At 71.0% G+C, this 115,343-nt stretch carries 78 protein-coding genes (2 of these 78 only partly in view); 57 read left to right on the top strand and 21 right to left on the bottom strand.

Annotated elements, in window-relative coordinates:
• The 16 genes from LX14_RS11960 to LX14_RS12035 all read left to right on the top strand — a co-directional run.
• Positions 1-92: the 3' portion of an SDR family oxidoreductase gene (locus LX14_RS11960; protein ID WP_253647409.1), read on the top strand. It extends 715 nt beyond the left edge of the window; the window shows 92 of its 807 coding nt (coding positions 716-807); its start codon lies off the left edge, out of view; the stop codon is at positions 90-92.
• On the top strand, positions 89-1,435 hold the full coding sequence (locus LX14_RS11965) for a cytochrome P450 (RefSeq protein ID WP_253647410.1): 1,347 nt from the start codon (positions 89-91) through the stop codon (positions 1,433-1,435). The genes LX14_RS11960 and LX14_RS11965 overlap by 4 nt, the downstream gene beginning before the upstream one ends.
• Positions 1,432-1,632, top strand: coding sequence for a ferredoxin (locus LX14_RS11970; RefSeq protein WP_308214098.1), 201 nt, complete (start codon positions 1,432-1,434; stop codon positions 1,630-1,632). The genes LX14_RS11965 and LX14_RS11970 overlap by 4 nt, the downstream gene beginning before the upstream one ends.
• 41 nt (positions 1,633-1,673) lie before the next feature.
• A complete protein-coding gene (locus LX14_RS11975; RefSeq protein ID WP_253647411.1) occupies positions 1,674-2,225 on the top strand; it encodes a Cif family virulence factor in 552 nt (183 codons plus the stop codon).
• A gap of 4 nt (positions 2,226-2,229) precedes the next feature.
• A complete protein-coding gene (locus LX14_RS11980) occupies positions 2,230-3,486 on the top strand; it encodes a hypothetical protein (RefSeq protein WP_253647412.1) in 1,257 nt (418 codons plus the stop codon).
• A gap of 9 nt (positions 3,487-3,495) precedes the next feature.
• Positions 3,496-5,124, top strand: a complete 1,629-nt coding sequence (locus LX14_RS11985; RefSeq protein ID WP_253647413.1) for an AMP-binding protein — start codon at positions 3,496-3,498, stop codon at positions 5,122-5,124.
• Positions 5,121-6,002, top strand: a complete 882-nt coding sequence (locus LX14_RS11990) for an SDR family NAD(P)-dependent oxidoreductase (protein ID WP_253647414.1) — start codon at positions 5,121-5,123, stop codon at positions 6,000-6,002. Before LX14_RS11985 ends, LX14_RS11990 begins: the two co-directional genes overlap by 4 nt.
• Before the next feature lie 96 nt (positions 6,003-6,098).
• Positions 6,099-7,022, top strand: a complete 924-nt coding sequence (locus LX14_RS11995) for a PaaI family thioesterase (protein WP_253647415.1) — start codon at positions 6,099-6,101, stop codon at positions 7,020-7,022.
• Between the two features lie 222 nt (positions 7,023-7,244).
• The gene (locus LX14_RS12000; RefSeq protein ID WP_253647416.1) at positions 7,245-8,048 is read left to right on the top strand and encodes a TIGR03084 family metal-binding protein; all 804 of its coding nucleotides are present in this window, start codon (positions 7,245-7,247) and stop codon (positions 8,046-8,048) included.
• Positions 8,045-9,751 carry an acyclic terpene utilization AtuA family protein gene (locus LX14_RS12005; protein WP_253647417.1) on the top strand — a complete coding sequence of 569 codons (1,707 nt, stop codon included), beginning with the start codon at positions 8,045-8,047 and terminating at the stop codon, positions 9,749-9,751. Before LX14_RS12000 ends, LX14_RS12005 begins: the two co-directional genes overlap by 4 nt.
• Complete coding sequence (locus tag LX14_RS12010) at positions 9,752-10,912, top strand: acyl-CoA dehydrogenase family protein (RefSeq protein ID WP_253647418.1); 1,161 nt, start codon at positions 9,752-9,754, stop codon at positions 10,910-10,912.
• A gap of 13 nt (positions 10,913-10,925) precedes the next feature.
• A complete protein-coding gene (locus LX14_RS12015; protein ID WP_253647419.1) occupies positions 10,926-12,524 on the top strand; it encodes an acyl-CoA carboxylase subunit beta in 1,599 nt (532 codons plus the stop codon).
• 11 nt (positions 12,525-12,535) lie between these two features.
• Positions 12,536-14,527, top strand: a complete 1,992-nt coding sequence (locus LX14_RS12020; protein ID WP_253647420.1) for an acetyl/propionyl/methylcrotonyl-CoA carboxylase subunit alpha — start codon at positions 12,536-12,538, stop codon at positions 14,525-14,527.
• Positions 14,524-15,723: an acyl-CoA dehydrogenase family protein gene (locus LX14_RS12025; protein WP_253647421.1), complete on the top strand. Its 1,200-nt coding sequence runs from the start codon at positions 14,524-14,526 to the stop codon at positions 15,721-15,723. Before LX14_RS12020 ends, LX14_RS12025 begins: the two co-directional genes overlap by 4 nt.
• Before the next feature lie 5 nt (positions 15,724-15,728).
• Positions 15,729-16,544, top strand: a complete 816-nt coding sequence (locus tag LX14_RS12030; RefSeq protein WP_253647422.1) for an enoyl-CoA hydratase family protein — start codon at positions 15,729-15,731, stop codon at positions 16,542-16,544.
• On the top strand, positions 16,541-17,137 hold the full coding sequence (locus LX14_RS12035) for a TetR/AcrR family transcriptional regulator (protein WP_253647423.1): 597 nt from the start codon (positions 16,541-16,543) through the stop codon (positions 17,135-17,137). Before LX14_RS12030 ends, LX14_RS12035 begins: the two co-directional genes overlap by 4 nt.
• A 258-nt stretch (positions 17,138-17,395) precedes the next feature.
• Here LX14_RS12035 and LX14_RS12040 read toward each other — a convergent pair whose 3' ends face one another.
• The 7 genes from LX14_RS12040 to LX14_RS12070 are packed head-to-tail and all read right to left on the bottom strand — an operon-like array spanning position 17,396 to position 24,129.
• A complete protein-coding gene (locus LX14_RS12040) occupies positions 17,396-17,845 on the bottom strand; it encodes a nuclear transport factor 2 family protein (protein WP_253647424.1) in 450 nt (149 codons plus the stop codon).
• The gene (locus tag LX14_RS12045) at positions 17,835-19,637 is read right to left on the bottom strand and encodes an N-acyl-D-amino-acid deacylase family protein (protein WP_253647425.1); all 1,803 of its coding nucleotides are present in this window, start codon (positions 19,635-19,637) and stop codon (positions 17,835-17,837) included. The genes LX14_RS12040 and LX14_RS12045 overlap by 11 nt, the downstream gene beginning before the upstream one ends.
• A 59-nt stretch (positions 19,638-19,696) precedes the next feature.
• Positions 19,697-20,065 carry a DUF427 domain-containing protein gene (locus LX14_RS12050; RefSeq protein ID WP_253647426.1) on the bottom strand — a complete coding sequence of 123 codons (369 nt, stop codon included), beginning with the start codon at positions 20,063-20,065 and terminating at the stop codon, positions 19,697-19,699.
• Between the two features lie 7 nt (positions 20,066-20,072).
• Positions 20,073-20,876, bottom strand: a complete 804-nt coding sequence (locus tag LX14_RS12055) for a phytanoyl-CoA dioxygenase family protein (protein WP_253647427.1) — start codon at positions 20,874-20,876, stop codon at positions 20,073-20,075.
• 55 nt (positions 20,877-20,931) lie between these two features.
• On the bottom strand, positions 20,932-22,029 hold the full coding sequence (locus tag LX14_RS12060; RefSeq protein WP_253647428.1) for a glycosyltransferase: 1,098 nt from the start codon (positions 22,027-22,029) through the stop codon (positions 20,932-20,934).
• Positions 22,030-22,077: 48 nt separating this feature from the next.
• Positions 22,078-23,124 carry an alpha/beta fold hydrolase gene (locus LX14_RS12065; RefSeq protein ID WP_253647429.1) on the bottom strand — a complete coding sequence of 349 codons (1,047 nt, stop codon included), beginning with the start codon at positions 23,122-23,124 and terminating at the stop codon, positions 22,078-22,080.
• A gap of 36 nt (positions 23,125-23,160) precedes the next feature.
• Positions 23,161-24,129 carry a DMT family transporter gene (locus tag LX14_RS12070; protein ID WP_253647430.1) on the bottom strand — a complete coding sequence of 323 codons (969 nt, stop codon included), beginning with the start codon at positions 24,127-24,129 and terminating at the stop codon, positions 23,161-23,163.
• Between the two features lie 432 nt (positions 24,130-24,561).
• Between LX14_RS12070 and rpsL the strand changes: the two genes are divergently transcribed.
• The 9 genes from rpsL to LX14_RS12115 all read left to right on the top strand — a co-directional run bounded on the left by rpsL (position 24,562) and on the right by LX14_RS12115 (position 34,570).
• Complete coding sequence (gene rpsL / locus LX14_RS12075; protein WP_253647431.1) at positions 24,562-24,936, top strand: 30S ribosomal protein S12; 375 nt, start codon at positions 24,562-24,564, stop codon at positions 24,934-24,936.
• A complete protein-coding gene (rpsG, locus tag LX14_RS12080) occupies positions 24,936-25,406 on the top strand; it encodes a 30S ribosomal protein S7 (RefSeq protein WP_253647432.1) in 471 nt (156 codons plus the stop codon). Before rpsL ends, rpsG begins: the two co-directional genes overlap by 1 nt.
• A gap of 44 nt (positions 25,407-25,450) precedes the next feature.
• A complete protein-coding gene (fusA, locus tag LX14_RS12085; RefSeq protein ID WP_253647433.1) occupies positions 25,451-27,556 on the top strand; it encodes an elongation factor G in 2,106 nt (701 codons plus the stop codon).
• Between the two features lie 113 nt (positions 27,557-27,669).
• Positions 27,670-28,860, top strand: a complete 1,191-nt coding sequence (tuf, locus tag LX14_RS12090; RefSeq protein ID WP_253647434.1) for an elongation factor Tu — start codon at positions 27,670-27,672, stop codon at positions 28,858-28,860.
• 118 nt (positions 28,861-28,978) lie between these two features.
• Positions 28,979-30,505 carry a carboxylesterase/lipase family protein gene (locus tag LX14_RS12095; protein WP_253647435.1) on the top strand — a complete coding sequence of 509 codons (1,527 nt, stop codon included), beginning with the start codon at positions 28,979-28,981 and terminating at the stop codon, positions 30,503-30,505.
• A gap of 150 nt (positions 30,506-30,655) precedes the next feature.
• On the top strand, positions 30,656-31,633 hold the full coding sequence (locus LX14_RS12100) for an o-succinylbenzoate synthase (RefSeq protein WP_372505326.1): 978 nt from the start codon (positions 30,656-30,658) through the stop codon (positions 31,631-31,633).
• Between the two features lie 66 nt (positions 31,634-31,699).
• Positions 31,700-33,037, top strand: coding sequence for a cytochrome P450 (locus LX14_RS12105; RefSeq protein WP_253647436.1), 1,338 nt, complete (start codon positions 31,700-31,702; stop codon positions 33,035-33,037).
• On the top strand, positions 33,034-33,618 hold the full coding sequence (locus LX14_RS12110; RefSeq protein ID WP_253647437.1) for a TetR/AcrR family transcriptional regulator: 585 nt from the start codon (positions 33,034-33,036) through the stop codon (positions 33,616-33,618). Before LX14_RS12105 ends, LX14_RS12110 begins: the two co-directional genes overlap by 4 nt.
• Before the next feature lie 73 nt (positions 33,619-33,691).
• Positions 33,692-34,570, top strand: a complete 879-nt coding sequence (locus LX14_RS12115) for an SDR family oxidoreductase (protein ID WP_253647438.1) — start codon at positions 33,692-33,694, stop codon at positions 34,568-34,570.
• 96 nt (positions 34,571-34,666) lie between these two features.
• Here LX14_RS12115 and LX14_RS12120 read toward each other — a convergent pair whose 3' ends face one another.
• Positions 34,667-35,074 (bottom strand): LuxR C-terminal-related transcriptional regulator, encoded by a 408-nt coding sequence (locus LX14_RS12120; protein WP_253647439.1) that lies wholly within the window; start codon positions 35,072-35,074, stop codon positions 34,667-34,669.
• 191 nt (positions 35,075-35,265) lie between these two features.
• On the opposite strand from LX14_RS12120, the gene LX14_RS12125 reads away from it, so the two are divergent.
• From LX14_RS12125 to LX14_RS12150, 6 genes are all read left to right on the top strand, one after another.
• On the top strand, positions 35,266-39,114 hold the full coding sequence (locus LX14_RS12125) for an nSTAND1 domain-containing NTPase (protein ID WP_253647440.1): 3,849 nt from the start codon (positions 35,266-35,268) through the stop codon (positions 39,112-39,114).
• A gap of 82 nt (positions 39,115-39,196) precedes the next feature.
• Complete coding sequence (locus LX14_RS12130) at positions 39,197-39,778, top strand: Rv1363c family protein (RefSeq protein WP_253647441.1); 582 nt, start codon at positions 39,197-39,199, stop codon at positions 39,776-39,778.
• Positions 39,775-40,449, top strand: a complete 675-nt coding sequence (locus LX14_RS12135; protein WP_253647442.1) for a hypothetical protein — start codon at positions 39,775-39,777, stop codon at positions 40,447-40,449. Before LX14_RS12130 ends, LX14_RS12135 begins: the two co-directional genes overlap by 4 nt.
• Entirely contained in the window at positions 40,446-41,069 is a 624-nt protein-coding gene (locus LX14_RS12140; protein ID WP_253647443.1) for a hypothetical protein, read from the top strand. The genes LX14_RS12135 and LX14_RS12140 overlap by 4 nt, the downstream gene beginning before the upstream one ends.
• Complete coding sequence (locus tag LX14_RS12145) at positions 41,066-41,740, top strand: hypothetical protein (RefSeq protein ID WP_253647444.1); 675 nt, start codon at positions 41,066-41,068, stop codon at positions 41,738-41,740. Before LX14_RS12140 ends, LX14_RS12145 begins: the two co-directional genes overlap by 4 nt.
• Before the next feature lie 73 nt (positions 41,741-41,813).
• Entirely contained in the window at positions 41,814-43,031 is a 1,218-nt protein-coding gene (locus LX14_RS12150) for an NAD(P)/FAD-dependent oxidoreductase (RefSeq protein WP_253647445.1), read from the top strand.
• Positions 43,032-43,255: 224 nt separating this feature from the next.
• Here the strand turns inward: LX14_RS12150 and LX14_RS12155 are convergent, their stop codons facing one another.
• The 3 genes from LX14_RS12155 to mftR all read right to left on the bottom strand — a co-directional run bounded on the left by LX14_RS12155 (position 43,256) and on the right by mftR (position 46,423).
• On the bottom strand, positions 43,256-44,515 hold the full coding sequence (locus tag LX14_RS12155; protein WP_372505380.1) for a 13E12 repeat family protein: 1,260 nt from the start codon (positions 44,513-44,515) through the stop codon (positions 43,256-43,258).
• Positions 44,516-44,721: 206 nt separating this feature from the next.
• Positions 44,722-45,777, bottom strand: a complete 1,056-nt coding sequence (locus tag LX14_RS12160) for a ferredoxin--NADP reductase (RefSeq protein WP_253647447.1) — start codon at positions 45,775-45,777, stop codon at positions 44,722-44,724.
• Positions 45,778-45,850: 73 nt separating this feature from the next.
• Positions 45,851-46,423, bottom strand: coding sequence for a mycofactocin system transcriptional regulator MftR (mftR, locus tag LX14_RS12165; protein ID WP_253647448.1), 573 nt, complete (start codon positions 46,421-46,423; stop codon positions 45,851-45,853).
• Between the two features lie 118 nt (positions 46,424-46,541).
• Between mftR and mftA the strand changes: the two genes are divergently transcribed.
• The 5 genes from mftA to LX14_RS12190 are packed head-to-tail and all read left to right on the top strand — an operon-like array spanning position 46,542 to position 50,234.
• Positions 46,542-46,658: a mycofactocin precursor MftA gene (mftA, locus tag LX14_RS12170; protein ID WP_253647449.1), complete on the top strand. Its 117-nt coding sequence runs from the start codon at positions 46,542-46,544 to the stop codon at positions 46,656-46,658.
• Positions 46,643-46,957 carry a mycofactocin biosynthesis chaperone MftB gene (mftB, locus tag LX14_RS12175; protein ID WP_253647450.1) on the top strand — a complete coding sequence of 105 codons (315 nt, stop codon included), beginning with the start codon at positions 46,643-46,645 and terminating at the stop codon, positions 46,955-46,957. The genes mftA and mftB overlap by 16 nt, the downstream gene beginning before the upstream one ends.
• Positions 46,957-48,189, top strand: coding sequence for a mycofactocin radical SAM maturase (mftC, locus tag LX14_RS12180; protein WP_372505327.1), 1,233 nt, complete (start codon positions 46,957-46,959; stop codon positions 48,187-48,189). Before mftB ends, mftC begins: the two co-directional genes overlap by 1 nt.
• Before the next feature lie 27 nt (positions 48,190-48,216).
• Complete coding sequence (gene mftD / locus LX14_RS12185; protein WP_253647451.1) at positions 48,217-49,413, top strand: pre-mycofactocin synthase MftD; 1,197 nt, start codon at positions 48,217-48,219, stop codon at positions 49,411-49,413.
• 5 nt (positions 49,414-49,418) lie between these two features.
• A complete protein-coding gene (locus LX14_RS12190; RefSeq protein ID WP_253647999.1) occupies positions 49,419-50,234 on the top strand; it encodes a mycofactocin-coupled SDR family oxidoreductase in 816 nt (271 codons plus the stop codon).
• 46 nt (positions 50,235-50,280) lie between these two features.
• Here the strand turns inward: LX14_RS12190 and LX14_RS12195 are convergent, their stop codons facing one another.
• On the bottom strand, positions 50,281-51,396 hold the full coding sequence (locus LX14_RS12195) for a CaiB/BaiF CoA transferase family protein (protein WP_253647452.1): 1,116 nt from the start codon (positions 51,394-51,396) through the stop codon (positions 50,281-50,283).
• A 191-nt stretch (positions 51,397-51,587) separates the two neighbouring features.
• Between LX14_RS12195 and mftE the strand changes: the two genes are divergently transcribed.
• Genes mftE through LX14_RS12215 form a run of 4 tightly spaced genes read left to right on the top strand, consistent with a single transcriptional unit; the run spans position 51,588 to position 55,501 of the window.
• Entirely contained in the window at positions 51,588-52,298 is a 711-nt protein-coding gene (mftE, locus tag LX14_RS12200) for a mycofactocin biosynthesis peptidyl-dipeptidase MftE (RefSeq protein WP_253647453.1), read from the top strand.
• Positions 52,295-53,740, top strand: coding sequence for a mycofactocin biosynthesis glycosyltransferase MftF (gene mftF, locus LX14_RS12205; RefSeq protein ID WP_253647454.1), 1,446 nt, complete (start codon positions 52,295-52,297; stop codon positions 53,738-53,740). Before mftE ends, mftF begins: the two co-directional genes overlap by 4 nt.
• On the top strand, positions 53,737-55,065 hold the full coding sequence (mftG, locus tag LX14_RS12210; protein WP_253647455.1) for a mycofactocin system GMC family oxidoreductase MftG: 1,329 nt from the start codon (positions 53,737-53,739) through the stop codon (positions 55,063-55,065). The genes mftF and mftG overlap by 4 nt, the downstream gene beginning before the upstream one ends.
• Before the next feature lie 10 nt (positions 55,066-55,075).
• Complete coding sequence (locus tag LX14_RS12215) at positions 55,076-55,501, top strand: PPOX class F420-dependent oxidoreductase (RefSeq protein WP_253647456.1); 426 nt, start codon at positions 55,076-55,078, stop codon at positions 55,499-55,501.
• Here LX14_RS12215 and LX14_RS12220 read toward each other — a convergent pair.
• Entirely contained in the window at positions 55,481-56,911 is a 1,431-nt protein-coding gene (locus LX14_RS12220) for a wax ester/triacylglycerol synthase domain-containing protein (protein ID WP_253647457.1), read from the bottom strand. The two genes, LX14_RS12215 and LX14_RS12220, sit on opposite strands and share 21 nt — an antisense overlap.
• Before the next feature lie 213 nt (positions 56,912-57,124).
• On the opposite strand from LX14_RS12220, the gene LX14_RS12225 reads away from it, so the two are divergent.
• Positions 57,125-58,087, top strand: coding sequence for a PLP-dependent cysteine synthase family protein (locus LX14_RS12225; RefSeq protein ID WP_253647458.1), 963 nt, complete (start codon positions 57,125-57,127; stop codon positions 58,085-58,087).
• 1 nt (position 58,088) lies between these two features.
• Here LX14_RS12225 and LX14_RS12230 read toward each other — a convergent pair whose 3' ends face one another.
• The 3 genes from LX14_RS12230 to LX14_RS12240 form a co-directional block, all read right to left on the bottom strand.
• On the bottom strand, positions 58,089-58,910 hold the full coding sequence (locus LX14_RS12230) for an ABC transporter permease (protein WP_253648000.1): 822 nt from the start codon (positions 58,908-58,910) through the stop codon (positions 58,089-58,091).
• 377 nt (positions 58,911-59,287) lie between these two features.
• A complete protein-coding gene (locus tag LX14_RS12235) occupies positions 59,288-60,145 on the bottom strand; it encodes an ABC transporter permease (RefSeq protein WP_253647459.1) in 858 nt (285 codons plus the stop codon).
• Positions 60,142-61,158 (bottom strand): ATP-binding cassette domain-containing protein, encoded by a 1,017-nt coding sequence (locus tag LX14_RS12240; RefSeq protein ID WP_253647460.1) that lies wholly within the window; start codon positions 61,156-61,158, stop codon positions 60,142-60,144. Before LX14_RS12240 ends, LX14_RS12235 begins: the two co-directional genes overlap by 4 nt.
• 287 nt (positions 61,159-61,445) lie before the next feature.
• Between LX14_RS12240 and LX14_RS12245 the strand changes: the two genes are divergently transcribed.
• From LX14_RS12245 to LX14_RS12260, 4 genes are all read left to right on the top strand, one after another.
• The gene (locus tag LX14_RS12245) at positions 61,446-61,787 is read left to right on the top strand and encodes a hypothetical protein (protein WP_253647461.1); all 342 of its coding nucleotides are present in this window, start codon (positions 61,446-61,448) and stop codon (positions 61,785-61,787) included.
• Positions 61,788-61,803: 16 nt separating this feature from the next.
• Positions 61,804-62,025: an MbtH family protein gene (locus LX14_RS12250; protein WP_253647462.1), complete on the top strand. Its 222-nt coding sequence runs from the start codon at positions 61,804-61,806 to the stop codon at positions 62,023-62,025.
• A 360-nt stretch (positions 62,026-62,385) separates the two neighbouring features.
• A complete protein-coding gene (locus LX14_RS12255) occupies positions 62,386-62,697 on the top strand; it encodes a hypothetical protein (protein WP_253647463.1) in 312 nt (103 codons plus the stop codon).
• Between the two features lie 292 nt (positions 62,698-62,989).
• On the top strand, positions 62,990-97,054 hold the full coding sequence (locus LX14_RS12260; protein ID WP_253647464.1) for a non-ribosomal peptide synthase/polyketide synthase: 34,065 nt from the start codon (positions 62,990-62,992) through the stop codon (positions 97,052-97,054).
• 110 nt (positions 97,055-97,164) lie between these two features.
• On the opposite strand, the gene LX14_RS12265 is transcribed toward LX14_RS12260, so the two are convergent.
• The 5 genes from LX14_RS12265 to LX14_RS12285 form a co-directional block, all read right to left on the bottom strand.
• A complete protein-coding gene (locus LX14_RS12265) occupies positions 97,165-98,073 on the bottom strand; it encodes an esterase/lipase family protein (RefSeq protein WP_253647465.1) in 909 nt (302 codons plus the stop codon).
• Between the two features lie 227 nt (positions 98,074-98,300).
• Positions 98,301-99,734, bottom strand: coding sequence for a DUF4153 domain-containing protein (locus LX14_RS12270; protein ID WP_253647466.1), 1,434 nt, complete (start codon positions 99,732-99,734; stop codon positions 98,301-98,303).
• 176 nt (positions 99,735-99,910) lie between these two features.
• Positions 99,911-100,927 carry a HAMP domain-containing sensor histidine kinase gene (locus tag LX14_RS12275; protein ID WP_253647467.1) on the bottom strand — a complete coding sequence of 339 codons (1,017 nt, stop codon included), beginning with the start codon at positions 100,925-100,927 and terminating at the stop codon, positions 99,911-99,913.
• Positions 100,924-101,640: a response regulator transcription factor gene (locus LX14_RS12280; RefSeq protein ID WP_253647468.1), complete on the bottom strand. Its 717-nt coding sequence runs from the start codon at positions 101,638-101,640 to the stop codon at positions 100,924-100,926. The genes LX14_RS12275 and LX14_RS12280 overlap by 4 nt, the downstream gene beginning before the upstream one ends.
• A gap of 97 nt (positions 101,641-101,737) precedes the next feature.
• Entirely contained in the window at positions 101,738-102,247 is a 510-nt protein-coding gene (locus LX14_RS12285) for a hotdog fold domain-containing protein (RefSeq protein WP_253647469.1), read from the bottom strand.
• 524 nt (positions 102,248-102,771) lie between these two features.
• Here LX14_RS12285 and rpsJ point away from each other — a divergent pair.
• From rpsJ to LX14_RS12345, 12 genes are all read left to right on the top strand, one after another.
• Positions 102,772-103,077: a 30S ribosomal protein S10 gene (rpsJ, locus tag LX14_RS12290; protein ID WP_003938093.1), complete on the top strand. Its 306-nt coding sequence runs from the start codon at positions 102,772-102,774 to the stop codon at positions 103,075-103,077.
• Between the two features lie 93 nt (positions 103,078-103,170).
• Positions 103,171-103,827: a 50S ribosomal protein L3 gene (gene rplC, locus LX14_RS12295; RefSeq protein WP_253647470.1), complete on the top strand. Its 657-nt coding sequence runs from the start codon at positions 103,171-103,173 to the stop codon at positions 103,825-103,827.
• Positions 103,824-104,501, top strand: a complete 678-nt coding sequence (rplD, locus tag LX14_RS12300) for a 50S ribosomal protein L4 (protein ID WP_253647471.1) — start codon at positions 103,824-103,826, stop codon at positions 104,499-104,501. The genes rplC and rplD overlap by 4 nt, the downstream gene beginning before the upstream one ends.
• A 1-nt stretch (position 104,502) precedes the next feature.
• Positions 104,503-104,814, top strand: a complete 312-nt coding sequence (gene rplW, locus LX14_RS12305) for a 50S ribosomal protein L23 (RefSeq protein ID WP_253647472.1) — start codon at positions 104,503-104,505, stop codon at positions 104,812-104,814.
• Between the two features lie 42 nt (positions 104,815-104,856).
• Positions 104,857-105,690, top strand: coding sequence for a 50S ribosomal protein L2 (gene rplB, locus LX14_RS12310; protein ID WP_253647473.1), 834 nt, complete (start codon positions 104,857-104,859; stop codon positions 105,688-105,690).
• A 17-nt stretch (positions 105,691-105,707) separates the two neighbouring features.
• Positions 105,708-105,989, top strand: a complete 282-nt coding sequence (gene rpsS, locus LX14_RS12315; protein ID WP_026917259.1) for a 30S ribosomal protein S19 — start codon at positions 105,708-105,710, stop codon at positions 105,987-105,989.
• Entirely contained in the window at positions 105,986-106,411 is a 426-nt protein-coding gene (gene rplV, locus LX14_RS12320; RefSeq protein ID WP_253647474.1) for a 50S ribosomal protein L22, read from the top strand. The genes rpsS and rplV overlap by 4 nt, the downstream gene beginning before the upstream one ends.
• A gap of 3 nt (positions 106,412-106,414) precedes the next feature.
• Positions 106,415-107,254: a 30S ribosomal protein S3 gene (gene rpsC, locus LX14_RS12325; protein WP_253647475.1), complete on the top strand. Its 840-nt coding sequence runs from the start codon at positions 106,415-106,417 to the stop codon at positions 107,252-107,254.
• A gap of 3 nt (positions 107,255-107,257) precedes the next feature.
• Positions 107,258-107,674, top strand: coding sequence for a 50S ribosomal protein L16 (rplP, locus tag LX14_RS12330; RefSeq protein WP_253647476.1), 417 nt, complete (start codon positions 107,258-107,260; stop codon positions 107,672-107,674).
• On the top strand, positions 107,674-107,916 hold the full coding sequence (gene rpmC, locus LX14_RS12335; RefSeq protein ID WP_253647477.1) for a 50S ribosomal protein L29: 243 nt from the start codon (positions 107,674-107,676) through the stop codon (positions 107,914-107,916). Before rplP ends, rpmC begins: the two co-directional genes overlap by 1 nt.
• Positions 107,913-108,203, top strand: a complete 291-nt coding sequence (rpsQ, locus tag LX14_RS12340) for a 30S ribosomal protein S17 (protein ID WP_253647478.1) — start codon at positions 107,913-107,915, stop codon at positions 108,201-108,203. Before rpmC ends, rpsQ begins: the two co-directional genes overlap by 4 nt.
• A gap of 440 nt (positions 108,204-108,643) precedes the next feature.
• On the top strand, positions 108,644-115,343 hold the 5' portion of the coding sequence (locus LX14_RS12345) for a non-ribosomal peptide synthetase (RefSeq protein WP_253647479.1). It continues 1,364 nt past the right edge of the window; only the first 6,700 of its 8,064 coding nucleotides appear in the window; its start codon is at positions 108,644-108,646; the stop codon falls past the right edge of the window.

A 115,343-nucleotide genomic window follows, 5' to 3' on the forward strand; every position in this document is an offset into this window, starting at 1 on the left:
TGCCCCGCGGTGCCCACATGCGCCTGGTCGAGGTGGAGGCCGAGGCCCCGCTCGCCCGCGTCCCCGATCCCGAGCCAGGAGAATCCCCATGACACTCACGAAACCCGCCCGCGTCTCCGGGGGAGAGGGCGAACACGGCCACCTCGAGGAACTCGCGTCCGACCCGATCGGTCTGTTCTGGCGCGTCCGTGAGGAGTGCGGTGACGTCGGACTGTTCCAGCTCGCCGATCGCGAGGTCGTGCTCGTCAGTGGCGCCGCGGCCAACGAGGAGTTCTTCCGCGCCCCCGAGGAGGATCTCGACCAGGCCGCCGCCTACCCCTTCATGACCCCGGTCTTCGGCGAGGGCGTCGTCTTCGACACCAGTCCGGAGGAGCGATCCGCGGCGATCCACAACGCCGCCCTCAAGGCCGACCACATGAAGCGCCACGCCGTCACGATCCCGAACGAGGTCGAGCGGATCATCGCCGGCTGGGGTGACGAGGGGGAGATCGACCTCCTCGAGTTCTTCGCCGAACTCACGCTGTACACCTCGTCGTCCTGTCTGATCGGTGCGAAGTTCCGTGAGCGGCTGGACAACCGGATCGCGCACCTGTTCCACGACCTGGAGAAGGGCACCGACCCGATCGCCTACGTCGACTACCACGCCGACATCGAGAGCTTCCGCAAGCGCGACGAGTCCCGCGCGGAACTGGTCGAGTTCATCGAGGGGGTCATGCAGGAGCGGATCGCGAACCCGCCCGTCGACAAGGCCGATCGGGACCTGATGGACGTCCTGGTGTCGGTCGGATTCGACGCCCACACCATCACCGGGATGTTCATCTCGATGATGTTCGCCGGGCACCACACCACGTCGGGCACAGCGGCTTGGACCCTCATCGAACTGCTGCGTCACCGCGAGTACATGCAGCAGGTCATCGACGAACTCGACGAGATCTACGGCGACACCCCCGCGGGGGAGCGCCCCGAGTACACCTTCGCCCACACCCGGCAGATGCCGAAGCTCGAGGCGGCACTGAAGGAGTCACTGCGGCTGCATCCACCGCTCATCGTGCTGATGCGCGTCGTCCAGAACGACATCCACATCGAGGACGTCGAGATCTCCGCCGGCCAGACCGTCGCCGTGTCGCCCGCGGTGAGCAACCGGCTGCCCGAGGACTTCCCGGACCCCGACGCGTTCGATCCCGATCGCTACCAGAAGCCGCGGCAGGAGGACCTGGCCAACCGGTGGACCTGGATCCCGTTCGGTGCCGGTCGGCATCGCTGTGTGGGGGCACAGTTCGCGATGATGCAGCTCAAGGCGATCTTCTCGGTCCTGCTGCAGAACTACGACTTCGAGATGCTCCAGCCGTCGGAGTCCTACCGCAACGACCACTCGAAGATGGTGGTCCAGCTGCAGCAGCCGTGTCGCGTCAGCTACCGCCGACGGGCGCGGTGACGGTGGCGCGCATCGAGGTCGACCTCGACCTGTGCCAGGGACACGGCGTCTGCGAGATGGAGGCGTCGGAGTTCTTCCGCGCGCACAGGGACCACGTCGAACTGCTCCGCACCGACGTCGACGACGCGACCCGCGACGACGTCGACCGCGCTGTCTCGTACTGCCCCACCCAGGCCCTGCGCCTGATCGAGGACTGACACGGTCGAGAACCGACCCCACCCCGAAAGGCACACCTCTGATGGCATTCGATCGCGCTGAACTCGACGAGATGGTCGAGCGCTGGCTCCAGGCGAACCGCGACGGCGAGAAGGCCGGTGACTGGCGCAATCTGGCCGAGTTCTACACACCGGACGCGACATACGGATGGAACTACGGACCCGAGTGGGACTTCATGGCCGTCGGACGCGACGAGATCCGCGACTACGCCATCGGTTTCGAGATGGACGGTCTCGACGGCTGGACGTACCCGTACCAGTCGTGGGTGATCGACGAGAGGACCGGGGACATGATCGGCCTGTGGAAGCAGGTCTACGAGGCGACCCGTCCCGACGGCAGTCACTACGCACTCGAGGGCATCCAGGGCAGCTGGTTCAAGTACGCCGGGGACTTCCAGTTCGGTTGGCAGCGCGACTTCTTCGACTACGGCAACGTCGTCGCCCTCTTCATGGAGATGATCACCGACGGTGTGTTGAGCGAGGGGATGAGCGCACGCATGACCCGCGTCGCCGAGGCGACGGGCCCGCTCCCGGGCTGGTATCCGCTGGGCCAGACCCCTGTCCCGTTCTGGTGAGGGCATGACCTACCGCGATCTCACCCAGGACCAGCTCGCCGTCCTCCTCCCCGAACTCCTGCTGTCCGGCCAGTTGATCGACCGCAGCGGGATGGCGCACGTCATCGGTGCGTTCGGACGCGAGGAGATGGCGCAGGTGGCCATCGAGGAGTGGATGGCCGCGAGCCCGGTCTACACCGCCCGCATGCGTGCGGCGATGGGCGTCGCCGGGGACACCGTGCCCGACATGTTCAAGTGTCTGCAGCTCGACATCGGTGCGCCGCCGCAGTTCATGGACTTCCGGTACGAGGTCATCGACGACCACACGGGCCGCTTCGTCCTCGACCACTGCGGCGCACTGCTCGACGTCGAACCGCTCGGCGACGAGTACGTGACGTCGATGTGCCACACCATCGAGGACCCCACGTTCGACGCCACCGCGGTGGCCACCAACCGCAAGGCGCGTATCCGTCCGGTACACCGTCCCCCGCGCCGGCCGGCGGACCGGACACCGCACTGCGAGTGGACGGTCACCATCGACGACAGCCGCGAGGACCTCGAACTGCCGGCGTACACCGCCGCGATGTTCGACACCGCCGCCGCGTCGATCGCCCTGTCGCAGATCGACCACACCGAGCCCGGGTGGACCGACTACTCCGGCGACCTCCTCGACGACCTGCAGTTCCGGGACTGGGCGGTCAGCACCCTGGTCCGGACCGCGGAAGAGGTGGCGCTGCAACACCAACTGCTCGCACTGGGATACATCTGGGCGGTCCGCCGACGCACAGACGAGGCCGGCGTCGACAAGCTCGTCCGCAAGCAGCTGACCGGGATCTGTGGACTCGCCGCGGATCGCATCCGTGCCGCGCTAGACCTGTCGCGCGACGCCGCCGGACTCGCGCGGGTGTTCGCGCTGCACCCGGTGCTCGGACCCCATCAGTACGTCGGGCTCGAGGTGTCCGGTTCTCTCGACGACCGGTCGGTGTCGGTGCGGATCCCGCAGCGGGGTCCCGCTGTCGACGACGGCGGATGGATCACCTTCATCGATCCCGACCACCTCGGCCCGCTGCAGGCGATCGCGACGGCCGTCGACCCGCACTGGGTGGTCGAGGGCGCCCGGGTGGCCGACGGCGCGTTGCTCGTCGACTTCGGCTGGGGTGACGAGGAACTCGCCGAGTCCGGAGAGGTCGCCGTCGCGCGGTTCAGTGGCGGTGCGACGTTCCAGTTCAGCGACCGGGGGCGCCCGACGTCACTGATCCCGATCACCCCCGTCAGCTCCTAGGAGGAGACCGTGGCGCAGAACCTGGCCGACCTGTTCGAGCATGCCGTCGACGCTGTGCCCGACCGCGTCGCGGTCGTCGACGCCGGGACGCCGTACACGTTCTCCGCGGTGGAGGCGCGCGCGAACCGGCTCGCCCACCTCCTCGCCGAGCGTGGCGTCACAGCGGGTGACCATGTCGGCGTCCACATGCACAACGACATCGACGCCCTGTGCGCGTTCCTCGCGTCGTACAAGCTGCGTGCCGCGGCGGTCAACGTCAACCATCGCTACCGCGCCGACGAGGCGCGGCACGTCTACAGCGACGCGACGGTCAGGGCGGTGCTCACGCAACCCGGCCATGCCGACGTCGCTGAGGCGGCCGCCGAGGGGCTCGACACCGAGGTCATCGTCACCGGCGCCGATCTCGACACGGCACTCGAGAACTTCTCCGCCGACCGCGATTTCGGTCCCCGCGCGGACGACGACCGCTTCCTCATGTACACCGGCGGGACGACGGGCGCCCCCAAGGGTGTGATCTGGCACCACTGCGACATCTGGCGGGTGCTGGGCGGCGGGATCGACTTCTACTCCGGTGAGCTCCTCGCCGACGAACGGCAGCAGTCGCGGTCGGCGGCGGAGTCCGCGGCGGCCGGTGCGACGCAGGGGATGCGGTTCCTGATGCTGCCCCCGCTGATCCACGTCTCCGGTCTCATGCCCTCGCTGGGTGCCCTGTTCTCCGGCAACACCGTGATGTACGAACCACGCTTCGACGCGTCGTCGGTGTGGGACGTGGTGATGCGGCAGGAGGCGAACATCCTGGTGATCACGGGTGATGCCATGGCACTGCCCCTGATCGAGGAGGCCAGGACCCGGGCCGCAGCCGGTACGCCGGTGGTGGCGCCCTCGCTGCTCGCCATCAGTTCCGGTGCCGCACTGTTCTCGCCGGCGCTGAAGCGACAGATGCTCGAGGTCATGCCGACGGCGGCCATCAGCGACTCCATCGGATCGTCGGAGACCGGTTTCGGTGGGATCACCGTCTACTCGGCCGCGGACACCTCCTTCGCCGACAGCGCCTACAGCGGGGGCCCGCGCGTGCCGGCGGGACGTGGGGCCACAGTGATCGACGACGACGGTGCCCCGGTGTCGGCGCCGGGCGAGGGCTGGTTCGCCAAGACGGGGTATCTCCCGGTCGGATATCTGAACGACCCGGCGAAGACCGCCACCATCTTCCGTGAGCACGACGGTGTGCGCATGGTGGTCAGCGGTGACCGTGCCCGGATCGACACCGACGGCACGATCACGCTGCTGGGCCGCGGTTCACAGGTGGTGAACACCGGTGGCGAGAAGGTCTTCGTCGAGGAGGTCGAGGGACACGTCAAATCCCACCCGTCGGTCGTCGACGCCACCGTCGTGGGGATCCCCGACGACCGGTTCGGGCATCGGGTCGCAGCGGTCGTGAGCGTGTCCGGGTCGGCGCTCGACGTCGACGATCTGGACGCTCACCTGCGGAACAGGTTGGCCGGCTACAAGATCCCCCGCGCGTATTGGGTCGTCGACACCGTCCTGCGGACGCCGAGCGGCAAACCCGACTACCGCTGGGCGAACGACGTCACCGCGACCACCGATCCGACGCACGACCGACTCCACCCCGCGACGTGAGCGGGGACCCGCAGCCCCTTGCGGGACAGGTGTACGCGGTCGCCGGGTCGAGCCGGGGGATCGGGGCGGCCCTGGTCGGTCGCCTGGCGACCTTCGGCGCGGCGGTCGTCGTCAACGGCCGCGACGGGTTCGTCGTCGACGATGTCGTCGAGGCGATCGCCTCCTCGGGTGGCCGTGCTCTCGGTGTCACGGGGTCTGTCGCCGACCCCGCGGTCGCCCACGCCGTCGTCCGCGCGGCGGTCGAGTCGTTCGGTCGTCTCGACGGCGTCGCGAACTGTGCCGGGATCGCCGAACCGCCGGGATCGTCGATCCTCACCATCGATTCCGAGGAGTTCGCGGAGGTGGTCGCGAGTCACCTGACGAGTGCGTTCGAACTCACCCGGGCGGCCGCGCCGGTACTCGCCGATGCGGGCGGGGGATCCATCGTCCTCAGCGGATCGGCGGCCGCGACAGGCATCTTCGGCGGATCCGCCTACCCGGCCGCCAAGGCCGGGGTGACGGGGTTGGCGATGGCGGCCGCGGCCGACCTCCGGGACGCAGCTGTCCGGGTGAACGTCGTCCTGCCCGGTGCGCGGACGCGCCTGTCGACCGGGGACGACTACCACCGACACATCGACGACCTGCGGGAGCGCGGAATCCTCGACGACGGGATACACGCCGTCGCGGCGAATCCCGCTCCGGCGGAGTACGTCACCGGCGTGTACGCCCACCTGCTGTCACCGCGATCGGCGCCGCTCACCGGGGAGGTCATCAGCGCGGCGGGCAACTTCGTCGGTCGACACGCGCCCTCGGAACTGCAGCTGCTGGCCTACGCCGACCACCACGGCCTCCCGCCCATGACGCTCGACGAGGTCGCGGCGGCCATGGCACCACGCTGACCCGTCAGGAGCGCGGTGATGCCGGGGTGTGGTGTCCGACTCACTCGCACCTCCTCACGTCCGGACGTCGTCGTTGCTGCTGGTAAGCATCCTGACATGACCTCAGCCGCCTCCGCCTCCCCGACGATCGGCGACGACCCCCTCACCGTGTTCGGCGTGGGCGGCGAACCGCCGACGGCACCGGCCACCCGGATGCGACAGCGTCTCGGCGGGCTCCTCGTCGATCACCGTGGGTCCGTGGACATCGCCGCATGGGCAGTCCTCGTCGACTCCGCGGCGGGCGCGCCGTTCGTCGCGCAGACCCCACCCGATCGAGGCGTGGTGCAGGCGAGTCTCGCGTTCGCCACCACCGGGGTCGAGGTCGCCACGGAAGGGGTGCTGACCGCGGTCGCCACCCTGCGCCACGACAGTGGGGCGTTCGGGCTCACCACCGTCGACGTCACCGCCGGTGACGACCTGGTCGCGACCGTCCTCGCCCGCAGTGCCCGGACGGGTCGCGTGTTCGACGACGCCCTGATCGAACGCCTCACCGGTGCCGGCGCGTCGGGTGGGGCGCGCGGGTGGCCTGTCCCGTCGTCGCTGCCCGCCGACGCCCCGGCACCCCCGGCGATCGATCCGGTCCTCACCGGTGAGCAGGTCGTCGCGGCGATCGTGGACGGGAGGATCGGCGGGGGTCCGCTGGCCGACGTGCTCGGCGTCAGTCCGACGGCCGACGGCGCGCGGTTCCGTCCGGCGCCGTGGATGGCCAACGCGCTCGGGTCGATGCACGGGGGTGTCGTCGCCGCGGCGATCGCGCAGGCGTGTTCGTGGGCGGGGCAGTCGAGGACGGGGGCCGGTCAGGGCTATCGCCTCGCGGACTTCGCCGTCGACTTCTTCCGGTCACCGCCGGTCGACGTCGACGAGTTGACCATCGACACCCGCGTCGTACGCGCGGGACGCCGCGTCGTGTCGCTGGTCGCCGAACTCCGCGACGGCGACACCGTCCTGGCGCAGGCGACCGCGGCTGTCCACCTCACCTGACCGCATCTCTGACTCCCGCCCCCGTCGAGTGGGCGTTTACGAACGTCGAGTGGGCGTTTCTGGACGTCGAGTGGGCGTCTGACGACGCCTGCCGCCCACTCGACGCATCCAACCGCCCACTCGACGTCTCCAACCGCCCACTCGACGGGGGAGGGGCGGCGGCCGGGAATAAAACAAGCAAGCATGCTTGCTTTTTTGCCCAGCCGGTGATGTGGTCGTCCCATGACGGTTCTCCGTGACCTCGTCGACGACATGACCGCCGAGGCCGCATCCCTCGACGACCTCGTCGCGGGACTCGACGACACGCAGTGGCTCACCCCGACGCCCGCCGAGGGGTGGACGGTCGCCGACCAGGTCGGCCATCTGGCGTGGACGGACAGGGTCGCGACGGTCTCGGCCACCGACCCCGACGGCTTCGCCGTGGTCCTCGCCGAGGGAGCAGCGGACCCCGCGAACTTCATCGACGACGCCGCGGCACAGATGGCCGCACAGCCGCCCGCGGACCTGCTGCGGCAGTGGCGCGACATGCGCGCGGCCCTCGCCGACGCGTTGCTCGCGACCCCCGCCGGCACCAAGCTCGCGTGGTTCGGCCCGCCGATGTCGGCGGCGTCCATGGCGACCGCGCGGATCATGGAGTACTGGGCGCACGGACAGGACGTCGCCGACGCCCTCGGCGTCACCGTCGAGCCGACGGACCGCCTGAAGGCTGTCGCGCACATCGGCGCGCGTACCCGCGACTTCGCCTACGTCCTGCGGGGGAAGACCCCGCCCGCCGACGAGTTCCGCATCGAGCTGACCGGTCCCTCGGGCGACGAGTGGACCTGGGGGCCGCAGGACGCGACCGACCGCGTCACCGGCAGCGCCGTCGACTTCTGCCTGCTCGTCACGCAGCGCCGCGCCCCGGAGGACCTCGGCCTCACCGTGGTCGGCGACGACGCCACCGAATGGACGGCCATCGCACAGTGTTTCGCCGGCGCACCCGGCCCGGGGCGCGCACCTCGCGTCGACGCGGCGGTGGCCCGATGACCGCGACGACGCCGGTCCGCATCGGCAACGCGTCGGGCTTCTACGGTGACCGTTTCGCCGCGGTCCGGGAGATGCTCGAGGGCGGCGAGCTCGACTACCTCACCGGCGACTACCTCGCCGAGCTGACGATGCTCATCCTCGGCCGCGACAGGATGAAGCACCCCGACCGCGGATACGCCTCGACGTTCCTGCGTCAGATGCGCGAGAACCTCGCCCTCGCCCACGAGCGGGGTGTGCGGATCGTGGCCAACGCCGGCGGTCTCAACCCGACGGGCCTCGCCGACCAGATCCGTGCTCTCGCAGCCGACCTCGGTCTGGAGGTCCGCGTCGCGCACGTCGACGGCGACGACCTCGTCGACCGCGCCGACGAACTCGGCCTCGGCACACCGCTGACCGCCAACGCCTACCTCGGTGGCTTCGGCATCGCCGCCGCGCTCGACGCCGGGGCCGACGTCGTCGTCACCGGCCGGGTCACCGACGCATCCCTGGTGGTCGGTCCCGCCGTGCACCACTTCGGCTGGGACGCCACCGACCTCGATCGCCTGGCCGGCGCCGTGGCGGCCGGTCACGTGATCGAGTGCGGTACCCAGGCCACGGGCGGCAACTACGCGTTCTTCGCCGAGATCGCCGACCTCACCCACCCCGGGTTCCCCCTCGCGGAGGTGTCCGACGACGGGTCATCGGTCATCACCAAGCACGCCGGTACGGGTGGAGCGGTCACCGTCGGCACCGTGACCGCGCAACTCCTCTACGAGATCGGGGGCCCGCGCTACCTCGGCCCGGACGTGACCACGCGGATGGACTCGATCCGTCTCGAGCAGGTCGGCACCGACCGCGTCCGGATGAGCGGGGTGCGCGGCGAGGTCCCGCCGACGACCACCAAGGTCTCCTTGAACACCCTGGCGGGGTTCCGCAACGAGGTGACGATGATCCTCACCGGCCTCGACATCGAGCAGAAGGCGGCGCTCGTCACCGAGCAGTTCGAGTCGTCGCTGCCGACGAAGCCCGAATCCCTCACCTGGGAGCTGTCGCGGACCGATCGCCCCGACGCGGGCACCGAGGCACAGGCCAGCGCACTGCTCCGGGTGGTCGGGCGCAGCACCGACCCCGACGCCGTCGGACGAGGGTTCTCCGCCGCCGCGGTCGAACTCGCGCTCGCCAGCTACCCCGGTTTCAGCCTCACCGCACCACCGGCCGCGGGCGCACCGTTCGGCGTCTTCGAGCCCGGACACGTCGACGCCGCCGCGCTCGACCACCGCGCGACACTGCCCGACGGCACCGTCATCCGCATCCCGCCGAGTCCCGTGCGGGGTGAGCTGCCCCCGCTCGATCCCGACGACGTCCCCGGGCCCCGTGACTGGGGTCCGACCACGCGCGCACCGCTGGGCCGGATCGCCGGCGCCCGCAGCGGGGACAAGGGCGGCAGCGCCAACATCGGCGTGTGGGTACGCGGCGAGGACGAGTTCGCCTGGCTCGACGAGACACTCACCGTCGACGCGCTGCGCGTCCTGCTGCCCGAGGCGGCCGATCTCACGATCACCCGCCATCGACTGCCCAACCTGCTCGCGGTGAACTTCGTGATCGAGGGCATCCTCGGCCGCGGCGTCGCCGACAACGTCCGATTCGACCCGCAGGCCAAAGGACTCGGCGAGTGGTTGCGCTCGCGGGTCGTCGACATCCCCCACCGATTCGAGGTCATCTGAATGAGTCTTGCGACACCCGCCTGGAACACCCCGGAACGCCGCGAGTTGCGCAGCACCGTCGCCGGATTCGTCGAGCGTCACATCCTGCCGTACCAGAACGACTGGGAGCGGGACGGTCTGATCCCGCGCGAACTGCACCTCGAGGCCGCCAAGCTCGGTCTGCTCGGTGTCGGGTTCCCGGAGTCGGTGGGTGGATCGGGCGGCGATCTCGTCGACGCGACCATCGCCGGTGAGGTGTTGCACGAACGCGGTGCGGCCGGCGGCATCTACGCGTCGCTGTTCACCCACGGCATCGCCCTCCCGCATCTCATCGCCGCCGGAGACCCCGACCAGATCGACCGCTGGGTGCGACCGACGCTGGCCGGGGAGAAGATCGGAAGCCTCGCCATCACCGAGCCCGGCGGTGGCAGCGACGTCGGCCACCTGACGACGAAGGCCGTGCGCGACGGCGACCACTTCGTGGTCAACGGTGCGAAGACCTACATCACCTCCGCGGTCCGTGCCGACTTCGTCGTCACGGCGGTCCGTACCGGCGGTCCCGGTGCAGGGGGTGTCTCCCTGCTCGTGATCGACACCGACACCCCGGGGTTCTCGGTCAGCCGCAAGCTCGACAAGATGGGCTGGCGCTGCTCCGACACCGCTGAACTCAGCTTCGTCGACGCCCGCGTCCCGGTGGCCAACCTGGTCGGTGTCGAGAACAGCGGGTTCACCCAGATCGCCGCGGCGTTCGTCACCGAACGGGCCGGTCTCGCCACGCAGGCGTACGCCAGCGCCCAACGGTGTCTCGACATCACCCTCGAATGGGTCCGTACCCGTGAGACCTTCGGCAAACCGCTCATCGCCCGACAGTCGGTGCAGGACAGCGTCACCGAGATGGCACGCCGCATCGACATCGCCCGCACCTACACCCGCGCCGTGGTCGACCGGAAGGTGAGCAGCTCGGACGACCTCATCGCCGAGGTGTGCTTCGCCAAGAACACCGCGGTCGAGGCGGGTGAATGGGTCGCGAACAAGGCGATGCAGCTGTTCGGCGGCCTCGGGTACATGGCCGAATCGGAGATCGAGCGGCAGTACCGCGACATGCGCATCATCGGCATCGGCGGCGGCACCACGGAGATCCTCACCGGGCTCGCCGCGAAGCGACTGGGCTACCAGGCATGAAAGGCAGCAAGGCATGACGGCTCTGCGCTCGACCGTCGATCCCGCGGACCCGGCCTTCGTCGAGAACGCCACCACGATGACCGAGAAGCTCGCGGGACTCGAGGAGCAGTTCGCGAAGGCCCTCGCCGGCGGCGGTGAGAAGTACGTCGAGCGCCACCACAAGCGCGGGAAGCTGTTGGCCCGGGAGCGCATCGAGCTCCTCATCGACCGCGACACCGCGTTCCTCGAGCTGTGTCCGCTGGCCGCCTACGGCTCCGACTTCGCCGTCGGGGCGTCGATGGTGATCGGTATCGGTGTGGTCTCCGGCGTCGAGTGCATGATCGTCGCCAACGACCCCACAGTGCGTGGCGGCACCTCGAACCCGTGGACCCTGCGCAAGGGGTTCCGCGCCAACGAGATCGCGATGGCCAACCGCCTGCCCTGCATCTCGCTGGTGGAGTCCGGCGGCGCCGACCTGCCGACGCAGAAGGACGTCTTCATCCCCGGCGGCCGCATGTTCCGCGACATCACGCAGCTGTCCGCCGCGGGCATCCCGACCATCGCGCTCGTGTTCGGCAACTCCACCGCCGGCGGCGCCTACGTGCCCGGCATGAGCGACCACACGGTCATGATCGAGAACCAGTCGAAGGTGTTCCTCGGGGGTCCGCCGCTGGTGAAGATGGCCACCGGTGAGGACAGCGACGACGAGTCGCTCGGCGGTGCGAGCATGCACGCGCGGCGCAGTGGTCTCGCCGACTACTTCGCCCGCGACGAGCAGGACGCGATCCGCATCGGTCGCCGCATCGTCGCCCGGTTGAACTGGCGCAAGACCGGGCCCGGTCCGGTGGCGCCGGTGGTCGAGCCGCGATTCGACCCCGAGGAGCTGATGGGCATCGTCCCCGGCGACCTGAAGATCCCGTTCGACCCGCGCGACGTGATCGCCCGCGTCGTCGACGACAGCGACTTCGACGAGTTCAAGGCAGAGTACGGCTCCTCGCTCTGCACCGGCTGGGCACGCATCCACGGGTACCCGGTCGGGATCCTCGCCAACGCGCAGGGCGTGCTGTTCAGCGCCGAGTCGCAGAAGGCGACGCAGTTCATCCAGCTCGCCAACAGGTCGAACACGCCACTGCTGTTCCTGCACAACACCACCGGGTACATGGTGGGCAAGGAGTACGAGCAGGGTGGCATCGTCAAGCACGGGTCGATGATGATCAACGCCGTCTCCAACTCGACGGTGCCGCACATCTCGGTGCTCGTCGGCGCCAGCTACGGCGCCGGTCACTACGGGATGTGTGGCCGCGCCTTCGATCCCCGGTTCGTCTTCGCCTGGCCCAGTGCCAAATCCGCCGTCATGGGCGCCCAGCAGTTGTCGGGTGTCATCGCGATGGTCTCGCGCACCGCCACCGAGGCGCGGGGCGGCACCGTCGACGCCGAGGCCGAGGCGGGGATGCGCGCGATGATCGAGGCCCAGATCGAGGAGCAGTCGTTGCCGGCCTTCCTGTCGGGGATGCTCTACGACGACGGTGTCATCGACCCACGCGACACCCGCACCATCCTGGGGATCGCGTTGTCGGCCATCGATTCCGCGCCGGTCGAGGGGACGTCGAACTTCGGCGTCTTCCGGATGTGAGGGGCACCACGATGATCACCTCCGTCCTCGTGGCCAACCGGGGCGAGATCGCCCTGCGCGTGTTCGCCACCTGTTCCCGTCTCGGCATCGCGACCGTCGCCGTCTTCTCCGACCCCGACGCCGGGTCGCCCCATGTCCTCGCGGCGGATCGCGCTGTGCGCCTGCCGGGTACGACGTCGGCGCAGACCTATCTCGACGTCGACGCCATCATCGCCGCGGCGCGCACATCCGGTGCCGACGCGGTCCACCCCGGATACGGATTCCTCTCGGAGAACGCCGCGTTCGCGCGGGCCGTCGTCGACGCCGGCCTCACCTGGATCGGCCCGCCGCCCGCCGCGATCACCGCGATGGGCTCCAAGGTGAACGCCAAGGCGCTCATGGCCGACTCCGACGTGCCGATCCTCGGCGACCTCGACCCGACGTCGATCGAGGCGTCCGATCTGCCCGTGCTGGTGAAGGCGTCGGCCGGTGGCGGTGGACGCGGGATGCGCGTGGTCCGCGACATCACCGTCCTCGCCGACGAGGTGGAGGGCGCGGCCCGCGAGGCGGCGTCGGCCTTCGGCGACCCGACGGTGTTCTGCGAGCCGTATGTCGAACGCGGACACCACATCGAGGTGCAGGTGCTCGCCGACACCCACGGAACGGTCTGGGCCGTGGGGGAGCGCGAGTGCTCCATCCAACGGCGCCACCAGAAGATCGTCGAGGAGGCGCCCGCGCCACTCGTCGAGCGGATCGGTGGCGACCTGCGCGACCGGCTGTTCGCCGCCGCTCGTTCCGCGGCGTCGGCCATCGACTACGTCGGCGCCGGCACGGTGGAGTTCCTCGCCGACGGTGCCGGCCGCTTCTACTTCCTGGAGATGAACACCCGTCTGCAGGTGGAGCACCCGGTCACCGAGGCCACCACCGGACTCGACCTCGTCGAGTGGCAGCTGCGCATCGCCGACGGCGAAACGCTCGACGACACCCCGCCCGCCACACGTGGACATTCCATCGAGGTGCGCCTCTACGCCGAGGACCCCGCGAACGGGTGGTCGCCGCAGTCGGGACGGGTGCACCACGTCGACATCCCGGGCGACGTCACGTTCGACGCCCTCGTGACGCCGGGTGTCCGCGTCGACTCCGGCATCGCCGACGGCAGCGAGATCTCCGTCTACTACGACCCGATGCTGGCCAAAGTTATCTCGTGGGCGCCGACACGGCGCCGGGCGGCGGCCATGCTCGCCGGCGCGTTGACACGGGCCCGCGTACACGGGCCGGGGACCAATCGCGATCTGCTGGTGCGGATCCTGCGTGACGAGCAGTTCGCCACCGGTGACACCGACACCGGTTACCTCGACCAGGTCGGCCTCGATGTGCTCGCCGCGCCGCTGCTCGACGACGGTGCGACCCGCAGGGCGGTCGTCGCCGCAGCTCTCGCCGCCTCCGCCCGCGAACGGGCGGCGGCCGTCGTCCAGCGGGGCGTGCCGGCCGGGTGGCGCAACCTGGCGGCAGCGCCACAGAGCCGGTCCTTCGTGGGTCCCGACGGCGACGAGGTCGCCGTCCGCTACCGCGCGACCCGCACCGGCATCGAGCTGCCCGACGATCCTGCGATCGCCGTGGCGTCGGTGGACGCCGACGTCGTCGTCCTCGAGGTCGACGGCGTCCGGGTGCCCCACCGTGTGTCGGCGTACCCGGACGCGGACGGCATCGCGACGGTCCACGTCGACACCGCTGTCGGGTCCCTGGCGCTCACCGAGGCACCACGCTTCGTCGACCCGACGGCCGTCGGGGCGCCCGGATCGCTCCTCGCGCCCATGCCGGGAGCGGTGGTCCGTGTGGCCGTCGCCGTCGGCGACCGAGTGGTGCAGGGCCAGCCGCTGCTGTGGCTGGAGGCCATGAAGATGGAACACACGGTGCACGCCCCGGCCGACGGCGTCGTGACCGAGCTCGCAGTGTCGGCCGGACACCAATTGGCGGTGGGTGATGTACTCGCCGTGATCAGTGAAGAGGAAGTGACCGCATGACCGCGACATCCGAGCGTCCCACCACCGAGGTGCCCGCCAACCCGTTCGTCGAGACCCCCGAGCGCGCCGCGCTGCGTGCCTCGGTGGCCGCGCTGGCCGCGCGTTTCGGGCCGGACTACTTCCAGAAGTGTGCCCGAGAGGGCCGCAAGACCGACGAGCTGTGGGCCGAGGCCGGCAAGCTCGGCTTCCTGGGCGTCAACCTCCCCGAGGAGTACGGCGGCGGTGGCGCCGGCATGTACGAGCTGGCCATCGTCATGGAGGAGCTCGCCGCGTCGGGCACCGGTCTGCTCATGATGGTCGTGTCGCCGGCCATCTGCGGCAACATCATCGCGCGTTTCGGCACCGACGAGCAGCGTCAGCGCTGGCTGCCGGGCCTCGCCGACGGCACCATCACCATGGCGTTCGGCATCACCGAACCCGAGGCGGGGTCCAACTCGCACCAGATCACGACCACCGGACGCCGTGACGGCGACGAGTGGCTGCTCAGTGGTCGCAAGGTGTGGATCTCCGGGGTGGACCAGGCCGAGGCCGTGCTGATCGTCGCGCGCACCGAGGACGCGAGGACCGGCAAGCTCAAGCCCGCGCTGTTCATCGTCCCCACCGACGCGCCGAACTTCGAGTACCGGCAGATCGAGATGGAGCTGATCAACCCCGAGAAGCAGTTCCAACTCTTCCTCGACGACGTCCGGCTCCCGGCGGACGCGCTCGTCGGATCCGAGGACGCGGCGCTGAGCCAGCTGTTCGCGGGCCTCAACCCGGAACGCATCATGGCCGCCGCGTCGGCGATCGGCATGGCGCGCTTCGCGCTGGGCAAGGCCGTCGACTACGTCACCACCCGCACGGTGTGGAAGACGCCCATCGGCGCACACCAGGCGATCGCACACCCGTTGGCGCAGGGCAAGATCGAGCTCGAGATGGCCAAGCTGATGATGCAGAAGGCGGCCTCGTTCTACGACGCCGGCGACGACTGGGGTGCCGCGGAACCGGCCAACATGGCGAAGTACGCCGCCGCCGAGGCGTGCGTGAAGATCGTCGACCAGGCCGTGCAGTCCATGGGCGGCAACGGGTTGTCGACCGAGTACGGCGTCGCGCCGCTGCTCAACCTCTGCCGCATCGCCCGCGTCGCACCGGTGAGCCGCGAGATGGTGCTCAACTTCGTCGCGCAGACCAGCCTCGGCCTGCCGAAGTCGTACTGAGTCCCATGGCCGACACCACCTCCGACACCGTCGTCACCCGGTCCGACTCGGGTGGCGTCGCGACGATCACCCTGGACTCGCCGGCGAACCGGAACGCGCTGTCGCCGGCGCTGACCGGACAGCTGCGGGACCATCTCGCGGCGGTCGACGGCGACACCTCGGTGCGGTCGGTGGTGCTCACCCACACGGGCGGGACCTTCTGCGCCGGTGCGGATCTGTCCGCGGCGATGACGTCGGGGCTCTCACCGGAGGAGGCGTCGGCCGCGGGGACGGAGGCGATGACCGCCATCCTGCGGGCGATCATCACGTCGTCGAAGCCCGTGATCGCGCGGATCGACGGACACGTGCGCGCCGGTGGACTCGGGATCGTCGGGGCCTGCGACATCGTCGTCGTCGGGCCGTCGACCACGTTCGCTCTGACCGAGGCGCGCCTCGGTCTGGCGCCGTCGATGATCTCGTTGACTCTCCTGCCGAAGATGGACTCGCGCGCCGCCAGCCGGTATTTCCTGACCGGGGAGAAGTTCGGGCCCGCGCAGGCGCAGGAGATGGGGTTGGTGACCATCGCCGTCGACGACGCGGACGCCGTCGGGGAGACCGTCGCCGGCCTCACCGCGAACATCGCCAAGGCGTCCCCGCAGGGTCTCCGGGAGTCGAAGAAGGTCGTCAACACCGTGACCCGGGAGTTGTTCGACCGACTCGCCGATCAGCGTCGCGACGAGTCCGCCGCGTTGTTCGCCTCCGACGAGGCCCGGGAGGGCATGACGGCGTTCCTGCAGCGGCGCGAGCCGTCGTGGGTCTCCGGATCCGGGGTGTCGGCATGACCGGGGTGCGTGAGCCGCAGCAGAGCCGGTCGCGGGCGACCCGGAAGCGACTGCTGGACGCGACGATCGACATGCTGGCGGCGGAGGGATGGTCGGCGACGACCGTCGCTGTCGTCGCCGAGCGGGCAGGCGTGTCGAGAGGCGCTGCGCAACATCACTTCCCGACGCGGGAGAGTCTCATCACCTCCGCACTGGAGGCGACGTTCGAGGAGTTGACGGCACGCGCGTCCGTCGTCGACGACACCCTTCCCGACGGGCCCGGTCGCGTCGAGGCCGTCGTGACGCGGGCGGTCGACGTCTACACCGGACTGCACTTCAAGGCGGCGCTGCAGGTGTGGAGTGCGGCGGCGTCGGATCCCGCTCTGCGCGAGATGATCCTGCCGCTCGAGCAGCGCTTCGGCAGCGCGGCGCACCGTATGACGGTCGAGTCGCTGGCCGGTGTCGACGCGCCGCCGCACGTGCACCGGCTCGTCCAGGCCACGCTCGACATGGCCCGCGGACTGGGGCTGGCCGACACGCTCTCCGACGACTCCGCCCGTCGCAAACAGGTCGTCGCGACCTGGTCCGAGGTCCTCTCCGCCGCCCTCCGCTGACCCTGCGCTAACCCCCCGGGTCGCACTCGCCGAGCGTGCCACAACGGTGCGCCGAGCGTGCACTCGATTCCCTCGACCGTGCACCAGATCTCGTCGACAGTGCAGAAGTGCACGCTCGGCGGAATCTGGTGCACGCTCGGCGGAATCTGGTGCATGCTCGGCGGTGTCTACTGCACGCTCGGCGGGATCTGGTGCACGCTCGGGGAGTTCACACCGGGGTGGGGCCCCGAGGTGCGGGTGCGGGTTCGGGTACTCGGTTCAGACGAGGCCGGTGGCGTCGAAGATCCAGGACGTGTCGGCACCTGCGAGTTCCTGGAGCCACGTCGGCGGGGCGGTGTTGGCGAGTCCGCCGAAGTCCCAGTAGTCCTTCCACAGCGCGACCTTGCCGTCACGTACCCGGTGCACCGAGACGAACGGCAACTCGGCGGTCTCACCCGTCGCCCACTCCCACGACTCCGAGTGCTCGTACATGACGACGTCGCCGTCACGCACGAGCGTCCCCGGGTGGTTCCGATAGGCCGCCAGAGGTGCGATACCCACTCGGAGCCGCTTGACGATGTCCACCGGACCGCGTGCGGCGAGCGTCGGCCCGACCGGCATGTCGACGTAGATGCAGTCGTCGGACAGATGGGCGGCGACGCCGTCCCAGTCGCGGTCCGACAGCGCCTGCCAGAGGCCTGTCACGGCCGCCGTCGGATCAGACGGCATGTGCGACAGGCTCGTCGGTGGGCGTGGGCGTGGGCACCGGAGCGGTGTCGCGGACGCCTGCGCGCAGGAAGCGTCCCGTCCGACGAGCTCCGATCACCTCGGTCGGACAGCCGCCGCGGACGACGGTCGACCCGCCGACGAGTACCGCGTCGATCGCACCGTCGTTGCGGTTGACCATGCGCGGCAGACCGCCGAACGCCTCGACCGGGCTCTCGTGGTACTCGTCGAGCCGCGCGTCCAGCGCGGCGGGATCGATCACGACGAGATCAGCCCGGTCGCCGACCCGGAGGTGACCGGCATCGATGTCGTAGAAGTCGGCCAGTTCGCCGGTCAGGCGGTGCACGGCGGCCTCCACCGACAGGAACTCCCGGCCGGCGAGCTGCTCGTCGCGCACGTGGCGCAGCAGCCGCAGGCCGAAGTTGTAGAAGGCCATGTTGCGCAGGTGGGCACCCGCGTCGGAGAACCCCATCTGGATCCCCGGTTCGCGGGCCATCTGACGCAGGATCTCCGGGCGGTGGTTGGAGATGGTCGTCCGCCAGCGCAGCGCGCGGCCGTGCTCGACGACGAGGTCGAGGAACGCGTCGACGGGGTGCAGACCGCCCCGGTCCCGACCGACCTCACCGAACGACCTGCCGATCACCGTCTCGTCCGGGCACGCGACGATCTGCGCGTCGAACAGGTCGCGGTGCCACACGCGGGGTCCGAACTTCTTCTCGTAGTCGGCGCGGAACCGGCGGCGGTACTGCTCGTCCCTGATCAGCGAGTCGCGGGCGATGTCGTCGCGCAGATGCAGGGCCGCTGCGCCACTGCCGAACTCCTCGAAGATGACGAGGTCGATACCGTCGGCGTAGACCTCGAACGGCACCGGCAGATGCTGCCAGCGGAAGTCGCCGCCGAGCCGGTTCACGATGCCGGCGAGCGGACCCATGATGCGGACCGCCTGCGGGTTGGCCTTGATGTCCGCGGCGGAGAGCAGGCTTGTCTTGAGGCGGGGACGTCCGATCCCCAGGGACTGGACGGCCTGGGAGACGACGTCACGCGGGTGGGTGATGTCCGGCCCCGACTGCAGGACGCGACCGGTCCGACGCACCAGGTTCTTCAACCGGCGGAGCTCGCTCGGTCGGGCATACGTCGACGGCAGCGTCCGCGACCGGCACGTCTCGCCGTCGAGCTTGTCGAACAGCAGCTGCTGCGACGACAGGCCGACGAAGCCGGCGTCGAGGGCGTCGGCGAGCCACCGTTCCATCTGCGCCATCTCGGAGCGGGTCGGGCGCGTGTCGGAGCGGGTCGCCCGGTCGAGTCCCATCGCGGCGGCGCGCATGTCGGAGTGGCCGAGGAACGCCGCGACGTTCGGCCCCAACGCCCGTGACTCGAGGGCGTGGATGTACTGCTCGCAGCAGCGCCAGTCCTTGTTGCGGTCGACGGCGTCGATGACGTGTTCGCGCGGGATCGCCTCCACCCGTCCGAACAGGTCACCCGCGTCGGTGCCGTCGACGTGCACCGTGGACAGCGAGCACGAACCGACGAGCACGGTCGTCACACCGTGTCGCACGGACTCCGACAGGCCGGGGGCGTCGAGGACCTCGATGTCGTAGTGCGTGTGGATGTCGACCATCCCGGGGATCACCCATCGGCCGTGCGCCTCGATCACCTGCGGGCAGTCGGTCACGTCGAGGGGTTCGACGCTGACCTCGGCGACGACGCCGTCACGGATCCCGATGTCGCGGATGGCGGATGCGGCGCCGGTGCCGTCGAACCACCGACCGCCCTGGACGATTGTGTCGTAGCTCACACACCCACTGGACCACTCGCGGGTGGGTCAGTCAAGACGTCTGTCTGGACAGATGTCTGTCACTCGACGCGGATGTCCACGCGGTCGGGGTAGAAGGCCAGGTGGCCCTTGATGTCGTCGACCGCGGGGAACGGGTCGGTGTAGGTCCACACCGCGTCGGTGGCCGTGTCGTCGCCGACGGCGAGGTCGAAGTACGACGCCTCGCCCTTGTACGGGCAGTACGACGTGGACTCCGAGGTGCGCAGCACGGCCGGGTCGACGGCGCCGAGCGGGATGTACTGCACGGCGTCGTAGGACGCCTCGCGCAGGGTCTTGGCGGAGTCGGTCTCCGCGACGATCGTGTCGCCGACGCGGACCGTCACGTGTCCGGGCGTCGGTTCGACGGTGATGGGGTGGTCGGGACCGGGGACGAGATGTTCGCGCTTCATCTGAGCGTCAACGCCCCCCGGGCGTCGGCGCTTCCCCGCCTTCGCCGAGGGCGTCGACGATCGCCCGCTCCACCGGCGCCGTCGGCCGGTCGAGGTCGAACTGCTCTCGCAGCATGATGCCGGGTTGACTCATGAACCGCGGGCGCCCGGAGTGGTTCACCTGGGCGGCGTGGACGAGGAACGGGTGGCAGAGGAACACGTCACCGGCGTCCCCGGTGGCGAGCACCTCGGGGCGTCCGGGGTCGTCGAACACTCCGGCCGCGTCCATCTCGGCGCAGAGGGCGAACATGTCCGCGCCGTCGTCGCCGTGGGGGGCGAGGAACCGGGGCACGTCGAGATGGGACCCCACCCGGATCCGGGTCGGTGCGTCGTCGTCGCCGACGTCCGAGATCAGGAACAGCGCCAGCAGCCCGCGATCACGCGACGACACCGAGATCCGTTGACCGGAGCCGTCCGCTGCGGCGAAGCTCGCGTCGATGTGCCAGCCGGTGTCCCCGGACTCGCGCCCGAGCGGGAATCGGACCGGGACGGTCCCGAGCTCGACGCGCTGGATCCACCGACCGGGCCCGATCAGCGAGTCGTAGGCCTCGACGAGTCCCGGGGAGCGGGCGGCTCGCGCGAACGCAGGTGTCATCGGGCTGTTCGTCCACCGGACGGGCTCGATCCACGTCGACGGGTCGTCCGGCGACTCGGGGATGGTGTCCCAGAGTTCCGCGCGGCACTGGTCGATCGTCGCCCGGTCGACGGCGCCACGCAGGACGACGAACCCGTCACGGACGAAGGTCTCGATGTCGCTGTCGGAGAGGGTCATCGCCGATCAGTGTCGCGCCGGAGCCGCTGACGCCGCCACCGGTTTTCGTTCACCCTCACCCGACCGTCGCGCCGGCGATCGCCGGCAGCTCGGCGGCGACCTCCGCGGGGGCGGGCATTTCGGCGATCTCCTGCGCGACCTCGCGGGAGGCGGCGCGAACGGCACTGTCCCGCAGCAGGAGTCGGTCGACGGCGTCGGCGATGGCGAGAACCGTCGCGTCGTCGGGGAGTACCTCCTCGCCCAGGTTGCGGGCGACGACGGCCTCGGCGTTGCGGAACTGGTCGGCGCCCTGGGGCACCACGAGGTGGGGTACGCCCGCCGCGCACGTGCCGAGTGTGGTTCCCGCGCCGCCGTGGTGGACGACGAGATCAGCGCGGGCGACGACCGCGGCCTGCGGTACCCACGGGGCCACCTCGACGAGATCGGAGTGTGTCCCCAGTGCGCCGGCGTCCGCGGCGGGTCCCACCGCGACCAGCACCCGTCGGGTCCCGGTGTCCACGGCGCGGATCACGGTGTCGAGCACGGCCGCGCTGCTGAACTCGGTGCCCAGGGTCACGTAGACCAGCGGCAGGTCCGTCCGGCGGCCGACGATGTCCGGGACGGTGCCGCCGGGGGAGTAGGAGACCGGACGCAGCTGCCGGTAGCCCGCCAGGTCCAGCACGTCGCGGTCCTGCATGGAGGCCGGGTATATGTCGAGGTGGGGCAGATGCGCACCGACGAACCCGAACGTCAGGCCGCGTCCGATCCCGTGGCGGACACACGGCACACCGGTCTCGGCTGCCGCCTGCATCGCACCGATGTTCCCGGCCTCGGCGACGACGAGGTCGGGACGGTCGGCGCCGATGAGTGTCACCAGATCGCGACGGAACGCGTCGGGGAGGATCTCGCCGAACGCGGTCTGCACGACGACCCCCACACCCGGTGTGCGCGCTCGCTGCGCGGGCGGGACGTCGGCGAACCCCAGGCGGGCGAACGCGTCGGCGATGGGTGTGCCCGCCGGTCGCGTCGACAACCCCGCCGCGGCGAGGGTGTCCGACATCGCTGACGTCGTCGCGAACACGACGTCGTGTCCGGCGGCGACGGTCGCGCGGGCCAGGGGGATCAGGGGGAGGGTGTGTCCGTAGGAGCCGAGGGCAGAGAAGAGGACGCGCATGTCCCGAAGGTTAGCCGGACTAAGAGGCGCGTGCCTCTTCCCTGGTCGTCAGTGAGACGAGTGACCGGGCTTCGCGAGCAGTTCCCGCAGGCCGGCGTCGATGAAGTCGGTGTCGACGGGATTGGCCCCGCCCCCGGCGAAGTGACCCCAGACCCCGGGGATCACCCGGACCTCGCCCTGCTCGATGAACTGACTCGCCCAGTGCTCGTCCTCCGGGGGGAAGTAGAGGTCCTTCTCGGCGGGCATCGCGAGCAGCGGGCAGCGGATGGACGCGAGCGCCTTCGTGACGTCGCCGTCGAAACCGGGGGTGTTGCCGACGTTCCCGCTGTGCCAGGTCCGCAGCATCGCGATCAGGTTGTTCGGATCACGCCCGTCGCGGAAGAACTTCTCCCAGAAGCCGTAGAGGAAATCGTCGAGCGAGGTGAACCCGAGCTCGCGCCACGTCTCCTGCCAGTAGAACGCCTGCGAGTAGCCCCAACCCGAGTAGACCCGGGCGAACGCGCGGAGGCCCTTGATCGGCAACCGGTCGGGGGCGTAGTCGCCCTCGGCGAACGCCGCGTCGGCGGACAGCGCCGCGATCAGCGACTCGAGGAACACCTTGTTGTGGGGTGCGGTGATGCTCGACCCGCAGAAGGGCGCCGCCCGCTCGACCATCTCGGGATGGCTGACCGCCCACTGATACGTCTGGCCGGCCCCCATCGACCACCCCGTGACGAGCGAGATCGAGGAGATGCCGAACTTCTCGGTGATCAGGCGGTACTGGGCCTCCACCTGGTCGTGGAACGTCACGGCCGGGAACCGGGGGCCGTCGTGCGGTGACGGCGTGGTGGAGGGCGAGCTGGACAGCCCGTTGCCGAGCATGTTCGCGACGACGATGAAGCGTTCGGCGGGGTCCAGCGCCCGACCGGGCCCGATGAGCCACTCGTTGTCGGTGTGCCAGCCGGAGTACCACGTGGGATAGACGACGACGTTCGACTTGTCGGGCGCGAGCGTGCCGTACGTCTTGTAGGCCAGGACGGCGTCGCGGAGCGTGATGCCGCTCTGCAGGGTGACGTCGCCGAGGTGGAAGAGGTCGGCGTCGGTGGGTGCGGGCATCACGAGGCCTTTCGTCGGTCCTGCGTGCGCCTGAGCCTAGGTGGTCCGGACGGATTCGGTCCGGCGTCGGGCAGAGGTGCGTGCCTCGTGCACCCCCATCGTCGTGACCGTGACGGCGACGACGGCCAGCCCGGTCCACTGCGAGCCCGAGAGGTGGGTCCCGAGCAGCAGGGCACCGACCGTCGCGGCGGTCGCGGGGAACGCCAGTTCACCCAGCGTCGCCCGCGACGCCGGCGTGGTGCGTAGCGCCCGGTAGTAGAGGGTCAGCGCGAGCAGGCCCGGGATCAGTGCGAGCAGGACCAGCCCGACGGCGTCACCCCAGGCCGGCAGGACCGGCGCCCCGGTCACCCCGACGACCGCGAATGCGCCGAGGGTGCCGAACGCGAACCGCAGGGTGGTCAGATTTCGCGGGGACACCGACGGGGACACCAGACGGCCGAGCACCGTGCCCGCCGCCCAGAGCGCGGCCGCACCGAGGGCGAGCAGGGCGGGCTCGAGCTCGGACACCCGGATGTGCAGCGGATCGGCGAACGCGAGCAGCCAGGTGCCGACGAGAGCGGGGACCACATAGAGGCCGAACCGGGGTCGCAGTCGCTCACCGAGGATCACCACGGCCAGCGCGATCGCCAACACGGGCTGCAGCTTCTGCAGCACCAGCGGGGTGATGAAGTCCCCGTCGCCGCCGGCGATGGTGAACGCCCGGGTGAACAGGGCGGTGGCGATCGCGGACGCGCCCACCCCGATCACCACGACGGCGGCCTGGTCGCGACGGGTCAGGCCGACGAAGGCACGCAGGGCGGACGGCAGGAACGGCAGCAGCAGGACGATCGGGATGATGTGCTCCCACAGCACGACGGTCCCGGCGGCGAGCTCACTCGCGAGCGGCTTGCGGAGGAGGCCGTCGAGACCCCACAGCGCCGCGGACACCGCGACCAGCCAGGTCGCGTCGCGGCCGACGGGGGCGGACTGTCCGGCACCGCGTGTGACGATCACCGTCTGACTCATGGAACTCCCGGGGGCGTCGGCGATGGGTGGTGGGTGACCTCGCTGTCATGGATGGGAACACCGGCGGGCCGCCGTACGTTCCATCACCGGTCGGGGTCTCCCGCCGGCCGCCCTGTCAAGGATTTTGACCGCATGAAACGCGGTCGGTAGAGTCGAGCGCTGGTGTCCGGCGCAGGCCGGGCCAGTTCGTGTGCCCACGATCATCGACGGATTCCCTCCGTCGATGCGGGTGTGCCCCGGACTGAGGTGACAGCCTCGCACGGGCAAGCATGACACGCCCGACAACGGGGTGAGGAAACAACGACTGACCAGCGCTTTCGAGGCTGGTGGGGCGATCTGTGGAGTCGGAGCCGAGTGCGTATCGGCGGCGATTGCCCGGAGCACCAACCACAGAGACCGACGAACAACGCCGACACAGAGGATGAACTTTCAGTGCCAACGATCAATCAGCTGGTCCGCAAGGGCCGCCACGACAAGGCTGCCAAGCAGAAGACGGCAGCCCTGAAGGGCAGCCCGCAGCGTCGCGGGGTCTGCACCCGCGTCTACACGACCACGCCGAAGAAGCCGAACTCCGCGCTGCGCAAGGTCGCGCGTATTCGTCTGACCACCGCGGTCGAGGTCACCGCCTACATCCCCGGTGAGGGCCACAACCTGCAGGAGCACTCGATGGTGCTCGTGCGCGGCGGTCGAGTGAAGGACCTCCCGGGTGTGCGCTACAAGGTCATCCGCGGTTCGCTGGACACCCAGGGCGTCAAGGCCCGCAAGCAGGCACGCAGCAAGTACGGCGCGAAGAAGGAGAAGGGCTGATGCCACGTAAAGGACCCGCCCCGAAGCGCCCCCTCGTCAACGACCCGGTCTACAGCTCGCCGCTGGTCACCCAGCTGGTGAACAAGATCCTGCTCGACGGCAAGAAGTCGACCGCCGAGCGCATCGTGTACCAGGCTCTCGAGCAGGCACGCGACAAGACCGGCACCGACCCGGTCATCACCCTCAAGCGCGCGCTCGACAACGTGCGCCCCGCGCTCGAGGTGAAGAGCCGCCGTGTCGGTGGCGCCACCTACCAGGTGCCCATCGAGGTCAAGCCGAACCGCGCCAACACCCTGGCCCTGCGGTGGCTCGTGACCTTCAGCCGCCAGCGTCGTGAGAAGACGATGGTGGAGCGCCTGGCCAACGAACTGCTCGACGCCAGCAACGGCCTCGGTGCCGCGGTCAAGCGTCGCGAGGACACCCACAAGATGGCCGAGGCCAACCGGGCGTTCGCGCACTACCGCTGGTGACAATCCTTTTCAACATCGTCAACGCGAAAGAGCGGGGCAGATAAGTGGCACAGGACGTGCTGACCGACCTGAACAAGGTCCGCAACATCGGCATCATGGCCCACATCGATGCCGGCAAGACCACCACCACCGAACGCATCCTCTTCTACACCGGTATCTCGTACAAGATCGGTGAGGTCCACGACGGCGCAGCCACCATGGACTGGATGGAGCAGGAGCAGGAGCGTGGCATCACGATCACCTCTGCTGCCACCACCTGCTTCTGGAACGACAACCAGATCAACATCATCGACACCCCGGGCCACGTCGACTTCACCGTCGAGGTCGAGCGCTCGCTGCGCGTCCTCGACGGCGCGGTCGCGGTGTTCGACGGCAAAGAGGGTGTCGAGCCGCAGTCCGAGCAGGTGTGGCGTCAGGCCGACAAGTACGACGTGCCGCGTATCTGCTTCGTCAACAAGATGGACAAGCTCGGTGCGGATTTCTACTTCACCGTGCAGACCATCAAGGACCGCCTCGGCGCCAAGCCGTTGGTGATCCAGCTGCCGATCGGTGCCGAGAACGACTTCGAGGGCGTCGTCGACCTCGTCGAGATGAAGGCCAAGGTCTGGTCGGGCGAGACCAAGCTGGGCGAGAAGTACGACGTCCAGGACATCCCGGCCGACCTCGTCGAGCGGGCCGAGCAGTACCGCGAGGAGCTGCTCGAGACCGTCGCCGAGTCCGACGAGGAACTGCTGGAGAAGCACTTCGGTGGCGAGCCGCTGACGATCGACGAGATCAAGGGCGCCATCCGCAAGATGACGGTCAACTCCGAGATCTACCCCGTGCTGTGTGGCTCGGCGTTCAAGAACAAGGGCGTCCAGCCCATGCTCGACGCCGTGATCGACTACCTGCCGTCCCCGCTGGACGTCGAGTCGGTCCAGGGTCACGCACCGGGCGACGAGGAGAAGATCCTCACCCGCAAGCCGTCCGCCGACGAGCCGTTCGCCGCGCTGGCGTTCAAGATCGCGACGCACCCCTTCTTCGGCAAGCTGACCTACGTCCGGGTGTACTCGGGCAAGGTCGACTCCGGCGCCCAGGTCATCAACTCGACCAAGGGCAAGAAGGAGCGTCTGGGCAAGCTCTTCCAGATGCACTCCAACAAGGAGAACGCGGTCCCGACCGCGTCCGCCGGACACATCTACGCCGTGATCGGACTGAAGGACACCACCACCGGTGACACCCTGTGCGATCCGCAGGATCAGGTGATCCTGGAGTCGATGAGCTTCCCGGACCCGGTCATCCAGGTCTCGATCGAGCCCAAGACCAAGTCCGACCAGGAGAAGCTGGGCACCGCGATCCAGAAGCTCGCCGAAGAGGACCCGACCTTCTCGGTCAAGCTCGACGAGGACACCGGCCAGACCGTCATCGGCGGCATGGGCGAGCTCCACCTCGACATCCTCGTCGACCGCATGCGTCGCGAGTTCAAGGTCGAGGCCAACGTCGGCAAGCCGCAGGTGGCCTACCGCGAGACGATCCGCAAGACCGTGGAGAAGCACGACTTCACCCACAAGAAGCAGACCGGTGGATCGGGCCAGTTCGCGAAGGTCATCGTCAAGCTCGAGCCGCTGGTCGACGCCGAGGACGGGGCGACCTACGAGTTCGTCAACTCCGTCACCGGTGGTCGCGTGCCGCGTGAGTACATCCCGTCGGTCGACGCCGGTGCACAGGACGCCATGCAGTACGGCGTGCTGGCCGGGTACCCGCTGGTGAACCTCAAGTTCACCCTGCTCGACGGTGCCTACCACGACGTCGACTCCTCGGAGATGGCGTTCAAGATCGCCGGTTCGCAGGCACTGAAGGAGGCCGCCCGCATGGCCGGCCCCGTCATCCTCGAGCCCCTCATGGCGGTCGAGGTCATCACGCCCGAGGACTACATGGGCGACGTGATCGGCGACCTGAACTCCCGCCGTGGCCAGATCCAGGCCATGGAGGAACGCAGCGGTGCCCGTGTCGTCAAGGCACTGGTCCCGCTGTCGGAGATGTTCGGCTACATCGGAGACCTCCGGTCGAAGACGCAGGGCCGAGCGAACTACTCCATGGTGTTCGACTCGTACGCCGAGGTTCCGGCGAACGTGTCGAAGGAGATCATCGCCAAGGCAACGGGCGAGTAATCACCGCTGCCGGGGCGCGATCCCTCGCACCACGGCGACCAACGTAAGAGAGAAAATCCCAGTCCCTCACCGGGATCTCCCCGGTGTAGGCAACAGTCCAGGAGGACACACAAGTGGGCAAGGCGAAGTTCGAGCGGACCAAGCCGCACGTGAACATCGGCACCATCGGTCACGTCGACCACGGCAAGACCACGCTGACCGCGGCGATCACCAAGGTTCTGCACGACAAGTACCCGGACCTCAATGCCGCGTTCGCGTTCGACCAGATCGACAAGGCGCCGGAGGAGAAGGCTCGTGGTATCACGATCAACATCTCCCACGTCGAGTACCAGACCGAGAAGCGTCACTACGCGCACGTCGACGCACCCGGTCACGCGGACTACATCAAGAACATGATCACCGGTGCCGCCCAGATGGACGGCGCGATCCTGGTCGTGGCGGCCACCGACGGCCCGATGCCCCAGACGCGTGAGCACGTGCTGCTCGCCCGTCAGGTCGGCGTGCCGTACATCCTGGTCGCCCTGAACAAGGCCGACATGGTCGACGACGAGGAGATCATCGAGCTCGTCGAGATGGAGGTCCGCGAACTGCTGGCCGCCCAGGACTTCGACGAGGACGCGCCGGTCGTGAAGGTCTCGGCGCTCAAGGCGCTCGAGGGCGACGAGAAGTGGGGCGAGTCGATCGCCGAGCTGATGGCCGCTGTCGACGAGTCGGTGCCGGACCCGGTCCGTGAGACCGAGAAGCCGTTCCTCATGCCCGTCGAGGACGTCTTCACCATCACCGGTCGTGGCACCGTCGTCACCGGTCGTGTCGAGCGTGGCTCGGTCAACGTCAACGAGGACGTCGAGATCGTCGGCATCCGCGAGAAGTCGACCAAGACCACCGTCACCGGTATCGAGATGTTCCACAAGCTGCTCGACTCGGCAGAGGCGGGCGACAACGCCGGCCTGCTGCTGCGTGGCCTCAAGCGTGAGGACGTCGAGCGCGGCCAGGTCATCGTCAAGCCCGGCACCACGACCCCGCACACGGAGTTCGAGGGCCAGGCGTACATCCTGTCGAAGGACGAGGGTGGTCGTCACACCCCGTTCTTCAACAACTACCGTCCGCAGTTCTACTTCCGCACCACGGACGTGACCGGCGTCGTGACCCTCCCCGAGGGCACCGAGATGGTCATGCCGGGCGACAACACCGAGATGAGCGTCAAGCTCATCCAGCCGGTCGCCATGGACGAGGGCCTGCGCTTCGCGATCCGCGAGGGTGGCCGCACCGTCGGTGCCGGCCGCGTCACCAAGATCAACAAGTGATCTCAGCTCGTTGATCTGACTCGCGAGAGTCGTCCACGAACGCCCGATCCCCGTCAGGGGGTCGGGCGTTCGTCGTCTGGCAGGCCGGTCGGATCGCGGGCGTGGCACGCTGTGTGTCATGAGCGATGAGCACGATGGAGTGCGGGTCACGACGGCATCAGGTGCGGTACGCGGGCGACGGATCACGATGGGGGACACCTCGGTCCATGCGTTCCTGAACATCCCCTACGCGGCGCCGCTCGTCGGGTCGGCACGTTTCGAGGCACCGGCCGCCGCGCAGACGTGGGACGGGGATCGCGACGCGACCGCGCACGGACCCACGCCACCGCAGACCCCGTATGCGGCACCGTTCTCCGAACTGCTGCCCAGCGCGGTCGTCCCGGGCGACGAGTCGCTGAACCTGTCGGTGTGGACACCCGATCCGGGCGCCGCCGGCCTCCCGGTCATGGTGTGGATCCACGGCGGGGCGTTCGTACGCGGGGCCCACCGCATCCCCACCTACGACGGATCGGCGTTCGCGCGCGACGGCGTGGTGATGGTCGGGATCAACTACCGTCTCGGCGCGCTCGGCTTCCTCAGCCTCCCGGGCGCACCCGACAACCGGGGTCTGCTGGACCAGCTGGCGGCACTGCGCTGGGTGCAGGACAACATCACCGCGTTCGGAGGTGACCCGGACCGCGTCACGGTCTTCGGGGAGTCCGCCGGCGGCATGAGCATCGCGGCCCTCCTCGCGTCGCCGCTCTCGCCCGGGCTGTTCGCGCAGGCGATCATCCAGAGCGGCAACGCTGTCGCGGCGGCCGAGGTCGCCGACGCGCGTCTCGTCACCGCCGACTTCACGGAGCGGTTCAGCCTGCCGCCCACCGTCTCCGGGGTCGCGCAGCTCGACGACGAGACCCTTCTGCGGGCACAGGCAGAACAGGCCGTCGCGATGATGACCGACGGCAGCCCCGGCCGGTGGGGTCGCACCGTGGCGGCTCGTGGCCTGGGCCTGATGCCCCTGTTCCCGACGATCGACGGCACCGTTCTCGAGTCGCTGCCGATCGACGCGCTCACGGCCGGGGCGGGCTCCGGCGTCCCGGTGCTCGCCGGGACCACCCGGGACGAGTTCCGCTTCTTCCTCGTGCCCAGCGGTGTGGCCGGGATGATCACCGACGAGACGTTGCCTGCGGTGGCGCAGCGGTTCGGGATCGATCCGTCGGCCGTGGCCGTCTACGCGGCCATTCGTCCGGGTGCGACGCCCGGGGACGTGCTGTGCGCCGCCATCACCGACCATGCCTTCCGTGCCGGCACCGCCGACATCGTCGACGCGGTCGCGGCACGCGACGGTGGGTCGGCATGGCAGTACGAGTTCGCGTGGGCGACGGAGGTCCGGGACCTGCGATCGGCTCACGCGCTCGAACTGCCGTTCGTGTTCGACACCGTCGCCGCCACGTCGGCGATGACCGGTCCCAACCCGCCGACCGGTCTCGCTGACGACGTCCACGGCGCCTGGGTGCGCTTCGCGACGACGGGCGATCCCGGATGGGACCCGGTGCGCCCAGGCTCACCGCGTCCGGTGCGGACGTTCGGCGACCCCGACCTCGCCCCCGACGCCGTCGTCCACGACCCCCGCGCCGACGAACTGCCGCTCACCGGCGTCCGCTGATCCGATCCGTGGTGATCCTTCCCCGCTCAGCGGGAAGGATCCCTACGCCTGCGTGATCGCGACGCCCGCTGCTGAGGATCCGATGCAGTTCTTCCCGCTCAGCGGGAACAAGTGCGTCGGATCCCGCGTCATCTGTGCCACCGTGGTGCGGTGAGCCTGCCGAGCGTCGACGACATCCTCGCTACCGCCCGCGTCGTGGCCCTGCCGATGCGCGAACGGTTCCGGGGGATCACCGTGCGCGAGGTGATGGTGTTCCGGGGACCCGCGGGGTGGGGTGAGTTCGGTGCGTTCGGAGAATACGACGATCCCGAGGCGGCATGGTGGTTGGCGGCCGGCATCGAGGCCGCCTGGATCGGTCCGCCGACACCGCTGCGCGACAGCGTCGCGGTGAACGCGACGGTCCCCGCGGTACCCGCCGCCGACGTCCCCGACATCCTCGCCCGGTACCCGGGCGCGACCACGGCGAAGGTGAAGGTCGCCGAGCCCGGCGACACCCTCGACGACGAGATCGCGCGGGTGGAGGCCGTCCGCGCGACGATCCCGAACGTCCGTGTCGACGCGAACGGGAAATGGACGGTGCCGCAGGCGATCACCGCGTTGCATGCTCTCGGCGACCTGCAGTACGCAGAACAACCCTGCGCCACCGTCGAGGAACTCGCACAGGTGCGCGCTGCCGTCGACACGCCGATCGCCGCCGACGAGAGCATCCGCCGCGCCGAGGACCCCATGCGGGTGGTGCGCGCCGATGCTGCCGACGTCGCCGTCGTGAAGGTCGCCCCGCTCGGGGGTATGCGACGGGTCCTGTCGCTGGCGGCGGACATCCCGCTGGATCTGGTGGTGTCGAGTGCGCTGGACTCCGCGGTGGGCATGTCCGCCGGAATCGCCTGCGCCGCGGCGCTTCCGGACGGCTCCCTCGCCTGCGGGCTCGGTACCGGGACCATGTTCGTCCGCGACATCGCCGCCCCCTTCGTCCCCGACGACGGGCGGGTGACCCCACGGACGGTCGTCCCCGACGAGGACGCGCCCGCCGCCGACCCCACCCGAACCCGCTGGTGGGTGGACCGTCTCCGGCGGACACATGCGCTGCTCGCCGCCGGTCACCCGGCGTCGGAGTGGTCCCAGGTGTGATCTGGTAGACACTGAGGCCTCACAAAGATACGATTCCTCGTATCTGTTCCAATGGAGGTGCATGACATGACGGTCACAGCGTTCCGCGCTCCCGCCGAGAGCGGCCTGAAAGAGGTCCCGCTCCAGAAGAAGAACGGGGTCCTGGCCGTGCTGCAGATGCGGCACGACCCGTTCGGGTTCCAACGCAAGCGCCTGGCCGAGTACGGCAAGATCTCCGCGCTGAAGATGTTCGGCCGCGACTGGGTGGTCGCGTCCGGTCCGGAGGCGACCGAGCAGATCCTGATGAACAAGGACAAGGCGTTCGCCAACGGGCCGGCGTGGACCTTCCTGATCGGGCCGTTCTTCAACCGTGGCGTGATGCTGCTCGACTTCGACGAGCACCGCAGCCACCGGCTGATCCTGCAGCAGGGGTTCAACCCGGCGGTGCTGAAGAAGTACATGGCGTTGATGCAGCCGATGATCGCCCAGCGGATGCAGACCTTCCCGACCGGGAAGGTGGAGCTGTTCCACGAGTTCAAGGCGCTGACCCTCGACGTCGCCCTGGAGGTGTTCCTCGGGCTGGAACTGCCCAAGGCCGAGGCCGATCGGATCAACAAGGCGTTCCTGGAGACCGTGCAGGCCGGTGTCGCGGTGATCCGCAAGCCGATCCCGGGAACCCGCTGGGGCAAGGGGATCCGCTCCCGCAAGATCCTCGAGGACTTCTTCTACTCCCACATCCCCGCCAAGCGGGCGACGAAGACCGACGACCTGTTCTCCGTGCTGTGTCATGCCGAGAGCGAGGAGGGCAAGACGTTCTCCGACGAGGACATCGTCAACCACATGATCTTCGTGCTCATGGCCGCGCACGACACGTCGACCATCACGATGACCCAGATGTGCTACCGGATGGCGAAGTCGCCGGAGTGGCAGCGACGGGCGCGCGAGCAGTCGCAGGCGATGGACTCCGAACTGACCTACGACGATCTGGGCAAGCTCACCGAGCTCGACCTGATCCTCAAGGAGTCCCTGCGGATGTGCACCCCCGTGCCCGCCCACCCGCGCGCGGCGGTGAAGGACACCCAGATCCAGGGGTACTTCGTCCCCAAGGGCGCCTTCGTCTCGCTGACGGCCCTCCACGACCACTACGATCCCGAGATCTACAGCGACCCCTGGCGTTTCGACCCCGAGCGGTTCGCCCCGGGCCGCGCGGAGGACAAGAAGCACCGCATGGCGTGGCACCCGTTCGGCGGCGGCGTGCACAAGTGCATCGGCCTGTACTTCGGGCAGATGGAGATCAAGACGATCATGCATCAGCTGCTGCGCAACTACGAGTGGTCCGTCCCCGACGACTACACGCTGCCGATGAACTACAGCTCCCTGCCCATCCCCAAGGACGGTTTCCCCGTGACATTGCGCAAGCTGTGAGCCGCAAGCCCCGGAACACCGACGACCCGCAGGAGCAGGAGGACGCGATCCTCGCGGCCGCCGCGGCGGAGTTCACCGACGTCGGGGTGCGCAAGGCCTCCGTCGACGAGATCGCCCGACGGGCCGAGGTCTCGCGCAGCACGCTCTACCGTCGGTTCCCCAACAAGGAGTCGCTGCTCGTGGCGGTGGCCACGCGGCTCTACCGGGACGGGATGGCGCAGATGGAGCAGGCCATCGTCGGACTGACCCCGCCCGAGGCGATCGCCGAGGCGTTCGCGGTGGGTGCCCAGCTGATCCTCAAGGACCCGCTGATGCACCGCCTCGTCGTCGACGACCTCGAGATGAAGGGCATCACGTCGTCGTCGGTGACGTCGATGTTCATCGACGCGGTCACCGCGAGGACCGTGCGGACCCTCCGGGGTCTCGGTGCGACACGCCCGGACCCGGACCTCACCGACGCCGTCGAGATCATCGTGCGCCTCGTCATCTCCCAACTGGAGGTGCCGGGGTCGCAGGAGAAGCAGGAGCCGGAGTACGTGCGCTCCTTCGCGGCAAGACACCTGTCACCGATGGTCTGGTGACACCCCCGACGATCCCGGACGTGCCGGCTGTGCACGTCCCCCACCCTCGACCCATCAGAAGGACGACGACCCCATGACACCCTCCACCGGAATCCTCTCCCGCGCTCGCGCCCGCAAGGCCGACCGTCCCGACGTCCGCGGACTCACCATCGCCATCACCGGCGCAGCACGCGGCATCGGCCTCGAGACCGCGAAGACCCTGCGCGACGCCGGCGCCACCGTGGTCATCGGCGACATCGACGAGGAGGCCGTGGGCAAGGCCGCCGCCGACCTCGGTCACGAGGGCTTCGTCCTCGACGTCACCGACCCGGACTCCTTCGAGGCGTTCCTCGACGAGGTCGAGAAGGTCGCCGGTCCCATCGACGTCCTCATCAACAACGCCGGCATCATGCCGACCGGCCCGCTGCTGAACTACGACCTCAACGTCATCAAGCGCAACTTCGACATCGACCTGCTCGGCGTCGTCATCGGCACCCAGTGCGCGGCGAAGCGCATGATCGCACGCGGCGGTGGCCAGGTCGTCAACATCGGCTCGGTGGCCGGACGTCTTCCCGTCCCGGGTCTGACGATCTACAACGGCGCGAAGGCGGGCGTCATCGTCTTCTCGGAGGCGGCCGACGTCGAGCTGGCGCCGCAGGGTGTGCGCGTCAAGACGGTCAACCCCACCTTCACGCGCACGGCACTCATCTCCGGCATCGCGACGAACAAGTTCGTCCAGACGGTCGGCCCCGAGGACGTCGCCCGCGAGGTGCACAACAGCATCGTCGGCACCAAGACACACATCACCGTGCCGCGGTCGATGGCGTGGGTGCACGCCAACCCGGTCATGGCGCCCGGGCTGAAGCGGACGCTCGGGAAGTTGACCGGGATGAACCAGATGTTCCTCAGCTACGACGACGCCGCCCGCGCGGAGTACCTCAAGCGGGTGAACGGCAACCCCGTCGCCAAGTAGCCGACTGGGGACGACCCGACACACGACGAGACCCCGCCGGCGGATGCCGACGGGGTCTCGTCGTGTCAGGGTGCCGCGGCCGTCAGGGCCGCGGGGTCACCACTCGTCGAGGCGCGTGTAGCCGTCCTGGATGGCACGGGCGAAGAGGTTCGCCTTCGACCGTGCGGGGCGGCCCACGGCGGTGTACTTGGCGCGGATACGCGTCAGGTGGGTGTTCACCGTCGACGCCGTGATGTAGAGCGCTCCGGCGGCCTCGGCCTTCGACTCGGCGGCGAGCCAGGCCAGCAGCACCTCGACCTCACGGCGGGAGAGCGCTGGACGCTCGGGTGCGGTCGAGGCCCCGGCGGGGGCGGTCGGGGGTGCGGCCGGCGTCGGCCGGGCGACGGGCGCGGACGGGACCACGTGGAGCCCGCCGGCGCGACGCAACGCCGTCGCGCGGTGGGGCGCGATCACGGGCGGACGGGTCCGGGTCTGGGCAGCCGGGAAATGGGGGGCGACGGACATGGGTACGATTTCCTCCGGTTCGGTGACCTGTGCGGCGATCGATCGGGGCGCTGCACAGGTGTGCGATGTGGTCACTATGTCCCGACTCGGGTCGGTCTCTCCACCGGAGAGGCCCCTGTGGGGCAAGTCCATACACAGGTCCATACGTCGGACACCGTCCGGACGGGCATCTGCCCAGGTGAGGGGGATGTATGGGTCCGCGGTCCATCGAGACGCGTGACGACTTCGCACGCGCATTGACCGAGCTGAAGTCGGCCGCAGGGCTGTCGATCCGGGAGATCGCGGGCAAGGCCGACGCCATCGCGGCGACCGTCGGCGGCTGGTTCTCCGGGCAGCACGCACCCACGGCTGCCAACACCGACGTGCTGCGCCGGGTGCTGTCGGTGCTGGGTGTCGATCCGGCCGACCACCCCGACTGGATCGAGGCGGCCGCCCGGGCGCGACGTCAGGCACCCCGTCGCGGCGCGGGCCAGAAGCCTCCCTACCGCGGGTTCACGCCGTTCGAGGTGGACGACCACGCGCTCTTCTTCGGGCGCGCCGACGTCACCGATCTGGTCATCGAGACCGTGCTGGAGCAGTCCGAGCGCTCGACCGCCATCGTCACCGGGGTGGACCGCCTGCCGGTGGTCACCCTCGTCGGCCCCTCGGGGGCGGGGAAGTCCTCGGTGCTGCGGGCGGGGCTGTTGGCCCAGCTGGGCCGCGAGGGCCCGTTCGAGGAGTGGCGCTACGTCCTGCTCACCCCGGGCACCGATCCCGTCGCGGCGTTCTCCGCGGCCGTCGGCGACATGCCCGACGGCGACGGTCCCGTCCTCGTGGCCATCGACCAGTTCGAGGAGATGTACACCCTCAACGACGCCGACCAACGCCGACGGCTGATCACCGCCCTCGCCGAGTTCACCGCGTCCCGCGACGAGCTCACCATCGGGGTGCTCACCGTCCGCGCCGACTATTACGGCGTGCTCGCGGAGAACCCGCGGGCGGCCCGGGCGCTGCAGAACGCGACGGTGCTGGTGCCCGCCCTGGACCAGTCGCAGTTGCGGGAGGTGATCACCGCACCCGCGGCGGTCGCGGGTGTCGCCGTCTCCGACGACCTCGTCGACCTGCTCATCGCCGACCTGCGCCCCGGGGTGTCCGGCGCGGGCCTGGGCAGTGTCCTGCCGCTGCTGTCCCATGCGTTGCTGTCGACGTGGTCCCGCTCGAACAAGCGGGTGCTCACCGTCGCCGACTATGTCGCGACCGGTCGCATCCGCGGCGCCGTCGAGCAGACCGCCGAGCGCGTCTACGCCGAGCTCGACTACGCCGAGAAGATGGTGGCGCGCCGTCAGCTCCTCGCGATGACGAACGTCGACGAGGACAGCACCTCCCGGCGTCGCGCGCCGCTCGAGGAACTCGGGTTCCCCGGGCCGGCGCAGATGCCCGAGGAGAAGCGCGACGTCCGGCAGCGGCGGGCGGCGAGCGTCCTGGACCGGTTCGCCTCCGCCCGACTGGTGTCGGTGTCGGAGACGCACGCCGAGATCGCCCACGAGGCACTGCTGTCGGCGTGGCCCCGCCTGATGCGGTGGATCGACGAGGACCGCGACCAACTCCTGGTCGCCCGTCGTCTGCAGGCGGCGGTCGAGCTGTGGCAGGACGCCGACGAGGCGTCGGAGCTGCTGCCGCTGGGCGGACGGCTCGACCTGTTCACCGAGTACGCGCAGGCACCCGAGAACGCGGTGCGGATCACTTCCGATCAGCAGCGTTTCCTCGACCTGGCCGTCCACCGTCGCGACGTCGTGAGCAACCGTCGTCGGCGGCAGAGTCGTCGGATGCGGGCCATCACCGTCGCCGCGTCACTCCTCGCGGTCGTCGCGCTGGTCGCGGCCGTGCTGGCCGTGGTCGCGCGATCGGAGGCGGTGGAGCAGAAGGAGGCCGCCGAACAGAGCCGGCTGCAGGCCACCTCGGCACGTCTGGCCGTCGTCGCCGACGAGCAGCGGTCGCGCGATCCGGCGCTCGCGCAACAGCTCGCCCTCGTCGCCTACCGGTTGTCGCCGACGATCGAGGCGCGCTCGGCGATCCTCGACACGACCGCGGGGCCGGTGCCGGCCCGTCGATCTGTGCCCGCCGGTGGCGTGGCGATCGCGGTGTCCCCCCAGGGTTCGCTGGTCGCCGCGGCCTGCGCCGATCACCGGGTCCGTCTCTTCCGTCTCACGGCCGACGGCCTCTCGGACGCCGTCGCCACCGTCGGCGAGGCCGCCGAGGACGACCGCTACTACTCGACGAAGTTCTCCCCGGACGGCTCCACTCTCTGGGTGGGCGGCACGGACGGGCTCACCGCGTACGACGTCCGCGATCCCGTGACGCCGCGCAGGATCACCGACATCCCCCGCGTCGACGGCAGGATCACCGACCTGGCGGTCGACCCCTCGGGCACGACGATCGCGCTCGCCGTCGACGGTGCAGGGGTGCAGGTCTTCCGACGTGCCGCGACCGGTGCGTGGGCGCCTCTGGCCGTGCCCCCGCAGTTCGCCGGTGCGGGGACGATGGTCGCGTTCAGTCGGGACGGTCGCCTCCTCGCGAGCGCGAGCGTCCTGCAACGCGTCGACGTCAGTGAGATCGGCCCCGACGGACTCCGCCCCCTGTCGGCCATCGCACTGCCGGGATCGGTGAACGTCACCGCCGACGACGCCGACTTCTCCCCGAGGACGGGCGAACTCGCGTTGGCGCTCAAGACCCGCGACGTCAAGACCTACTCGATGGCGGACCCGGCACGACCGGTGCAGACCGCCGACTACACGGACTTCACGAGTTACGTCGGAGGTGTCGCCTACAGCGCCGACGGGACGCACCTCGTCGGGTCGAGCAGCGACGACACGGCCCGCGTCTACGACCTGGTGAACCGGACCCCGCCGCGCACCCTGCGCAGCGGTGCCGTCACATCCCAGGCGGCATTCGCCGGTGACCGGGTGGTGGTGTCCGCGGAGGACGGATCGGTCTCTGTGTGGCCGTCGCGCCAGCAGGCCGTGCAGGCCGGGCCCAAGAACACCTTCCAGTTCGCCTTCCGCGCCGACGGGTCACGGTTCGTCGTGAGCACATCCGATCCCGACGGAGCCGTGTCGCAGTGGCGGATCGACGACGGGGCCGGTCTGCAACGGGACGGCCCGCTGCTCTCGCCGCCGCCGGGGGAGACCTTCTCGGCGCTCGACATGACCACCGACGCGCGGATCGTGGGCGTCGGCACCGCGAGCGGTCAGCTCTACATGGCCGACGTGTCCGATCCCGCCCGCCCCGCTGTCATCTCACCTGCCGTGCCGATCACCCCCGGGGGGCTGATCGAGACCGTCGCGGTCAGCGGGGCCACCCGGGTCGCCATCGCCGGGTCGACCCTGTCGACTCAGCTCCCGGTCGTCGACATCAGCGATCCGCGGGCGCCCCGTCGGGTCGCCGCCATCGATCTCGGAGACGGGGCCGCGTGGGCGGCGATGTCGCCCGACGGACGTCGCGCGGTGGTCTCCACCGCGACCGGGTACGTACTGCTGATCGACCTGTCGACGCCGGCGCGGGCACGGGTCCTCAGCCGCACCAAACTGTTCGACACCGGTGCGCTCGCCGCCCGCTTCTCGCCCGACGGACGCCTGCTGGTGGTCAGCTCGGCGACGAAGCAGGTGGAGGTCCTCGATGTGTCCGACCCGTCGAGACCCCGTACCGTCGCCGACCTGTCGGGACCCACCGGCGCGGTCTACGGCGCCACCTTCTCGCGGGACGGTTCCCGGGTCGCCGCGGGCGGTGCGGACGGTCGACTCTGGATCTGGGATGTCCGGGATCGCCGCGTGCCTCGGCCGATCGCGCGGTTGCAGGCCTATCCGGGCCGCATCTACGACGTCGCCTTCGGTCCGGGTGACCGCACCGTCCTGGCGACCGGTGCAGCCGGTGTCGTGGGGTCGTGGAACACCGACGTCGACGGGGTGGTCCGCGGTGCGTGCGCGATGGACAGCGAGCCGATCACCCGTGACGAGTGGAGCCTCTACGTCCCCGGTATGGACTACCGGCCGCCCTGCTCCTAGGTCGGACCTGCCGAGCGCGGGGCGACCGGGCACCTAGCATGGTGCGGACCCGTCACCGGTGGCGGTCGGTACGGAGGTGAGTGTGGGTTCGGACGCGCGCGACGCCCGCCGTGCCCTGCGCGCCGCCCGCATCGAGTTGCGCACCGCGACGGCCGATCTCGACAGGCTCGAGGGTCGGCGCCCTCGGCGTTCCGTCCCGCGCTGGGCGGTGCTCGTCGTCGTCGTGGCGGTCGTGCTCGCCGCCGTCACGGCGGTGATGGTGCAGCGTCGCGTCAGCACGACGGTCTACCCCGACGCCGAGGTCATCGCCGCGACACGGGCCCTGATCACCCCCGTCCTCACCCCCGACGTCGCTGACCCCGACGCCGCCGGTCGCATCCTCGACGACGCCACCGGGTCGTTCCGCGACGAGTTCGCCCAGTCCGGCGGCGCCTACCGTGCGCTCGTCGCCCGGTTGGGAACCCGGACCACCGGCACGGTCGACGGCGTCGCGATCGCCGACCGCAGGGGGGACGCCGCGAGCGTGCTGGTGACCGCGGTGCTGGTCACGAGCCGCACCGACGCGGCTCCACAGACCACCGATCCCCGACGGCTGCGTCTGATGGTGGCGGTCGCCCCCGACGGGGGACGGCTGAAGCTCGCCGACGTGGAGCTTGTGCCGTGAGCGTGGTCCGCAGGGCCGTCACGCTCTGGGTCGACGTGCTCGGCGTGACGGTGTCCGCGGTGCTGGTGGCCGCGATGGCCGGGGTGGTCGGGACGCCCGCGTGGTGGGTGTCGCTGACGGTGACCACGGTCGTGATCGCGGTGGCCACGGTGATCGTGGCCCGCGCCGCGTGGCCGGGGACCGCGGATCGTCGCCGCGGAGCCGGAACCGCGGCCCTCGACGGCGACCGTGTCGCGGTGATCCTCGCGCTCGTCGTGTGTGCGGGCCTGCTCGCCGCCGGCGTCGGGTTCGTCGCGGTCGCGGCGGACGCCCGCGCCGACGCCCGGGCGCGCGTCGATGCTCGAACGGAGGTGGCGCAGACGGGTGCGGCGATGGTGTGCCGCGTCATCGAGCGGGGGACACCTGCGCGACAGGCCGCCGCGGAGGCGTCCGCCACCGGCGACCTCGCCGATCGGCTGCGGACGGGCGCAACCGTTCTCGGGACCGATGTGTCCTCCGCGACCTGCCGCCCGGTGCAGACCGCGCTCACCTCGTCGTCGACCGATGCGGCCGAGGTGCTCGTACTCGTCGACGTGACCGCCGACGGCGACACCGTCGGACAGGCGGTGGCCGCCGGGCTCCGGCGGGTCGACGGTCGATGGCGCGTCGCCTCCCTGCAGGTGCTCCGATGACCGACGACCCCACGCCCGAGGTGCCGGCATCGCGCCGTCTCACCGTCGCCCGCGAGCGGGTGAGGGACGCCCAGGCCGCGGTCGACGCCGCGCGCGCGGCCCTGGAGGACGCGAACCCCGGCGACGGGACTCGCGGGAGACGGTGGGGTCGGACCGTCGTGGCGACGAGCGTGCTGGCTCTCGTCGTCGCCGTCGCGGCGGCGCTGGTCGGGGTGATCCTGATCCCCGACAGCGGGAGCGGTGACGACACGGGCTCCGTGGTCGCCGCGTCGACCGCGGCCGTCACGACGGTCCTCACCGCGGATCCCGCACACCCCGACCGCTACCTCGCCGCGGCCCGCGACGTCAGCGGCGGCGAGTTCCGTCGTCGCATCGACGCCGCAGCCCCCGCGATCACCGCAGCCGTCGCCGGTCTGTCCTCCGCGGGGTCCGGGCAGGTCGTCGCCGCGGGCGTGGTGGGGTCGGCGCCGGCGTCCGGCCCCGCCGACGTCCTCGTCGTCGCCGAGGCGACCGCGCCCGAGCTGGTCGGTGGTTCGTCGGGCGATCGCCGGATCGTGCTGTCGGTGACCATGATCCGACGTGGCGACCGGTGGGTCATCGGGCAGGTGACCCCGCGATGAGAACGGTCCGTGCGGTGCTCGCCGCCCTTTCCATCACCGGCGTCGTCGTCGGCGGGTGGCTCCTCGGGTGGCCCGGTTGGGTGATCCCGCCCGCGGTCGTCGTGGTCCTCCTCGTCGCGGGACTGGCGGCGTGGCCGAGAACCCCTGTCGCGTCACGCTCCGGGCACACGCGCACCGACGTCGCCCTCGGGGTCGTCGCGGTGGTGGTCGTCGGCATGACGTGCCTCGCCGCGGCGATCGCCCCGCGGGGGAGCACCGGCCCGGGAGCAGGGCCCGCGTCACTGCGAGACCGGGCGTCGTCGGCGACATCGGCGTATCTCACCGTCGCGCCCGGCGCCTCCGCGTCCGATGCCGTCGCAGCCCGGTTGCGAACGCTCGCACCCCTGCTCACGGGACGCGCGCTGGCCGACCTCCGCAGTCAGGGGCCGGACTCCGCCCTCCCGGGTGCGACCGCCACCGGGTCCTCGCAGGAGGTCTCGGTGCAGTCGGTCGGACTCGCCACACTGCGTGGCGACAGCGCGCGGATGATGCTGTTCGCCACGGTGCGCGTCACGGTCCCGACGGCGACGCCACCGGCCTCGACAGCGTCGATCGCCCGGTGGGTGGTGATGCGTAGAGTCGACGGCACATGGCGACTCGCCGACATCTACCCGGTGGGCCCGGGCGGGTGACCGCGAGACGCGCCGGAGATGGACCGTGCCCGGTCCACGTACGACGACGAGGGGTGTGGCCGTGGGTGCTGGCGTGGTGATCGTGGGAGCGGGTCTCGGTGGTGTGCGACTCGCCGAGAACCTCCGGCAGGCGGGATATCCCGACGCCGTGACGCTGATCGGCAAGGAGCCCCACGTCCCCTACGACCGTCCGCCGCTGTCGAAGGCGGTGCTGCGGGGTGAGCGCGGCCCCGTCGAACTGAAGCCGCGCGACTGGTACGACGAGAACCACATCGCGCTCCTGCTCGACACCGAGGTGACCGGCGTCGATCTCGAAGGCCGGTCGGTGTCGGTGGGTTCGGGCGAGACCATCGCGTTCGAGACGTTGGTCCTCGCAACCGGACTCGACCCGCGGTTCCTCCCCGACGATGTGCTCGACGGGCAGGACGCCGACTCCGTCGCGGACCTGCGCGGGGTGCACGTGGTGCGCACCGCCGACGACGTGTCGGCGCTGCGCGCAGATCTCACCGACGGCGCCCGCGCCGTGGTCGTCGGTGCCGGGTTCATCGGATGCGAGACCGCGGCGAGCCTCTCCACCCTCGGCGCTGCGGTCACCATCGTGGAGCCCGCGCCCTCGGTGCTCAACGCCGCGCTCGGCGCGACCATCGGTGCGCGCGTGGAGAAGCTGCACACCGACCGCGGGGTCACCGTGCGCACCGGTGTCGGGGTGTCGGGTCTCACCGTGTCCGACGGGGCGGTCTCCGGGGTCGTCCTCGACGGGGGAGAGACGCTCGACGCCGACCTCGTCGTGATCGGCATCGGATCCATTCCGACGACCGCCCTGGCCGAGTCGCTGGGGTTGACCCTGGCCGACCGGTCCGTGGGGGGCGGGATCTCCTGTGACGCGCGGGGTCTCACCTCGGCGCCGGGGGTGTACGCCCTGGGCGACGTCGCCAACTGGGCCGACGAGGCGGGTGAGTTCGGGCGTCGTGTCGAGCACTGGAACCACACCGTGGAACAGGCCAAGATCCTGGCCGATGTCATCGCCGGCACCGAGAAGGCGGCCACCGCGCCCGTCGTGCACTACTTCTGGACCGACCAGTTCGACGTCAAGATCCAGTGTCTGGGAACGCCGTCCGCCGACGACGAGGTGCACGTCGTCGACGAGGACGGCGACAAGTTCCTCGCCTACTTCAGCCGTGACGGGAAGCTGACCGGTGTCGTCGGTGGGGGTCGCGCGGGCGCGGTCATGAAGATGCGACCGACCGTCGCGCAGGCGCCGCCCATCGCGGATCTGCTCGACCGGAGCTGAGCCGAGTTCACGCCGCGGCCCTTCCCGGCGCGGCGGGCGCGCGGGATCGGTGGCGGTGCCCGGTGGGTGTGGTGATGAGGGCGTTGTGCGTCGTGACGGATGACGAGTCGGCTCACGAAGCGAACACCGCAGCGTCAGCTGTTGTCCCGACCTGACGCCCATCGGCCCAGTGCTTGCTCGGGCTCGGGGACATGCGGGCGATCAAGACCGCGGCATGTATCCGGTCACGCCGCCGCCTCACCCACGTCCCGTTCGGTTGGGCTTGTGTTGCCGTCTGTTGCGACCGCGGGCGCGCGGGATCGGTGTTCGTGGCCGGTGGGTGTGCGAATCAGCGCTTCATGGGCGCCGTCGTCGCCGATGCAGGTGGTGACTTGCCACCCGGCGGCTTCTTTCTGCCGGTTGTGGGTGCGGCACTCGCCCATCCCGTTACGGCTGTCGGTCTGTCCGCCGGTGTGGTGGGGGTGAGCGTGGTCGATTTCGGCGATCGGGGCGTCGCAGTACGGGATCCGGCAGGAGATGTCGCGGCGGGTGATGAACCGGCGCAGACCGTTGGGGAAGATCCGGGCGCGGGATTCCATGGCCACCAGGGCCCCGCTGTCGGGGGTGGCGAACAGTCGCCGCAGCGTCACCAGGGCGTCCGCATCCAGGGCGTCGGCGATGATGCCGCGGGCGGTGTCAGCAGGCACGGGTCCGTAGCCCGCGACCTCTGCAGCGGCGTCGGCGCTCCCGACGAGTACGTCCGCCGACACGATGACGTCGACCGCGACGGCCACATCCTCAGCCCTGGCTTTGCCGGTGAGGCGTTCGAGCAGGGTGTCGGCCATGACCTGGGCGTGGGTGCGGTCACCGTCTCCGACCAGGCCGTCGGCGTGCTGCTTGAGCGCGGCGTAGGCGGCGATGCCTGCGGTCATCGGGAGCAGCGCCGACAGCTGCACCATGGCGTCGGGTTTCGGGCGCATCGACACCCGGCGGTCCTTGGGGGCGGATGCGTTGCGGTCGACCACAGCCTGCGGGTCACGCTGATAGGCGATCTGCTTGGCCAGTGCTTCCAGCGCGCGGTCCCCGATGCCGTCGAGGGTGGTCGGGTCTGCGCACAGCGCAGCATCCACTGCCGCGCGGTCCTCTAGCTGGAGGTAGGCGGTCTCGCGGACCAGGATCGTCGCCCGCCATTCCGACAACACTCCCTCGCGCAGCCGTGCGAAGGTGTTCGGCATCTCGCCCATCGCCCGCGCGAACCCCAGATGCCGGCCACCGGCGTTACCCGAGACCCGACGCGCAAGAGCCACCTCCGCCGACAACCCCCGACACCGTCGTTCCAGCGGAACACCGCGTTCGACTTCAGCCGCCGACCGTAACTCCTGCAGCCGCAGCGTCTGATCCGCCTGCACCGCAGCGCAAGTGGCCTTCACCGACTCGGCGAGCGAGATGAGGTCGATCGCTTCCACCTCGTCGCCCGCGGCCGGTAGATCGGCGAGCACAGCCATCACATCACGCAGCGCCTGCCGCGCGTCGATACCGTTGTGCTCCATACGGACATGTGTACACGAGGGGTCCGACAAGCCCGTCAGGCGAGAAGCGCTGTGCCACAACCGCCCAACGAACGGTTACTACCGCCCAACGAACGGTTCCTGGTGCCCAACAGACGGATCGGGCCGCCCGGCCGCGACTGTCCGCGACGGGGAGCGCCGCCCTAGAACTCGATCGTGAGGGCGTCGGAGGTGGGACGCGCCTGACAACCGAGGATGTAGCCGTCGTCGATGTCCTCCTGGTCGAGGGCGCCGACGTTGTCCATCTGCACGGTCCCGTCGACGACGGTGCATGCGCAGGAACCGCATTCGCCCTCGCGGCACGAGTAGGGCACGTCGAGACCGGCGGCGAGCATGATGTCGACGAGCGTCTTCGAACGCGGCCAGGAGAGCTCGTGCACGGTCCCGTCGAGTTCGACCGAGACGGTCGCCGCGTCGGCGGTCTCCTCGTCGGTCGGTGCCTCGAGGTCGGGGTCGTCGAAGGGGTCACCGGACAGTGACGTAAACACCTCGGCGTGTACGTGGTCGTGGGGGAAGCCCGCCGCGGAGAGCGCTGTGTGGACCGCGTCCATGAACGGAGCCGGGCCGCACATGAACGCGCTGTGGCCCGAGAACGGCGCGACGAGGGCGCTCAATGCGTCCGCGGTCGGCAGTCCCTGTACGGACTCGAGCCAGTGGATGACGGTCAGACGACGGGCGTGGGCGGCCGCGAGGGTCCGCAGCTCCGCCGCGAAGATGACGTCGTTCTCGCCACGGTTGGCGTAGACCACGACGATCGGTGCGGTGCCCTTCTCCAGGGCGGCCTTGAGGATCGACATGATCGGTGTGATCCCGCTGCCGGCCGCGAGCAGGAGCAGCGGACTGTCCAGGTCGTGGGGGGTGAACACGCCCGACGGCGGCAGCACCTCGATCTCGGAGCCCGCGGTGACTTTGTCACACAACCAGTTCGAGCCGTAGCCCTCGGCGGTTCGCTTCACCGTGACCTTGGGTCGCGGGTCGCTGAACGGCGACGAGGAGAGGGAGTAGCACCGTGCGACGGAACCGGTGCGGTCACTCGGGATCCGGACGGTCAGGAACTGGCCCGGCCGGTACTCGCCGAAGCGGGAGGCGATCTCCTCCGGCACGTCGAACACGATGGACCGCGCGTCGGCGGTCTCCTCGATCACCTCGGCGACGGTGAGCACGGCGCTGCGCGTGCTGTGCGGCGTCAGGGTCGTCATCGGTCACCCTCTCGAAACGAGAACACGTTCTAGTTTTGGCCACGCTACCCGGTGGTGACGCGCTCGCGCCAGGTCACAGCCCCCGGTCGAGGATACGGCTGCCCGCGGTGAGCAGGCCCTCGAGGTCGGAGTCATCGTCCTCGAGCCACTGCTCGTAGGCGGCCAGGGCGACACCGAGGAGCAGCCACGCGATGGTCTGCGGACGGTGGTCACCGGCACGCCCGCCCGTCACCTGCGCCACGTAGTCGGCGATCACGCGACGCCACCCCGCGTACATCAGCATCGAGTGCGCCTGCAGCGCCGGCACGGTCAGGAGGAGGGCCATCCGCCGTCGGTGCGCCGGGATGTCCCGCGGCTCGACGTGGTTGAAGGCGACGAGCGACGATCGCAGTGCTTCCGCGAGGCCCACCGTCGGCGGCAGTCCGGACAGGTGTTCGCGCATGCGGTCGAGGTGCGTGTCGAACTCGCCCCAGACGATGGCGTTCTTCGACGGGTAGTAGCGGAACAGCGTCCGACGGGCGATCCCGGCCGCCGTCGCGATGTCGTCGACGCTGGTCTCCTCGAAGCCCCGCTCGATGAACATGTCGATGGCGACGGTGCTGATGTGTGCCCGGGTGGTGCTGGGACGCCGTCCGGGGGTCGACATCGATCAGGCCCCTCCCGCGTCCATTCCTAGAACATGTTCTCGTTTGCCCTGGCGTTGTGGCACCGGGTGCAACTATAGTCCGAGGTGACCCAGCTCACCCCAGAACACGGAGGCTCCCATGGCCGACACCGACCGCACCGCAGCGACCGAGACCGACATCGCCTCGGGACCCGACCTCGTGACGGAGAGCCTCGTCGAAGAGGTCTCCATCGACGGCATGTGCGGCGTCTACTGACCGTGGTCGACGTCGACGTGTTCGATCCCGCTGCGGCCTGGGAGCTCGACCCGCGTGTCGCGGTACGGCCGGAACCGTTCGGGGCACTGCTCTACCACTTCGGCACGCGCAAGCTGTCGTTCCTGAAGAACACGACGGTCGTCGAGATCGTGCGGACGCTCGGTGACCATCACAGTGCGGGGGACGCGATCGCGGCCAGCGTCGCCGAGCCCGACGCCCGGGCGCCCTACGTGCACGCCCTGTCCACGCTCGCCGGCTCGGCGATGATCCGCCGCGTCGCATCCAGTCCGGAGTCCTGATGACGTCCATGCTCACCGCGCCGACCTCTTCTGCGCCGACGCCCTCTGCGCCGACACCGGTGCCCCGCCTCGTCGACCAGTTCGAGCGGGGGTTGGACGCCCCGATCTGTCTGACGTGGGAGCTGACGTACGCGTGCAACCTGGCGTGTGTGCACTGCCTGTCGTCGTCGGGCAAGCGGGACCCCCGGGAGCTGTCGACGGAACAGTGCACGGCGATCATCGACGAGCTGCAGCGGATGCAGGTGTTCTACGTCAACATCGGTGGCGGGGAACCCACGGTGCGATCGGACTTCTGGGAACTCGTCGACTACGCCACCGCCCATCAGGTGGGGGTGAAGTTCTCCACCAACGGGTTACGCATCACCCCCGAGGTCGCTGAGCGTCTGGCGGCCTCGGACTACGTGGACGTACAGATCTCCCTGGACGGTGCGACCGCGGAGGTCAACGACGCGGTCCGCGGTGCCGGCTCGTTCGACATGGCGGTACGTGCCCTGCAGAACCTGGCCGACGCGGGGTTCCGCGACGCGAAGATCTCGGTGGTCGTGACCCGGCACAACGTCGACCAGCTCGACGAGTTCACGGATCTCGCCGACCGTTTCGGCGCGACGTTGCGGATCACGCGGTTGCGTCCGTCGGGTCGGGGTGCGGATGTCTGGGACGACCTGCATCCGCTGCCCGAACAGCAACGTGCCCTGTACGACTGGCTGGTTGCCCGTGGTGACGGAGTGTTGACCGGGGATTCGTTCTTCCACCTGTCGGCGTTCGGTGACGGCGGTGCCGGGTCGGCGCTGCCGGGGTTGAACCTGTGCGGCGCGGGACGGGTGGTGTGTCTGATCGATCCGGTGGGCGATGTCTACGCATGCCCGTTCGCGATTCACGAGAACTTCCTCGCCGGAAACGTGCTGTCCGACGGGGGTTTTCGGACCGTGTGGCAGCAGTCGGAGTTGTTCCGGGAACTGCGGGAGCCGCAGAGTGCCGGGGCGTGCGCGTCGTGCAACCACTACGACTCGTGCCGCGGCGGATGCATGGCGGCGAAGTTCTTCACCGGGCTCCCGCTCGACGGCCCGGACCCGGAATGTGTTCAGGGATACGGGGAGTCGCTGCTCGCCGGCGAGCGAACCGCGCCCACCGCGAACAAGGACCACTCCCGCGGCGTACCCCTCACCTTGATGACCCGACCCCCGTCGCGGGACTGCGATGAGAACCCCCTCGCCGGGTTCGCACCCGCCTGACCCTCTCCACGAAAGTAGTCGCTCGTCATGGTCAACCCCTGGTTCGAAACCGTTCTCGAGGCACAGCGACGTGCCCAGAAACGGTTGCCCAAGTCGGTGTACTCCGCGCTCGTCGCGGGCAGCGAGAAGGGCATCACCCTCGCCGACAACGTGGAGGCGTTCTCGGAGATCGGTTTCGCGCCCCACGTCGTCGGCGCCCACGCCGACCGTGAACTGTCGACGACCATCATGGGCCAGGAGATCGCGCTCCCGGTGATCATCTCCCCGACCGGGGTGCAGGCGGTCGACAAGGACGGTGAGGTCGCCGTCGCGCGGGCATCCGCCGCCCGTGGCACCGCGATGGGGCTGTCCAGCTTCGCCTCCAAGCCGGTCGAGGAGGTCGCGGCGCAGAACCCGAAGACGTTCTTCCAGATCTATTGGCTCAACTCGCGGGAGGAGATCCTGGCTCGCGCGGAGCGCGCCCGGGCGGCCGGGGCCAAGGGGCTCATCGTCACCACCGACTGGTCGTTCTCCATGGGCCGCGACTGGGGCAGCCCCGCGATCCCCGAGAAGGTGGATCTCAAGGCGCTGGTGAAGTTGGCGCCGGAGATCGCGATGCGCCCGCGGTACGCGTGGTCGTGGTTCAACAGGGGCAAGCCCATCGTCCCCGATCTGACCGCCCCCAACCTCGCCGAGCCGGGCCAGATCGGACCCACGTTCTTCGGGGCGTACGGCCAGTGGATGCAGACCGCGCCGCCGAGCTGGGAAGACCTGCAGTGGCTGCGGGAGCAGTGGGACGGGCCGTTCATGGTCAAGGGCATCACCCGCCTCGACGACGCCAAACGTGCCCGTGACATCGGCGCCACCGCCCTGTCGGTGTCGAACCACGGCGGCAACAACCTCGACGGCACCCCGGCGACCATCCGCATGCTCGGGCCCATCGCCGACGCCGTCGGCAACGACATGCAGGTCCTGCTCGACGGCGGTGTCCGCCGCGGCAGCGACGTCGTCAAAGCACTCGCCCTGGGCGCCGATGCGGTCATGATCGGCCGCGCCTACCTCTGGGGCCTGGCCGCCAACGGCCAGGCCGGCGTCGAGAACGTCCTCGACATCCTCCGCGGCGGCATCGACTCCGCCCTGATGGGGCTGGGACGCAAGAGCATCCACGAACTCACCCGCGACGACCTCATCATCCCCGACGGGTTCGAGAAGCGGTTCGGCGAGACTACAGACGAGGATCGGTGAGCACGATGACAGGACGTTTCGACGGTGCCGTCGTCTACATCACCGGCATCGCACGCGGGCAGGGTCGCAACCACGCGGTGCGGTTCGCGCAGGAGGGCGCGGCGGTCATCGGCATGGACATCGCCGGACCGATCGCGGATCACACCACCTACCCCGCCGCCACACCCGAGGACCTCGACGAGACCATCCGGCTCGTGGAGGAGGCGGGTGGGTCGATCCTCGCCCGGCAGGGCGACACCCGCGATCTCGAGTTCCAGGAACGCCTCGTCGCCGACGGTGTCGAGCGGTTCGGCCGCCTCGACCACGTCATCGCCAACGCGGGCGTCCTCACGTGGGGTCGCATCTGGGAGCTCACCCCCGAGCAGTTCGACGACGTCATGGCCGTCAACGTCCGGGGCACCTGGAACACGTTGCGCGTCACCATCCCCGTGATGATCGAGCACGGCATCCGCGGCAGCATCACCGTCGTCAGCTCGAGCGCGGGCCTCAAGGCGATGCCGTTCCAGGCGTCCTACAGCGCGTCGAAGTTCGCGATCCGGGGGATGGCGCAGTCGGCGGCGAAGGAGCTGGGGGAGCAGGGGATCCGCGTCAACACCATCCACCCCTACGCGGTGAACACACCCATGGCGTTCGAGGACACGAAGGCCTCGGAGGTGTTCGCGATGGAACGGTTCATGCCCAACTTCGTGCCCATCCTCGACAAGCCGTTCTTCTCGACGTGCGACGAGGTCACCGACATGGTGATGTTCCTCTGCTCGGACTCGGCGAAGACCATCACCGCGTCGGAGTTCTCCATGGACCAGGGGTCGGTCAAGGTCTGACCGACCCCCCGGAACCCGAAGGCCCCCGGCCCGAACGGCCGCGGTGTCAGTCAGTCCAGACCGTCGCGGCGTCTTGCGCTGTGCGCACCGGCGGTGTCGGCGCGGCGGGGACGGTGCGCGAGAAGCGCGGCGCGACCGAGGCCTGGGTCACCCCGTCGATCTCGGTGATGCTGGCGCGCGCCGACAGGTGGGGATGGTCGGGGGCCTCGGTGAAGTCGAGGACCGGTGTCGTGCACGCGTCGGTCCCGTCGAAGACGGCAGCCCACTCGTCACGGGTCCTCTGCGCGAAGGTCTCGGTGAACCGTTCGCGCAGTTCGGACCAGCGGGCCATGTCGTTCTGGTCGGGCAGGTCGGTGTCGGCCAGCCCCAGACCGTGGAGCAGCTGCGCGTAGAACTGCGGCTCGATCGCACCGACGGCCATGTATCGCCCGTCGGAGGTCTCGTAGACCTCGTAGTAGGGGGCGCCGGTGTCGAGGAGGTTGACGCCGCGACGGTCCTGCCAGAGCCCCGTCCCGCGGAACGCCCACATCATCTGGCCGAGCACCGAGGCACCGTCGACCATGGCGGCGTCGACGACCTGTCCGTGACCGGAGATCCCACGCTCGACGAGGGCGGCGAGCACCCCGACGACCAGGAACATCGACCCGCCACCGAAGTCGCCCACGAGGTTCAGCGGCGGGACAGGGCGCTCGTCGGCACGGCCGATCGCGTGCAGCATGCCGGTCAGCGAGATGTAGTTGATGTCGTGGCCGGCGCGGTCGGCCATCGGCCCCTCCTGCCCCCACCCCGTCATCCGTCCGTACACGAGACGTGGGTTGCGGCCGAGCAATTCGTCGGGACCCAGGCCCAGACGTTCCATCACCCCGGGGCGGAAGCCCTCCACGAGGACGTCGGCGCGATTCACCAGGCCCAGCACCTTCTCGCGGTCCTCGGCCGACTTCAGATCGGCCTCGACCACGGCCGTCCGGCCGCGCAGCAGCTGGTCGGCCGTGCTGCCCTCGCCCGGCAGCGACCCGGCGCGCTGGACCCGCACCACATCGGCGCCGAGATCGGCGAGGAGCATGGCGGCGTGCGGGCCCGGCCCGATGCCCGCGAACTCGAGGACGCGGACGCCGGAGAGGGGCCCCGTCCGCCCGTTCGTCGACTCTGTACTGGTGCTCATGGGCCACCTCGTCATCGCTGTCGGACCTACAGACCGAGCACTCGCTCGCCTCGCGCGTTAGCATGCCACGCGGTGCATCCACGCCCCTCGCCCGGGTGTCGCGCCGCGACGCGCGCAGAGAACGTCCTCGGCTCAAATGCGTTCGCCGCTTCGTGTGTTCAACGGAGTCGGTCGTGACTAGCATCAGACGGATGACCAGCCCCGGTGGGCTCGGGGCGAAAACCTGGCCCGAGCTGGACGATCTCCGGTGCACGCTGGTCGTCCCGGTCGGGTCCACCGAGCAGCACGGTCCCCATCTCCCCGTCGACACCGACACCCGCATCGCGGACGCGATCGCACGGCGCGCGGCGGCTCGGACGGTGGGCGGCGAGACGCTGACGGCGCCACCGATCTCGTACGGGGCGAGCGGCGAGCACGAGGACTTCCCGGGGACCGTGTCGATCGGGCACGAGGCGCTCCGGATGGTGCTCGTGGAGTTCGGGCGCAGTGCGTGCCGGTGGGCAGGGCGTCTGGTGTTCGTCAACGGGCACGGTGGGAACGCGTCCACCGTCGTCGACGCGGTCCGCCTGCTCCGCTCGGAGGGGCGCGACGTCGCCTGGTGGGCGTGTTCGTCCGCCGGCGCCGATGCACACGCCGGGCACACCGAAACGTCGGTGTTGCTGCACATCTCGCCCGAGGTCGTCCTGGCGGACCGCGTCGTCGCGGGCGCCGGTGCCCCGATCGGCGAGTTGATCGGGGCCTTGCGGACGTCGGGCGTGCGCGCCGTCAGTGGGACCGGTGTCCTCGGTGACGCCCGCACCGCCACCGCCGCCGAGGGGCGCCGCATCGTCGAGGACATGGTGGACCGTCTCGCGGGGTCGCTGCACCGGTGGTCTCCCGATGCCCGCGGAGCCCTCGCATGACCGCCCCGGCGGACGTACGCCTGCCCGACGGGTTCCAGGTGCAGATCGACCCCCGGGTGTCGGTGTCCTCCGACGGTCGACACCTCATCGGTGGGTCGCCGACCCGGCTGCTGTCGTTGTCGGATCGTGCCGCGTCGATGGTCGACGGCGACGGGCGGCTGGTGGTGTCGGACGAGGCGTCGGCGACCGTCGCACGACGCCTTCTCGACGCCGGGGTCGCCCATCCGCGACCCATGTTCGGCCCGTCGGTCGACGACGTGACCGTCGTGATCCCCGTGCGCGACAACCAATCCGGGATCGACCGGCTCCTACGCGTCCTCGACCCGGCGCGCACGATCGTCGTCGACGACGGCTCCCGGACACCGGTGGTGGCTCCCGGCGCACGCATCATCCGTCACGAGGTCTGCAGGGGGCCGGCCGCGGCGCGCAACACCGGCGCGGCGGCGGCGGCCACGGACTTCGTCGCCTTCGTGGACTCCGACGTCGTGCCGGAGAGCTCCTGGCTGTTCACGCTCCTGGCGCATTTCTCCGATCCCCGCGTGGCGATGGTCGCGCCGCGGGTCGTGGCCATGACCCCCGCGGGCGGTGCGACGGCGCGCTACCAGGCGTTGTGCTCCTCGCTCGACATGGGCCGTCGCGAGGGGCCCGTCGTGCCGGGCTCCCGCCTGCCCTACGTCCCCAGTGCCGCGATCATCCTGCGGCGCACTGCCTTCGACGGTTTCGACGAGCGCCTGCACGTCGCGGAGGACGTCGACCTGTCGTGGCGCCTGCACGCAGCCGGCTGGACCGTCCGATACGACCCCATCGCCACCGTCGCCCACGACCACCGGACCGCGCTGGGTGCGGCGCTGGGCCGTCGTCGCTTCTACGGGACCGGGGCGGCGCTGCTGTCCGATCGGCACCCGGGTGTGGCCGCACCGCTCGTCATGACGGTCCCGACGGCGTTGGCCGCCCTGGCGGCCCTCACCCGGTCGCGGTGGGGGGCAGGCGTGATCCTGGCCATGATCGCGGTGGTCGCCTCCCGGCTGTACCGACGGGTGGAGGCGGTGCCCGACGCCGCGACCGTGGCGGCGCGGTTGACCGCCGAGGCGGTGGGATTCGGTTTCCTGCAGTTCGCCGCGGCGCTGTGCCGCCACTACTGGCCGGTCTCGGCGCTGCTCGCCCTGATCTCGACACGGTTCCGATCGGTCCTGCTGGCGGTGGCCCTCGTCGACGGTGTGGCGGAATGGGTTCGGGCCGAGGTCGTCAACCCCGATCCGGTCGAGCCACTCGGCGTGGCCCGGTTCGTGATCTTCCATCGCCTCGACGACCTGGCCTACGGGGCGGGTCTCTGGCAGGGGGTGGTGACGGCACGGACGGCGGCCGCGCTGCGCCCGACGATCGTGCGCGCACGCGGATCCGGTTCTCACCGCCCGGCGCCGGTGCCGGCCGCGGGGCGGTGACCGCGCGGCGCGAGATCGTCGTCGTCGGCGCGGGCAGCAGCGGTTGTGTCGTGGCCGAGAGGCTCAGTCGATCCGGCGCGGACTCGGTCGTTCTGGTGGAGGCGGGCGGTCCCGCCCCGGAGCCGGTCGACCTGTCCGTGCTGCCCGTGCGTGACGGCGCGCGGGTGTGGCATCACCGCGACACCGAGGGCACCGAACTCCCGCGCGGACGGGGCGTGGGCGGGTCGTCGGCGGTGAACGGCGGGTACTTCCTGCGCCCGCACCGCGACGACCTGGCCGCCTGGGATCCCGACCTGTGGGGGATTCCGGCCGTCGAGCGTGCCTTCGACACGCTCGACGGGGGCGCCGGGGGTGGCGGCGTGATGACGGTGCGGCGGTTCACCGACGACGAACTCCACCCGCGCGCGGTGGCCTTCGAGCGGGCGATGCGGGCGGACGGTCACGTCGACGTCGACGGGGTGTGGCCGGAACCGGGGATCGTCCGCGTCCGTACCAACGCCCGCGGCCGGCACCGCACCACGGCGGCCGACGCCTTTCTCGCGGATGCTCGTCATCGTCGGGATCTGTTGATACGCAACGATGTGCGTGTCGAAAGGATCGAGATGAACGACGCCACAGTGCGATCCGTCGTCACCGACAGCGGCGAGCGCATCCCCGCCGACGTGGTGGTGCTGTGCGCGGGGACGCTGGCGACCGCGGGGATCCTGCACCGGTCGGGGTCGGTACCCGTCGTCGTGCCGCTCGCCGAACACCGCGAGCTGCTCGTGCGGTGCCGAGCGCGAGGTGACGACGGAGACGTCTCCCCGGTCCTGCAGTCGGTGATGCACACCGACGACGGGATGGAGATCCGTTGCTATTCCCATGATTTCGCCGCGCACATCACCGGACTCGAGCAGACAGGGCCGGCGATCGGGGTGGCCGCGATGCGCCCGGGGTCGGCGGGGTCGATCCGGTTCGACGCCGACGGTGGGGCGCCCGAGGTCGACCTGGGTCGTCCCGACGACGAGACCCGGCAGCGGATGCAGGTGTGGGCGGAGCGCATGGCGACGGTCCTGGACGGCCCCGCGTTCGCCCACCTCGTCGCACCGGGGAGCGTCACGGTCGACGATCGCCTCGCGACCTCGCACCACGCATGGGGAACGGCGCCGATGGGCGGTGGGCCGACAGGGGTCGGTACCGACTGGCGCGGTCGCGTCGTCGACCACGACGGGCTGTACGTCGCCGACGGGTCGGTGCTGCCGACACCGTTGTCGAGCGGACCGCACGCGACGGTCATGATGGTCGCGTCGGTGATCGCGGACCGCATCGGCCGGGAGCGGGACTAGCCTGACCGCCATGGCATCCCTGAGCGATCCCCACATCCGCACGTTCCTCGAGACGGGGACGAAGACCGGGCACCTGGGCTGGACGGCGTCCGACGGGCGGCCCCTCGTCGCCCCGATCTGGTTCGTCGTCGACGGAGACCGCCTCGCGTTCAACACGGGGGCGTCGACGGCCAAGGGCCGGGCGATCAGCCGTGATCCCCGAGTGGTGCTGACGGTGGACCTGCAGGAGCCGCCCTACGCGTTCGTCCAGGTGCAGGGGATCGCCCGGGTGAGTGAGGATCTCGACGAGGTCCGTCGGATCGCGACCGCGGCCGGTGGACGCTACATGGGCGCCGATCGTGCGGAGGAGTTCGGTGCGCGCAACGGCGTCGAGGGCGAGCTCGTCGTCTGGATCGAGCCGTCGAAGATCATCGCGTCACTGGACGCGACCGCCTGACACCTCCGCGGCGGCCCTCAGGTGGTCGTCGATGGACGTTCGCAGCAGGCGCATGTACGTCGTCATGTCGGGCAGCACCTCGTCGTCCGCGGTGACGCACAGTCGAACCCGACCGAGTCCGACGACCGCACAGTGGGCGAGGGTCGTCTCGTTCCCCAGCGGTGACACGCCGAAGCCGGACACGACGGGTACGTCGGCGACCGTCGCGACCGGGGTGGTGGAGACGATGGTCGACAGGACCGTGTTCACGGCCGTCGACGATGTCGCGCGGTGGCCGCGTCGGCGGGCCACGGCCCCCGAGATACGCAGTGCGAGAGCAGGGGCGAGCTTCACCGCACGCCAGAAGCTGCTCGTGACGACCGCGGTGGCGCGGTCCTTCTCCGAGCGTGTGCTCTGCGCTGTCGCCGCGATCCGCTCGACGACGTCGTCGATGTCGGTGTGCAGCGAGACCGACAGCGGGAGGAACTTGTTGGCGGTGTCGGTGTCCGACCCACCGGACTCCCAGCGCCGGGTGCTCATCGGGACGAGGCACACCAACGACCGGGGCGGCGACTCGTCGTGGAGCTCGAGGTACGCGCGGACGGCGCCGGCGACCATGGACAGCAGGACGTCGTTCTCGGTGGCCGACGGGACGAGTCGTGCGATGCGCGTGAGGTCGTCCTGGTCGAGTTCGAGGAAATCGGTCCACCGCCGCCCGCGGAGCCCGCGGTTGAACCGGGTGACCGGGGCTGCGCGGCGGTCGTAGACCGCCCGGTCCGACTGCGGTCGGCGTGCGGCGCGGCGGGCCTCGAGGAGCGCGCGGACGAGGGCCACCACGAACGCCACCCACCGTGCCGGCGCGCGGAGCACGTCGCGCGCAACCGTCCGCCACCACGGACCCTCCAACGGACCGATCGGGATGGGGTCGGCGGGCCGGTCGGGCTCGTCGGCCAGCAGGCGGTGCATCCGCTCCTCCCACCCGATGCCGTCGAACGCCGCGTGGTGGAAGGAGACCGAGAGGATCGTCGCCGATCCGCCCTGGCCGGGGATCCCCGTGACGTCGGAGAGCACGTCGATCGACCAGAGGGGCGCGGTCGTGTCGAACGGGCGGTCCGCCTCGTCGGCGATGAGTGCCTGCGCCTGCGGCCAGGTCATCCGGTCGGGGAGGACGCGGATGTGTCGCGTCGGGTCGCTGTCGGGGTCGACGACCCAGTAGGGCTCGCCCACGTCGCCGGGTGTCCGGCGCAGGACCGCCGAGAACATGTCGTCGACGGAGAGTCGGTCGCAGAGCAGATCCACGATGGATCCGCCGTCGAGACCGGTGGGCTGCCCGTCGGGGCGTGCCAACACCCAGCAGGACACGACCCGCGAACTGATGAACCCGTCCACGAGGTAGACGTAGCCCGCGTCACGCGCGCTGAGACGACGCATCGGAGGTCCTCGCTTCTGGATCGTCGACGAGATCCGACCGGCGCCGGACGGCGCAGATGTGTGTCCCCCGCATGTACCACAACAAATTCTCACTTTTCGGTAATGGGCGCATAAGAATCACCGATCCCTTTATTGTTGACGGAGTTCGTGACCCCGGTCCCGCACCGGTCGACGGACGTCGACCACCGACGTCGTCGGTGCAGAGAGGCAGCGATGACACGCTTCGATTCCCTCGTCGATTCCCTCGGGAACACGCCGCTGGTGGGCCTGCCGCGGCTGTCGCCGAAGTGGCAGGACGACGGGTACGGACCGTCTGTCCGGCTGTGGGCGAAGCTCGAGGCGAACAACCCCACCGGATCGGTGAAGGATCGTCCGGCCGCGAAGATGATCGAGTGCGCGGAACGGGCGGGCCGACTGCGCCCGGGCGCGACGATCCTCGAGGCGACCAGCGGGAACACCGGGATCGCGCTGGCGATGACCGCGAAGGTCAAGGGCTACCGGCTCGTCTGCGTCATGCCGGAGAACTCGACCGAGGAACGTCAGGCGATGCTGCGGATGTACGGCGCGACGGTCGTCCTCACGCCGGCGTCGCTCGGGTCGAAGGGGGCGGTGGACGAGGCGCACCGCATGGCTGAGCGCGATACGAGTCTGGTGATGCTGGACCAGTACCGGAACCAGGCGAACGCTCTCGCGCACGCCGAGGGGACGGGGCCGGAGCTGCTCGCCGACCTCCCCGAGATCACCCACTTCGTCGCGGGACTCGGGACCACGGGAACGCTGAACGGGGTCAGCCGGTTCATGCGGGCACGCAAGGCCGATGTGCGGATCATCGCGGCCGAGCCGGTCGTCGGCGACAAGATCTGCGGGCTGCGCAACCTCGACGAGGGCTTCATCCCCGAGTTGTACGACCCCGCCCTGCTCGACGAGCGGTTCCCGGTCCACGCCGACCGGTCCGCGGCGTTCGTCCGTGCGCTGTTGGCGATGGAGGGCATCTTCGCCGGTGCCAGCGCCGGTGCCATCCTCGAGGCGGCCATCGGTGTCGGCGAACGCGAACTGACCGCGGGGCGGCGTGCCGACATCGCCCTGATCGTCCCCGACGCGGGGTGGAAGTACCTCTCGACCGGCGCATACGAGGAGACGGACAGGTCCGTCGCCGCGTTCGCCGGCCCCCGCTGACTCAGCGCGTCGCGGCTGCCCGCCGGTAGCTGCGGATGGCGGGGTAGGTGAACACGAGCAGCGCGCCGATCGCCCAGGCGAGTGTCTTCCACAGACTCGACCCGAGATCGCCGCCGACGGCGAGTGCGCGCATGGCGTCGATCGCACACGTCATCGGCTGGTTCGCCACGATCGGCCGCAGCACCGCCGGATAGGCGCTCACGGGTGAGAAGCCCGAATTGAAGAACATGAACAGGCTCGACACCAGCGAGACGATCGGGACCAGGGGCAGCCCCGTCGACGACAGTGCCAACGCCAGCACCATCGTCGAGAAGGCCGCACCGAAGAGCAGCGCGACGGCAAAGATGCCGAGCGAGGGGAGGATCCCCTGGTTGAACCGCCACCCGATGACTGTGCCGAGCGACGTCAGGATGATCGTCCCGAGCAGGATGCGGGCGAGTTCGGTGATGATGCGGGCCGAGAGATCGGCGCCGCGATGGACCGGGAGCGCGTAGAGGCGGGTCAACAACCCCGTCTTGCGCTCGCTCTGCAGCCGGACGCCACCGGCGAGCGAGCCGAACATGGCCCCGACCAGCACGACCAGCGGCACGGTGCCGAACGCGCTGTTCTGTCCGGTGGCCTTGCCGATGGCATCGCCCAGCACGACCTTGAACATGATCATGCTCAGCGCGGGGAACAGGAGCGTCTGCAACAGGGTCGTGCGGTCGCGCACCCAGACCAGCAGCTGTCGCCCGGTGAGGATGGCGGTGTGCTCGCGGTAGGCGGTCCAGCCGGTCTCGCCCGTGCGGTGCGGCGTCGGGAACGTCGTCGCCCGTTCCCGCAGGTCACCCGTCGGGTGACGATCGGCGAGATGACCGGGCTCGGGGTACTCGGGGTGCGGGTGGTGCGTGGTGCGACCCGCCGCGTCCTCGGTGAGGACGGTCCACGTCCCGACGACGGCACGGATCGACCCCGTCCCGGGGAACAACACCTGCCGGCCGGCCCCGGTCGGGCGCGGCGGAGGGGGTGTCGCCGCCAGCCGACTGCGGATGGCACCCTGGGGCAGCGCCACGGTCTCGGCGGTGGCGATCGCATCGGGGTCCGGTCGCGACCGCCACCAGTGGTCGACGTCGCCGTCGCCCGGCGCGCGGTGTCGCGGACGGCGCACGGTGCGGGTGCGGTCGGGGGCGTCGTCGGACGGGGTCCCCGTGATCTCCCAGCTCACTTGCGATAACCCCGCGCGAAGACCATGGCGAAGCCGACGAACACGAGGACGAGGATGCCCAGCGCCCATGCGCCGGGCGCGACGAACTGGTCGGCTCGGACGGACCCGCTGTCGAAGGCACGCATCAGTTCGGTGAACTGCGAGATGGGCTGGTTGCGCGCGAACGGACGGATCCACCCGGGGAACTGGGACTCAGGGACGAACCCGGTCGAGAGCATCCCGAGGATGAGCTGGGGGAGTGCGAGCGCCTGGCTCGTCGCCTCCGGGTTGTTGGCGAGGATGCCGATCGCGTCGGCGCCCACCGCGAGCAGGATGCCGATGGCGAGCGCGACCAGGATGAATCCGAGGAAGTACAGCGGACCCTGCTGCGGACGCCACCCGATCGCGAGGCCCGACAGCAGGGCCCAGACGAGCGACACGACGAGCAGGACCGTGTTCGCCACCATCCGGGCCAGCATCGGGACCATCGGGTTCACCGGCATGCTGCGCAGGCGTTCGGTGATGCCCACCGAGGCGTCCGTGGCCGCGCGCATCGCCGCCGAGGTCGCGACGAACCCCACCGACTGCAGGCAGATGACCGGCATGAGGAACTGCCCGTAGCGGACGCCGGGGATGGAGTCGAAGATGCTGCGCAGCGGGACGTAGAAGCAGATCGCGAGCATGATCGGCGCGAAGACGCCCAGGTAGAACTCGCCCTGGCGGAACATCGACCGCAACGACCGACCGGTCAGCGCACCGATCTGGTTGAGGGGGTGGACCGTGGGACGGCCGGTGTCGCCGCCCATGAGCCGGGCGACCGGGTCGTGCGCGCCGTCGGCCGTCACCACGGCCGGTCCCGAGGCGGCGCCGGTCATCGGGCTCCCGGGCCCGACGGCGCGGCCGGATCGCTCGGCGACTCGGTCAGCTTGAGGAACACGTCGTCGAGGGACGGCCGCCGCAGGCCGACATCGGTGAGTTCGATGCCCGCGTCGTCGATCCGGCGGACCACCTCGACGAGGGTCGCGGTACCGGTGCGGGCGGGCACGGTGAGTGCCGAGTCGGTCGCATTGCGTCGCACGCCGTCGGGCGCGAGGTCGGCGAGGAGATCGGCGACGCGGTCGAGGTCGTCGGGGTAACTCGGGACGACCTCGCACACCGTCCCCGCGACGCGCTCCTTCAACTCGTCGGCGGTGCCCTCGGCGATGACCCGGCCGGAGTCGATGACGACGATGTTGTCGCTGAGGAGATCGGCCTCCTCGAGATACTGCGTCGTCAGCAGCGTGGTGATCCCCAGGTCGCGCAGCGACGTCACGATGTTCCACACGTCCTGTCGGCTCCGGGGGTCGAGGCCCGTCGTGGGTTCGTCCAGGAAGACGACCTCGGGGCGCACCACCAGGCCACACGCGATGTCGATGCGGCGACGCATGCCACCGGAGAACGTCCCCACGCGACGACCGGCCGACTCGGTGAGCGCGAACGCCTCGAGCAGTTCTTCCGCGCGCCGCCGGGCCGTCTTCTTGTCCAGCCCCATCAGACGTCCGAAGAGGACGAGGTTCTCGCGTCCGGTGAGGGCCTCGTCGAGCGCGGCGAACTGTCCGGTCAGCATGATCGACTGCCGGACGCCCGCGCGGTGGGTCACCACGTCGTAGCCGGCGATGGTCGCCGAGCCGCCGTCCGGGACGAGCAGCGTGGCGAGCATGTTGACCGTCGTGGTCTTCCCGGCGCCGTTGGGGCCCAGGAGGCCGAGCACGGTCCCGGTGGGCACCTGGAAGGAGACGCCGTCGACGGCGGTGAAGTCACCGAACCGTTTCACCAGGTTGTCCGCGACGACCGCGGGCTCCGTGGCTGATCGGGCGTCCCCGGCCAACCGGCCCTGCGTCACTGACATCGGTCGTCTGCTCCCTGGTCGAGTTCTCGGGCAGCGGGGATCGGGATCCTGAAGTCGCGATCGCGGCTGTCACGACGAAGATAGCCGACCGGGGATGCCGTCGAGGGCAACCCGTCAGGCCTGTAACGCCTCGGCGGACGCCGCCGATATCTCTTCGGAGTGACCGGGGAATTCGCGATGACGTATTTCTGGTTGCTGAAAGTCGGATAACATTTACGCGTCCGACAATGCGCCGACATTCGACACGTCGATCGGGTGCATTCGGAACACGAGCTGGAGGAGGGACCGTGGCGACTACGCTCGGTGTAGGACTCAGCACCCCCCCGACCGCGGGTACGACACGCACCCTGGGCGAACTGGTGGCCCGCGCGGCCGCGGTGGCGCCGGAGGCGCCCGCCGTGACCCGGACCGACCGCACCCTCACGTTCGGTGAGCTGGCCGGCGCGGCGCGCGCCGCGATGACCTCGATGTCGACGACGAGCTCGATCGACGACTCCACGCTCACCGTCGCGCTGATGATGACCGTGCCCGGGCTCGCCGTGTCGGGGCCGGAGGGACTGGCGGCTACGCTTGCCGCGCTGCGGGCGGCGGCGACCGTCGCCGCCGGTACCGCAGGACGCACTCGCTGAACAGGAGGTCGACGCCATGAGCAATCCGTTCGACGACGAGAACGGCCGTTTCTTCGTGCTCGTCAACGACGAGAACCAGCACTCGCTCTGGCCGACCTTCGCCGACATCCCCGCCGGATGGACCAAGGTCTTCGGCGAGTCGTCGCGCCAGGAGTGCCTGGACTACGTCAACGAGCACTGGACAGATCTTCGTCCGAAGAGCCTCATCGAGGCCATGGAGGCCGACGCGGGGCAGTGACCGCACGCGTGACCTGCACGTTCCGGCCACGCCCGTGTCACGGGTGTGACACGAATCACCCGGGTGACGACTGTATTTCGGCCGTTTCCGGCGTGTGACGCCGCTGGTGGGGCCCCTTTTGTGGAGGCCCTCCAGAGGAAACCGTTCCAATCTGTAACGGAACAGACACCCATCTGCGCTCCCCCTCCGGTTAGTGTGATCGCACACACCGGGAAAGTCGCACATGTACAGGGGTGAGAGATGACTTCCACAGCAGTTCGGTCGGGGGGAACGGCCGCGTCGGACCAGTCGCTCGGAGCAGGCGCTCCGGACCTGGTCACTGCCGTTCGCCGAGTTGCTGCCGCCACGCCGGGTCGCGTGGTGTGCCGGTACCACTACCGCGCCATCTCCTACCGGGAGCTGGACGCCGCCCTGGACCTCATGGTCCCGGTCACCCGCGGTCAGCAGATGGACGACCGCGCCGCCGTCGTGGCCGCCGTCTTCGCCGCGATCCCGTCGCTGTCCGCCGAGCGTGACCCGGCCACCGTCGCGGCCGTGATCGACGGGACGTTCGCCCGCGTCCTCGCCGACCTCGCCGAGGTCGACATCGCCGCTGTCGCATCGCCACAACGCGCTGCGGGCACCAGCGAGATCGATCTCCGCGGTATCGCCAGCCGCCTCACCGGCGCCTGATCCACCGCCCGCGATCCGCGGGCGCAGGACACTTCACCATCCCGGCCTCGGCCGGCTCCTCGCTGCGTCGTCGACGTGTCGTGCTGATGTACCATCGGTAGTCGTTTTGTCGATGGTTCATGACGGCATTGCGATCGCACAGTCTGTCCACGATCCGGGCAGCCAGGAGGAACCGGGCGTGTCACCACGCCCGCAGGTCCGTTCGTGACACGATCGATGAGCGCTGCTTCACGTCAGTGCATTGTCGACCGAGACACGGTGGACCCTCGTTCGGGATGGGAGCACGAGAGACTTGGTAGTCGGAGGCTCCGACGCACCGCACGGTGACCTGACGTCCGACGACAGGTCCGTCGCGGACGCATCCCCGGTCGCGGGGGTGTTCGAGCTCTCGGCTGCGCAGCGCGGCATCTGGTTCGCGCAGCAGGCCCTCGGCTCGATCCCCATCAACATCGCCGAATACGTCGAACTGACGGGTCCCGTGGACCACGCGGCGTTGACCGCGGCCTGCAACCGGATCGGTCGCGAAGCGGGGTCGGGTTTCCTCCGACTGGTCGACACCGGTGACGTGCCCCGGCAATGGGTCGACGACGCCCGCGACGACACGATCGGGTTCCACGACGTCTCCGGGGAACTGGATCCCCGCGCTGCGGCGCTGGAGTGGATGCGCGCGGACTACAGCCGCCCGCTCGACGTCCTGAGCGACCGACTCACGGTGACCGAGCTCTTCCGCCTCGGCCCCGATCACCATCTCTGGTACTGGCGTGCCCACCACATCGCGATGGACGGTTTCGGCGCCACCGCGATGCTGGCGCGCGCGTCGGAGATCTACCGAGCGCTCGTCGAGGGCCGCGAACCCGCACCGTGGAAGGGCGCGACGCTCGAGGAGATCGTCGACAGCGAGCGCGCCTACCGGGCGTCGTCCCGGTTCGACAAGGACCGCGAGTACTGGTCGGAGCGCAACGAGGGTCTGCCGGCGGCGTCGTCGCTGGCGTCACGGCGGGAACCGCCGGGGGAGTACTCACGGCTGGCATCGGTGGAGCTCTCCGGTCGCGTCGCCGACCTCGTCGACGCCGCGGCCGCCGAGGCGGCGGGCAGCCCGGCACCCGCGGTGATCGCAGCGTTCTCGGTGTATCTCGGCCGCATGCTCGACACCGAGGACGTGGTGCTCTCGCTGCCGGTCTCGGCACGCAACACCGCGAAGCTGCGCTCGGCGGCGGGGATGGTGTCGAACATCGTGCCGCTGCGCGTCGACGTGCCCGCCGACGCGCCCGTGGGATCGATCCTCGTCGACACCCAGACCGCCCTGACCGGTGCGCTGCGACGCCAGCTGTACCGCCACGAGGACATGCGACGGGATCTCGGCCAGGGGACCGGCGAGCGGGGACTGTTCGGCCCGTCGGTCAACCTGATGATGTTCCAGTCGCAACTCGACCTGGGGGCCGCCACCGGGTCGGTCCACGTCCTCACGACGGGGCCCGTCGAGGACCTGGCGGTCAACATCTACCCGGGTGCCGCCGGACATCGCCTGCGCATCGATCTCGAGGCCAACCCGCGGCTGTACGACGACGACGACCTCGCCGAGCACCTCGACCGCTTCGTCGGTGTCCTCGAGGCCTTCCTCGGCGCGGATCGCGACGCCCCCGTCGGCGACATCCCCGTCGGGTCCGCCGAGGAGATCGACACCGCCGTCCGCCGGTGGAACGAGACCGCCCACGAGGTCGCCGACGACGTCCTCCCCGCGATCCGTCAGGCACAGTCGGCCGCGACTCCCGACGCGCCCGCCCTCTGGGTCGGCGACGTCGAGCTGACCCACCGCGAGTTCTCGGCCCGCGTCGCGCGGCTGGCGCGGCACCTGATCGACATCGGCGTCGGTCCCGACGTCCACGTCGCGGTCGCCCTGCGGCGCTCCGTCGAGATGATGGTGGCCGTCCACGCGGTCGTCGAGGCCGGTGGCGCCTACGTCCCGATCGACCTCGACAGCCCGTCGGACCGCGTCGCCGCCGTCCTCACCGGTGCCCGGCCGGCGGCCGTGCTCACCACGTCCGCCGACGGGTTCGTCCTCCCGGGCGAACTCGACTCCCCGCCATCGGTTCTCGAGCTCGACGGGCTCGACCTGTCCGCACTCTCGGACGTTCCGGTGACCGACGCCGACCGCCTGAGCCCGCTGCGACCGGACCACACGGCCTACGTCATCTACACCTCGGGCTCCACCGGTCGACCCAAGGGTGTGGCCGTCGCCCACCGCGCCATCGTGAACCGGCTGCGATGGATGCAGGCGCAGTACCCGCTGGCCGGCGACGACGTGGTGATGCAGAAGACGCCCATCACCTTCGACGTGTCGGTGTGGGAACTCTTCTGGCCCCTGCAGGTCGGGGCCGCTGTCGTCGTCGCTGCGCCCGACGGCCACCGCGACCCGGAGTACCTCGCGCAACTCATCGCCGACCGCGGTGTCACCACCATCCACTTCGTCCCGTCGATGCTGGCGCTCTTCGTCGAGTCGGCGCCCGCCGCGTCGCTGACCTCGCTGCGGCGTGTGTTCGCCAGCGGTGAGGCGCTGACCCCGACGGTCGCGGCGCGCCTCTCCGCACTCACCGACGCCGGGCTGCACAACCTCTACGGCCCGACCGAGGCCGCCGTCGACGTCACGCACCACACCGTCGAGCCCGCGGCCGACACCCACACCGTCCCGATCGGTCGACCGGTGTGGAACACGACGGTCCACGTGCTGGACCGGGCCCTGCGCCCGACGGTCGTCGGGGCCGTCGGCGAGCTGTACCTCGGCGGCGTGCAGTTGGCGCGCGCCTACGTCGGGGATCCCGCACAGACGGCGGGCAGGTTCGTGGCCGCACCCTCCGGCGCCCGCATGTACCGGACCGGCGACCTCGTGCGGTGGACCCGCGCCGGCGAGTTGGAGTACGTCGGCCGCAGCGACTTCCAGGTGAAGGTCCGCGGGCTGCGGATCGAGCTCGGCGAGATCGAGGCGGCTGTCCTCTCCGATCCCGCGGTCCGCGAGACCGTCGTGACCGTCCACGAGAGCTCGCAGGGACAGCGGCTGGTCGCCTACGTGACCGCGACGGCGGGCCGGTCGATCGACACCGCGACGGTGGTCGCCGGTGTGCGGGCGCGTGTGCCGGGCTACATGGTCCCCGACGCCGTCGTCGTCCTCGACGCGATGCCCCTCGGTGCCAGTGGCAAGGTCGATCGCAAACGTCTCCCGGCGCCGGACTTCTCGGCCCATGCGGCGCCGTTCCGCGCGCCGGTGACCGACACCGAACGCGCCCTCGTCGGCGTGATCGAGGACCTGCTGGGCCGCACCGGCGTCGGCCTCGACGACTCGTTCTTCGGACTCGGCGGCGACAGCATCATGTCGATCCAGCTGGTCAGCCGCGCCCGTGCACTCGGGCTGCGTTTCACCTCGCGACAGGTGTTCGAACACAAGACGATCGGCGACCTCGCCGCCGCGGTGCAGTCCGAGGTGGAGGTCGCCGAGGAGCTCCCGGGCGGCGGTGTCGGCCCGGTCGACGCGACCCCGATCCTGCTGCGGCTGGCCGAGGATCCCGCCGCGGTCGGGCCGGTCTCGCAGTCCATCGAGGTCACCGCGCCCGACGCCCTCGACCGTGGCGTCCTCGCGTCCGCGCTGCGTGCCGTCGCCGACCGCCACGACGTCCTGCGGTCCCGCCTGATCGTCGCCGACGGTCTGCGGCATGTCGTCGACCCGGTCGGGTCCGGCGAGATCGTGCTGAGCGACCTGACGATCACCGCGCCGATGGACTCGCCCGCGTGGGTGGACGCCGTGGACGCAGCGGTGCAGCGTGCCACCGACGACCTCGACCCCGCGTCCGGCCGCATGGTCGAGGTCCTCCTCGTCAGCGCGAGCACCGACGCCGACGCGCCGGTCGCCCGACTCGTGCTCGTCCTGCACCACCTCGTCGTCGACGGCGTGTCGTGGCGGATCCTGTTGCCGGACCTGGCGATCGCGTACGCGCAGCTCGCCGCCGGCGCCGAGTCGGTGGACCTGCCGGCCGTGGGGACGTCGATGCGTCGCTGGGCCCGTGGTCTCCGGGACCTCGCGACGACCGCGGAGGTCCGCGGCGAACTCGACCGGTGGCGCCGCATCGTCGGCGACGCCGACAGCGACGGGCTCGACCTCGCCGTCGACCCGGCACGCGACACGGTCGCCACGGTGCGCCGCCAGGAGCTGCGCCTGTCGCCGGAGCTGACCGAGACGCTGCTGACGCGGATCCCGCAGGCGTTCCACGGCGGTGTCAACGACGGGCTCCTCGCGGCGCTCGCGCTGGCCGTCACGCGGTGGCGCGCCGACAGCGACTCGCCGACCTCGCGCTTCCTGGTCGAGCTCGAGGGTCACGGCCGCGAGGAGGAACTCCTCGCCGGTTCGGACCTGTCGCGGACAGTCGGCTGGTTCACCACGGCATACCCTGTGGCACTGGACGTCTCGGGCGTCGGTCTCGACGCCGCGCTCGCCGGCGGGACCGCGGCCGGGGACGCGGTCAAGACCGTCAAGGAGCAACTCGCGTCGATCCCGCGCCGCGGCGTGGGGTTCGGCCTGCTGCGGTACCTGGACCCGCAGGCCCGCGAGATCCTCGACGCCACCCCGCCGTCGATCGGGTTCAACTACCTGGGCCGGCTCGCCGGTGCCGGCGCCGACGGGCCCTGGGTCCCCGCGGGCGCCGCGGCGCTGCGGGGTACCCGCGGTGCCGACGTGGCCGTGCGCCACGCCGTCGACATCACCGCGACCGTCGTCGACACCCGCGAGGGACCGCGGTTGTCGGCGGCGATCGACCACCCGGCCGGTGCGGTGTCGGGGGAGTCGGTCGACACCCTGGTGGACCTGTGGCAGCAGGCGCTGGAGAGCATCGCGCGTCACGCCGCCTCCGCCGACGCCGGCGGTCTCACCCCCTCCGACCTCGACCTCGTGCGCGTCACCCAGCGCGACATCGACGTGTTCGAGGCGCGGTACGCCCCGCTCGACGACGTGTGGCCGTTGGCACCCCTGCAGTCGGGCCTGCTGTTCCACGCGGAGCTGTCCGTCGGATCGGTGGACCTCTACACGACGCAGCTCGTCCTGGAGACGACCGGCGTCGACGCCGACCGGATGGGTCGGGCCGCGCAGGCGCTCGTCGACCGCCACGCCTCCCTGCGGACCGCGTTCGTGACCACCGTCGACGGCACGCCGGTGCAGGTGGTCACCGACGACGTGACGGTCCCGTTCGTGGTGGAGGACGTGTCGACGCACGCCGATCCGGAGCGGGCCGCGGCCGACATCGCGCGGGCGGCGCGGGTCGAGCCGTTCGACATGACCGCACCGCCGCTGCTGCGGTTCACACTCATCCACCTCGGTGACGACCGGCACCGTCTGATCTCGACGAACCACCACATCCTGCTCGACGGGTGGTCGCTGCCGCTGTTCGCCGCCGACCTCGTCACGCTGTACGCGACCGACGGTGGCGCCGAGATCGCGCCGCCGCCGTCGTACCGGTCCTACCTGTCCTGGCTGGTGTCGCAGGATCGGGGCGCGTCGATTGCGGCGTGGGAGTCGGCGATGGCCGGCCTCGACGAGCCGACCCTGGTCGCCGCGGACGCCACGGCATCCGACGACGGGGTGTCCGACCAGGTCGAGGTGACCGTCGACGACTCCGTGTACGCGGGTCTCACGGCGTGCGCGCAGGCCGCGGGGATCACCTTCAACACCGTCCTGCAGGTGGCGTGGGCGCTGGTCGTCTCGCGTCTGACCGGGCGGTCGGACGTCGTGTTCGGGACGACGGTCTCCGGGCGACCGCCGGAGGTGTCCGGCATCGAGACGATGCTCGGACTGTTCATCAACACCCTGCCGGTCCGCGTGACGATGCACGACGGGGACGACCTCGACGCACTGCTCAAGCGGGTGGCGGAGGAACAGGCCGACCTCCTCGACCACCACACGGTCGGGTTGGCCGACATCACCGCCGCGACCGGCCTGGACATCCTCTTCGACACGATGATGGTCTACGAGTCGTACCCCCTCGACCGGGATGCGTTGTCGCAGTCGACATCCGTCGCGGGGATGTCGGTGACCGACGCCGACGTCGTCGACGCCACGCACTACCCGCTGACCGTCATCGCGCTCACCGACCCGTCGCTGCGCCTGTCGGTGAAGTACCTCCCGTCGATGATCGCGCCGGACCGCGCGCGGTCGGTGCTGGACATGCTGGTGCGGGTCCTCGGCCGGATCGCGCAGGAGCCGCGGGCGCGGGTCGTCGACGTCGACGTCCTCTCCGACGACGACCGCGCGGAACTGCTGTCGCGCAACGGAACCGGCGAGGTGCCGGCGCCCCGTCCGCTCGCGGACCTGCTCGCCGACGCTGCGGCGCAGGGTGCGGGCCGCGTGGCCGTCGAGTCCCCGGACGCCTCCATCACCTACGACGACCTCGACGACCGGTCGACGAGGCTGGCGCGGCTGCTCATCGCCCGGGGGATCGGCCCCGAGCAGGTCGTGGCGCTGGGCATGGGCCGGTCCGTCGAGTTCATGGTCGGACTCTGGGCGGTCGCGAAGACCGGAGCGGCCTACCTCCCCGTCGACATGCGGTACCCGACCGAGCGCGTCGAACACATGCTCACCGATTCGCATGCGGTGTACGGCATCTCGACGCGACAGTGGGCGCAGGCGCGGCCGGGGACGGTCGAGTGGCTCGACCTCGACGACCCGTCGACCGAGGACGCCCTCGCCGCGCAGTCGACCGCGCCGGTCACCGACACCGACCGCGTCGCACCGCTGACGGCGGCGCACCTCGCCTACATGATCTACACCTCGGGCACCACCGGTGTCCCGAAGGGTGTCGCGGTGACCCATGGTGGTCTCGCGGCACTCATGGCCGAGCAGTCGGACCGGTTTGTCCTCACGAGCGCCTCGCGCACACTGCATTTCGCCTCGCCGAGCTTCGACGCCTCGGTGCTGGAGGTGCTGCTGGCCCTCGCGCACGGGTCCACCATGGTCATCGCGCCGACCGAGGTCTACGGCGGTGCCGAACTGCACGACCTGTTGGCGAACCACCGGGTGACCCACGCGTTCGTCACCCCCGCCGCGCTGGCGTCGGTCGACCCGGACGGTCTCGACGACCTCGAGTCCGTCGTCGTCGGCGGCGAGGCCTGCCCCCCGGAGCTCGTCGCACGCTGGGCCGTGGGGCGCCGCATGTTCAACGGCTACGGGCCCACGGAGGCGACCTGTTTCGCCGACATCGCCGGACCCATGGTCCCCGGCGACGCGATCACGATCGGCCGTTCGGTGCGCGGGTTGACGTCGATGATCCTCGACCGCCGCCTGCAGCCCGTGCCGCCGGGTGTCGACGGTGAGCTGTACCTCGCGGGCCCCGCGTTGGCGCGCGGCTACCACGACCGGCCCGGCCTGACCGCGGACCGGTTCGTCGCGAACCCCCACGGCGCGAACGGGTCCCGCATGTACCGCACCGGTGACGTCGTGCGCTGGGTCCGTGTCGGTGACGACTGGGAGGTCTTCTACGTCGGGCGCAGCGACTTCCAGGTGAAGGTCCGCGGCTTCCGCATCGAGCTCGGCGAGGTCGACGCCGCGGTGGCCGGCCACCCCGACGTGTCGTTCGTGACCACGATCGGCGCCCCGATGCCCGCCGGGACCACGGCACTGGTGTCCTACGTCGTGCCGGTCGCGGGCGCGCAGGTCGACCCGGCCGCGATCCGCGACCACGTCGCGCGCAGCCTGCCGTCCCACATGGTGCCGAGCCTGGTCATCGGTCTCGACGAGATCCCGCTGACCCGCACCGGCAAGCTCGACCGGTCCGCGCTGCCCACACCGGATCCCGCGCAGATGGCCGGCGGCGTCGAGGCCGTGGCGCCGCGCACCGCCGTCGAGACGCGTCTGGCGACGATCCTCGCCGACGTCCTGGGTCTGCCCGAGATCGGTGTCACCGACTCCTTCTTCGACCTGGGCGGCAACTCGCTGGTCGCCACCCGGGCCGCGGCGCGACTCTCGGCCGAGTACGGGCGGCGGGTCGCCGTCCGCGAGATCTTCGACCACCCGACCGTCGAGTCGCTCGCGACCGTGGTCGACGGCGACACGCCGTCCGAGGTCGTCTCCGGCCCCGACCTGGCGCCCGGCCGCGCCGGCGACCGACCGGTCCTGTCGTTGGCGCAGCAGGCCATGTGGCTGGTCAACCGTCTCGACCCAGCGTCGCCCGCATACAACGTCGTGCTGCCGTTGCGGCTCTCGGGTGACCTGGACGTCACCGCCCTCGAGGCGGCGCTCACCGACGTCGTCGAGCGGCACGAGTCGCTGCGCACGATATTCCCCGACTCCGCGGACGGGCCCTGGCAGAAGGTGCTCACGGTCGCCGAGGCGGGTGTCGCCCTCGAGGTGCAGGACGTCGCGGCCGACGACCAGCTCGCCGATGCGGTGGGGTTCGCCGGTCGGGGATTCGACGTCACCGAGGCCGTCCCGCTGCGTGCGCGACTGCTGCGGGACGGGTCCGAGCACCTGCTCGTCGTGGTCCTGCACCACATCCTCGCCGACGGCGCGTCGCTGGCTCCGCTCGCCCGGGATCTGGTGTCCGCCTACGTCGCCCGTGCCGCGGGCACGGCTCCGGCCTTCGAGCCGCTGCCGGTCCAGTACGTCGACTTCGCCCACTGGCAGCGCGAGACCCTGGGCTCGCTGCAGGACCCCGCCTCGCCGGTGGCCCAGCACCTCGAGCACTGGCGCACGGCGCTCGCCGGGGCACCGGACGCGATCGAACTGCCACTGGACCGTCCGCGGCCGGCGCAGCGGAGCACGCGTCCCGGCCTCGTGCCGGTCCGGATCGGTGCCGAGGTGGTCGATCGACTCGACGCCCTCGCGCACCGCACGAACACCTCGATGTTCATGGTCGTCCACGCCGTCCTGGCGACCCTGCTGGCCCGACTGTCGGCCGCCGACGACATCGTGGTCGGCACACCCGTCGCAGGGCGGGGCCACCCGGACCTCGACGACCTCGTGGGCATGTTCGTCAACTCCGTCGCCCTGCGCACCCCGATCGACCCCGGCGAGTCCTTCGACGCGTTGCTGACGCGTGTGCGCGACATCGACCTCGACGCGTTCGCCCACGACGACGTGCCGTTCGAGAACGTGGTGGGCGCCGTCGTCGCGCGCCGGGTCACGTCGCACTCGCCGATCTACCAGGTGCAGTTGACCTACGAGAACAACGAGCCCGCCCGGGTGGAGCTGCCGGGCCTCGAGGTCTCGGTGGCCGCCGACGACACCATCCTCGGCGCCAAGTTCGACCTCACCCTCGTGATCGGGGAGAAGCCGGGCCCCGACGGCCGCACCGAGCTGTCCGGCCACCTCAACTTCCCCGTCGACGTGTTCGACGCCCCCTCGGTGGAGAACATCGCGGAGCGGCTCGTGGCGGTGGCCACGGCGGTCGCCGACGACCCCGCGGTGGCCGTCGGCGACATCGACATCCTGCTCGAGTCCGAACGTCTCGACGCGGCACCGGCCGCCGACACGGTCAGCGTCCCCGCCCCGACGGCCGACGACCTGCCAGCGATGCTCGCCGCCGCCGTCGACGTCGCCCCCGACGCCCTCGTCCTCGAACGCGACGGATCCCGGGTCACCTTCGCGGAGTTGCACGAGCGCTTCGACCAGCTCTTCGGGCCGATGTCCCAGCGCGGCATGGACGCCGAGGCGATCGCGTCCATCGCACTCACCGGCCTCGCCCCCCTCGTCGCAGCCGCACCGGAGGGGTTCACGGCCGTCCTCGACGACGTCATCGCCCGGACCGCGGCGACGGTCACCGGTGTCGATCTCGCCGCCTACGCGCGCACCGACACCGCGGTCGTCGAGCGCGGCGCGCCGGCCGCCACCGCGACCGTGGAGCCGTGGACCGGCACCCCGCTGTCGGCGTGGGCACAGCGGGTGGTCGAGGACCCGTCGGCCCTCGCGGTCCGTGGCCCCGAGGGGGAACTGACCCGCGCCGAGCTGGACTCGGCGGCGAACCGACTCGCGCGCGAGCTGATCACCCACGGCGTCGGACCCGACGACGTGGTCGGTGTCCTCACCCCGCGCTCGGTGAACTGGGTCGTCGCGCTCCTCGCGTCGTGGAAGGCAGGTGCCTCGTACCTGCCGCTCGACCCGCACGCACCGGCGGAGCGGGCCCTGTCGGTCCTGGGCGACACCGGGTCGACCGTGGTGGTCTCCGTCGCCGACGAGACGACGCCCGACTACCGCACCGGCCTCGCCGACGCCGGGATCGGTCTGATCGCGCTCGGCGACCCCGAGACCGACCGGCGGCTGCAGGCCCACGACGACAGCCCGCTGCCGGACCGGTGGACCGAACCGGGGGCGATGGACCGCCTCGCCTACGTCATCACCACGTCGGGGTCGACGGGCAAGCCGAAGCCGACACTCGTCAACGCCCGCGGCATCCACAACATGTACGCCTGGTACCGCACGGCGATCGTCCTGCGGAAGGGTGCGGGCGTCCTGGTGGCCCAGTCACCCCGGTTCGACTCGACCCAGAAGAACATCTGGAACACGTTGGCCTACGGGTGTTTCATCCGGGTCGTGTCGGAGGGCTTCGACCCCGACGAGGTGGTCGCGGTCCTGCGCGACGAGGACATCTCGCTGCTCAACCTCGCGCCGAGCGCCTACGAACTGCTCGTCGAGATGGACCCCGACGCGACGATCGCCTCCATCGACACCGCCGTCGCCGGTGGCGAGTACAGCCTGCCCGCCGTCTACCGGACCATGCTGGGGACGAAGACCCGCCTGCTGTGCACCTACGGTCCGACGGAGACCGCGGCCACCTCGTCGGCCGTCGCCTACGACCTCGAGGCCTACGACCCGCCGCCCCCGGGCGAGGTGCGCGACATCGGTCCGATCCCGATGGGGCCCACCATCCCCAACGTGCGGCACGTCGTGCTGGACAACCGACTCCGTCCCGTCCCCGTCGGTGTGGTCGGCGAGCTGTACATCGCCGGTGTCGCGCCGGCTCGCGGCTACGGCGGGATGTTCGGCCTGACCGCATCGCGGTTCGTCGCCGACCCCTGGGGCCCGCCCGGTGCGCGGATGTACCGCTCGGGCGACCTCGTCCGACGTCTCGCCGGCGGGGACACCCAGTTCGTGGGTCGCTCCGACTTCCAGGTGAAGGTGCGCGGCCTGCGCATCGAACTCGGCGAGATCGAGTCGGCGCTGACCGACATCGACGGCATCCGTCAGTCGCTGGTCGTGGCGCACGGCGAGGCCTCCCGGGCACGGCTGGCCGCCTACGTGGTCGGCGAGCACGGGCCGGACGCGGTCTCGGTCGACGACGTCCGCCGCAGGCTGGCCGCGCGTCTGCCGGACTACATGGTCCCCGAGGCGATCATGGTGCTCGAGGCGTTCCCACTGAGCGTGTCGGGCAAGACCGACCGGAAAGCGTTGCCCGAACCCGACTTCGGCGCAGCGGACGACGCGGAGTCGTTCGTCGCACCGCGCACCCCGCTGGAGGAGGTCGTCGCCGGTCTCTTCGCCGACGCCGTCGACGCCGAGCGGGTCGGTGTCACCACGTCCTTCTTCGAGCTCGGCGGCAACTCGTTGAGCGCGGTGCGCCTGGCGTCCCGGCTGTCCGAGACGCTCGGGGTGTCCATCCGGCTGCGGACGCTCTTCGAGGAGCCGACGGTCGAGCAGATCGCGCAGGTCGTGGAACGTGCACGCTCGGCCGACGGGACGGCGTCGGACGGCGCCGCGAGCGACGACGTCGCGCCGGTGCAGTTCCCCGGACCGGTCGTCGACCGCCCCGACCGCATCCCGCTGTCGCTCGCGCAGCAGCGCCTGTGGTTCATCAACAGCTACGACACCACCTCCGGCGCCTACAACATCCCGATGACGTTGCTGCTCACCGGCGACCTCGACATCGACGCGCTCAGTGCGGCGCTCGTCGACCTGGTGGACCGCCAGCAGACGCTGCGCACCATCTACCCCGGCGGACCCCAGGGCCCGCACCAGGTGGTCGTCCCCACCATCGACGCACTGCCGCCGGTGCGCGTGGACGACGTGCGCTCGGACGAGGTGTGGGAACGCCTGCGCGAGTTCGCGACACCGGGATTCGACGTCGCGACCACGGTCCCGGTCCGCACCGCGCTGTGGCGGCTGTCCGACGGTGACGGGTCCGGACCCGCCAAGCACCTCCTGGTGTTCGTCGTGCACCACATCGCCTCCGACGGACTGTCCATGCGTCCGTTGATGACCGATCTGCTCACCGCCTACCAGGCGCGCCTGCACGGCGGGTCACCGCAGTGGACGCCGCTGTCGGCGCACTACGTCGACTTCGCGATCTGGCAGTCGGAGACCTTCGGCGACACCGCGGACGAGGACTCCCCGGCACGGCGGCAGCTCGAGTTCTGGCGCCACACCCTCGCCGGGTCACCGGAACTCACCGGGCTCGCGACCGACCGGCCGCGCGCCGGCTCGCGGTCCGGTGTCGGTGCGACACACCCGTTCTTCATCGAGCCGGAGTTGCACGCCCGCCTCGTGACGCTGTCCAACGCGACCGGTGTCTCGCGGTTCATGTTGCTGCACACCGCACTCGCCGTCCTGCTCGCCCGCCTGAGCAACGAGACCGACATCGTGATCGGGTCGCCGATCGACGGTCGCGGCAGCGAGCAGCTCGACGGCATCGTCGGCATGTTCGTCAACACCCTGGCCCTGCGCACGGAGATCTCCGAGGGCGCCACGGTCCGCGAACTGCTCACCGACATCCGACGCCGTGACCTCGAGGCGTTCGCCCACAGCGACGTGCCCTTCGAGCAGGTCGTCGACGCCATCGCGCCGACCCGGACGTCCCTGCACACACCGCTGTTCCAGGTGGTGCTCAGCGTCAACGGCTCGAACCGCATGACGATCGACCTCGACGGGCTCCGGGTGGACCCGGGCGCGATCGACACGAACTACAGCAAGTTCGACCTCACCTTCGACCTCACCGAGAACGTCGACGCCGCGGGCGCGCCCGCCGGCATCGCCGGGTTCCTCGGGTACGCGGTCGACATCTTCGACACGTCCACCGTCGAGGCGCACGCCCGTCGCCTCGTGCGCATCCTCGACGGGATGGCGCAGGATCCGGACGCGGTCGCCTGGGAGATCCCGCTGCTCGACGCGACCGAGCGCGCGGACCTGTTGCCCGTCCGGGGTCCGGAGACCGACGCCACCGGGACCCTCGACGACCTGCTGGTCGCGGCGGCCGCGATCGACCCCGATCAGGTCGCCGTGATCGACGGCGAGGTGAGCATCACCTACCGCGACCTCGACCGACGTGCCGCGCAGATCGCGCGGGCGGTGATCGCGCGCGGCCACGGGGCCGAGGACGTCGTCGCCCTCGGGATCACCCGGAGCATCGCCTCGGTGCTCGCCGTGTGGGGTGTCACGCGCAGCGGCGCGGCGTTCGTCCCCGTCGACCCCACCTACCCGGCGGATCGCGTGGAGCACATGCTCGTCGACTCGCGTGCGGTCCTCGGCATCACCACCGCCGACGACGTCGCGAGGCTGCCCGACGTCGTCGAGTGGCTCGTCATCGACGGCCCGGAGATCTCCGCGCTGCCCGACGGGCCCGTCGCTGCCGACGAGCGCGTCCGTCCGGTGCGCCCCGACAGCTGCGCGTACATCATCTACACCTCGGGGACCACCGGTAAGCCCAAGGGCGTGGAGGTCATGCACTCCGGCCTCGCGCCGTTCTCCGCCGAGCAGATCGACCGGTACGGCCTGACACCGCAGGCCCGGGTGATGCACTTCGCGTCCCCGTCGTTCGACGCGTCGGTGCTGGAACTGCTCATGGCCACCGGTGCCGGGTCGACGATGGTCATCGTGCCGCCGGGGACCTACGGCGGCGACGATCTGCGGCAGGTCCTCGCCCGCCACCGCGTGACCCACGGCTTCATCACGCCGGCCGCGCTGGCGTCGGTGGACCCCGACGGTCTCGACGACTTCACGCACTTCTCCGTCGGCGGTGAGGCGGTGCCCACCGACCTCATCGCGCGCTGGGCGCCGGGTCGCTCGGTCCTGATCGGGTACGGCCCCACCGAGACGACCATCATGGCGACGATCACCGACCCGCTCGAGGCCGGTGACCGTTACACGATCGGGTCGCTCGTCCGGGGGGCGTCCGCGGTCGTGCTGGACGCGCGCCTGCGTCCCGCCCCGATCGGCGTGCCCGGCGACCTCTACGTCGCCGGCCCCGGCGTCGCCCGCGGCTACCGCGACCGTCCCGGTCTCACGGCGGAACGGTTCGTCGCCGACCCCTACGGGCCGCCTGGCGGCCTGATGTACCGGACCGGCGACGTCGTGCGGTGGAGCCGGGTCGAGAAGGCCGACGGTACGACCACACTCGAACCGATCTACGTCGGACGCTCCGACCACCAGGTGAAGGTGCGCGGCTTCCGCATCGAGCTCGGCGAGATCGAGTCCGTCCTCGGCGCCCACCCCGCCGTCGACTACGCCTACGTGCTCGGGGTGACCGGGCCGACGGGTGACACCGCGCTCGCGGCATACGTGCAGCCGTCCCCGGGGTCGACGATCGACGCCCGCGACCTCGCCGACCACGCGGGCCAGACGCTGCCCAAGCACATGGTCCCCGCCGCGATCACCATCGTCGCGTCGTTGCCGCTCACCCCGGTCGGCAAGATCGACCGTCGCGCCCTGCCGGCGCCGGAGTTCCTCGGCGCGGCACGGGAGTACAAGCCGCCGCGTACGCCGATGGAGCGGATCGTCGCCGCCGCCTACACCGAGGTGCTCGGGGGCGAGCAGATCGGCGCCGACGACACCTTCTTCGACCTCGGCGGCAACTCGCTGGCCGCGACGCGCGCCATGGCGCGCATCAACGAGTCGCTCGGTGTGCGGCTCGGTGTACGGATGCTGTTCGAGACACCGGGTGTGTCCGAGCTGGCCGCCGCGATCGAGGCGTCACCGGACCTCGCCGGCGACGCCGTCGCGCCGCTCACCAGGGCCGACCGCCCCGACCGGATCCCGCTCTCGCTGGCGCAGCAGCGCATGTGGTTCCTCAACCGCCTGGACCCGGGAGCCGCGGACTACAACATCCCGCTGGGCCTGCGACTCGTCGGGACCCTCGACGTCGCGGCCCTGACCGCGTCGCTGACCGACCTGGTCGCGCGCCAGGAGATCCTGCGCACCCTGTACCCCGACTCCGTGGACGGGCCCCACCAGCGCATCCTGTCCGTCGACGAGGTGTCGGTGACACTCGAACGGCACACCGCGGCCGACGAGGACCGTGTCCGCGAGATCTGCCTCGACGCGGCGAGCCGCGGCTTCGACGTGACCGCGGCGCCCCCGCTGCGCGCCCTGCTCGTCGACGTCGCCCCCGACGACCACGTGCTGCTGCTCGTCATCCACCACATCGCCGCCGACGGGTCGTCGCTGGTGCCGCTGGCCACCGACCTCATGACGGCCTACACCGCCCGCGTCGCGGGGCAGCAGCCCGCGTTCCGTCCGCTGTCGGTGCAGTACGCCGACTTCGCGATCTGGCAGCAGACGGTGATGGGCTCGCCCGAGGACCCCGAGTCGATCACGGGTCGTCAGCTGCACTTCTGGCGTGAGCACCTCGCGGGTCTGCCGGACCTGCTCGAGATCCCGACCGACCGCCCCCGCACCGACCGTCGCTCCCTCGCCGGGGGAGAGGTGACGTTCCGGATCGACGAGACGCTGCAGCAGCGCCTGCACCAGATCGCGACGGAGACGGAGTCGACCATGTTCATGGTCGTGCACACCGCCTTCGCGGCGCTGCTCGCACGACTGGCCGGCACCGACGACGTCGCCGTGGGCACCCCGACCGCCGGTCGCACCGCGTCCGCGGTCGACGGTCTGGTCGGCATGTTCGTGAACACGCTCGTGATGCGGACCCGGATCTCGGGGTCGGACACCTTCGCCGACGCCCTGGCACGGACCCGCGAGGCGGACCTCGCCGCGTTCAGCAACGCCGACGTCCCCCTCGAGCAGGTCGTCGAGGCGATCGCGCCGGTGCGCACCCGCAAGTACGCGCCGCTGGTGCAGGTCAACCTCACGATGCAGAACATCGAGATCCCGACCGTCGAGCTCCCGGGTCTGAGCGTCACCCCCCTCGAGTGGGGTGTGCGGTTCGCCAAATCCGATGTGGGCATGACGGTCTCGGAGAGCTTCGGCGCCGACGGCCGCGGTCGCGGCATCGACGTGCTGCTCGACTACGCGGTCGACATCTTCGACGAGGAGACCGTCGCCGCGATGGGCGAGCGTTTCGTCGCGGTCCTGACGGCGATCACCGACGACCCCCGGGTCACGCTGGGCGACATCGACATCCTCACCGAGGCCGAGCGCGACCAACTCGAGCAGGCCGGGGACACCGGACCCCGTGGCCGCAGCGCCGACACCGACGGCCTGCGTGGCCGGTCGCTCGACGAGCTCCTCGCGACGGCGGCCCGGATCAACCCCGACGGCGTCGCCCTCTCCCACGGTGGTGTCGACGTCACCTACGGTGAGCTGCAGGCGAAGTCGACCGAACTGCTCACCACCCTCAGCGCGGTCGGGATCGGCCCCGAGGCCGCGGTCACCATCGCGCTGTCCACCCTGCTGCCGGGTCTGCTGGACGACACCGGCGGAGCGTTCGCCGAGCAGTTCTCGGGCATGCTCGCCTCGGTCATCGCCGAGTCCGGCGAGGCGCCGACGACCGACGCGCTCACCCTGACCGACCTCTTCGTCGAGCAGGCGCGGCGCACGCCGGGATCGACGGCGCTGGTGTTCGAGGGCGAGACGCTCACCTACGCCGAGTTCGCCGAGCGGGCACACCGTCTCGCCCGCCACCTCGTGGAGGCCGGGGTCGGACCGGATGTCCATGTGGCGCTTGCGATGCGGCGGTCGTTCGACCTGCTGATCGGCATGTACGCCGTCGTCGCCGCCGGCGGTGCCTACGTGCCCGTCGACCTCGACCACCCGGCGGACCGCATCGCCTACATCCTCGACAGCGCCCGACCGGCCGCGGTGCTGACCACGAGCCGCGACGGGTTCATCCACGACGACGCGCCCGTGCTGGCCATCGACACCCTCGACCTCGGTGCCCGGTCCGGTGAGCCCCTCGCCGACGACGAGCGCTCCGCGCCCCTGCGCCCGGACAACACGGCCTACGTCATCTACACGTCCGGGTCGACGGGGCGCCCCAAGGGCGTCGCGGTGACCCACCGGGCGATCGTGAACCGTCTGCGCTGGATGCAGGCGGAGTACCCCATCGACGGCGACGACGTCGTGATGCAGAAGACGCCCGCCACGTTCGACGTGTCGGTGTGGGAGTTCTTCTGGCCGCTGCAGACCGGGGCGAGCCTGGTCGTCGCCGCGCCCGACGGGCACCGGGACCCGGCGTACCTCGCGCGGCTCATCGCCGAGACCGGCGTCACGACACTGCATTTCGTGCCGTCGATGATGGCCGCGTTCACCACGGCACTGTTCGCCGAGTCCGGCGGGGCGGACGGGCCGCTGGGTGCGCTGCGCACGCTGCGCCAGGTGTTCGCCAGCGGCGAGGCGCTCCCGCCGCACGTGGCGGCGCGGATGGCGGCGGCGTCGGGTGCCGCGATCCACAACCTGTACGGGCCCACCGAGGCCGCGGTCGACGTGACGTACCACCCGTACACGGCCGCGGACACCGAGACGGTCCCGATCGGACGTCCGGTCGCCAACACCGGTGTCCACGTGCTCGACGACCGGCTGCGGCCGGTCCCGCCGACGGTCTCCGGTGAGCTCTACCTCACCGGCGTCCAGCTCGCCCGCGCCTACGTGGGCCGACCCGACCTGACCGCCGACCGCTTCGTCGCCGACATCACCTCGGCGACCGGCGAACGGATGTACCGCACGGGCGACGTCGTCCGACGCCGGTCCGACGGCGAGCTGGAGTACATCGGGCGCTCGGACTTCCAGGTGAAGCTGCGCGGTCTGCGGATCGAACTGCCCGAGATCGAGTCGGCGCTGACCGAGGTGGCCGGTGTCGCCGACGCCGTCGCGGTCGTGGTGGAGGCGGCGGGCGACGCCCAGTTGGTCGCCTACGTGGTCGGACCCGTCGCGGCCGACGCCGTGCCCGCCGTGCCCGGCGAGATCCCCACGGCACACCCGTTGTTCGACCACCTGCGCTCGCGCCTGCCGGCCTACATGGTCCCCGCGGCGGTCCTCGCGCTCGACGCGTTCCCGCTGACCCCCAACGGCAAGCTCGACCGGCGGGCCCTGCCCGAACCCGACTTCGCCACCACGACCGTCGAGTTCGTCGAACCCGCCACCGATCTCGAGGTCGCGATCGCCGGGATCTACACCGACGTGGCCCGCCGCGACCGGGTGGGCGCGAACGACTCGTTCTTCGACATCGGCGGCACGTCGCTCGGCGCGACCCGTGTGGCCGCGCGGATCCAGGCCGCGCTCGGCGTGTCCGTCGGCGTCCGCGACGTGTTCGACCACCCGACCGTCTCCGGCCTGGCCGCACTCCTCGCCGGGCGCGAGCAGACGGCCGATCGACCGCAGCTCGTCCCGCGTCCCCGTCCCGACCGCATCCCGCTGTCGCCGGCGCAGGCCCGCATGTGGTTCATCAACCGCTTCGACCCGTCGTCGCCGGCCTACAACCTCCCGCTGCCCGTGCGGCTGACCGGCGACCTCGACGTCGCCGCGCTGCGGGCGGCCATCGTCGACGTCGCCGATCGCCACGAGGCACTGCGGACGATCTATCCCGACTCGGCGGACGGTCCCCACCAGGTGGTGCATCCCGCCGACGAGGCGGTCGCGGCCATCTACCGCGAGATCACGGTCCAGCCCGACGACATCCGCACGGAGATCGTGCGCGCCGCCACCGCCGGGTTCGACGTCACCACCGGGTTCCCGGCGCGGATCGTGCTCATGCGCCTGGCGGGCCGTCAGGTCGAGGCGCAGGACACGCAGTACGTCCTCATGCTCGTCGTCCACCACATCTCCGCCGACGGCGCGTCGCTCGCGCCGCTGTTCCGCGACCTGGTGGTCGCCTACGAGTCCCGCCGTACGGGCATCGCGTCCTCGCAGGCGCCGCTCCCGGTGCAGTACGCCGACTTCGCGCTGTGGCAGCGGGATCTTCTCGGTGACGAGGACGATCCGGACTCGGTCTCGGCGCAGCAGATCGACCACTGGCGGCGCACGCTGTCCGGCGTCCCCGAGTCACTCGACCTCCCGACCGATCGACCGCGACCCGCGGTCGCGTCGCTGCGGGGCGACACCGTGCGGTTCGCGGTGGACCCGGGTCTGCGCCGACGCCTCGCGGCGGTGGCACGCCAGCACGACGTGAGCCTGTTCATGGTCGTGCACGCCGGTCTCGCGATCCTCGCCGAGCGGCTGTCCGGCTCCACCGACATCGCCATCGGCACCCCGGTCGCGGGTCGCGGTGAGGAGGCGCTCGACGACCTCGTCGGGATGTTCGTCAACACCGTCGTGCTGCGTACCGAGGTCGACCCCGATCTCACCGTCGCCGAGCTGCTCACCATCGTGCGCGCCGGCGACGTCGACGCCATGGCCCACGCGGACGTCCCCTTCGAACGTCTCGTCGAGGTGCTCGACGTGCCGCGGTCGACCGCGCACCACCCGCTCTTCGGGATCGCGCTGTCGTTCGACAACAACGAGGCCCCCACGCTCGAACTCCCCGGCCTGCGTGTGGATGTCGTCGACGCCGACGTCGAGATGGCCAAGTTCGACCTGCAGCTGACGCTGGGCGACACCGCCCCCGAGGACGAGCCGGCCCCGGCCACGTTCACCTATGCGACCGACCTGTTCGACCAGTCGACCGTGCAGTCCTTCGCCGACCGTCTGCTGCGCATCCTCGAGTCGATCGCCGCGGACCCGTCCGCGCGGGTCGGTGCGATCGACATCCTCGCGCCGTCCGAACGCGCCGCGCTCGTCGCCGTCGCGGGCCCGCCGTCGGAGCCGGCCGCGACGCTGCCGGAGCTGTTGGCGCGGGGCGTGCGGACCTCGCCGGAGGGCACCGCGCTCGTGCACGGCGAGACGTCGATGACCTACACCGAGCTGGACGCGAGCACCGACCGCCTCGCCCGGCAGCTCATCGCCCTCGGTGCGGGCCCGGGGACCGTCGTCGCCCTCGGGATGCGGCGATCGCTGCACTCCGTGACGGGCATCTGGGCCATCGCGAAGACCGGTGCGGCGTACCTGCCGATCAACCCGGAGTACCCGGCCGACCGTATCTCGACGATGCTCACCGACTCCCGCGCGCTGTTCGGGGTCACCGTCGGGTCCGACCGCGACGACCTGCCCGGCGATGTGGCATGGCACGACCTGACCGCGTTCACGGGGGCTGTCGACGACGGGCCGGTCACCGACGCCGATCGCACTGCGCCGCTGCGTGTCTCCGACGCCGCCTACCTGATCTACACCTCGGGGTCGACGGGGACGCCGAAGGCCGTCGTCGTGACGCACGCGGGTCTGGCGAACCTCACGGCCGACGTGGTGGAGCACTACGCCGTCCGGCCCGACTCGCGGGTCCTGCACGTCGCCTCGCCGAGCTTCGACACCTCGGTCGGCGAGATGCTCGCCGCGTTCGGGGCGGGTGCGGCCCTCGTGGTGTCGCCGCAGGACGTGTTCGGCGGCGACGAACTCGCGCGCCTTGTCCTGCGGCAGCGGGTGTCGGTGGTCGTCATGACCCCGACGGCCCTGATGACGGTCGACCCGACCGGTCTCGACGTCGTCGAGTCGCTCGTCGTCGGCGGTGACGTGTGCACGCCGGAGCTCGCGACGCGGTGGGCGCCCCGCCTGCGCAACGCCTACGGGCCCACCGAGACCACCGTCATCAACACCATCACCCCGGGTCTGCGGCGCGGCGATCGTGTGACCATCGGCGCCCCGCTGCGCGGCGTCGGGGTGCGTGTCCTCGACTCCCGTCTGCGCGTCGTCCCCCGGGGCGTCGTCGGCGAGTTGTACCTCGCAGGGCCCGGACTGGCACGGGGCTACCACGACCGTCCGGCGACCTCCGCCGAGCGGTTCGTCGCCGACCCGTACGGCGCACACGGCGAACGGATGTACCGCACCGGTGACCTGGTGCGCTACAGCCTGGACCCGACCGCTCCGCCGAACGCCCTGGAGTACGTGGGCCGCAGCGACTTCCAGGTCAAGGTGCGCGGTTTCCGCGTCGAACTCGGCGAGATCGACCGCGCGCTCGTCGACGGGGGCGACCTCGAGTACAGCGTCACCGTCGGCGTCGACGGACCCGACGGCGCGACCACCCTGGCGTCCTACGTCCTGCCGCGGCCCGGCCGGACGGTCGACGTCGACGCCCTCACCGCGGGTGTCGCCGACCGCCTGCCCGGTCACATGGTGCCCGCGGCCGTGATCGTGCTCGACGAGATCCCGCTGACCCCGATCGGCAAGCTCGACCGGCGCGCGCTGCCGGCGCCCGAGTTCGCCGTCGTGGAGCGGGAGTACCGCGCACCCGAGACCGACCTCGAGCAGACGATCGCCGCGGTCTTCGCCGACGTGCTCGGGGTGGACCGCGCCGGACGCGACGACTCGTTCTTCGACCTCGGCGGCAACTCGCTCAGCGCGACCAAGGTGGTCGGGCGTGTGGGTGCCGCGCTGGACACGTCGGTGGGTGTGCGCGAACTGTTCGCCGCCCCCACGGTCGCCGGGCTCGCCGCGCGCATCGCGAGCGGCCAGACCTCCCGGCCGCACCGGGCGCCGCTCGTCGCGCGCCCGCGCCCGGACCGGATCCCGCTGTCGCTGGCGCAGACCCGGATGTGGTTCCTCAACCGCTTCGACCCGGACTCACCCGCGTACAACATCCCCGCCGCGGTGACCCTGACGGGCGACCTCGACGTCGACGCCCTGCGGACCGCTGTCGCCGACGTGGTCGAGCGGCACGAGTCGCTGCGCACCGTCTACCCCGACTCGTCGACCGGCCCGCATCAGGTGATCCTCCCGGCCGGGCAGGCGGTCCCCGAGATCGCCGTCGTCGACGCCACCGACACCGAACTGCCGGATCAGCTGCGCGCGTTCGTCTCCGGAGGTTTCCGGGTGGACGCCGCGGTGCCCATGCGGATCCGCGTGTGGCGCCTGGACGCGTCCCGCCACGTGCTCGCCGCCGTCGTCCACCACGTCGTGGCCGACGGGGAGTCGATGGTGCCGTTCGTCGCCGACCTCGCCACGGCCTACGCGGCCCGCTCGACCGGTGCTGCGCCGCAGTGGCGTCCGCTGCCCGTCCAGTACGCCGACTACGCGCTCTGGCAGCGCGAGGTGCTCGGCGACGAGGACGACCCGACCAGCCTGCTGTCGGCGCAGATCGGGTACTGGCGCGACACCCTGGCCGCGTTGCCGGATCAGCTGGAACTGCCCACCGACCGACCGCGCCCGCCGGTGCAGTCCCTGCGCGGCAGCCAGCACCTGTTCGACATCCCGGCGTCGGTCCACGCCCGTGTGGCCGACCTCGCGCGCTCGCGCAACGCGTCGACGTTCATGGGCTTCCACGCCGCGTTCGCGGTGCTGCTGGCCCGCCTGGCCGGCAGCCGCGACATCATCGTCGGCACACCGATGGCCGGTCGGGGTGAGCGCGAGCTCGAGGGCGTCATCGGCATGTTCGTCAACACGCTCGCCCTGCGTCTCGACGTCGACGCCGCACGCGGTTTCGCCGATCTCGTCGACGCCGCCCGTGAGCGCGACTCCTCGGCGTTCACCCACGCCGACGTGCCGTTCGAGCGGTTGGTCGAGGTGCTCAACCCCGTGCGCTCGACCGCGCGGCACCCGATCTTCCAGGTCGGTCTGTCCTTCCAGAACATCGCGCGGCCGACACTGGAACTCGCCGGTCTGCGGATGGAGCCGGTGGAGCTGCCCGAGGGCGTGGCCCAGTTCGACCTGCACCTGATCCTCTCGGACACCTACGACGAGACCGGGGCGCCGGCCGGCGTCCACGCGGCCATCACCTTCGCCGACGACCTGTTCGACCGGTCGACGGTCGAGGACATCGCCCACCGCTTCGTCGCCCTGCTCGGTCGCCTGCTCGACGAACCCCACACGCCCGTCGGCGACATCGAGATGCTCTCGGCCGCAGAGCGGGTCGAGGTGGTCGAGGAGCGCAACAACACCACCGTCGTGCTCGCGCCGACGACCCTCGCCGACATCCTGGCGTCGGCGTTCGTCGCCTACCCGTCCCGCGTCGCGATCGACGCGGACGGCGACGCGGATGCCGGGGTCGCCGCCGGGACCCTCGACTACGCGACCCTGGGCGGCCGGGTCAACCGGTTGGCGCGCGCCCTCATCGACCGGGGTGTCGGCCCGGAGACCGTGGTCGGCCTGGCGATGCCGCGCTCGGTCGACCTGATCGTCGCCATGTACGCGGTGACCACGGCCGGCGGCGCCTACCTGCCGATCGACCCCGACCACCCCGCCGACCGGGTCGGCTACATCGTCGACAACTCGGCGCCCACACTCGTCCTCGTCGCCGGGGATGCGCCCGAGGCGTTGTCCGCGGCGCAGACGCTCGCACCCGACGCCGTCGTCGACATCGGGTCGCTGGACCTGCACGACTACTCCGGGGGAGCCGTCGCCGACTTCGAGCGTCTCCGCACGGTGCGACCGAACGACATCGCGTACGTCATCTACACCTCCGGGTCGACGGGTCGACCGAAGGGCGTCGCGGTCCCGCACTCGGCGATCGTGAACCAGTTGAACTGGCTGTCGGTGCAGTTCCGCCTCGCGGCCGACGACGCGCTCCTGCTGCGGACGCAGGCCACCTTCGACCTGTCGGTCTGGGAGTACTGGTGGGCTGTCACCGCCGGCATCCGCCTCGTCGTCGCCGCGCCGCAGGGTCACCGCGACCCCGCGTACCTCGCCGACCTCATCGAGCGTCGTCGGGTCACCGTCACGACGTTCGTGCCGTCGTTGCTGTCCGCCTTCCTGCTCGACATCCGGCCCGAGCAGATCGCGAGCCTGACCACCGTGCTGTGCATCGGTGAGGCGCTCACGGCCGAGACCGTGGCCCGCCTGCGCGCGGTGAGCGCGGCGACGGTCCACAACCTGTACGGGCCGACCGAGGCCGCGGTGAGCGTCACCCACCAGCAGATGCCCGCGCGCCTGACCGACGGTGCCGTGCCCATCGGCCGCCCCGAGTGGAACACCGGGGTCTACGTCCTCGACACCCGCCTGCGTCCCGTGCCCGACGGCGTCACGGGTGAGCTGTACATCGCCGGCGCACAGCTGGCCCGCGGTTACCTCAACCGCTCCGACCTGACGGCCGACCGCTTCGTCGCCGACCCGTTCGGCCGGGCGGGGGCCCGGATGTACCGCTCCGGCGACCTCGTGCGGTGGGCGCGTGTGGGCGACGACCCCACGCCGACCCTGGTCTACATGGGGCGCAGCGACTTCCAGGTCAAGGTGCGTGGTCTGCGGATCGAGCTCGAGGAGATCGAGCGCGTGCTGGCCGCGACGGACCAGGTCGACACCGCCGTCGTCACCGTGCACACCGACCCGAGCGCCGGCGAGCACATCGTGGCCTACCTGGTGCCGGTGCGGACCACGGCCGGGCCGGGTGAGCTCGACACCCGGGCGGTCCTCGCGCAGGCCGCCGAGGACCTGCCGTCCTACATGATCCCGACGGTCACCGTCGTTCTGGACGTGTTGCCGCTCAACATCAACGGCAAGCTCGACCGCGCGGCGCTGCCCCGTCCGGACTTCTCGACCGCCGCCGCCCACCAGGAACCGCGTGGGCCGGTGGAGGAGATCGTCGCCGGTGTCGTCGCCGACATCGTCGGGGCCGACCGGGTCGGTGCCTTCGACAGCTTCTTCGCCGTGGGCGGCAACTCCCTGTCCGCGACGCGCGTCGTCGCCCGCGTCAACGAGGCGCTCGGCTCCTCGCTCACCGTGCGCGACCTCTTCACCGACCCGACGGTCGCGGGCATCGCCGCGGCCGCCGACCACAGCTCCGCCTCGGACCGCCCCCGTCTGCAGGCGATGGCGCGGCCCGGCCAGATCCCGCTGTCCCCGGCGCAGACCCGGATGTGGTTCATCAACCAGTTCGACACGGCCTCGCCCGCATACAACATCCCCGCGGTGCTGCGCCTGACCGGCGAGATCGACGTCGAGGCGTTCCGCGCGGCCGTCGGTGACGTCGTCGCCCGCCACGAGGTGCTCCGCACGCGCTATCCGGCGGACGCGGTCATCGACGGGCGTGAGCGGGCACCGCGCCAGGAGATCCTCACCCCCGAGCAGGCCCGGGCCGGACACGTCCTCGACGTGCGGTCGGTCGACGGCCTCGACGCCGCGCGGACCGCGGTCGCCGAGCTGGTCACCGCCGGTTTCGACGTGGCCGCCGACGTGCCGGTCCGGATGGCGCTGCTGGTCGTCGCGCCCGACGAGGCCGTGCTCGTCGTCGTCGTCCACCACATCTCGGCCGACGGGGCGTCCGTCGCACCGCTGGCCCGCGACGTCATGGTCGCCTACGGCGCACGGCATTCCGGACAGGAACCCGCCTGGCAGGCACTGCCGGTGCAGTACGCCGACTACGCGCTGTGGCAGCGTGCGGTCCTCGGCGACGAGAGCGATCCCACCTCGGTCGCCGCGGCGCAGCTCGAGTTCTGGGCGACGACCCTGGCCGACATCCCGGAGGTCATCGACCTGCCCCTCGACCGCCCGCGCCCCGCGGTGCAGTCGGTGGCCGGCGCACAGGTGCGGTTCGAGGTCGACGCGTCCACGCGCGCCGGGCTCCAACGGCTCGCCAACACCCGCGGCGCCACCATGTTCATGGCCGTCCACGCGGCGTTCGCCGTGCTGCTCGCACGGTCGGGCGGCACCGACGACGTGGTCGTCGGCACCGCCGTCGCCGGGCGCGGTGACGCAGCCCTCGACGACCTCGTCGGCATGTTCGTCAACACGCTGGCCCTGCGCACACCCGTCGACCGGTCCGCCGGTTTCGCCGACCTGCTGGAGGCCGTGCGCGACGTCGACGTCGCCGCGTTCACGCACACCGAGATCCCGTTCGAGCGGCTCGTCGAGGACCTCGCCCCGGAACGGTCGACGTCGTTCTCGCCGCTGTTCCAGGTCGTCCTGGCGTTCGGCAGCACCGATCAGCCGGATCTCGAGCTGCCCGGTCTGCGGGTGTCCGGTCTCGACGTGGACACCACCACGACGAAGTTCGACCTCCAGCTGACCGTCGCCCAGTCCTCCGGCGACGACGCCGGGTTCGAGTGCGTGTTCACCTACGCCACAGCGCTGTTCGACGAGTCGACCGTCCGCGAACTGGGTCGGCGCTTCGCGGCGGTCCTCGCCGCCGTCGTCGCCGACCCGCAGCTCCCGGTCGGGGACATCGAGATCATCGACCCCGCGCTGTCGGATCGGCTGCGGCACATGGAGGCACCGTCGGCGCCGCAGCGCTCCGTGCTCGGTGACGTGGTCCTGCGCGCCGTGGACACCGCCCCCGACTCGCTCGCCGTGATCGGGGAACACGAGAGCCTGACCTACGCCGAGCTCGACCGCCGGGCACGCCGTGTCGCCCGGGTCCTGCGCGACCGCGGCGTCGTCGAGGGGACGCCCGTGGGCCTCGCCGTCGGGCGGTCCGTCGAGTCGATCACCGCGTTCTGGGGCATCGTCGCCGCAGGCGGCGCCGTCGTGCCGATCGACCCCAACTACCCGTCGGATCGCGTGCAGCACATGGTCGCCGACGCGGGCATCACGATCGGGCTGACCGTCGACGAGGTCGCCGGTGACCTGCCGCGCGCCGTGCAGTGGCTCGACGTGCGCGAGGTGGCGCAGCAGTCCGGCACCGACACCGACACCGCCGGCGACTGGGCGCGCCCGTCGCTCGACGAGATCGCGTACATCATCTTCACCTCCGGCTCCACCGGACGGCCGAAGGGCGTCGCGGTGACCCACCGCGGCATCGCCGACGTGGTCGAGGAGGCCCGGACGCGGTTCGGCGTGACGCCGTCGGCGCGGGTGCTGCACTTCGCCTCCCCGAGCTTCGACGCCTCGATCTTCGAGGTGCTGCTCGCCGTCAGCGGGGCGGGGACACAGGTCATCGCACCCCCGAGCATGTTCGGCGGCGAGGAACTCGCGCGGCTGCTCCACGACCAGCACGTGACGCATGCCTTCGTGACCCCGGCCGCGCTCGCGACGGTGCCGTCGGACGGTCTGGACGACCTGGCCGTCGTCTGTGTCGCGGGTGACGTCTGCCCGCCGGAACTGGTGCGCCGCTGGGCCGTCCCGCGCGCCGACGGCACCGTCCGTCGGATGTACAACCTGTACGGGCCGTCGGAGGCGACCATCTGGTCGACCACGACCGATGCGCTCACCCCGGCGGCACCACTGACCATCGGTGGGCCCGTGACCGGTGTCCGGGTCGTCGTCCTCGACGACCGTCTGCGGCCCGTCGCGCCGGGCGTGCCCGGTGAGCTCTACGTGTCCGGTGACGTGCTCGCCCGCGGCTACGTCGGGCGACCGGGCCAGACCGCGGAACGGTTCGTGCCCGACCCGTACGGCGCCCCCGGGGCGCGGATGTACCGCACCGGTGACCTCGTCCGGTGGCGCCGCCTCGACGGTGACCGGTGGGAACTGGAGTTCAACGGACGCACCGACTTCCAGGTCAAGGTCCGCGGTTTCCGCATCGAGCTCGGTGAGATCGACGCCGTGCTCGGCGCCCAGCCCGACGTCGACTTCGCGACCACGCTGGGGCTGCCGCACCCGGTCACCGGGGCGACGATCCTGGTCTCCTACGTCCACGGTCGGGTCTCCGACGTCGCCGACCTCACCTCGCGTGTCGGCCGGACACTGCCCGCGCACATGGTGCCGTCGGCCGTCGTCGTGCTCGACGAGATCCCGCTGACACCGGCGGGCAAGGTCGACCGTCGCGCCCTGCCGGCCCCGGACTTCGCGGCGTCGACAGCACCGTCGCGCGCTCCGGCGAGCCCGGTCGAGGAGACGTTGTGCCGGTTGTTCGCCGAGACCCTCGGCGTCGACGAGATCGGTGTCGACGACTCGTTCTTCTCCCTCGGTGGCGACAGCATCATGGCGATCGGCCTGGTGACGCGGGCCCGGGACGCAGGTCTGGTGTTCACACCGCGCGACGTGTTCGACCGTCGCACCCCGGCCGACCTCGCCGCCGTGGTCACGACCTCGGCGGAGGCCGCGCAGGCGGTCCTGCCCGAACTCGAGGGTGGCGGCGTCGGGACGCTGCCGCTGACCCCGATCATGCGGTGGCTCGTCGACACCCGTCGCGAGTACCGCACCTTCTCGCAGGCCAACTTCCTCACCCTCCCGCGGGACCCCGGTGCGCAGCGTCTGTCGATCGCGGTCGACACGCTGCTGGCCACCCACGACGCCCTGCGGGCGCGTCTGGTCCTCGGCGACGCGCCGCACCTCGAGGTCCGTCCGGTCGGTGCCGTCACCGCCGACGACGTGCTGCGGCGCGTCGAGGTCGACGACGCCCCCGGGACACCGGGTTTCGCGGCGACGGTCCAGCGCGAGGCCGCCGCCGCCGACGACCGGCTCGACCCCGCGGCCGGTGTGATGCTGCAGGCGGTCTGGTTCGACCCGTCGCCCCGGCTCGGCGCCGACATCACCGGGCGGCTGTACATCGTCGTCCACCACCTCGTCGTCGACGGCGTCTCGTGGCGCATCCTCCTGCCGGACCTCGTCGTCGCGTGGGCGCGCACCGATCCGGCGACCGGGTCGACCACGGAGCCGATCGCCCTCGGTGAGGTCGGGACGTCGCTGCGGACCTGGGCCCACGCCCTCGCGGCGTCGGCGCCCTCCTTCGCCGACGCGGTCGAGGCGTGGGCGCAGGTCGTCTCGGTCGACGACCCGCCGCTGGGCAGTGGTCCCCTGGACCCGGCACGCGACACCGTGTCCACGATGGGCCGCGTCACCGTCGAGATGCCGACCGACGTGTCCGACGCGGTGCTGCGCGAGATCGGCCCCGCCTACCGCACGGGTGTCGACACCGCGCTCCTCACCGCCCTCGCCGTCGCGGTGCGCCGCTGGCGTCTGCGGCGCGGCGTCGACGCGCCGAGCCTGCTCGTCGAACTCGAGGGCCACGGTCGTGAGGAGTTCGCGGTCGCGCCGACCGCGAACGGTGCGCGCGCCGACCTGCACCGCACCGTCGGGTGGTTCACCACCACACGGCCGGTCCGGCTCGACCTCGCCGACATCGACGTCGACGCGGTGGTCGCCGCGGCCGGGTCGTCGGCGGCGGGCAGTGCGATCAAGGCGGTCAAGGAGGATTTGACGGTCCTCCCGGGCGGGCACGGCGGGATCGGCTTCGGCGTCCTCACCCACTTCGGCGGGCCCGAGGCCGACGTACTGCGCGGGCGGGGCGAGCCCCAGATCGCGTTCAACTACCTCGGCCGCGTCGCGGCGGGGGAGAGCGCGACGGCCGAGTTCGGATGGCAACCGGCCACCGACGGCGGCGAACTCGGCGGGTCCATGGACGTCGACATGGTCGTCCCGGCGGCGTTGACCGTCAACGCGCTCGCCACCGACACCGAGGCGGGTCCCGTCGTGTCGGCGTCGTTCGCCTTCGCCGGGGAACTGCTCGACGAGCAGGACGTGCGTGAGCTCGCCGACGAGTGGGTGGCGGCGGCCGCGGCGCTGGCCCGCCACGTCCGCGACGACGCGACCGGGGGGCTGACACCCTCGGACGTACCGCTGGTCCCGGTGACGCAGCGCGACATCGACCTCCTGGAGGACACGCACGGCCACATCGACGACGTGTGGCCCCTGGCCCCGCTGCAGGCCGGACTGCTGTACCACGCCGAGGTCGCCGGCGCGGACGCCGTCGACATCTACACCGCCCAGGTCGTCCTCGAGCTGCGTGGACCGCTCGACGCCGACCGGATGCGCGCAGCCGCGGACGCCGTCGTGGCCCGGAACCCGGTGCTGCGCAGTGCTTTCCACGCGACGCAGGACGGGACGCCGATCGCGGCGATCGTCTCCCGGGCGCAGGTCGGGTGGCAGAGAGTCGATCTGACGGGGCGCGAGGACGCCGCCGACGAGGCCGACCGCCTGCTGCGCGGCCACCGACTGGCCCGCTTCGACATGACCTCGGCCCCGCTCATGCGGTTCCTGCTCGTCGACCTCGGCGTCGACGACGCCGGGACGCCGCTGACGCGGATGTCGATGGTGAACCACCACATCCTGCTCGACGGCTGGTCGGGTCCGCTGCTGATGCAGCAGCTGCTCGCGTTCTACGCCCTGGGCGGCGTCGACCAGCTGCCCCCGGGTCAGCACAGCTACCGCGACTTCCTCGACTGGCTGTCACGGCGTGAGCCGGGCGCGGCGCTCTCGGCGTGGCGGCGGGCCCTCGACGGGCTCGACCGCCCGACGATGCTGGTCGACCGGTCCGGCGTGACCGGTGTCCGCGACGACGACGTCGAACTGGCCTCGGTGGACGCCGAGTCGGTCGTGCCCGTGGACCGTGTCCTCGAGCTCGACGAGCCGACCGCGGCCGGTCTGGCCGAGCTGTCCCGCGATCGCGGCATCACCGTCAACACGATGCTGCAGGCGGCGTGGGGTCTCGTCCTGGCCCGCTCCCTCGGCTCCGACGACGTCGTCTTCGGTGCGACGGTCTCCGGACGCCCGCCCGAGGTGCCCGAGGTCGGCTCCATCCTCGGCCTGTTCATCAACACCATCCCCGCACGGGTCCGGCTCGACGAGCGCGAGACGGTCGTCGGCCTGCTGGAACGCGTGCAGTCCGAGCAGGCGGGCCTGCTCGACGCCCACCACGTCGGACTCCCCGCCATCCAGCGCGAGCTCGGCGTCGGCGCGCTGTTCGACACCCTCGTGGTCTTCGAGTCGTACCCGATCGACCGGGACTCCCTGGAGCAGGGCGCGTCGATCGACGGACTGTCGGTGGACGGCGCCCAGGTCAACGACGCGTCGCACTACCCGATGACCGTGCTCGGCCAGGCGGATCCGCACCTGTCGGTGACCCTGCGGTACGTCCCCGCGCTCGTCTCCGACGCCCGCGCCGCCGATCTCGCCGCCCGCCTGCAGCGGGTGCTCACCGCGTTCGCGCGGGCGAGCGCGACACCGGTCCGCGACGTCGACCTCGTCGACCCGGCCGAGATCGCCGCCCAGCTGCGCGCCTGGAACGACACCGACCGTGTCGTCGCGGACGACACCGTCGCCGGGCTGTTCGCGCAGCGTGTGGCCCGCACGCCGGACGCGGTGATGCTCGTCGACGGGGACACCGAGGTGTCGTTCGCCGAGTTCGACGCCATGGCCAACCGCCGTGCCCGGGTGCTGATCGCGCACGGCATCGGCCCCGACGACGTCGTCGCGGTCGCCATGACCCGCTCCGTCGAGCAGCTCGCGACCGTCCACGGCATCCTCAAGGCCGGCGCGGCCTACCTGCCGATCGATGTCGACGCCCCGGCCGACCGTGTCGCGGCGATCGTCGCCGAGGCGGGCGTCCGGTGCGCCGTCACCGACGCCGACCGGCTCGCGCGCCTGCGGGCGATCGTCCGACCGGTCGCCTGCCTCGACCTCGCGGCCCGGGGTCTGCGGCACATCGACGACGGCCCGATCGCCCCGTCGGAGCTGCGCGGCCGGGTCCACCCGTCGTCGCTGGCCTACGTGCTGTTCACCTCCGGGTCCACGGGGCGGCCGAAGGGTGTGCAGATCACGCAGCGCGCACTGGTCAACCAGGTCCTGTGGATCGCGGCCGAACACGGCATCGACGAGAACGACACCGTGCTGCTCAAGACCCCGTTCACGTTCGACGCCTCGGTGTGGGAGATGTTCACCCCCGGCCTGGTCGGGGCACGCACCGTCGTGGCGGGCCCGCGGGCGCACACCGAGCCCACCGAGATGGTCGACCTCGTGGCGCGCCACGAGGTGACGGTGGTCCAGTTCGTGCCGTCGGTGCTCGCGGTGTTCGTCGAGTCGGCGGGCGAGGCGGCACTCGACGGGCTGCGACTCGTGTTCAGCGGTGGCGAGGCCCTGCCGCGGTCGTTGGCGCGGCACGTCGTGCAGCGCAGCGGCGCCCGCGTGGTGAACCTCTACGGTCCGACCGAGGTGACCGTGGACGCGACGTCGGCCGTCGTCGCGGCCGGTGACCGGTCGACGTCGGTCGCGGTCTCCGACGGGGCGTCGCGCTCGGCGGGTGCCGAGGTGGTGCCGATCGGCCGCCCGGTGTGGAACACCCGCGGCTGGGTGCTCGACCGGTGGCTGCGGCCGTGTGTCGTCGGGGCCGTCGGTGAGCTGTACCTCGCCGGCGACCAGCTCGCACGCGGGTACCTGAACCGTCCGGGCCTGACCGCCGAACGGTTCGTCCCGAGCGTCGTCGGTCCCGCGGGATCACTGATGTACCGCACCGGCGACCTCGTCCGTCGCCTCCCCGACGGCTCCCTCGACTACGTCGGTCGGGTCGACTTCCAGGTGAAGCTGCGCGGTCTGCGCATCGAACTCGAGGAGGTCGAGGTCGTCCTCGCCCGCCACGACTCGGTGGGCCAGGCGGCCGTCGTCATCCGTGAGGTCGCCGGCCGCGAGCAGCTGATCGCCTATGTGACCGGCGATCTCGGCGGGGACGTCGACGTCGACGCGCTGCGCGAGTTCGCCGGGCGCGCGCTGCCCGGGTACATGGTCCCCGAGGTCGTCGTCGTGCTCGACGAGTTCCCGCGCGGCCGGTCGGGCAAGATCGCCCGGTCGGAACTCCCGGCCCCCGACGTCACCCGCGCGGAGCGTCGGGCGCCGGCCGGCCCTGCGGAGGAGACACTCGTCCGGATCGTCGGCGAACTGCTCGGCACCGAGGTCGGGCCGGACGACTCGTTCTTCGAGGTCGGCGGCGACAGCATCGGCGCGATGCAGCTCGTGACGCGCGCCCGTTCCGCGGGCCTGCGGTTCACCGCCCGTGACGTCATCGAGCAGCGCACCATCGCGGCGCTGGCCCGCCGCGCCGAGGTCGGCGGCGACACCCCGTCTGCGGTGGGACCGCGGACCGGTCGCGCAGAGGCGACCCCGGTGATCCGCAAGACGATCGAGCGCGGCGGTGACATCGACCGGTTCGTGATGCCGATGGCGTTCGTCGTCCCGGGCGACGTGACCGCCGACCACATCGCGCGGGTGATCGGCGCCGTCGTCGACACCCACGACGTGCTGCGGTCGCGGTTCGACCCGTCCGGTGCCCTCGAGGTGGGCGAGCCGGGCAGCGTCGACGTGGCCGCCGCGCTGACGCGTGTCGACCTCGGCGAGGACACGGTGCCGGGGACCGAGGGGTACACCTCGGTCGTGCGGACCGCCGTCGGCGATGCGATCGACCTGCTGGATCCCGCGGCGGGCGTCATGATGCGTCTGGTCTGGCTGGCCCCGCCGGCCGACTCCGGTGCCACCGGACGCCTCGTGGTCGTCCTGCACCACCTCGTCGTCGACGCCGTGTCCTGGCAGATCCTGCAGTCCGACATCGCTGTCGCCGGTACGCAGGTGACCGCCGGCGACGAGCCGACACTTCCCGACGCGGGCACGTCGTGGGTCGAGTGGACCGCGGCCCTGCGGGAGGCGGCGGCGTCACGTCGCGACGAACTCGACCACTGGGTCGCGACGCTCGACGTCGACGACCCCGCGCTGGGGACACGGCGTCTCGACCTCACCCGCGACACCGTGGACCGACTGGCCCGCCTCGAGGTGGAGATCCCCGCCGACATCGTCGAACCGCTGACAGCCGGGGTCCGCTCCGGGGACGACGGGGAGACCGTCGCCGACCTGCTCGTCGCCGGTCTCGCGGCCGCGGTGGTGGGGTGGCGCGCGGACCGCGGCGTCGCCGCGCCCGGCGCATTGCTGACGCTCGAGGGCCACGGTCGCCAGGAGTCGGTGGTCGGACGCGACGTCGACCTGTCCCGCACGGTCGGATGGTTCACCTCGATGTTCCCCACCCACGTCGACCTCGGCGGACGCTCGGCCATCGACATGCTCGACGACCCCGCGACGGCCGCCGAGGTGGTCGCGGCCACGCGGGCCGCGATGACCGCGCACGCCGACCGCGGCATCGGCTACGGGTTGCTGCGCTACCTGGACCCGCAGGGGATCGACCGCCTGGCCGGACTCGCCGAGCCGCAGATCGTCTTCAACTACATCGGTGCCGTCCCGGGCGCCGAGGCGGCCGCGGACATCGGCGAGGTCGCCTGGTTCCCGGACGTCGCGGGTCCCGGTCTCCTCGACACGTCGGATCCCGCCGCGCTCGCGCGGGGCAACAGGATGCCGGCGCAGGCCGAGATCGACATCCAGTCGATGTCGACGACGACCGACGCCGGACGAGTCGTGCGGGCGCAGATCACGTGGCTCGACGACGCCATCGACCCCGACGACCTGACCGAACTGGTCGAGCACTGGAAGCTCGCGCTGCGGGCGATCGTCGACCGCGCCTGAGAGGTCGGCTCACCCGGGGCCACAGCCGCACGCCCGGGACGCCCCACCCCGTATACGACGACGCCCGCCGCAGGAGATGCGGCGGGCGTCGGTGTCGGGGGAGTGAGGTGTCAGGGGCAGGGAGCCGGGTGGGTGGCGGCCCACGTCGGGTCCAGTGCACCGAGCACCAGACCGATCACACGGGGGTCCGAGGTCATCCCCATGTGGTCCACGACCGCCGTCCGGCAGCCGTCCTGGACCCAGGCGTTGCGCACCTGGGCGCCCGGCCCGGCGGTGAGGAAGGTGCGCTCGGGTGGGGTCACCATGGTGTCGTCGCGGGTGCCGAACACGACGTACCGCACGCCGGGCTGCGTGTCGCCGCCGGCGTTGAGCCGTTCGAGGAACGGTGAGCCGATCATCTGCTCGACGTAGGACGGTCCGACGGCGATGGACGCGAGGCGTACCACCGGGATGCCGAGCAGCTGGCCGATGGCGCCGATCATCTGGTTGCGGTTGAACGAGGTGCCGTGGTTCGTCCCCGCGAGGCTGACGAGGGTGTTCACCGCGTTGGCCGACGGGTTGGACCGGTTCGTCCCACCGTCGAACTTCATGTACTGGCGGGCGACGACCGCGCCCTGGGAGTGGCCCACGATGTCCACCTGTCGCGCCCCGGTCTCGCTGCGCACCTTCGCGACGAAGGCCCCCAGCGTCTGCGCGGACTCCCGGATGGAGTCACCGCCGAACAGGTCGAGGAGGTTCTGCGGACTCAGCGGCTGACGTTTCCCGTAGGACATCGTGTAGACGCAGTACCCCTGCTCACGTAGGGCGGGGGCCATCTTGTCCCAGGTCTTCGTCGGGTTCGACCACGTCCCGTGTACGAGGACGACGGGCCGCGGATGTGCTGCCGACGGGTGGCACGACGGGTCGTCCGTCCCGCCCGAGCTGTTCGGGGCGGCGAGCGCCTGCGCGGGTATCGCCATCAGGGACACCACGGCTGCAGCGGCCACACACATCCGACGTCGCCAACGGACAGACCTCACGAACACACTCCTCTTCTGCCCCCGCATTCGCAGAACGTCATGAACTCTTTACGATCACGACAATTTAATTCACGATAACGCGACGTTACGCCCCGTAACACCCATGTTGAGAACCCGTTCACCCCGCGTCCGGGCGAGTCGTCGCTTTCGTCGCGTGTCGTCATCCGATCGATGCCGGTGTGAGATCTGGTGGCCACCGACCACGGTCGGGTGCTCACCGCACGTGATCAGCAGCGACCCGGCCGCGGGGTCGGACGTGCGTCGGAGAGCATCTCCCGGGCCCGGATCGTGCTCAGGTCGGCGTCCGCCCAGCGACGCTGCGTCTGCACGTCGGCGGTGATCGCGGCGAGAACGCAGTCGCGGAGATCCGGCGGCAGTCGCAACAGCTGACCGGTCGCGTCGGGGGAGAGGTCCGACAACTGCCCCGTGTCGACGCGGCCCGTCTTCTCGAAGCGGTCGACGTTGATCTCGGCGATGCGGGCGTCGGGGTCGTACGCGGCGAACGTGAGCGCCCCGACGATCGTCAGCGCGGCGACCGCCCGGACGAGATGTCGGGTGCCGAGGCCCGCGCCGGCCACCATCAGCGCGACGAGCACCACGGCGAACCACAGCTCGACGGCCGTCGCCCCCGCGCGGAGCCGGGTCGCGCCGAACGCGTCGACGTAGAGGTCCATCCGGTGCAGGGCGGACGCGACGACGGCGAGCGCCGAGAGACACAGCCCCCCGAGGATCACCCGCACCGCGACACGGTCGCGTGTGGTGTCCCGCGGGGACCGCCGCCAGGCGACGGCCACGACGGCGATGGTCAACGCCGTCACCACGAAGAGCTGCCAGAAGCCGGACCGGGCGTACTGCGCGTAGGTGAGGCCGACGGTGCGCTGGACGTGGTCGTCGCCGCCGAACAACGTCGAGGCCTGGGTGAGGAGGAAGGCGAGCGAGACGAGCAGCACCGTCCCCGCGGGCAGCGCCCACATCCACGTGGCGTGGACGGTCCGCGCCGGCACGGGGACGTGTGTCGATCGCGGTCGCGCCCAGCGCAGATGGACGCCGACCGCCACGACCACGGCCGCGAGCACACCGACGGCGACCTGCGGGCCGACGTCGAGCGACCCGACGTCGGGGGTGAGGACCTCGAGGAGATGGGCGAAGGCGGCGTCCGCGCCGGCGAACAGTGCGCCGAACACGACCGCGAGCACGACGGTCAGCGTGACCACGCCGGCGACGGCCCGCGGGTCGTCCACCCGGCGACCGCTGCCCGCCCGCGCCACCGTGCGGCCCGTCCACGCCAGCGCCCGCGGCGTCAGCAGCACCGACGCCATCGCGCCGAACGCCGTCTGCCGCAGGGTGCGCGCGTCGACGACGAGTCCCACCGCGGTGACGGCGGCGAGTGCCAGGCAGCCGCCCACCACCCAGTCCGCGCTGCGCCAGGCCGCGACCGACACCAGGGCGGCCACGGCGACGACGCCGACGACACCGGACGGGGCCGGGCGACGCCGCGGCGACCCGATCAGCACCGCGGCGAGGACGGCGACCGCGACGACCACGACGCCGATGCCGGTCCACCCCGTCGGTGTGGCGACCGCGGCGCTGATCGCGGCGAGGGTCACGGCGACGGGCACCCGGGTCGGGGCGCCGCGGGGGACGCCCTCGACCGTCGTCATCAGGGGTGCCCACGCCGGCTGCCGCGCCGGAGGGGCTGCGGGCGCGGGGTGGGGCGCGGGGTGGGGCGCGAACTGCTCGACAGGGGGTGGTCCGGGCATGGGGGTATCGCCTCTCGTCGTGCGGGTGGGAAAACTGCGCGGATGCGCGCGGGGGCGTCGTCGACGCCCGGGTCGGGTCAGGTGGGGGCGTGTGCCGGGAGGCGGAGGCGGATGCGACATCCACCGGGCTCGTCGACAACGGCGATCTCGCCGTCGTGCAGACGGACCACCCAGTGGGCGATCGCCAGGCCGAGGCCGGTCCCGCCGTCGCGGGAACCGCCGCGGGTGAACCGCTCGAAGATCCGACTGCGCTCGCCCGGGTCGATGCCCGGGCCCTCGTCGGCGACGTCGACGACTACGGCGTCGCCGTCGACGCGGGCGGAGACGTCCACGACGCCGCCGGCGGGGGAGTGGCGCGCCGCGTTGTCGAGGAGGTTCGCGAAGACCTGGTGCATCCGGGCCTCGTCGGCGGTCAGCACGACCCCGCGCGGCACGGCGTTGCAGAAGGTGATCGGGGTGCTCGGGCCCGGACCGGACTCCGTACGGAGCACGCACTCGGCGATCGCGTCGTCGGTGAAGCCGTGCAGGTCGATCGCGTCGTGGCCGAGTGCGATCGCGCCGCCCTCGACGCGGGACAGGTCGAGCAGGTCGTCGATGAGGCGACCGAGGCGGTCGGTCTGGCTCAGCGCCAGCGCGAGCGTGTCGCGGTCGGGGGTGCTCACCCCGTCGACGAGGTTCTCCACCACCGCGTGCAGCGCCGCGACAGGCGTCCGGAGTTCGTGCGCGACGTTGCCGATGACCTCGCGCCGGTAGGTGTCGGTGGCCGAGAGGTCGGCGGCCATCTGGTTGAACGCGGTCGCCAGCGTCCCGATCTCGTCGCGGGACGTCGCGCGGACGCGACCCGAGTAGTCGCCCTGCGACATCGCGCGGACCGCGCCGGTCATCTCGCGCAGCGGTGCGGTCATCCCGTGCGCCAGGAACCAGGTGACGACCAACGCCACGATCAGCGCCATCAGCAGCGCATACCGGAACTGCCACTGGGCGGTCACCCAGAACGACACGCTCGACGTGGTGAGCGCGACACCGACAACGACGGCGGTCTTCACCTTGAAGGACCGCAGCGCGTCGAGCGGGCGCGGCCGACCCGGCGTCACGGGTGCCCGCCCGCGAGGGCGTATCCGACGCCGTGGACGGTGCGGATGCGGTGGGCGCCGACCTTCGCCCGGAGCGAGCGGATGTGGGAGTCGACGGTGCGGGTCTCACCCGCGTCGGTCCACTGCCACACGGACTCGAGGAGTTGGGATCGGCTGCGCACCGCGCCCGGGTGTCGGGCCAGGGTGGCGAGCAGGTCGAACTCGGTGCGCGTCAGATGCACCGCCGACCCGTCGACCGTGACCAGACGCGCGTCGTGGTCGATGGACAGGTCGTCGAGGACCTGCAGGTCGCGCCCGCCGCCGGCCGGAGCGGGGTCGCCGCCCACGGGGTAGCGCTCGGCCCGTCGCAGCAGCGCGCGGGTGCGGGCGACGAGCTCGCGCATCGAGAACGGCTTGGCGAGGTAGTCGTCGGCACCGACGCCCAGTCCGATGACGAGGTCGGTCTCCTCCGAGCGAGCGGTCAGCATCAGCACGGGCGTCGGTGTCAGCGCCTGGATGCGGCGGCACACCTCGAGGCCGTCGATGCCGGGCAGCATCACGTCGAGGATCACGACGTCGGGTCCGGTGTCGGCGTGGCGCCGCAGGGCGTCGGGACCGCTCGCCGCCGTCGTCACCGCGAAACCCTCGGCGGTGAGGCGGTCGGCGATCGACGTGCGGATCAGCGGCTCGTCGTCCACCACGAGGACGCTCGGGGAACGCTCGTCGGGGCTCATGGGAGTCGACGGTAATGTCCGGTTGTCCCGGGGCTGCGGAGATGATGTGCAGAGGTTGTGAAGGTCTGCTCGCCGGCCGTGGGGCCCCGCCCGGGGGTCAGCGGGGCGTCACCCAGCAGGTGATGTCGCAGTGCACGACCTCGACGCCCTGCTTGTCGGTGATGGCGATGTCGACGACGACCTCCCGACCGTCGCCGACGGACGCGGGATCGATCGGGTCGGCGAGGGTCGCGACGGCGCGCAGCCCGGTGGTGGCCTTGGTCAGGTACTGCGACGTCATCCCCTTCGGGATCCAGCGCAGCTCGGCGGGGGTGGTCGCCTCCATGAGCATCCCCATCGCGGTCTCGGCGAGGTTGCACGCCGCGATGGCGTGGAACGTCCCGATGTGGTTGTGGACGCCGAACCACTTCGGCGACGTCACCACGCAGCGTCCCGGCTCGAGCTCGCGGACCAGGGGGAGGATGGTGCCGAAGTAGGGGACCCGGGCGACCATCCCGGCCGAGAACACGACCGTCCCGACGATGCCCTGGGGCAGTCGCCGCCAGAGTGCGTAGGTCGGGCTGACGCCCGCCGGACGGGTGGACACGACGGTGTTCGGTTCGCTCATGGCGCCGACACTATCGGCCATTTGGCCCGGCCCCGGGTCCTGGTGCATACTGTTCGGGTTGCCCAGAGGAGGGTGCCGCATTCTGTGCGGCCCTGATCCGGGCGCCGATCGTCCCGTCGGAGCAAGCGGTTCCCGAACTGCTCCGGACCCCGGGAGTTCGATCACTCGTCGTCGTCCGACCCGGCATCACGATCTGCCGGGACGGACTCGGTGGAGAAGCCCTCACGGGTGGATCCCCATGCGGTCGTAAGAGTGTGATCCTGCGCAGAGGTGTGTCCGATGCGCGCGACACGCCCGACCGCGGGTGCCGGTGCAGCCCGGTGCGACACCACAGCTGCGGCGCCCGACGACCCACGTCGTCGGACGCGAACGCACAACGACAGATGAACAGAGTCGATCACCCACCCGGGTCCGCCCGGGTCGGAAGGCGTGTGAGCCGTCCGGTGGTCCGTCCTGAACCCGCACACGCGGGGCCCGTCCGCGGGTCATCTGTCGACAAGTCACCAGACGGAAGAGGACACAGCGTGGCGGGACAGAAGATCCGCATCAGGCTCAAGGCCTATGACCACGAGGCGATCGACGCTTCGGCGCGCAAGATCGTGGAGACCGTGACCCGTACCGGGGCGCGCGTGGTCGGCCCGGTGCCGTTGCCGACCGAGAAGAACGTGTACTGCGTCATCCGCTCGCCGCACAAGTACAAGGACTCGCGCGAGCACTTCGAGATGCGCACGCACAAGCGCCTGATCGACATCCTCGATCCGACCCCGAAGACGGTCGACGCGCTCATGCGCATCGACCTGCCGGCCAGCGTCGACGTCAACATCCAGTAGTCGGCACCGGAGAGGGTCGCGACGCCATGCGTCACGCGGACCCGCTCCGGAGGCCGCCTGTCGGGATCGAACACACAGGGACCAGATACAGACATGACTCAGAACAGTGGAAAGGGCATCCTGGGCACCAAGCTCGGGATGACCCAGGTCTTCGACGAGAACAACCGGGTCGTCCCGGTCACCGTCGTCAAGGCCGGCCCCAACGTCATCACCCAGATCCGCACCCAGGAGACGGACGGCTACACCGCCGTGCAGCTCGCCTACGGTGCGATCGACCCGCGCAAGGTGACCAAGCCCGTCGCCGGGCAGTTCACCAAGGCCGGGGTCACGCCGCGTCGTCACGTCGCGGAGCTCCGCGTCGACGACACCGCCGAGTACTCGGTGGGCCAGGAGCTGACGGCGGAGATCTTCGCCGACGGCGCCTACGTGGACGTGACCGGCACCTCGAAGGGCAAGGGCTTCGCCGGCGTCATGAAGCGTCACGGCTTCAAGGGCCTGGGCGCCAGCCACGGTGCCCACCGCGTGCACCGCGCGCCCGGCTCGATCGGTGGCTGCGCCACCCCGGGTCGCGTGTTCAAGGGCATGCGGATGGCCGGACGCATGGGCAACGAGCGCGTCACCACCCAGAACCTGACCGTCCACAAGGTGGACGCCGAGGCCGGCCTCCTGCTGATCAAGGGAGCCATCCCGGGTCGCAAGGGCGGCGTCGTGATCGTGCGTGACGCAGTGAAAGGCGGTGTGAAGGCATGAGTGTCGACACGACCAAGGCGACCAAGCTGACGCTGGACGTCCGCACCGCGGACGGGAAGACCGACGGCACCGTCGAGCTGCCCGCCTCGGTGTTCGACCAGCCGGCGAACATCGCGCTGATGCACCAGGTGGTCACCGCGCAGCTCGCGGCGGCCCGCCAGGGCACCCACGCCACCAAGACCCGCGCACAGGTCTCCGGCGGTGGCGCGAAGCCGTACCGCCAGAAGGGCACCGGCCGCGCCCGTCAGGGCTCGACCCGCGCGCCGCAGTTCACCGGTGGTGGCGTCGTCCACGGCCCGCAGCCGCGTGACTACAGCCAGCGGACCCCGAAGAAGATGAAGGCCGCCGCCCTGCGCGGTGCCCTCTCGGACCGGGCACGCAACGAGCGCATCCACGTCGTGACCGAGCTCGTCGCGGGTCAGACCCCGTCGACGAAGGCGGCCCGGCAGTTCCTGGAGCTGCTCAGCGAGCGTCGCAAGTTCCTGGTCGTCATCGGTCGCGAGGACGTCGCCGGGTTCAAGAGCGTCGCGAACCTGCCGCACGTGCTGCCGATCACGCCGGACCAGCTCAACACCTACGACGTCCTCGACTCCGACGACATCGTGTTCAGCGTCGAGGCGCTCGACGCGTTCGTCGCGCGGGCCACGAGCGACGCAGCCGCGAAGGAGGCGTGACATGACCGTGCAGCAGCAGACCGATCCGCGCGACATCATCCTCGAGCCGGTGATCTCCGAGAAGTCCTATGGGCTGATCGAGGACAACGTCTACACGTTCATCGTCCACCCGGACTCGAACAAGACGCAGATCAAGATCGCCGTCGAGAAGATCTTCGACGTCAAGGTCGCGAACGTGAACACCGCCAACCGGCAGGGCAAGCGCAAGCGCACCCGTTACGGATACGGCAAGCGCAAGGACACCAAGCGTGCCCTCGTGACCCTGACCGCCGACAGCAAGCCCATCGAGATCTTCGGGGGACCGATCGGCTGACGCCGATCGGATCCCTGACGAGGCAGAGGACGTAGAGAACTCATGGCCATTCGCAAGTACAAGCCGACGACACCGGGCCGCCGCGGCTCCAGTGGCGCCGACTTCGCCGAGGTCACCCGTGACCACCCGGAGAAGTCGCTGGTGCGTCCGTTGCACGGTCGCGGTGGACGCAACGCCCACGGGCGTATCACCACCCGGCACAAGGGCGGCGGGCACAAGCGTGCCTACCGACTCATCGACTTCCGTCGCAACGACAAGGACGGCGTCAACGCCAAGGTCGCCCACATCGAGTACGACCCCAACCGCACGGCGCGCATCGCGCTCCTGCACTACCTCGACGGCGAGAAGCGCTACATCATCGCGCCGAAGGGGCTGAACCAGGGCGACGTCGTCGAGTCGGGGTCGACCGCCGACATCAAGCCGGGCAACAACCTGCCGCTGCGCAACATCCCGACCGGTACGCAGGTCCACGCCGTGGAACTGCGCCCGGGCGGCGGGGCCAAGATGGCCCGCAGCGCCGGCGCGTCGATCCAGCTGCTGGGCAAGGAAGGCGCCTACGCCACCCTGCGCATGCCGTCCGGTGAGATCCGTCGTGTCGACGTGCGCTGCCGCGCCACCGTCGGCGAGGTGGGCAACGCCGAGCAGAGCAACATCAACTGGGGCAAGGCCGGCCGCATGCGGTGGAAGGGCAAGCGCCCCACCGTCCGCGGTGTCGTGATGAACCCCGTCGACCACCCGCACGGTGGTGGCGAGGGCAAGACCTCGGGTGGTCGCCACCCGGTCAGCCCGTGGGGTCAGCCGGAGGGCCGCACCCGCAAGAACAAGTCGAGCGATCAGATGATCGTGCGGCGCCGTCGCACCGGCAAGAAGCGCTGAGCAGGAGGGAGTAGAGAATGCCACGCAGCCTCAAGAAGGGCCCGTTCGTCGACGACCACCTGCTCAAGAAGGTGGACGTCCAGAACGAGAAGGGCACCAAGCAGGTCATCAAGACCTGGTCGCGCCGTTCCACCATCATCCCCGACTTCATCGGGCACACGTTCGCCGTCCACGACGGTCGCAAGCACGTGCCGGTGTTCGTCTCGGAGTCGATGGTCGGACACAAGCTCGGTGAGTTCGCGCCGACGCGCACGTTCAAGGGCCACATCAAGGACGACCGGAAGGCGAAGCGTCGATGAGCACCGCTGAATCCACCGCGAACCCGACCGCCAAGGCCACCGCCAAGTTCGTCCGCGTCACGCCCATGAAGGCGCGTCGCGTGATCGACCTGGTCCGCGGCAAGAAGGTCGACGAGGCACTCGACATCCTGCTGTTCGCGCCGCAGGCGGCGAGCGAGCCGGTCGCGAAGGTCGTCGCCAGCGCGGCGGCCAACGCGGAGAACAACCTCGGGCTCGACCGGCGCACGCTGGTCGTCTCGCAGGCGTTCGCCGACGAGGGCCCGACCATGAAGCGTTTCCGTCCGCGGGCCCAGGGTCGTGCGTTCCGGATCCGTAAGCGCACCAGCCACATCACCGTGGTCGTGGAGAGCGTGCCGGCAGGGCAGCAGGGCCGCGCGCGGTCCAAGCAGCCCAAAAAGCAGCAGACGAGCAAGGGAGCCTGACCAGTGGGCCAGAAGATCAACCCGCACGGCTTCCGTCTGGGTATCACCACCGACTGGAAGTCGCGGTGGTACGCAGACAAGCAGTACGCGGACTACGTGAAGGAAGACGTCGCCATCCGCAAGCTCCTGTCCACAGGACTCGAGCGCGCCGGAATTGCGAAGGTCGAGATCGAGCGCACCCGTGACCGGGTCCGCGTCGACATCCACACCGCCCGTCCGGGCATCGTCATCGGTCGCCGCGGCGCCGAGGCCGATCGCATCCGTGGCGAGCTGGAGAAGCTGACCGGCAAGCAGGTCCAGCTGAACATCCTCGAGGTGAAGAACGCCGAGAGCGAGGCCCAGCTGGTGGCACAGGGTGTCGCCGAGCAGCTGAGCAACCGTGTCGCGTTCCGTCGCGCCATGCGCAAGGCGATCCAGTCGGCCATGCGGCAGCCCAACGTCAAGGGCATCCGCGTGCAGTGCTCCGGCCGCCTCGGCGGCGCGGAGATGAGCCGCAGCGAGTTCTACCGCGAGGGCCGCGTGCCCCTGCACACGCTGCGCGCCGACATCGACTACGGCCTGTACGAGGCGAAGACCACCTTCGGCCGCATCGGCGTGAAGGTCTGGATCTACAAGGGCGACATCGTCGGTGGCAAGCGTGAGCTCGCCGCCGCGGGTGCCCCCGCCGGTGACCGCCCGCGTCGTGAGCGTCCGGCCCGTCCGCGTCGCAGCGGCGCGTCGGGCACCACGGCCACCAGCACCGAGGCCGGCCGCGCTGCGGCCGACACCGCGTCGGCCGTCGCCACCGAGGCCCCCGCAGCCGTGGACACCGCAGCTGCGCCGACAGAGAACCAGGAGGGCTGACCCATGCTGATCCCTCGCCGGGTCAAGCACCGCAAGCAGCACCATCCCAGCCTCAAGGGGCAGGCCAAGGGCGGCACCACCGTGACGTTCGGTGATTTCGGCATCCAGGCACTGGAGAGCGCGTACATCACCAACCGTCAGATCGAGTCGGCGCGTATCGCCATCAACCGGCACATCAAGCGTGGCGGCAAGGTGTGGATCAACATCTTCCCCGACCGCCCGCTGACGAAGAAGCCCGCCGAGACCCGCATGGGTTCCGGCAAGGGTTCGCCGGAGTGGTGGGTGGCCCCGGTCAAGCCGGGCCGCGTGCTGTTCGAGATGAGCTTCCCCAACGAGCAGATCGCTCGCGAGGCCCTGCGCCGCGCGCAGCACAAGCTGCCGATCAAGACCCGCATCGTGACCCGAGAGGAGCAGTTCTGATGGCACTCGGTATCGCAGCCGCAGAGCTGCGCGCACTGAACGACTCCGACCTGAACGAGCGCCTGCGCGAGTCTAAGGAAGAGCTGTTCAACCTCCGGTTCCAGATGGCGACCGGGCAGCTCGACAACAACCGCCGCCTGCGGCTGGTCCGTCGCGAGATCGCACGCGTCTACACCGTGCTGCGGGAGCGCGAGCTGGGTCTGGCCGCCGGTCCCGACGCCGACGGCGGTGACGACGCATGAGTGAGGACACGAACGTGAGCACACCCGCAACCCAGGAGCGCAACCAGCGCAAGGTGCGCGTGGGATACGTCGTCAGCGACAAGATGGAGAAGACGATCGTGGTCGAGCTCGAGGACCGCGTGAAGCATCCGCTGTACGGCAAGATCATCCGCACCACCTCCAAGGTGAAGGCCCATGACGAGCAGCAGATCGCCGGCATCGGCGACCGTGTGCGTCTGATGGAGACCCGGCCGCTGTCCGCCACCAAGCGGTGGCGTCTGGTCGAGGTCCTCGAGAAGGCCAAGTAAGCAGCACCAGAACACCCGGACAGAGCCCGTCACCACATCGGTGACGGGCTCTGTTCGTGTCTGCGGGCCTGACTGTCTCCTGTGAATCGTCACCAACTCCCGCGGCCGTGATGCGCCGTTCGTGTAGGTCGGGTGATCGACACCCGTGGGGCTCATGGGACTGAAGTGGTCCGATAGATCTGTTGCGGCACAATGTCTTTGCGGCAGCGAACAGTGTTGTGCGTGCCGCATCCGATGCGTCCGTCTGCACGTTCCGGGCACGTCCGCCAACCGGCGTGAACGGTGACATCGCACAGTTATGATCATCCCGGCTCACGACGCGCACCTTCGGGGGATGCACGCGCGGGTCCCGTCTCGAGGGTCGTGGGAGAAATGACAGACGTGCGATGGAGGAAACAGTTGGCGGGGGCCACCGGTCGACGCCGAGGGTGACCCCCGGCGTGCCCGGCGCGCCCCTGGCGCTGACGGCTGCGCAGCGCGGGATGTGGTTCGCCGAGAGCGCGGGCGGCGACCGGTCGGTCACCGTCGCGCACTATGTGGACATCCGTGACGCGGATGGCCGGTTCGACCGCGGGGTGTTCGCGCGCGCGGTCGCGGCGAGCGCGCGCGACCTCGAGTCCGCGCACACGCGGTTCACCGTCGTCGACGACGTCCCCCACCAGTGGATCGACCCCGACGGCGTGTTCACCGTCGACGAGATCGACTTCCGCGCCGAGGCGGATCCGGAGGCCGCCGCCCAGGCGTGGATGGCCGCCGATCACGCGCGGCCGATGGATCTGCGTGTCGACCCGGTCGCGGTGTCGGCGTTCCTGATCCTGGCCGACGACCACACCATCTGGTACCTCCGCGGGCACCACATCGCCTTCGACGGCTACGGGGCGCTCGTCTGCCTCCACGAGGCCGTCGGCCGCTACAACGCCGCCATGACCGGACAGGTCCACACCCCTGCGCGGCGTGCCACCGTGGCCGAGGTCGTCGCCGACGACGCGCGCTACGGCACGAGCACACGGCGGGACAGCGACCGCGAGTACTGGGCGCAGCGGGTCGTCGACCTGCCCGACCGCATCACCCTGCCGCGGGGATCCGCCGTCGTGGGTGGGGACGCGCATCGACACGTCGCGACAGGAGTCCGGATCGATCCCGCGGTGCAGGATGCGCTGACGCGCCGCGCCACGGATCTCGGCGCGTCGGTGCCCGCCGTGCTCACCGCGGCCTTCGCCGCCTTCCTCGCGCGCATGACCGGCACCGACGACGTCGTGCTGAGCCTGCCCGTGACGGCGCGCACCACGGCACTCGTGAAGCGATCGGCGGGGATGGTGGCGAACATGCTGCCCGTGCGGGTGGCGCCCACCGACGGCATCACCGGCCGCGATCTCGTCCGGGCCACCACGCTGGAGCTGACGGGATGCCTGCGCCACCAGCGGTTCCGGTTCGAGGACATCCGCGCGCTGGCCGGGCTCACCGACGCCGGCGCGACCTCGTTCGGCCCCATCGTCAACATGGTCCTGTTCGACAAGCCGCTGACCCTGCACGGCGCGACCGTGGGGTACCACATCCTGTCGTCCGGTGTGGCCGAGGACCTGCGCCTCAACGTGTACCAGGCGGGATCGCAGGCGCCGCTCGAGATCGACCTGCACGCCAACGCCGCGCGGCACGACGCCGACGCGATCGCCGAGCACCTGCGACGCTTCCTCGCCTTCCTGGAGCGGTTCGTCGCGGCACCCGACTGCGCCGTGGGCGACCTCGAGCTCCTGCTGCCCGGGGAGCGCGTGACGGTCGCGGGGTTCTCGGCGGGGCCGTCGGCCCCCACGCCCGACAACCGCGGACTGCTCGGTGGCTTCGAACGACAGGTCGCCGCGACGCCCGACGCTGTGGCCGTCGTCCCCGCGGACGGGACCGATCCGCTGACCTACGCGGACCTCGACGTCGCACGCCGTGGCCTCGCCGCCGTGCTCGCCGGACTCGGGGTGACGCGGGGGGACCGCGTGGTCGTCGCGCTCCCGCGGGGCATCGACCAGGTCTGTGCCGTCTACGCGACGGTGACCCTGGGCGCGGCCTACGTCCCCGTGGACCCCACCGACCCGGCCGAGCGTCGCGCTGCGATCGACGCCCGCGTCCGCCCGCGCGTGACGATCGACGCCGACTTCCTCGCGCGCCACGGCGCGAGCGCCGGCCGCACCGGCGCGGTGGCGTCCACCGCCGAGGAGGTCCCGGCCGACCTCCCGGCCTACGTGCTGTTCACCTCCGGCTCGACCGGGGAACCCAAGGGCGTCGAGGTGGCCCACGCGGCCGTCGTCGCGCGGCTCGGCTGGATGCAGGACATGCACCCACTCGGACCCGGAGACGCGGTGTTGTACAAGACCCCGGCGACCTTCGACGTCTCGGTGTGGGAACTGTTCTGGCCCTTGGCCACCGGGGCGCGCATGGTGCTCGCGACGCCCGACGGGCACCGTGATCCCCGGTACCTGCGCGAGCGGATGGACGAGGCGGGAGTCACCGTCGCCCACTTCGTACCGTCCATGCTCGACACCCACCTCGACGCGGTCGGATCCGACGCGTTCGGCCGGGATCTGCGGCTGCTGTTCTGCTCGGGGGAGGCGCTCGACGCCGGACTGGCCGCGCGGGTGTGTGCCGTCGGTGGTCCGACCCTGGTCAACCTCTACGGGCCGACCGAGGCCACCGTCGACGTCACCCGGCACGTCGTCGGGGGACAGGAGAACCCGGTCCCCATCGGGCGCCCGGTCCCCGGCACCACCACCCACGTTCTCGACACCCGTCTGCGACCCGTCCCGCCCGGGGTGGTCGGCGAGCTGTACCTCGGTGGCGTCCAGGTGGCCCACGGGTACGTCGGTGCCGTCGACCTCACCGCCGAGCGGTTCGTCGCCGACCCGTTCGGACAAGTCGGTGCCCGCCTGTACCGCACCGGCGACCTGGTCCGGTGGACCCGCGACGGCCTGCTGGACTACGTCGGTCGCGACGACGATCAGGTCAAGATCCGTGGCCGCCGTGTCGAACTCGGTGAGATCGGCGCTGTGGTCGCCGCGATGGACGGTGTGGACGCCGCGGTCGTCGTGGTGCGCCACGACCTCGGCCCGGCGCCCGTGCTCGTGGCCTACGTCCGCGGAGACTCCGGTTCCGGCACTGCCGTCGACACCGCCGCGGTCCGCGCGTGGTGCCGTACCCGGCTGCCCGCGCACATGGTGCCCGCGGCCACGGTCGTGCTCGACGCCTTCCCGACCACCCGATCGGGCAAGCTGGACCGGCGCGCGCTGCCGGCGCCGGCAGCCGTCGCCGATCCCGCCGCGCACGTCGACCCGCGGACACCCGTGGAGCGCACCGTCGTCCGCCTCGTCGAGGACGCCCTGACCGTCCCCGGCGGAGAGCCACGACGGATCTCGGTCACCGACAACCTCTTCCGTCTCGGCGCCGACTCGCTGGTCGCCGCCCGACTGGTCTCGCGGGCGCGCGACGCCGGGCTGGGTCTGACGCTCACCGACGTGTTCGACGCCGACGACCTCCGCGATCTGGCCGCGCGGGCCGTCGTCCTGGACGCCGCGACATCCGATGTCGATCACGGACGCCCGGAACGGATCCCGCTCGCGCCGGCCCAGACACGTCTGTGGTTCACGCACCGGATGACACCGGACGACGCGACATACAACATGTCCGGTGCCCTCGGGCTCCGCGACATCGGCGACCCCGATGCCTGGCGTGCGGCCGTCGCCGACGTGATCGACCGCCACGAGATCCTCCGGACGGTCTTCCCCGCGGTCGACGGCGAACCGGTGCAACAGATCCTGCCCACGGCGCACGCGATGTCACGACTGGAGGCGTCGTCGCCGCTCGTGGTCCCGGCAGGACCGGCCGGGCGGTCGGACACCATCGCGCGCATCGTCGGGACCGGGTTCGACCTGCTGACCGACATCCCGGTGCGGGCGGCGCTCGTGACCGGTGACGCAGCGGGTGACGCGGCCGTGATCGTCGTCCACCACATCGCCGCCGACGGGTTCTCGCTGCGACCACTGCTGGCCGATCTCGTCACCGCCTACGACGCCCGCCGGGCCGGTCGGGCGCCGTCGCTCCCGCCGCTGACACACCAGTACGCCGACGTCGCGGTCGCGCAGGCGGAGGCGCTCGGCTCGCCCGCGGCGCCGTCGCCGCGGATGGTCGAGGGTCTGGCGTTCTGGGAGGCCGACCTGCGCGGTGCGCCTCAGCTGCTCGAGGTGCCCACGGACCGACGTCGACCGCGCGTCGCGTCGGGCGCGGGGTCCACCGTCGACCTGTCGTTGCCGTCGTCGCTCTCCGCCGAGGTCCGTGCGCTCGCCCGATCGGCGGGGACCACTCCGTTCACCGTGCTCCACACCGCTCTGGGCGTCCTGCTCGCCCACCTCGCCGCGACCGACGACGTGAGCATCGGCACCGCCGTCGCCGGCCGCGACGACCCCGCGCTGTCCGACATGGTCGGCATGTTCGTCACCACCGTCGTCCTGCGGTCGGCCGTCGAACCGTCGGCGACGATCGCCGACCTGGTGCAGCGGAACCACCATGTCCGCGCCGCCGCGATGGCCCACGCCGACATCCCCTTCGAGCGGGTGGTGGACGCACTGGCGCCGCAGCGCACCCCGGCGCACTCGCCGCTGTTCCAGGTCGCGCTCACCGTCGGCCCCGACCATCTCGCGGACCTCGACGCATGGTCGGGTGCGGCAGGGTTGCTCGAGGCGCGCGTGCCCGCCGCGAAGTACGACCTGACGTGGTCGGTGACCGACCGACCCGACGCGTTCGACGTCGAGATCTCCTACGCCACCGATCTGTTCGACGAGCCGCGCGTCGCCGAGATGGGCGCGATGTTCGCGCGCGTACTCGCTGCGATGGTCGCCGACCCGACTCGCACGGCGGGTGGCATCGACGTCCTGTCCGACGCCGCCGTGGCCGCACTCACCGCGCCGCGCCCGTCGTCGACCGCGCCGGCGACGCTCGCCGACCTGCTCGCCGCCGGTGCATCCGTCGCCGACCCGTCGTCGACCGCGATCTCCGGCGAGGTCACGATGACCTGGGCCGAGCTGCAGGCGACCGTCGCACGATCGGGGCGGGACCTGATCGCCGACGGGATCGGCCCGGGGGACGTCGTCGCCATCGTGATGCCGCGGTCCGCGCAACTCGTCCTCGCGGTGGCCACGGTCGCCGCGACCGGTGCCGCGTTCGTGACCGTCGACCCCCGGTTCCCCGCATCGCGGGTGTCCGGGATGATCGCCGACAGCGATGCGCGCCTGGTCCTCGCGACCCGCGGGTCGGCGCCCCGGGACGTGTCCGCGCCGGTCGTCCTGGTCGACGACGTCGACGTCGAGTGGCGCAGTGCCGCCAACGATCCCCGTCCCATCACCCCTGCCGACAGGACCCGGCCGATCCACGTCGGGGACCTCGCGTACCTGCTCTACACCTCGGGGTCGACGGGTACGCCCAAGGCCGCCGGGGTCACCCATGCCGGTCTGGCGGCGCTGGTCGCCGAGCAGCGGCGCCTCCTGCGCGTCACGGCGTCGAGCCGTGTCCTGCACGTCGCCTCACCCGGGTTCGACGTGGCGGTGTTCGAGATCCTGCTCGGCCTGTGCGCCGGCGCGGAGCTCGTCGTCAGTCCCGCGGACGTGTTCGCCGGTCCGGACCTCGAGGCCGTCGTCGTCGGCCGTGCCGTGACCCACGCGGTGCTCACGCCGTCGGTCGCCGCGACGGTGGATCCCGCTGCGGTGCCGTCGATCTCGACCATGATGGTCGCAGGTGAGGCGTGTCCGCCGGAGCTGGTGGACCGGTGGTCGGCCACCGGGCGCGGTGTCGTCAACCTCTACGGTCCGACCGAGGCGACGATCACCTCCACCGCCACACCGCCCCTGAGGGAGGGCGATCCGATCACCATCGGCACGCCGATCGACGGCGTCGGCGCCATCGTGCTCGGCGCCGGCCTGCGGCCTGTCGCGCAGGACGTGGTGGGGGAGCTGTACCTGTCCGGCGCCGCTCTCGGTCGCGGGTATCACGGACGACCCGACCTGACCGCGCTACGGTTCGTGGCGTCGCCGTTCGTGCCGGGTGAACGGCTCTACCGCACCGGCGATCTCGCGTCCCGCACCGCGGACGGCACCCTCGTGTACCACGGTCGCAACGACTTCCAGGTCAAGGTGCGGGGCATGCGGGTCGAGCCGGGTGAGGTCGACGCCGTCCTGGTCGAGGACCCGACGGTGTCCCGCGCGGTCACCGTCGGCGCCACGGCACCGTCGGGCGAGACCGTGTTGGTGTCCTACGTGACCGGGTCGGATCCATCCCCCCGGGACCTCATCGAACGGGCCCGCACCCGACTGCCCGCGCACCTCGTCCCGCGCACCGTGACCGTCCTCGACGAGTTCCCCACCACCCGGACCCACAAGATCGATCGCTCGGCACTGCCTCCCGCCGAGATCGGTTCCGCGGCCACGGACCACGTCGTGCCCCGCACCCAGATGGAGACCGTCGTCACCGCAGTGGTCGCCGAGATCCTCGGCGTGCACGGTGCGGGCACCGTCTCCGTACACGACGACTTCTTCGCGCTGGGCGGGTCGTCGCTGTCCGCCGCACGGCTGGCCGCCCGCCTCGAACGCCTCCTGGATCGACGCATACCGGCGGCGGTCGTCTTCGAGAACCCCACGCCCGCAGCACTCGCCGTGCAGCTCGCCACCGCCGGTCCAGGCCGACAGGACACTCTCGTGCGACGCCCCCGACCGGAGGTGGTCGGCGTCTCCGACCGCCAGCGCGGCCTCTGGACGCTCAACCGTGCCGACCCGACGTCGGCTGCCTACGTCATCGCGCTGACCCTCGAGTTGGACGGGCCGGTGGACTCCGACGCCCTCGCGGCGGCCATCCGCGATCTCGTCGCCCGGCACGAGACCCTCCGTACCGTGTACCCGCTGGTGGGTGACCGTCCCGTGCAGGTCATCGTGCCCGCCGAGCAGGCACTCGAGGCCATCGAGATCACCCGGAGCGACGTCGACGCGGCATCGGTCGGCGCCGCGGTCCGTGGGATCGCCGGCCGCGGGTTCGATCTCGTCAGCGAACCGGGTGTGCGGGCGGGGATCCTGCGTGCCACCCCCGAGCGGACCGTCCTCGTCATGGCTATCCACC

Origin of the sequence: Williamsia deligens, assembly GCF_024171765.1 — a bacterium.
Classification (GTDB): domain Bacteria; phylum Actinomycetota; class Actinomycetes; order Mycobacteriales; family Mycobacteriaceae; genus Williamsia_A; species Williamsia_A deligens.

Excerpts from the sequence above, each read along its gene's own strand:
- LX14_RS12220 (WP_253647457.1), bottom strand. The coding sequence starts at position 56,911 with ATGCGTCGTCTCAGCGCGCGTGACGCGGGCTACGTCTACCTCGTGGAC.
- LX14_RS11995 (WP_253647415.1), top strand. The coding sequence starts at position 6,099 with ATGACCTCAGCCGCCTCCGCCTCCCCGACGATCGGCGACGACCCCCTC.
- LX14_RS12065 (WP_253647429.1), bottom strand. The coding sequence starts at position 23,124 with ATGCCCGCACCCACCGACGCCGACCTCTTCCACCTCGGCGACGTCACC.
- LX14_RS12025 (WP_253647421.1), top strand. The coding sequence starts at position 14,524 with ATGACCGCGACATCCGAGCGTCCCACCACCGAGGTGCCCGCCAACCCG.
- mftE (WP_253647453.1), top strand. The coding sequence starts at position 51,588 with ATGACCAGCCCCGGTGGGCTCGGGGCGAAAACCTGGCCCGAGCTGGAC.
- LX14_RS12125 (WP_253647440.1), top strand. The coding sequence starts at position 35,266 with ATGGGTCCGCGGTCCATCGAGACGCGTGACGACTTCGCACGCGCATTG.
- LX14_RS12035 (WP_253647423.1), top strand. The coding sequence starts at position 16,541 with ATGACCGGGGTGCGTGAGCCGCAGCAGAGCCGGTCGCGGGCGACCCGG.
- LX14_RS11980 (WP_253647412.1), top strand. The coding sequence starts at position 2,230 with ATGACCTACCGCGATCTCACCCAGGACCAGCTCGCCGTCCTCCTCCCC.
- rpsG (WP_253647432.1), top strand. The coding sequence starts at position 24,936 with ATGCCACGTAAAGGACCCGCCCCGAAGCGCCCCCTCGTCAACGACCCG.
- LX14_RS12015 (WP_253647419.1), top strand. The coding sequence starts at position 10,926 with ATGACGGCTCTGCGCTCGACCGTCGATCCCGCGGACCCGGCCTTCGTC.
- LX14_RS12105 (WP_253647436.1), top strand. The coding sequence starts at position 31,700 with ATGACGGTCACAGCGTTCCGCGCTCCCGCCGAGAGCGGCCTGAAAGAG.
- LX14_RS12040 (WP_253647424.1), bottom strand. The coding sequence starts at position 17,845 with ATGCCGTCTGATCCGACGGCGGCCGTGACAGGCCTCTGGCAGGCGCTG.
- LX14_RS12030 (WP_253647422.1), top strand. The coding sequence starts at position 15,729 with ATGGCCGACACCACCTCCGACACCGTCGTCACCCGGTCCGACTCGGGT.
- LX14_RS12140 (WP_253647443.1), top strand. The coding sequence starts at position 40,446 with ATGACCGACGACCCCACGCCCGAGGTGCCGGCATCGCGCCGTCTCACC.
- LX14_RS12240 (WP_253647460.1), bottom strand. The coding sequence starts at position 61,158 with ATGTCAGTGACGCAGGGCCGGTTGGCCGGGGACGCCCGATCAGCCACG.
- rplW (WP_253647472.1), top strand. The coding sequence starts at position 104,503 with ATGACCGTGCAGCAGCAGACCGATCCGCGCGACATCATCCTCGAGCCG.
- LX14_RS12070 (WP_253647430.1), bottom strand. The coding sequence starts at position 24,129 with ATGAGTCAGACGGTGATCGTCACACGCGGTGCCGGACAGTCCGCCCCC.
- LX14_RS12160 (WP_253647447.1), bottom strand. The coding sequence starts at position 45,777 with ATGACGACCCTGACGCCGCACAGCACGCGCAGCGCCGTGCTCACCGTC.
- rplP (WP_253647476.1), top strand. The coding sequence starts at position 107,258 with ATGCTGATCCCTCGCCGGGTCAAGCACCGCAAGCAGCACCATCCCAGC.
- LX14_RS12225 (WP_253647458.1), top strand. The coding sequence starts at position 57,125 with ATGACACGCTTCGATTCCCTCGTCGATTCCCTCGGGAACACGCCGCTG.
- LX14_RS12115 (WP_253647438.1), top strand. The coding sequence starts at position 33,692 with ATGACACCCTCCACCGGAATCCTCTCCCGCGCTCGCGCCCGCAAGGCC.
- LX14_RS12250 (WP_253647462.1), top strand. The coding sequence starts at position 61,804 with ATGAGCAATCCGTTCGACGACGAGAACGGCCGTTTCTTCGTGCTCGTC.
- rplD (WP_253647471.1), top strand. The coding sequence starts at position 103,824 with ATGAGTGTCGACACGACCAAGGCGACCAAGCTGACGCTGGACGTCCGC.
- LX14_RS12145 (WP_253647444.1), top strand. The coding sequence starts at position 41,066 with ATGAGAACGGTCCGTGCGGTGCTCGCCGCCCTTTCCATCACCGGCGTC.
- mftF (WP_253647454.1), top strand. The coding sequence starts at position 52,295 with ATGACCGCCCCGGCGGACGTACGCCTGCCCGACGGGTTCCAGGTGCAG.
- LX14_RS12270 (WP_253647466.1), bottom strand. The coding sequence starts at position 99,734 with ATGACGACGGTCGAGGGCGTCCCCCGCGGCGCCCCGACCCGGGTGCCC.
- mftR (WP_253647448.1), bottom strand. The coding sequence starts at position 46,423 with ATGTCGACCCCCGGACGGCGTCCCAGCACCACCCGGGCACACATCAGC.
- LX14_RS12095 (WP_253647435.1), top strand. The coding sequence starts at position 28,979 with ATGAGCGATGAGCACGATGGAGTGCGGGTCACGACGGCATCAGGTGCG.
- LX14_RS12120 (WP_253647439.1), bottom strand. The coding sequence starts at position 35,074 with ATGTCCGTCGCCCCCCATTTCCCGGCTGCCCAGACCCGGACCCGTCCG.
- LX14_RS12235 (WP_253647459.1), bottom strand. The coding sequence starts at position 60,145 with ATGACCGGCGCCGCCTCGGGACCGGCCGTGGTGACGGCCGACGGCGCG.
- mftA (WP_253647449.1), top strand. The coding sequence starts at position 46,542 with ATGGCCGACACCGACCGCACCGCAGCGACCGAGACCGACATCGCCTCG.
- LX14_RS12155 (WP_372505380.1), bottom strand. The coding sequence starts at position 44,515 with ATGGCTGTGCTCGCCGATCTACCGGCCGCGGGCGACGAGGTGGAAGCG.
- LX14_RS11975 (WP_253647411.1), top strand. The coding sequence starts at position 1,674 with ATGGCATTCGATCGCGCTGAACTCGACGAGATGGTCGAGCGCTGGCTC.
- rplC (WP_253647470.1), top strand. The coding sequence starts at position 103,171 with ATGACTCAGAACAGTGGAAAGGGCATCCTGGGCACCAAGCTCGGGATG.
- mftC (WP_372505327.1), top strand. The coding sequence starts at position 46,957 with ATGACGTCCATGCTCACCGCGCCGACCTCTTCTGCGCCGACGCCCTCT.
- LX14_RS12000 (WP_253647416.1), top strand. The coding sequence starts at position 7,245 with ATGACGGTTCTCCGTGACCTCGTCGACGACATGACCGCCGAGGCCGCA.
- LX14_RS12055 (WP_253647427.1), bottom strand. The coding sequence starts at position 20,876 with ATGACCCTCTCCGACAGCGACATCGAGACCTTCGTCCGTGACGGGTTC.
- LX14_RS12005 (WP_253647417.1), top strand. The coding sequence starts at position 8,045 with ATGACCGCGACGACGCCGGTCCGCATCGGCAACGCGTCGGGCTTCTAC.
- LX14_RS11965 (WP_253647410.1), top strand. The coding sequence starts at position 89 with ATGACACTCACGAAACCCGCCCGCGTCTCCGGGGGAGAGGGCGAACAC.
- LX14_RS12190 (WP_253647999.1), top strand. The coding sequence starts at position 49,419 with ATGACAGGACGTTTCGACGGTGCCGTCGTCTACATCACCGGCATCGCA.
- LX14_RS12285 (WP_253647469.1), bottom strand. The coding sequence starts at position 102,247 with ATGAGCGAACCGAACACCGTCGTGTCCACCCGTCCGGCGGGCGTCAGC.
- rplV (WP_253647474.1), top strand. The coding sequence starts at position 105,986 with ATGAGCACCGCTGAATCCACCGCGAACCCGACCGCCAAGGCCACCGCC.
- mftD (WP_253647451.1), top strand. The coding sequence starts at position 48,217 with ATGGTCAACCCCTGGTTCGAAACCGTTCTCGAGGCACAGCGACGTGCC.
- rpsQ (WP_253647478.1), top strand. The coding sequence starts at position 107,913 with ATGAGTGAGGACACGAACGTGAGCACACCCGCAACCCAGGAGCGCAAC.
- LX14_RS12010 (WP_253647418.1), top strand. The coding sequence starts at position 9,752 with ATGAGTCTTGCGACACCCGCCTGGAACACCCCGGAACGCCGCGAGTTG.
- rpmC (WP_253647477.1), top strand. The coding sequence starts at position 107,674 with ATGGCACTCGGTATCGCAGCCGCAGAGCTGCGCGCACTGAACGACTCC.
- LX14_RS12215 (WP_253647456.1), top strand. The coding sequence starts at position 55,076 with ATGGCATCCCTGAGCGATCCCCACATCCGCACGTTCCTCGAGACGGGG.
- LX14_RS12050 (WP_253647426.1), bottom strand. The coding sequence starts at position 20,065 with ATGAAGCGCGAACATCTCGTCCCCGGTCCCGACCACCCCATCACCGTC.
- rplB (WP_253647473.1), top strand. The coding sequence starts at position 104,857 with ATGGCCATTCGCAAGTACAAGCCGACGACACCGGGCCGCCGCGGCTCC.
- LX14_RS12280 (WP_253647468.1), bottom strand. The coding sequence starts at position 101,640 with ATGAGCCCCGACGAGCGTTCCCCGAGCGTCCTCGTGGTGGACGACGAG.
- LX14_RS12195 (WP_253647452.1), bottom strand. The coding sequence starts at position 51,396 with ATGAGCACCAGTACAGAGTCGACGAACGGGCGGACGGGGCCCCTCTCC.
- rpsS (WP_026917259.1), top strand. The coding sequence starts at position 105,708 with ATGCCACGCAGCCTCAAGAAGGGCCCGTTCGTCGACGACCACCTGCTC.
- LX14_RS12060 (WP_253647428.1), bottom strand. The coding sequence starts at position 22,029 with ATGCGCGTCCTCTTCTCTGCCCTCGGCTCCTACGGACACACCCTCCCC.
- LX14_RS12020 (WP_253647420.1), top strand. The coding sequence starts at position 12,536 with ATGATCACCTCCGTCCTCGTGGCCAACCGGGGCGAGATCGCCCTGCGC.